At 49.1% G+C, this 115,343-nt stretch carries 90 protein-coding genes, 1 tRNA gene and 1 other annotated feature (2 of these 92 cut by a window edge); of the genes, 24 read left to right on the top strand and 67 right to left on the bottom strand.

The window, feature by feature from the left end:
- Positions 1 to 846, top strand: the 3' portion of a protein-coding gene (locus KI362_RS00675; protein WP_283248945.1) for a carbohydrate ABC transporter permease. It extends 39 nt beyond the left edge of the window; the window shows 846 of its 885 coding nt (coding positions 40-885); its start codon lies beyond the left edge, outside the window; its stop codon occupies positions 844 to 846.
- 1,476 nt (positions 847 to 2,322) lie between these two features.
- On the opposite strand, the gene KI362_RS00670 is transcribed toward KI362_RS00675, so the two are convergent.
- Entirely contained in the window at positions 2,323 to 4,575 is a 2,253-nt protein-coding gene (locus KI362_RS00670; protein ID WP_301624112.1) for an AraC family transcriptional regulator, read from the bottom strand.
- Between the two features lie 169 nt (positions 4,576 to 4,744).
- Between KI362_RS00670 and KI362_RS00665 the strand changes: the two genes are divergently transcribed.
- The 6 genes from KI362_RS00665 (at position 4,745) to KI362_RS00640 (ending at position 11,877) form a co-directional block, all read left to right on the top strand.
- Positions 4,745 to 5,746 (top strand): LacI family DNA-binding transcriptional regulator, encoded by a 1,002-nt coding sequence (locus KI362_RS00665; protein ID WP_212938230.1) that lies wholly within the window; start codon positions 4,745 to 4,747, stop codon positions 5,744 to 5,746.
- Between the two features lie 119 nt (positions 5,747 to 5,865).
- Positions 5,866 to 7,287, top strand: coding sequence for a tagaturonate reductase (locus KI362_RS00660; RefSeq protein WP_301624109.1), 1,422 nt, complete (start codon positions 5,866 to 5,868; stop codon positions 7,285 to 7,287).
- Positions 7,287 to 8,774 carry a UxaA family hydrolase gene (locus KI362_RS00655; RefSeq protein WP_301624108.1) on the top strand — a complete coding sequence of 496 codons (1,488 nt, stop codon included), beginning with the start codon at positions 7,287 to 7,289 and terminating at the stop codon, positions 8,772 to 8,774. The genes KI362_RS00660 and KI362_RS00655 overlap by 1 nt, the downstream gene beginning before the upstream one ends.
- A gap of 112 nt (positions 8,775 to 8,886) precedes the next feature.
- On the top strand, positions 8,887 to 10,275 hold the full coding sequence (gene uxaC, locus KI362_RS00650) for a glucuronate isomerase (protein WP_301624107.1): 1,389 nt from the start codon (positions 8,887 to 8,889) through the stop codon (positions 10,273 to 10,275).
- Between the two features lie 23 nt (positions 10,276 to 10,298).
- Positions 10,299 to 11,012 carry a rhamnogalacturonan acetylesterase gene (locus KI362_RS00645; RefSeq protein WP_301624105.1) on the top strand — a complete coding sequence of 238 codons (714 nt, stop codon included), beginning with the start codon at positions 10,299 to 10,301 and terminating at the stop codon, positions 11,010 to 11,012.
- 1 nt (position 11,013) lies between these two features.
- Positions 11,014 to 11,877, top strand: a complete 864-nt coding sequence (locus KI362_RS00640; RefSeq protein ID WP_301624104.1) for a sugar phosphate isomerase/epimerase family protein — start codon at positions 11,014 to 11,016, stop codon at positions 11,875 to 11,877.
- Between the two features lie 1,333 nt (positions 11,878 to 13,210).
- On the opposite strand, the gene KI362_RS00635 is transcribed toward KI362_RS00640, so the two are convergent.
- From KI362_RS00635 to KI362_RS00600, 8 genes are all read right to left on the bottom strand, one after another.
- The gene (locus KI362_RS00635) at positions 13,211 to 14,275 is read right to left on the bottom strand and encodes a Gfo/Idh/MocA family protein (protein WP_301624102.1); all 1,065 of its coding nucleotides are present in this window, start codon (positions 14,273 to 14,275) and stop codon (positions 13,211 to 13,213) included.
- A gap of 499 nt (positions 14,276 to 14,774) precedes the next feature.
- The gene (locus KI362_RS00630; RefSeq protein WP_301624101.1) at positions 14,775 to 16,463 is read right to left on the bottom strand and encodes an MGH1-like glycoside hydrolase domain-containing protein; all 1,689 of its coding nucleotides are present in this window, start codon (positions 16,461 to 16,463) and stop codon (positions 14,775 to 14,777) included.
- Positions 16,464 to 16,552: 89 nt separating this feature from the next.
- Positions 16,553 to 18,037 (bottom strand): glycoside hydrolase family 43 protein, encoded by a 1,485-nt coding sequence (locus tag KI362_RS00625; protein ID WP_301624100.1) that lies wholly within the window; start codon positions 18,035 to 18,037, stop codon positions 16,553 to 16,555.
- Positions 18,038 to 18,094: 57 nt separating this feature from the next.
- A complete protein-coding gene (locus KI362_RS00620; protein WP_044479500.1) occupies positions 18,095 to 18,976 on the bottom strand; it encodes a carbohydrate ABC transporter permease in 882 nt (293 codons plus the stop codon).
- 12 nt (positions 18,977 to 18,988) lie between these two features.
- Positions 18,989 to 19,888 carry an ABC transporter permease gene (locus KI362_RS00615; protein ID WP_301624631.1) on the bottom strand — a complete coding sequence of 300 codons (900 nt, stop codon included), beginning with the start codon at positions 19,886 to 19,888 and terminating at the stop codon, positions 18,989 to 18,991.
- Positions 19,889 to 19,990: 102 nt separating this feature from the next.
- Complete coding sequence (locus tag KI362_RS00610) at positions 19,991 to 21,649, bottom strand: extracellular solute-binding protein (protein WP_301624099.1); 1,659 nt, start codon at positions 21,647 to 21,649, stop codon at positions 19,991 to 19,993.
- A gap of 107 nt (positions 21,650 to 21,756) precedes the next feature.
- Positions 21,757 to 23,421, bottom strand: coding sequence for a response regulator transcription factor (locus KI362_RS00605; RefSeq protein WP_301624098.1), 1,665 nt, complete (start codon positions 23,419 to 23,421; stop codon positions 21,757 to 21,759).
- A gap of 1 nt (position 23,422) precedes the next feature.
- The gene (locus KI362_RS00600; protein ID WP_301624096.1) at positions 23,423 to 25,156 is read right to left on the bottom strand and encodes a sensor histidine kinase; all 1,734 of its coding nucleotides are present in this window, start codon (positions 25,154 to 25,156) and stop codon (positions 23,423 to 23,425) included.
- Positions 25,157 to 25,487: 331 nt separating this feature from the next.
- On the opposite strand from KI362_RS00600, the gene KI362_RS00595 reads away from it, so the two are divergent.
- The gene (locus KI362_RS00595) at positions 25,488 to 26,441 is read left to right on the top strand and encodes a helix-turn-helix domain-containing protein (RefSeq protein WP_306432803.1); all 954 of its coding nucleotides are present in this window, start codon (positions 25,488 to 25,490) and stop codon (positions 26,439 to 26,441) included.
- 101 nt (positions 26,442 to 26,542) lie between these two features.
- On the opposite strand, the gene KI362_RS00590 is transcribed toward KI362_RS00595, so the two are convergent.
- A complete protein-coding gene (locus KI362_RS00590; RefSeq protein ID WP_301624094.1) occupies positions 26,543 to 26,851 on the bottom strand; it encodes a DUF6171 family protein in 309 nt (102 codons plus the stop codon).
- A 9-nt stretch (positions 26,852 to 26,860) separates the two neighbouring features.
- Complete coding sequence (locus KI362_RS00585; protein WP_301624093.1) at positions 26,861 to 28,357, bottom strand: alpha-N-arabinofuranosidase; 1,497 nt, start codon at positions 28,355 to 28,357, stop codon at positions 26,861 to 26,863.
- Between the two features lie 171 nt (positions 28,358 to 28,528).
- On the opposite strand from KI362_RS00585, the gene KI362_RS00580 reads away from it, so the two are divergent.
- Together KI362_RS00580 and KI362_RS00575 are read left to right on the top strand one after the other, a co-directional pair.
- Positions 28,529 to 29,479, top strand: coding sequence for an ArsR/SmtB family transcription factor (locus KI362_RS00580; RefSeq protein WP_301624091.1), 951 nt, complete (start codon positions 28,529 to 28,531; stop codon positions 29,477 to 29,479).
- Entirely contained in the window at positions 29,454 to 29,843 is a 390-nt protein-coding gene (locus KI362_RS00575) for a hypothetical protein (protein WP_301624090.1), read from the top strand. Before KI362_RS00580 ends, KI362_RS00575 begins: the two co-directional genes overlap by 26 nt.
- Before the next feature lie 539 nt (positions 29,844 to 30,382).
- Here KI362_RS00575 and KI362_RS00570 read toward each other — a convergent pair.
- Positions 30,383 to 36,214, bottom strand: coding sequence for a pullulanase X25 domain-containing protein (locus KI362_RS00570; protein ID WP_301624088.1), 5,832 nt, complete (start codon positions 36,212 to 36,214; stop codon positions 30,383 to 30,385).
- 412 nt (positions 36,215 to 36,626) lie between these two features.
- The gene (locus KI362_RS00565; protein ID WP_301624086.1) at positions 36,627 to 37,523 is read right to left on the bottom strand and encodes an AraC family transcriptional regulator; all 897 of its coding nucleotides are present in this window, start codon (positions 37,521 to 37,523) and stop codon (positions 36,627 to 36,629) included.
- 105 nt (positions 37,524 to 37,628) lie between these two features.
- Here KI362_RS00565 and KI362_RS00560 point away from each other — a divergent pair, with 105 nt between their 5' ends.
- Positions 37,629 to 40,271 (top strand): alpha-L-rhamnosidase, encoded by a 2,643-nt coding sequence (locus KI362_RS00560; RefSeq protein WP_301624085.1) that lies wholly within the window; start codon positions 37,629 to 37,631, stop codon positions 40,269 to 40,271.
- A gap of 70 nt (positions 40,272 to 40,341) precedes the next feature.
- On the opposite strand, the gene KI362_RS00555 is transcribed toward KI362_RS00560, so the two are convergent.
- The 5 genes from KI362_RS00555 to KI362_RS00535 all read right to left on the bottom strand — a co-directional run bounded on the left by KI362_RS00555 (position 40,342) and on the right by KI362_RS00535 (position 44,795).
- Complete coding sequence (locus KI362_RS00555; RefSeq protein WP_212938215.1) at positions 40,342 to 41,022, bottom strand: ABC transporter ATP-binding protein; 681 nt, start codon at positions 41,020 to 41,022, stop codon at positions 40,342 to 40,344.
- On the bottom strand, positions 41,019 to 42,146 hold the full coding sequence (locus KI362_RS00550) for an ABC transporter permease (RefSeq protein ID WP_301624082.1): 1,128 nt from the start codon (positions 42,144 to 42,146) through the stop codon (positions 41,019 to 41,021). The genes KI362_RS00555 and KI362_RS00550 overlap by 4 nt, the downstream gene beginning before the upstream one ends.
- Positions 42,147 to 42,211: 65 nt before the next feature.
- Positions 42,212 to 43,585, bottom strand: a complete 1,374-nt coding sequence (locus KI362_RS00545; RefSeq protein ID WP_301624080.1) for a sensor histidine kinase — start codon at positions 43,583 to 43,585, stop codon at positions 42,212 to 42,214.
- Positions 43,582 to 44,259, bottom strand: coding sequence for a response regulator transcription factor (locus KI362_RS00540; protein WP_212938212.1), 678 nt, complete (start codon positions 44,257 to 44,259; stop codon positions 43,582 to 43,584). Before KI362_RS00540 ends, KI362_RS00545 begins: the two co-directional genes overlap by 4 nt.
- Positions 44,260 to 44,315: 56 nt before the next feature.
- Positions 44,316 to 44,795: a MerR family transcriptional regulator gene (locus KI362_RS00535; protein ID WP_301624077.1), complete on the bottom strand. Its 480-nt coding sequence runs from the start codon at positions 44,793 to 44,795 to the stop codon at positions 44,316 to 44,318.
- Positions 44,796 to 44,969: 174 nt separating this feature from the next.
- Here KI362_RS00535 and KI362_RS00530 point away from each other — a divergent pair, with 174 nt between their 5' ends.
- Positions 44,970 to 45,827 (top strand): SDR family NAD(P)-dependent oxidoreductase, encoded by an 858-nt coding sequence (locus tag KI362_RS00530; protein WP_301624627.1) that lies wholly within the window; start codon positions 44,970 to 44,972, stop codon positions 45,825 to 45,827.
- Here KI362_RS00530 and leuA read toward each other — a convergent pair.
- The 6 genes from leuA to KI362_RS00500 form a co-directional block, all read right to left on the bottom strand.
- Entirely contained in the window at positions 45,794 to 47,470 is a 1,677-nt protein-coding gene (gene leuA, locus KI362_RS00525; protein ID WP_301624075.1) for a 2-isopropylmalate synthase, read from the bottom strand. The genes KI362_RS00530 and leuA overlap by 34 nt on opposite strands.
- Positions 47,471 to 47,549: 79 nt before the next feature.
- Positions 47,550 to 47,825 (bottom strand) — a binding site (T-box leader).
- Between the two features lie 38 nt (positions 47,826 to 47,863).
- A complete protein-coding gene (locus KI362_RS00520) occupies positions 47,864 to 49,120 on the bottom strand; it encodes a Gfo/Idh/MocA family protein (RefSeq protein ID WP_301624073.1) in 1,257 nt (418 codons plus the stop codon).
- A 271-nt stretch (positions 49,121 to 49,391) separates the two neighbouring features.
- Complete coding sequence (locus KI362_RS00515; RefSeq protein WP_301624072.1) at positions 49,392 to 50,213, bottom strand: sugar phosphate isomerase/epimerase family protein; 822 nt, start codon at positions 50,211 to 50,213, stop codon at positions 49,392 to 49,394.
- A gap of 38 nt (positions 50,214 to 50,251) precedes the next feature.
- Positions 50,252 to 51,433, bottom strand: a complete 1,182-nt coding sequence (locus KI362_RS00510) for a dihydrodipicolinate synthase family protein (RefSeq protein ID WP_301624070.1) — start codon at positions 51,431 to 51,433, stop codon at positions 50,252 to 50,254.
- A 15-nt stretch (positions 51,434 to 51,448) separates the two neighbouring features.
- The gene (locus tag KI362_RS00505; RefSeq protein WP_301624069.1) at positions 51,449 to 52,600 is read right to left on the bottom strand and encodes a Gfo/Idh/MocA family protein; all 1,152 of its coding nucleotides are present in this window, start codon (positions 52,598 to 52,600) and stop codon (positions 51,449 to 51,451) included.
- Positions 52,601 to 52,769: 169 nt separating this feature from the next.
- On the bottom strand, positions 52,770 to 53,621 hold the full coding sequence (locus KI362_RS00500; protein WP_301624068.1) for an AraC family transcriptional regulator: 852 nt from the start codon (positions 53,619 to 53,621) through the stop codon (positions 52,770 to 52,772).
- Between the two features lie 1,378 nt (positions 53,622 to 54,999).
- Here KI362_RS00500 and KI362_RS00495 point away from each other — a divergent pair.
- The gene (locus KI362_RS00495) at positions 55,000 to 55,185 is read left to right on the top strand and encodes a hypothetical protein (RefSeq protein ID WP_301624066.1); all 186 of its coding nucleotides are present in this window, start codon (positions 55,000 to 55,002) and stop codon (positions 55,183 to 55,185) included.
- Positions 55,186 to 55,332: 147 nt separating this feature from the next.
- Here the strand turns inward: KI362_RS00495 and KI362_RS00490 are convergent, their stop codons facing one another.
- The 8 genes from KI362_RS00490 to KI362_RS00455 form a co-directional block, all read right to left on the bottom strand.
- Positions 55,333 to 55,944 (bottom strand): HNH endonuclease, encoded by a 612-nt coding sequence (locus tag KI362_RS00490; protein WP_301624065.1) that lies wholly within the window; start codon positions 55,942 to 55,944, stop codon positions 55,333 to 55,335.
- Entirely contained in the window at positions 55,934 to 56,560 is a 627-nt protein-coding gene (locus tag KI362_RS00485) for a hypothetical protein (RefSeq protein ID WP_301624064.1), read from the bottom strand. The genes KI362_RS00490 and KI362_RS00485 overlap by 11 nt, the downstream gene beginning before the upstream one ends.
- Entirely contained in the window at positions 56,550 to 58,940 is a 2,391-nt protein-coding gene (locus tag KI362_RS00480; RefSeq protein WP_301624063.1) for a sensor histidine kinase, read from the bottom strand. Before KI362_RS00480 ends, KI362_RS00485 begins: the two co-directional genes overlap by 11 nt.
- 581 nt (positions 58,941 to 59,521) lie before the next feature.
- Complete coding sequence (locus tag KI362_RS00475; protein ID WP_301624062.1) at positions 59,522 to 61,108, bottom strand: Eco57I restriction-modification methylase domain-containing protein; 1,587 nt, start codon at positions 61,106 to 61,108, stop codon at positions 59,522 to 59,524.
- Between the two features lie 2 nt (positions 61,109 to 61,110).
- Positions 61,111 to 61,251 (bottom strand): hypothetical protein, encoded by a 141-nt coding sequence (locus KI362_RS00470; protein WP_301624060.1) that lies wholly within the window; start codon positions 61,249 to 61,251, stop codon positions 61,111 to 61,113.
- Positions 61,252 to 61,607: 356 nt separating this feature from the next.
- Positions 61,608 to 61,772: a hypothetical protein gene (locus KI362_RS00465; protein ID WP_301624058.1), complete on the bottom strand. Its 165-nt coding sequence runs from the start codon at positions 61,770 to 61,772 to the stop codon at positions 61,608 to 61,610.
- A 189-nt stretch (positions 61,773 to 61,961) separates the two neighbouring features.
- Positions 61,962 to 62,636 (bottom strand): hypothetical protein, encoded by a 675-nt coding sequence (locus KI362_RS00460; protein ID WP_301624057.1) that lies wholly within the window; start codon positions 62,634 to 62,636, stop codon positions 61,962 to 61,964.
- Between the two features lie 294 nt (positions 62,637 to 62,930).
- A complete protein-coding gene (locus tag KI362_RS00455) occupies positions 62,931 to 63,218 on the bottom strand; it encodes a DUF6809 family protein (RefSeq protein ID WP_301624055.1) in 288 nt (95 codons plus the stop codon).
- A 151-nt stretch (positions 63,219 to 63,369) separates the two neighbouring features.
- Between KI362_RS00455 and KI362_RS00450 the strand changes: the two genes are divergently transcribed.
- The gene (locus KI362_RS00450) at positions 63,370 to 63,588 is read left to right on the top strand and encodes a helix-turn-helix domain-containing protein (RefSeq protein WP_301624053.1); all 219 of its coding nucleotides are present in this window, start codon (positions 63,370 to 63,372) and stop codon (positions 63,586 to 63,588) included.
- A gap of 60 nt (positions 63,589 to 63,648) precedes the next feature.
- On the opposite strand, the gene KI362_RS00445 is transcribed toward KI362_RS00450, so the two are convergent.
- Together KI362_RS00445 and KI362_RS00440 are read right to left on the bottom strand one after the other, a co-directional pair.
- Positions 63,649 to 63,999 (bottom strand): hypothetical protein, encoded by a 351-nt coding sequence (locus tag KI362_RS00445; RefSeq protein WP_301624051.1) that lies wholly within the window; start codon positions 63,997 to 63,999, stop codon positions 63,649 to 63,651.
- Positions 64,000 to 64,078: 79 nt separating this feature from the next.
- Positions 64,079 to 64,477 (bottom strand): extracellular solute-binding protein, encoded by a 399-nt coding sequence (locus tag KI362_RS00440; protein ID WP_301624050.1) that lies wholly within the window; start codon positions 64,475 to 64,477, stop codon positions 64,079 to 64,081.
- A gap of 720 nt (positions 64,478 to 65,197) precedes the next feature.
- Here KI362_RS00440 and KI362_RS00435 point away from each other — a divergent pair.
- On the top strand, positions 65,198 to 65,692 hold the full coding sequence (locus KI362_RS00435; RefSeq protein WP_301624048.1) for a hypothetical protein: 495 nt from the start codon (positions 65,198 to 65,200) through the stop codon (positions 65,690 to 65,692).
- Between the two features lie 121 nt (positions 65,693 to 65,813).
- Here the strand turns inward: KI362_RS00435 and KI362_RS00430 are convergent, their stop codons facing one another.
- The 25 genes from KI362_RS00430 to KI362_RS00310 all read right to left on the bottom strand — a co-directional run bounded on the left by KI362_RS00430 (position 65,814) and on the right by KI362_RS00310 (position 95,295).
- Complete coding sequence (locus KI362_RS00430; protein ID WP_301624047.1) at positions 65,814 to 67,046, bottom strand: NAD-dependent epimerase/dehydratase family protein; 1,233 nt, start codon at positions 67,044 to 67,046, stop codon at positions 65,814 to 65,816.
- 36 nt (positions 67,047 to 67,082) lie between these two features.
- Entirely contained in the window at positions 67,083 to 67,946 is an 864-nt protein-coding gene (locus KI362_RS00425; RefSeq protein WP_301624045.1) for a patatin-like phospholipase family protein, read from the bottom strand.
- Positions 67,943 to 68,149 (bottom strand): hypothetical protein, encoded by a 207-nt coding sequence (locus KI362_RS00420; RefSeq protein ID WP_301624044.1) that lies wholly within the window; start codon positions 68,147 to 68,149, stop codon positions 67,943 to 67,945. Before KI362_RS00420 ends, KI362_RS00425 begins: the two co-directional genes overlap by 4 nt.
- Positions 68,146 to 68,400: a GtrA family protein gene (locus KI362_RS00415; protein ID WP_301624042.1), complete on the bottom strand. Its 255-nt coding sequence runs from the start codon at positions 68,398 to 68,400 to the stop codon at positions 68,146 to 68,148. The genes KI362_RS00420 and KI362_RS00415 overlap by 4 nt, the downstream gene beginning before the upstream one ends.
- A complete protein-coding gene (locus KI362_RS00410) occupies positions 68,385 to 69,524 on the bottom strand; it encodes a glycosyltransferase family 4 protein (RefSeq protein WP_301624040.1) in 1,140 nt (379 codons plus the stop codon). Before KI362_RS00410 ends, KI362_RS00415 begins: the two co-directional genes overlap by 16 nt.
- A gap of 11 nt (positions 69,525 to 69,535) precedes the next feature.
- Positions 69,536 to 70,249: a response regulator transcription factor gene (locus KI362_RS00405; RefSeq protein WP_301624038.1), complete on the bottom strand. Its 714-nt coding sequence runs from the start codon at positions 70,247 to 70,249 to the stop codon at positions 69,536 to 69,538.
- On the bottom strand, positions 70,246 to 71,688 hold the full coding sequence (locus KI362_RS00400) for a HAMP domain-containing sensor histidine kinase (protein ID WP_301624036.1): 1,443 nt from the start codon (positions 71,686 to 71,688) through the stop codon (positions 70,246 to 70,248). Before KI362_RS00400 ends, KI362_RS00405 begins: the two co-directional genes overlap by 4 nt.
- Before the next feature lie 337 nt (positions 71,689 to 72,025).
- Positions 72,026 to 73,423, bottom strand: a complete 1,398-nt coding sequence (locus KI362_RS00395) for an ABC transporter substrate-binding protein (RefSeq protein WP_301624034.1) — start codon at positions 73,421 to 73,423, stop codon at positions 72,026 to 72,028.
- Between the two features lie 28 nt (positions 73,424 to 73,451).
- Entirely contained in the window at positions 73,452 to 74,561 is a 1,110-nt protein-coding gene (locus tag KI362_RS00390) for an efflux RND transporter periplasmic adaptor subunit (RefSeq protein WP_301624032.1), read from the bottom strand.
- A 58-nt stretch (positions 74,562 to 74,619) separates the two neighbouring features.
- Positions 74,620 to 75,468, bottom strand: a complete 849-nt coding sequence (locus KI362_RS00385) for a carbohydrate ABC transporter permease (protein ID WP_301624030.1) — start codon at positions 75,466 to 75,468, stop codon at positions 74,620 to 74,622.
- 10 nt (positions 75,469 to 75,478) lie between these two features.
- A complete protein-coding gene (locus KI362_RS00380) occupies positions 75,479 to 76,342 on the bottom strand; it encodes a carbohydrate ABC transporter permease (RefSeq protein WP_301624028.1) in 864 nt (287 codons plus the stop codon).
- Between the two features lie 112 nt (positions 76,343 to 76,454).
- The gene (locus tag KI362_RS00375) at positions 76,455 to 77,948 is read right to left on the bottom strand and encodes a sensor histidine kinase (RefSeq protein WP_301624026.1); all 1,494 of its coding nucleotides are present in this window, start codon (positions 77,946 to 77,948) and stop codon (positions 76,455 to 76,457) included.
- Positions 77,945 to 78,616, bottom strand: a complete 672-nt coding sequence (locus KI362_RS00370; RefSeq protein ID WP_301624024.1) for a response regulator transcription factor — start codon at positions 78,614 to 78,616, stop codon at positions 77,945 to 77,947. Before KI362_RS00370 ends, KI362_RS00375 begins: the two co-directional genes overlap by 4 nt.
- 156 nt (positions 78,617 to 78,772) lie before the next feature.
- Entirely contained in the window at positions 78,773 to 79,567 is a 795-nt protein-coding gene (locus KI362_RS00365) for a DUF4367 domain-containing protein (RefSeq protein WP_301624022.1), read from the bottom strand.
- Between the two features lie 134 nt (positions 79,568 to 79,701).
- Positions 79,702 to 80,706, bottom strand: a complete 1,005-nt coding sequence (locus tag KI362_RS00360; protein WP_301624020.1) for a DUF4367 domain-containing protein — start codon at positions 80,704 to 80,706, stop codon at positions 79,702 to 79,704.
- Positions 80,675 to 81,247 carry an RNA polymerase sigma factor gene (locus KI362_RS00355; protein ID WP_301624019.1) on the bottom strand — a complete coding sequence of 191 codons (573 nt, stop codon included), beginning with the start codon at positions 81,245 to 81,247 and terminating at the stop codon, positions 80,675 to 80,677. The genes KI362_RS00360 and KI362_RS00355 overlap by 32 nt, the downstream gene beginning before the upstream one ends.
- 170 nt (positions 81,248 to 81,417) lie before the next feature.
- Entirely contained in the window at positions 81,418 to 82,929 is a 1,512-nt protein-coding gene (locus KI362_RS00350) for a carbohydrate-binding protein (RefSeq protein WP_301624626.1), read from the bottom strand.
- 372 nt (positions 82,930 to 83,301) lie between these two features.
- Complete coding sequence (locus KI362_RS00345) at positions 83,302 to 84,858, bottom strand: response regulator transcription factor (protein WP_301624018.1); 1,557 nt, start codon at positions 84,856 to 84,858, stop codon at positions 83,302 to 83,304.
- A 74-nt stretch (positions 84,859 to 84,932) separates the two neighbouring features.
- A complete protein-coding gene (locus tag KI362_RS00340) occupies positions 84,933 to 86,690 on the bottom strand; it encodes a cache domain-containing sensor histidine kinase (RefSeq protein ID WP_301624016.1) in 1,758 nt (585 codons plus the stop codon).
- 171 nt (positions 86,691 to 86,861) lie between these two features.
- The gene (locus tag KI362_RS00335; RefSeq protein WP_301624015.1) at positions 86,862 to 88,499 is read right to left on the bottom strand and encodes an extracellular solute-binding protein; all 1,638 of its coding nucleotides are present in this window, start codon (positions 88,497 to 88,499) and stop codon (positions 86,862 to 86,864) included.
- A 49-nt stretch (positions 88,500 to 88,548) separates the two neighbouring features.
- Entirely contained in the window at positions 88,549 to 89,421 is an 873-nt protein-coding gene (locus tag KI362_RS00330; RefSeq protein WP_044479557.1) for a carbohydrate ABC transporter permease, read from the bottom strand.
- 12 nt (positions 89,422 to 89,433) lie between these two features.
- Entirely contained in the window at positions 89,434 to 90,390 is a 957-nt protein-coding gene (locus KI362_RS00325; RefSeq protein WP_301624014.1) for an ABC transporter permease, read from the bottom strand.
- Positions 90,391 to 90,696: 306 nt separating this feature from the next.
- Positions 90,697 to 91,569, bottom strand: a complete 873-nt coding sequence (locus tag KI362_RS00320; RefSeq protein ID WP_301624624.1) for an IS3 family transposase — start codon at positions 91,567 to 91,569, stop codon at positions 90,697 to 90,699.
- An 11-nt stretch (positions 91,570 to 91,580) separates the two neighbouring features.
- Entirely contained in the window at positions 91,581 to 91,877 is a 297-nt protein-coding gene (locus KI362_RS00315) for a transposase (protein WP_301624013.1), read from the bottom strand.
- A gap of 346 nt (positions 91,878 to 92,223) precedes the next feature.
- Positions 92,224 to 95,295, bottom strand: a complete 3,072-nt coding sequence (locus KI362_RS00310; RefSeq protein ID WP_301624011.1) for a family 43 glycosylhydrolase — start codon at positions 95,293 to 95,295, stop codon at positions 92,224 to 92,226.
- Between the two features lie 12 nt (positions 95,296 to 95,307).
- Here KI362_RS00310 and KI362_RS00305 point away from each other — a divergent pair, with 12 nt between their 5' ends.
- The 7 genes from KI362_RS00305 (at position 95,308) to mmsB (ending at position 104,210) form a co-directional block, all read left to right on the top strand.
- Positions 95,308 to 95,604: a hypothetical protein gene (locus tag KI362_RS00305; RefSeq protein WP_301624009.1), complete on the top strand. Its 297-nt coding sequence runs from the start codon at positions 95,308 to 95,310 to the stop codon at positions 95,602 to 95,604.
- 293 nt (positions 95,605 to 95,897) lie between these two features.
- Entirely contained in the window at positions 95,898 to 96,899 is a 1,002-nt protein-coding gene (locus tag KI362_RS00300) for a substrate-binding domain-containing protein (RefSeq protein WP_301624008.1), read from the top strand.
- Entirely contained in the window at positions 96,889 to 98,871 is a 1,983-nt protein-coding gene (locus KI362_RS00295; RefSeq protein ID WP_374705610.1) for a cache domain-containing sensor histidine kinase, read from the top strand. Before KI362_RS00300 ends, KI362_RS00295 begins: the two co-directional genes overlap by 11 nt.
- Positions 98,868 to 100,097: a response regulator gene (locus KI362_RS00290; protein WP_301624005.1), complete on the top strand. Its 1,230-nt coding sequence runs from the start codon at positions 98,868 to 98,870 to the stop codon at positions 100,095 to 100,097. Before KI362_RS00295 ends, KI362_RS00290 begins: the two co-directional genes overlap by 4 nt.
- A 263-nt stretch (positions 100,098 to 100,360) precedes the next feature.
- Positions 100,361 to 101,422 carry a multiple monosaccharide ABC transporter substrate-binding protein gene (chvE, locus tag KI362_RS00285; RefSeq protein ID WP_374705609.1) on the top strand — a complete coding sequence of 354 codons (1,062 nt, stop codon included), beginning with the start codon at positions 100,361 to 100,363 and terminating at the stop codon, positions 101,420 to 101,422.
- A gap of 90 nt (positions 101,423 to 101,512) precedes the next feature.
- Positions 101,513 to 103,072, top strand: a complete 1,560-nt coding sequence (gene mmsA, locus KI362_RS00280) for a multiple monosaccharide ABC transporter ATP-binding protein (protein ID WP_301624001.1) — start codon at positions 101,513 to 101,515, stop codon at positions 103,070 to 103,072.
- Entirely contained in the window at positions 103,047 to 104,210 is a 1,164-nt protein-coding gene (gene mmsB / locus KI362_RS00275) for a multiple monosaccharide ABC transporter permease (protein ID WP_301623999.1), read from the top strand. The genes mmsA and mmsB overlap by 26 nt, the downstream gene beginning before the upstream one ends.
- A gap of 207 nt (positions 104,211 to 104,417) precedes the next feature.
- Here mmsB and KI362_RS00270 read toward each other — a convergent pair whose 3' ends face one another.
- On the bottom strand, positions 104,418 to 105,413 hold the full coding sequence (locus KI362_RS00270; RefSeq protein WP_044479568.1) for a serine hydrolase domain-containing protein: 996 nt from the start codon (positions 105,411 to 105,413) through the stop codon (positions 104,418 to 104,420).
- A gap of 647 nt (positions 105,414 to 106,060) precedes the next feature.
- Between KI362_RS00270 and KI362_RS00265 the strand changes: the two genes are divergently transcribed.
- Together KI362_RS00265 and KI362_RS00260 are read left to right on the top strand one after the other, a co-directional pair.
- Entirely contained in the window at positions 106,061 to 107,521 is a 1,461-nt protein-coding gene (locus tag KI362_RS00265; protein WP_301623997.1) for an RtcB family protein, read from the top strand.
- Complete coding sequence (locus KI362_RS00260; protein WP_301623995.1) at positions 107,518 to 108,819, top strand: AAA family ATPase; 1,302 nt, start codon at positions 107,518 to 107,520, stop codon at positions 108,817 to 108,819. Before KI362_RS00265 ends, KI362_RS00260 begins: the two co-directional genes overlap by 4 nt.
- 88 nt (positions 108,820 to 108,907) lie before the next feature.
- Here the strand turns inward: KI362_RS00260 and KI362_RS00255 are convergent.
- The 7 genes from KI362_RS00255 to KI362_RS00225 all read right to left on the bottom strand — a co-directional run.
- Positions 108,908 to 108,981 (bottom strand) — tRNA-Pro (locus KI362_RS00255).
- A gap of 107 nt (positions 108,982 to 109,088) precedes the next feature.
- A complete protein-coding gene (locus tag KI362_RS00250) occupies positions 109,089 to 110,474 on the bottom strand; it encodes an ADP-ribosylglycohydrolase family protein (RefSeq protein ID WP_301623993.1) in 1,386 nt (461 codons plus the stop codon).
- Between the two features lie 3 nt (positions 110,475 to 110,477).
- Complete coding sequence (locus tag KI362_RS00245; protein ID WP_301623991.1) at positions 110,478 to 111,431, bottom strand: nucleoside hydrolase; 954 nt, start codon at positions 111,429 to 111,431, stop codon at positions 110,478 to 110,480.
- Positions 111,432 to 111,573: 142 nt separating this feature from the next.
- Positions 111,574 to 112,512: an ABC transporter permease gene (locus tag KI362_RS00240; RefSeq protein ID WP_301623990.1), complete on the bottom strand. Its 939-nt coding sequence runs from the start codon at positions 112,510 to 112,512 to the stop codon at positions 111,574 to 111,576.
- The gene (locus KI362_RS00235) at positions 112,509 to 113,555 is read right to left on the bottom strand and encodes an ABC transporter permease (protein ID WP_301623989.1); all 1,047 of its coding nucleotides are present in this window, start codon (positions 113,553 to 113,555) and stop codon (positions 112,509 to 112,511) included. The genes KI362_RS00240 and KI362_RS00235 overlap by 4 nt, the downstream gene beginning before the upstream one ends.
- Positions 113,548 to 115,110: an ABC transporter ATP-binding protein gene (locus tag KI362_RS00230; protein WP_212938170.1), complete on the bottom strand. Its 1,563-nt coding sequence runs from the start codon at positions 115,108 to 115,110 to the stop codon at positions 113,548 to 113,550. Before KI362_RS00230 ends, KI362_RS00235 begins: the two co-directional genes overlap by 8 nt.
- Before the next feature lie 136 nt (positions 115,111 to 115,246).
- A protein-coding gene (locus KI362_RS00225; protein ID WP_301623986.1) for a BMP family ABC transporter substrate-binding protein crosses the window boundary here: on the bottom strand, positions 115,247 to 115,343 show its end. 1,031 nt of this gene lie beyond the right edge of the window; only the last 97 of its 1,128 coding nucleotides appear in the window; the start codon falls outside the window, past its right edge — the gene reads right to left on this strand; its stop codon occupies positions 115,247 to 115,249.

Genomic DNA, 115,343 nt, shown 5'->3' with positions numbered 1-115,343 from the left:
CGTATTTTTTCTGTTGTCAATAACACGCTGCTAGCTCTGTTAGCTATAGCCTGCTTATTGCCCTTCGTTAATGTCATCGCCAGCTCGTTTGCTTCAACCCGGGAAATTATCGAGAAGCGGTTCGTATTGTTTCCAACTACCTTTTCCCTGGATGCTTACAAGTATATTCTGTCCACGCCGACCATCTTTCGGGGCCTCGGAGTCTCCATTGGGGTGACCGTAGTGGGAACCCTGCTCAGTATGGCGCTCACCGCTGCTATGGCCTATGGGCTGTCCCGTAGATATTTATATGGAAGGAACCCGATCAATTTTATCATCGTCTTCTCCATGCTGTTCAGCGGGGGGATGATTCCAACCTTCCTGGTGGTAAAAGGAGTACACCTGATCGACTCCTATTGGTCCATGATTATTCCGAGCGCAATTAATGCCTTCAACCTGATCATCATGCGCAACTTCTTCCAGGCCCTGCCGGACAGTCTAGAGGAGTCCGCTAAAATTGACGGAAGCAACGACTTCGGCGTCTTCTTCAAAATCATGCTGCCGCTGTCGCTCCCCTCGATTGCAACCATCTCGCTCTTCTATGGGGTAGCCTACTGGAATACGTATATGAGCGCGATTCTCTATCTCAATGATTCTCTCAAATGGCCGATTCAGGTGCTCCTCCGGCAGATCGTTATCGTATCCAGCGGGATGCAGGGCGACAACAGTGTCGTAGACATCATCCCGCCAGCCCAGGGAATTAAAATGGCCGTTATTGTCGTAGCCACGCTTCCGATGCTGATTGCCTATCCGTTTGTGCAGCGCCACTTCGTCAAAGGGGCTATGCTCGGCTCGGTGAAAGGCTAGGGTCTGGCTCGAGCTGCCTGCTCTATAGAGTAGTGTAAAAAGAAGCCTCCCAAAAAACCTATCGGGTGGCCTGATTGAATTAAGAGACTCGTACTGCATCAATTTTCTTGACTGCGAAGGCTTAGACGTGTAGGGAAAGTAATGTATTAGCATCAGAGAAGAATTGAGGTGGTGCAACGTGTGAAGGGTTGCTACGATCGCTGTTGTTCGCGGATTTCCATGATTGGACTAGGTTCTAACAAAGGAGAAATCCGCTCACAAAGGCGACCGCTCCAAGCTTATGCTCCCGATGCAGCTTTCTTACAGAAAGCTTTTACTTCACAACCCTTCACACTTATGCCCTGGCTACTTCGCCTTTGCAGTTTAACTTCAAATACAATGCAGTTTGCACATAGCTATACCTAAGTTGCATAGCAATAACTGCACTGCTATTAACTTACCTCCCTGCGGCATGCAAGCAGGAGACTACGCCCAGCCTTGAGCTAAGCGCGAATGGAAGCTTGCGCTATTGCTTATGCACGACGTCAATGACCTACCGAGCCTAAAGTTACGCCTCCGCCTCACGATGTTTTGGTCTTACACCGAAACTTTGCCTGTCCTATCAGTACTGAAGCTTTTCTCCGAAATTAACTTGTCCCACTTGATCAGCCTCAACTGGTCGCGCTCCAGTGAAATTTCTTACCTTAAATTCTTCATTTGACGCTCGAACCCACTTTTAGTGAAAAAACTTACCTTAGATCGCCAGTAACTAGCCAAACCCACGTTTTAGTCAACTTTAAGTACAAAAATTTAACTATATACGCATTTCTATTATTCCCACTGAATTTAAGGTAACTTTTTTCACTGGATGAGTACGATCCATATTTTCATGCGGTCCACTAATCACCGTCATGCTGCGAACACGGCGTGCTGAAAGCTGCGCTCGGTGCGAGGTGTGCGCATGCGTACTTGGTGGGTATATTGCTTAATCTACTGAAGTAACCCTCGCTCTACGAGCTTGTTGAAATTGAGGCATTTCCTGTTGATGCGGTGTTGCCTATTTACTGTTAAGTGTGCAATAGTGGAAAATAGTTAAACTCCATTAGGCGAGTTAGAGGGGCAACGTGTAAAGAGTTGCTACGATCGCTGTTGTTCGCGGATTTCTATGATTGGACTAAGTTCTAACAAGGGAGAAATCGGCTCACAAAGGCGAACGCTAACGCTCTATGCTCCCGATGCAGCTTTCTTACAGAAAGCTTTTACCTTTACACTTATGCCCTAACTACTACGCCTTTAAAGTTCAACTACAATGCAGTTTGCACATAGCTAAGCCTAAGCACTGCAATAAACTTGCCTCTGCGGCATGTCAGCAGCAGGATACTGCGCGCAAGCCTTGGGCAAAAGGCGCGCACAGGGCAGATTGTGCGATCCACTTTATGCACGACGTCAATAGCACAACGCGTTTGATAACTTATGGGACAGCCCTTTGCTCTTCGCTCAAACGGCTTGCCTCGATTTGCGATACTCGCCGGGCGTCACATGCTCCTTCTTCCGAAAGGAGCGGATAAAGTTTTGCGGCTTATGATACTGCAGTCTCTCCGCAATCTCGCGGATCGTCATATCTGTCTCGACCAGCCACTTTTTCGCCATTTCCAAACGGTAATTCATTAAGTAATCGCTGAAGGTCGTGCCGAATTCTTTTTTGAAAATATTGCTCAGATAGTTGGGATTATAGTGAAGCCGTTCTCCGATTTGCTCCAGCGTCAGCTCCTGATCATACTCCGACCTCACAATGACCGCGATCTGTTCGGACAGGCTGCGGAATTGCTTGTTCGTCTTATCCTTCATACTCCGAACCATAGGAAAAATAATTTCCTCCACGAGCATGCGTTCAACCTCCTCCGGATTTCTCGTCTCCAGCAACACATGGTACAGCGTGTAATTATCTTGTTTTAACAGCACCTCAATCCCAAGAAGCTGCTCCAACTCGATCAGATTGCTGACGAACCGAACCAGTGCGACCTCGAAATTCAAGGAATTTTTATTCTTCTTCATCATTTCCGCCAGCAGCAAATATAAGGTTCGGCTGACCTGTTCCTCGTCCCCCAGACGAATCGCATCAAACAGCTGGGACTCCAGCTCCATCGGATAATGCAGCATGACAGGCCCTGAGACAACCATCGAAATATCCTCATAAAAAATAATCGATTCTTTTCCCAAATTGAGACGGTGGTGCAGCGCCAGCTTGCTCATTTCACAGGCTTCCTTACTCTCCAGCAAGCTGCTATAGGTTTTACTAAGTCCGATACTGATCGATACCTTCAGATAGTCTCTCGCATTCTTCATGAGAATCGTCGCTTGCTCCAGCAGCTGATGGCGAATTTCCTGCTCGCTTCTGCCTATGAACCGTAATATCGTAGCTTGTGTCTTATCATTCAGAACGATCGGCAGCATCCGCTGGGACGCGGGAATCTGTTCTTCCACCAGCTTGTTGACGGCCAAGAGCAGGATATCCTTCTTTGAAGCCTCGCGCTCGCCAAGATGATCCAGTTGTATCAGCATCGTGACGAAGACACTGTCGTTCATTTGCCGGTATCCGAGCTGGGGCAATCTGGCTGCCAGTTCATCGGCCGAGACGCGGTTACGGAACAGGTTGGTGATGAGCTGGGTTTCCAGCTGCGGCATTTCCGCCTTCAAAAAGCTTTCCATGCTCTCCTTCTCGGTGACGATGGTATCGATGGATTGGATGATCGTCTCGATTTCATTCTTCGATGCCGCTTGCTCATCTATCGAGAGACTTTTCTTAATCTGTCTGATCGGCCTTGTGAAGAAAATGGCTAGGATATAAGCCACGACCGAGATCAGGAGCATCAACACAGCACTCATCGTAATGATCCCGAATTTGGTCAGCTTCAAAGCCCCCGAGATCTCCTGCTGGTCGAGCAGGGTCACATAAATCCAGTTATTATAATCAGATACAGCATAGATCAGCTTGGCCGGCGCCGCATGAGGATCAAGCTCCTTCAGCGATAATATACCGGTCTGCTCTCTTCCCTCTGTAATGGAAGTTAAAATACTTGTAACTTGACCCGGGGTAAGCAGAGCTTCCTCCGGATAGTTCGAATAGATTAATTCGCCCCGCCGATTTAAAATGAATACACTGCTGTCTTCCCCCGTTTGAATCGCTTGATTCAAGGTTTCCAGCGATATATCGGAGAAGGCAATCGCCTGCTTGTTCTTGGAATAGATCGGCAGGGTATTCACGAATCGGATGCCCGTTTCTGTCTTGATCCAGAACAAGCTCTGGTCTTTATTTTCAACGTATGCTTTAAGAAGCTCATTCTTCTCCTGCCTGCTTAAGGCCGACAGTCTGCCATCTGAAATTTGCCAGTCATGCTTCAAGCTGATCAAGGCATAATTGGCTCGCTCCATGCCGATCGTTGCAATGTAGTTGAGTTGCGAGTTTACATTCCGGTAGGCTATAAAGTCCTGCCCGGTAATCGGGTTGTTGACAGCCTCGCTGAAGGAAGTCGTTGTGCTGTACGTGTCGAATGCATACTCAATTGTCCGGATTTGCTGCTCCAGATTGTTTCGGGTCTGGGAGATAAAATTTTGCTTGCTTCCGGCGATCCGCTCATTCACCGAGCTTACAGTGCTGATATAAATATAACTGGCAAAACTTGCGACCAAACCGGTGCCAAGCACAAGAATCGGGATGAAAATCTTATAGAACAACCTTCCTTTACGCATCCATGCCGCTCCTTTAATTTTAATCACTTCTATTATAGCGCTTTCATAAGTCGAGAGACAATGATAATTTTCACGTGTGCAATTCAGTTTTCCCTTGACTAAAAAGGGAATTTAGAACTACAATGAAATCGTTAAAGTCATATCATTTCTCCGTAAAAGAAGAGGTCCTATGGTAACGATTAAAGATATCGCAAAGGTTGCCGGTGTCTCTCATACCACCGTATCCCGGGCATTGAACGGCAATCCGCTGATCAAGAAGGAGACGCGGGACCGGATTGAGAAGATTGCGGCTGATTTGAACTATGTGCCCAATTTCAACGCCAAAAGTCTGGTGATGAAAAAATCGTATACGATCGGGCTGTTTTTCTCAAGCATTGACCAGGGAACCTCCGCCAGCTTCCTCGTGGATGTCATTAAAGGCATCAATCACGTACTGGATGAAAACTACAGCTTAACCGTGCATGGAATTGACAGCATCAAGCACCTTGACGGCATTTCTTCCCAACGGTTCGACGGTATTATCGTCATGAGCCAGAGCGATAAGGATAACGACTTCATTTATCATGTCAAAAGAGTGGGGATTCCGCTTGTTGTGCTGAACCGCCATCTGGAGGACCCGGGCATCATGAACGTGGTATCCGATGACAAGGGAGGCGTCCGTGAGGCTGTGGAATATGCGATTGCCCAAGGACACCGGAGACTGGCCATGATCGAAGGACGAACCGGATTTAAATCCACTACGGAGCGAAAGCAAGGCTTTCTTGACGCCCTGCTTGCTCACAGCCTGGCTTCCACATCCGATTACTTCGTGAGCGGAGACTACAGCATCGAGAGCGGCTATCAAATGATGAACGCCCTGCTTGCCCTGCCGGTACCGCCGACCTTCGTATTTTGCGCTAACGATGATATGGCCATTGGCGCTATGAATGCCTGTTATGCCGCCGAGGTGCTGATCCCGGGTCAACTTTCACTGATCGGATTTGACGACATCGTATTCGCCAAATATACCAATCCGGCACTGACCACGGTCCGCAGGCCCATCGTAGACATCAGCGAGCTGGGTACCCATAAGCTGATCCAGCTCATGCAGAATCCGCAAGCACAGCCTGAGCAATCGCTGGTCAAGACAGAATTAATGATCCGCAGCACGGTATCAACAGTAGAGGCTTGATTCTCTGTCAGAATCAGCGAATGCAATCCTGTTAAAAAAAGAGCGTCCCTCTTTTTTTATATAAAAATGTTCACGTGTGCATTAATCCATTTCATTAAGCGAAGGAGCGAAAACCAAGTATGACTCAACAGCTTTCAAGAACCGCGTATCCCGATTTGCCCGCCTATCCTGAACGCATGATTCAGTTCGGAGAAGGAAATTTTATGCGTGCTTTTGTCGACTGGCAGCTTCAGCAAATGAACAATAAGGGACTGTTCCAGGGCAGTGCTGTCCTGGTACAGCCTCTCGATCAAGGACTCGGAGACATGCTGACAGAGCAGGATTGTCTGTATACGGTTCTGTTAAACGGCATTCTGGATCAAGAAACCGTCAACAGCCGGGAAATCATTACAAGCGTCAGCCGAATTATTAATCCTTACCGGAACTATGAAGCTTTCCTGGCACTCGCAGAAGCCGACGACCTGGAGTTTATTACCTCCAATACGACAGAGGCCGGCATTGCGTATCACCCCGATGACAAACGGGACAGCGCTCCGCACAAGAGCTTCCCGGCCAAGCTGACCGCCCTGCTCCTTCGCCGTTTTGAGCTGGGCAAGAAGGGCTTCATCATCATCCCGTGCGAGCTGATTGACCGGAATGGCGAGAAGCTTCGCGAGATCGTCCTCCGCTATGCCGAGGAATGGCAGGCCGGGGAGGCCTTTATTACATGGGTCAAGGAAGAAAATACATTCTGCTGCAGTCTGGTAGACCGCATTGTCCCGGGCTATCCGAGAGACAAAGCCAAGGAATTGGAGCAAGAGCTGGGATATCTCGACAAGCTGATGGTTACTGCGGAGCCGTTCCTGTTCTGGGTGATTGAAGGTCCGGCTGAAGTGAAAGAGCGCCTGCCGCTGGCGCAAGCCGGGCTTAATGTGGTTGTCACTCCGGATATGACGCCTTATCGCGAACGGAAGGTGCACCTGCTGAACGGCCCGCATACCGCCATGGTATCTCTAGGCTTGCTGGCGGGACTCGTCACCGTCGAAGACGTCATGAATGATCCTGCCTTCTCTAAATTTGTAGATGTTCAGATGAAGCAGGAATTGCTGCCGATGCTCGATCTGCCCGAGCAGGAGCTGCTTCAATATGCGGAAGCGGTACAGGAACGCTTTAAGAATCCGTTCATCCGTCATGAGTTGACTTCTATTTATCTGAACAGCATTTCCAAATTTAAGACCCGCCTTCTGCCTGTATTGATCCGCTATCAACGGGAGCGCAGCCAGCTGCCGAGGCTGACTGTACTGGCCTTTGCCGCATTGCTGTTCGGCTATCAAGGCGGATGCCTTCCGCGTCAAGACGGTCCGGAGGTGCTCGCTGCATTCGATCAAGCTGCTGCCAAGCCGGAGAGCTTCCTAAACGATATCTTAAGCGATGCCAGTCTTTGGGGAGAGGATCTGACGGGAATTCCAGGACTGGTAGAACAACTGCGGGCTGATCTCAAGCAGTTGGAAACGGCAGGAAGCCGGAGTGCACTGCAGCAAGTGATAGGAGGAGAAAGCTAATGCGCAGCCTGATGAAAATGAACGCCCGGGACAATGTAGCAGTCGCCCTGCGTGCAATTACGGCAGGAGAACAGCTTGCTCTCGACGGAAGCACCGTCGAAGCCAGCATGGATATTCCCCGCGGCCATAAAATTGCCTTATCCTACTTCAACGAAGGAGATATCATCGTCAAGTATGGATATCCGATCGGCCATGCCACGGCATCTATTCAAAAAGGCGAGCATATCCATACTCATAATTTGAAGACAAATTTATCCGGTGAGGAATCGTATGAATACGTTCCTGACCTCCACCCGGTCATTTATCCGAAGCGGGATTTGACCTTTGACGGATATCGCCGCAAGAACGGCAAGGTCGGCATTCGCAATGACCTGTTCATCGTCCCTACTGTAGGCTGTGTGAACGGGATTGCCGAAATGATGATCAGCGAATTCAAGAACGCGCACCCGGACCAGACTTCATTCGATAATATTACCGTGCTCAAGCATCCTTATGGCTGCTCCCAACTTGGGGATGACCACCGCATGACCCGCAGCATTCTGCTTGACGCGGTTAATCATCCGAATGCCGGCGGTGTGCTTGTGTTCGGGCTCGGCTGTGAGAATAATATCGTCTCCGAGTTTAAAAGCCTGCTCGGCGAATACGATGAAGCCCGGATTAAATTCCTGGTCGCACAAGAAGTTGGCAACGAGCTGGAGGCCGGACTTGCCTTGCTCGACGAAATTTATGAAGCAGCCCGGAATGATATCCGCGAGCCCGTGCCCCTGAGCGAGTTGAACGTAGGGCTGAAATGCGGCGGATCGGACGGCTTCTCCGGAATTACAGCTAATCCGCTGCTGGGCGCCTTCTCCGATTTCCTGATCTCGCAGGGCGGCACTACCGTGCTCACCGAGGTGCCTGAAATGTTCGGCGCCGAGAAGATGCTGATGGCACGTGCAGAGAATAAAGAAGTATTCGAGGACATTGTCTCGCTCATCAATAACTTCAAGCAGTACTTCTTGTCCTATGGCGAGCCGGTCTACGAGAACCCTTCTCCGGGGAATAAAGCGGGAGGCATCAGCTCCCTTGAGGATAAATCGCTGGGTTGTACGCAAAAGGCAGGAACCGCTCCGGTCGTTGACGTACTGCAATATGGCGAGAAGCTTCGCAAAAAGGGCTTGAGTCTACTGCAAGCTCCAGGCAATGACCTGGTTGCTTCCTCGGCGCTTGGTGCAGCCGATTGCCAATTGGTGCTGTTCACGACCGGCAGAGGAACACCGTTCGGCAGCTTCGTTCCAACCGTCAAGGTTGCCACGAATAATGAGCTGTATGCGAACAAGAAGCACTGGATGGATTTCAACGCCGGACCGCTGCTGGAGACACCTATGGAAGAAGTGCTTGAGCAATTTATTGAATACATTATCGCCGTTGCGAGCGGGCAGCCAACCCGAAATGAACAGAACGATGTGCGGGAATTAGCTATTTTCAAAACAGGAGTTACTTTATAAAAGTTGAACTTATAAATAGAAGCACTTCACACGTTGCCCCTAACGTACAAAGTATTAGTTCAACTTTATAGTCATCCAAAACCATATCCCATTTAAAGGAGTCTGACACGACATGTTCTTGAATGATAACTTTCTACTATCTACTGACATTGCCCAAGCCTTATTCCATAAGCATGCTTCGCTAATGCCGATTATCGACTATCACTGCCATCTGGATCCGCAAGAGATTTATGAAAACAAACCGTTTCGCAATTTGACCGAGGCCTGGCTTGCGGGAGACCACTACAAGTGGCGGTTGATGCGGGCTAACGGGATTCCGGAGTCCCATATTACCGGAGACGCTTCGGATTACGACAAGTTCCTTGCCTGGGCTGATACCGTACCCAGAACGATCGGCAATCCGCTGTATACCTGGACTCACCTGGAGCTCCGCCGCTTCTTCGGCATTGATAAGCCGCTGAACCGGGAAACGGCGCCGGAGATTTGGAATGAAGTTAATCAGCAACTGGCTTCCGAACCGTTCAAGCGCCGCAATATTATCAAGAATTCAAACGTCAAGCTGGTCTGCACCACAGATGACCCTGTAGATTCACTGCAGTATCATCAGCGGCTGGCTGCAGAAGAGAAGGATTTTCGTGTCCTCCCAACGTTCCGCCCAGACAAGGCGCTGAATATTGATGCTCCCGGCTATGGAGACTGGCTAAAGCGGTTGGAGTCGGCGGCCGGTCAGCCGATTCATTCCTTTGCCGATTTGACGGCGGCACTGAAGAATCGGGTCGGCTATTTCCATGATCACGGCTGCCGGCTTTCTGATCATGCGCTCGATGTGCTGCGCTATGAAGCAGGAGATGCGGATACCGTGGAGGCTATTTTCCGAAAAAGACAAAATGGCGAGACGCTGACCACTGCTGAAGTGACCATATACCGCACTGAACTGCTCTCCGCGCTCATCAGCTTCTATCGTGAGTTTGACTGGACGATGCAGCTTCATATTCATGCTTACCGCAACAACAATACCTTGATGTTCAAACAGCTTGGTCCGGACACCGGATACGATGCGCTCAATGATCTGCCGATTACGGAAGCGCTCTCGAAGCTGCTTGACCGCGCGGAGAGCGGAAGCGGCCTGCCTAAGACGATTCTGTACTCGCTGAATTCGAAGGATTACCCTGCCCTGCTCACACTAATGGGCTGCTATCAGAAGGAAACGCCTGGCAAGCTGCAGCTAGGCTCAGGCTGGTGGTATAACGATACTCGCAGCGGCATGCGCAAGCAGCTTGAGCTGTTCGCGGAGCATAGCCTACTCGCAGGCTTCGTCGGAATGCTGACGGATTCCCGCAGCTTCCTCTCTTATACCCGCCATGAGTATTTCCGCCGCGTGCTATGCGAGCTGATCGGCGAATGGGTAGAGCGCGGCGAAGCTCCAGACGATGAAGCCCTGCTTGGACAAATGGTCGAAGATATTTCCTACCGGAATGCCGCTGGCTATTTCGGGTTCTAACAAAGCGAAAAGGAAGCATGATGATGAAGCGAACCTTGTTCATTGCCGGCGATTCCACAGCGGCGCTCAAAGGCGCCTCCGAGAAACCGATGACCGGCTGGGGAGAATATTTGCAGGGTCATTTCAATTCTTCTATAAAAGTTAAGAACTGCGCAATTAACGGCCGCAGCACAAAGTCCTTCCTGAACGAAGGACGGCTTGAGGCCATTGAACGTGAACTGCAGGCTGGGGACTACCTGTTTATCCAGTTCGGACACAATGATGGCAAGCAGGAGGATCCCGCACGATATGCCGATCCGGTCCGCGAATATCCGGGCAATTTATCTCGTTTTATAGAGTTAACACGAAGCCGCGGGGCGACTCCGGTCCTGCTGACCTCGGTCAGCCGCCGAAAGTTTCTACCGGACGGGACGCTGGATCCGCTGGCAGTCGCCGAATATCCGGAGGTCATGCGCCAGGTCGCCCGGACTACAGGGACGATATTATTGGATATTTTTGCAGCATCTCAGCATTTGTACCGCCGGCTTGGTGAAGAGGCCTCCCGCAGGCTGCTTATGCATTTGCCGCCTGGCGTCCATCCTAATTACCCGGATGGCATTCAGGATGACACGCATTTTTCGGAGGAAGGAGCTTGCCAAATCGCCGAGCTGGTCGTAGCAGAGATTCGCTATGCCGATGCGCTCTCTGTTCTGGCTGCCGAGCTTCGACAAGTCGATGATAAAGGGGGAAATGACTAAGATGAATCAGAGTCCATCAGCCTCTTATCCTCCGCTTCATTTAGGCGTTCGTGCCCATGATTTCGGGGTTCTTCCCCTAGAGGAGCTGCTGGCCAGGGTGAAGCATTATGGCTTTACCCATGTCCAGCTCGCCGTTCGCAAGTCCTTTCCGGACAGCGTCCCCAAGGCAGCGGGATTAAGCCCGGGCACCGCCCAGTATTTCGGAAATGCCTTCCGGCGGGCTGGCATCCATATTACCGTATTGGGCTGTTACGTTAATATTATCGCCCCCGATCCGGTTCAGAGGGCGGAAGCGCTGGATAGCTTCGCTGCCCATCTAAGGCTGGCTCGTGATTTTGGGGCAAGTCTGGTGGGCACTGAAACCGGCAGTGTCGGGGCGGGATACACAAAGGACAATTTTACCGTGGAAGCTTATCAGGCGGTTGTCCGTGCTGTGCGGACAATGGTGGATGAAGCCGAACGCTTCGGGGCTACAGTAGGAATTGAGGCAGGACAGAATCATCCGCTTCATTCCGCTCCATTGGCACGCAAGCTGCTGGAGGCCATTCCCTCCAACAATCTTCAGATTATTCTTGATTGCGCGAATCTGATGTCTCCGGATAACAGCGCGCGTCAGGCCGAAGTGGTTGCCGAGGCCCTGAACTTGCTTGGCAACCGGATCGCAGTCGTTCATCTCAAGGATTATAAGCTCGACAACGGCAAAATCGTTATTGTTCCCCCCGGTCAAGGCGAGTTGGATTTTAGGCCGATCCTGCGTTACATGAAGTATGAGCGGCCGCACATTCATGGCATTCTGGAAAGCACGCCGGAGAGCCATATGGCGGACAGCATCGCTTATCTTAAGCAGCTGTATGAAGAAGTATAGACTATCGCGTGGATACCATTCGACGCAAGTTCCTGCGACTGTGCAGCAACAGCCTATATAAAACTAACCAGTGATTGCCGCGTGCCGGGGGCAACGTGTGAAGTATGCTTACGATCGCTGTTGCTCGCGGATTCCTTTGATTGAGTAAAATCTGAAATGGTAGGAATCCACTCGCAAAGGCGAACACTTACGCTTAATGCTTCCGAAGTAGCTTTCTTACAGAAAGCTTTTAACACTTCACACTTATGCCCTTATTACGCGGGTTCTTTGGTTCGGCTTTATAGTGCTGATTGCATCGCACTCTCTCTATGACACAGATACTCAAAGCAGGTAAATAGGCAACGCCGCATCATCATTGGAGATGCCCCAATATCAACAATCCCGCAGAGCAAGGGGTATTCCAGTGGATTCTTGCAAAATACCGACCATGTACGCATGAGTACACCTCGCACCGAGCGCAGCTTCCAGCGCGAGGTGTTTCGCGGCATGACGGGATCGGTCGATGGCATGAAAATACGATCATACGCATCCAGTGAAAAAAGTTACTTTAAATTCAGGTGAAATGGCGGAAATGCGGATATAGTGAAATTCTTTCGCTTAAAAATGACTAAAACGTGGGTTTGGCTAGTTACTGGCGATCTAAGGTAAGTTTTTTCACTAAAAGTGGGTTCGAGCGTCAAATGAAGAATTTAAGGTAAGAAATTTCACTGGAGTGTGATCGAAATGTGGCTAGTCAAGTGGGGAAAGTTAAGTTCGGTGCAAAGAAGGTCTGTGGGATAAGCGAAGTTTTCGCGCAAGAACAGAGCATTGTGAGGCAGAGGCTCATCTTTAGACGCGCGGTATGCCCTTGGCATCGTGCGTAAAGCTAAGCGCGCAAGCTGCCATACGCGCGCTTAGCCGAGGCTTGCGCACGTAATACCTGCTTGCATGCCGAGGCGGCAAGCTTATTGCAGTGCAGCTATGGCGCAGACATGTGTAAACTGCATTTTGTAGTTAAACTGCAAAGGCGAAGTAGTTAGGGCATAAGTGTGAAGTGTGCTGAAGTAAAAGCTTTCTGAAAGAAAGCTACTTCGGGAGCATATGCTCGGAGCGTTCGCCTTTGTAAGCGGATTTCTACCTTGTTAGAACTTAGTCCAATCATAGAAATCCGCGAACAACAGCGATCATAGGCATATTTCACACGTTGCCCCTCTAACTCGCCCTCCAATGTTTAACTGTCTTCCTGCTATTGCACACTTCCCTGCTATTGCACACTTCCCTGCTATTGCGCTCAAGCAGTAAAAGAGGGTGCCCCGATCATCTGCGATGACTTACGGGACACCCTCCACATAAATTAGTATTGATCAAAGTCTCTGATGGTCTCGCCGGTACGGCCGCCTTCAAAGATCGCCTCGATCAGGTTCAGCACGCGAAGCACCTGATCGTTCTTGACGATCGGCTCAGCTTTGCCGTCGAGGACATCCGCAAAGTTGTCATAGAAGCTGGAAGGCTGACGGAAAGGCTCCGGCAATACGCCCGTAATCGTCGCTTCCTCCGATGGCGGAGCCATCGTCTTGGTCAGGCCCACACCTGCCTGAATAGGCTTCGGTTCCACATGCTCCACCTCGCGGTTGCGGGTAACCGTCCGGCCGGTCATCGACCAATCCTCGATAATTCCGGTGCCTTCGGTTCCCTTCACATACCAGCGTGGAAGTGTAATAAAGTTCGTTGTGCCGACTTCAATCAGATAGGAGATCCCATTCTCGAATTGAATCGTCGCTTCGAAGCCATCGTCTACTTCATCACCCAGAATAAAGCTTAATCTGCTGCTTACGCTCGTTATTTTGCTGTCGATCATGAACAGCGCCTGATCCAGCAAGTGCACGCCCCAGTCGAGCAGCATGCCGCCGCCATGCACTTCCATGTGCCGCCAGTCACCCGGGATGCCGTTCGCTCCATGCACTCTCGACTCGATCCGGAACAAATCCCCGATTGACTTCTGATCGTACATTTGCTTGATAATCAGAAAATCCTCGTCCCAACGGCGGTTTTGATGCACCATCAGCACCTTGCCCGCTTGCTCGGCTGCCGCTGTCATTTCCTCGAACTCGCTCACATTCATCGTCACCGGCTTTTCACAGATGACATTCTTACCGGATGCGAAGGCACGCACCGCAATTTCCTTATGAGAGTCGTTCGGTGTGGCAATCACGATGGATTCCACCGTTTTGTCCTCCAATACCGCTTCCAGACTTGGGTATGCCCGGTACCCGTCCTGCGTAGATGCCTCAGCGCGAACAGAATCTATATCATAGGTTCCTACAACCTTGACGCGCTCGTTATCCTTAATCAATTTTGCATGGTAGCTTCCCATGCCGCCGTAGCCGATAATGACCACAGAATGACTGTTTTGATGCATCTGTTCAATACCCCTTCCAAATGTCCAAAATCCAATTCTGACAATTCGTCCATCGATGATACAGCTTCATTGTACATCAATTTGATTCTAGCACAAGTACCGACAAGATTCTCTATGTGAATGCGACAATATTCCATAAATCATGTCGTGCAGAATGCTGTACGAACGGCTTATCCGCCATGGTTTCATATCAAAAAAGCCGCCATCGGTCCGTAAGGATACCCGCTTGGCGACTTGAATGAATCAGTAGTGCAGTTTACCGCTTTTTAGAAAGGAACCTTCTTTTCGCCATGCTGTTCAACGCTGATTCGTCGGAGCAAGCCCTCTTCCTATAACCTCTAAGAACTCGTGCGGTTGCACGGGTCCTTAGATCAATAAATTACAGACTCGTGCGGTTGCAGGGGTCCTTGGATCAATAAGCTACAGACAGACGCTCCGCTTAGAGTTCAATCCTCATGATTGGCGAGTTTTTGCTATAACCCCGTGAACAAGCAAGCCGCTATCGATAGGTAGGCATAACAATGCCTATATCGCTCAACGTCTCGAAGCCGTCGCCTGTAAAAGCAAGCTGCTCGTTTCCTTTGACTGAAAACGGATAGCCCTTTCCTTCGACCTGCACCGTCCCCTCCACAGGACTCGCGATCATTCCGATGATCTTAATGAGCTGCCCATTACGATCCGTCACCACTCTTGTACCGTACGGGAACTGAATGCGGGCTTCCTCGTCCCGGTAAATCACTGAGCCTTGGCGCGTATTAACCAGTTCGAAGCTCATCCCGTCAACGATTCGCGTATAAGCCGTTTCGTTCGAAACCTCCTCCCCATGATCCATCGGATACGGAACAAGTCCGGTGAACCATAGTTCACCGTCCGGTGTCGGCAGGATCCCGCACATGCGCTCCACAAAATCAAGCAAGCAAAGAATCGATGGAGAGTAAGTATCCGTGAAGCCCTCCTCTCCTGTCCAAGGACTTAGAGTCTGCGAAAAGCGCGTCATTCTCGCCATTGCTGACATGATCGGCTGCATCAGCCATGTCAATTCTACATATCTGCCGTGATACTCGAAAGCATGAGGCGTTCGGATTAGCGTCAGAAAATTCGTCGGCCCTGCCCAACTATTGTAAGCGGAGGACGGATCGAAACGCGGATCATCCATTGCCACCGAGGTTAAAGGGTATTTGGCGAAGAATTTGCTCGTATTAAGCAAATAGCGCCTAAGTGCCGTGTCAAATAGCGCGCGATCCCCGGTCTCACAAGCCAGGACCCTGAGCAGGACATCAGACTGGACACGAACGAACTCCCCGTTCCGATCCACGTCATAGAAAAATTCGTCGTTCTGATCGAAGCAGTGCCTGAACAGGCTTTCCTCGCTCAGTAAAGCCTTGGTCTCCCATGCCGCACCCTCCGCCCCCGCTCCCAACTCCCGAGCCATCCTGGCCAAATATTTTCGCTGGCAAAATACATTTGCCGTCAAATCAGGCGCCAAAAACGGCAGGACGGGCGAGCCCGGATCATACTGCCGGGCATCGTCCAAATGAGCGGAATCGGGAATATGCCAGAAGCGCGGCGACAGATCATGCCCCGTGTCGAACGTACAGAAGGCCTCGACGCTGCCAGTGCCTCTCGTATTCCGGTACCTGGCAAGCCAGTCATCAAACCGGGCCATGGCGGTGTACATTTCCTTCAGGAAGACCTTATCTTTTGCGTTGCTATCACTGCTGCTCCCCCGTACATTCAGCTTAAAATGATTCCACACGCTTCTGGCCAGCGGGGTCACCATCTGGATTTGTCTATAGGCCGGCCCTTGCTCCGTCACTTTGTACGGCATCTGGCCATCAGCCCGTTGATGCTCGGCGAACAATCGGAACGTGGCCTCCGCCACGCTGGGCACGAACCGCGAGAGCAGTTCAGCGTTGATCGTTCCCGTGCTCTCCAGCCAGGTGCCCGGATAGTCCCCGCCTTCCCGCAGAACGGGAACGCCGCCACGGGCCGGGGCGATGCAGTCCAGCAGCTTGCGGACCGCGGAGAAATAGACTTCCTCGAATCGCTGCGAGGAGGACGCAAACTTCACACCAGAATGCAGCCACTCCGCAATTACCGAACTATGATAAGCTTGCTTGGATTCCCCGATCAGCGCCGCTGGATCCATCTTCCGCAGCCTTGTCAATAAGCTATCGTTCAATCTCATCAGCCTCTTTACAATATAGTCAACCTAATACACACGCAATTCCCGTCCCTGCTAACAAAGCCTTATGTGTACGTTTATACGTACTTTGTTCATATGTCCGCTTGCTCGCCCGGGCCATCGTGCTCGTACCGGAATCCGTGAAAGTCGGCCCGGCCGCCCTTCTCTACGGTCGTATAGCTAAATACCCCGACTCTCGCTCCCTTCCAGAAACCTGCGCTCATACGGCACTCGCCGCCTAGCGGGATGAACGTTATCCCATCCAGGCTGAAGAAGAAGCTGGTCTCGCCCGATAAATCGATATGACTCTTCAGCCAGACCGTTTCACCCGCAAGCCGCGGACCGTGGAACACCATTCCACCTGTAACCGCTTGAAGATAATTGCCGCCTTCCTCTGTTACAACGCCGATCCAGTTCTCTTCCCGGGCGCAGAGAAAGGCCAAGCCGGCTCGCTGCCCCGGATTCATATGCAGGACGCTGAGCTCGGTACATACGATGCCTTTGCTTCCGATCAGCTTCTGGGTCAAAGTGTTCCTCGCCTGCAGAAGCTCCGGCGCCGGCATCGCCTTCAGCCGCAAATACCCCGGCCTTTCGTGCAATGACCAGCCGTCATTGACCGGATTATGGTTCCACTGCCACTGCAGTCCAAGCTCCGGCCCCTCAAATGTATCCGAGGTCTGCGGCAGCCGCACCGGATGATGCCCGGCGACGGACGGCTTCGCATACACGGCCACGGGCTCTCCAGCCGCGCCAATGACGGGCCAATCATCCACCCACTCCACGGGCTGCAGATGGCATACCCTTCCGATCGCTCCCGCGCTCTGGAAGTGCATGAACCACGTCTCCCCGCTGTCCAGCTCTACCAATGCTCCCTGGTGCGGCCCGTTGATATCGGTCGCTCCCTTCTGCAGGACGACCCGGCGTTCATACGGGCCATAAATATCCCTGGCGCGAAGCACCGTTTGCCAGCCGATCTCTACGCCGCCCTCGGGAATCGCCAAATAGTAATACCCGTTTCTCTTGTATATTTTCGTTCCTTCGGCAATTTTGCCTACATAGACGATAACGCCGTCATCCAGCAGCGTCCTGCCGTCCGCGCTCATGCGATGAATAATAATCGGGCCGGCGCCAACGGTGCTGTGACCCAGATAGGCATGGCCGTCGTCATCCCAGAAGGGACAAGGATCCTCCCAGCCAGCGACGCGCTTCACTTCATGAAGCGGACTCCAGGGGCCGGCCGGATCACGAGCCGTGCTCATGTACAGCCCCTCATCCGGCGTGCAGAAATACACATAGAACAGCCCGTTGTGATAACGGAGCGCAGGGGCCCAGCTTCCTTTGGCATAAGCTCGCATGTCGTCATACGCCGGATCGATATCCAGCCGTTCGTATACTTTGCCGATGATCGACCAGTTGACTAAATCCTGTGAATGCAGCACCGGCATGCCCATAAAATGAAAATCCGAGCACACCATATAAAAATCATCGCCCACGCGGATAACGTCCGGATCGGAAAAATCCGCATTCAGCACGGGATTGCGATAATAGCCGTTGCCAAGATCTCCCCATGAAGGCATAATCATTCGGTTCATATCCACTCTTTTTCCACCCCTTTTCCGTAACAAGCCTCAGTCTTATCCCTTCACGCTCCCAAGCACTAGCCCCTTCATAAAATATTTCTGCAGAAACGGGTAGATGATCAATACCGGGAAGGCCGCCAGGAACACCTGCGCCGATTTAAACGTCCGGTTCGAAATCTCCGACATATCGAGCAGTTCATTGGAGCTGACAATGCTCGGATCCACCTCGATGATGATCGTCTGCAAATAGCTCTGCAGCGGATAGTTGGAAGGCGAGTTCATGTAGATCAGCCCGTCAAACCAGGAGTTCCAGTGCCCTACGAGAACAAACAGCGAGATCGTCGCCAAGGCTGGCTTTGAAAGCGGACAATAGATGCTCCACAGCACGCGCCAGTGGCCGGCCCCGTCGATATAAGCCGCTTCCTCGATTTCTTTGGGCAGGTTGCGGAAGAAATTCATCAGCAGAATGACATTGAATACGGGTACGGCGCCAGGCAGTACAAGCGCCCAGATCGTATCCAGCAGCCCCAGGGACTTGATCGTCATATAGGTCGGAATCAGCCCGCCGTGGAACAGCATCGTAATGATGAAGAACCAGGCATACACGTTCCGCATCCCGAGCGCTTTTTTCTCCTTAGATAGCGGATAGGCGATCGAAATGGTAATAAGCATGTTAACGATGTAGCCGAGCAGCACTCGCTTGCCCGAAACGAAAAATCCGGTTAGAAATTCATTTTTGGTCAGCGCGTATTTATACGAGGCGACCGTAAAATCAACAGGCCACAGCTTGACATACCCGGCAGCGGCGGCGCTGCTGGAGCTGAAGGAAATGGCGAGCACGTTGATTAACGGCAGAATACATACAATGGCCGTAACGGTTAGCAGAATATAGTTGAACGTCAGAAATAATTTTCGGCTGATTGATGTTTTGTGCATGCCTTCTCCCTCCTAAAAAACCCTGTATCCGGCGTATTTATTAGCCAGCTTGTTGGACAGGACGATCAAGACGAAGGAGATCAGCGATTTGAACAAGCCAACCGCCGTCGCCACGCCGTATTGCGCGTCCACGAGACCGATCCGGTACACTAGCGTATCAATGATATCCCCTGTGCTGTACACCATAGGGCTGTACAGGTTGAACACCTGCTCAAAGCCCGCATTAAGCACATTCCCCAAGCTGAGCACGGTCATCAGGGTAATGATCGGCAGCATGCCGGGCAGCGTAATGTGAAACATCTGCTTCCAGCGGTTCGCGCCATCCATGGTCGCCGCTTCATACAGGCTCTGATCGATCCCCGTCAAGGCGGCCAAATATACGATTGTTCCGTAGCCGAAGGTTTTCCAGGTATCTGTCAGGACGAGCGTATAAGGGAACCATTTATCATCCCCCAGGAAAAAGATCGGCTTAATGCCGAACACACCCAGGAATTCATTCACGATTCCGCTCGAAGGAGACAATATATCAATCAGAATCCCGCCCAGGATAACCCAGGACAAGAAGTAAGGAAAATAAATAACCGTCTGGATCGTGCGTTTAAAAAAAGCCCCCGCCAGCTCATTGAGCAGCAACGCAAATATAATCGGGACGATCAGTCCCGCGATAATTTTCAATACGGCGATAAATATGGTGTTCCATAGTACGCTCGTGAAGTTCGGCATGTCCAGCATATAGCGGAAATTGTCGAACCCGATCCATTTAGAGTTGAAAATCCCCTTGGAAGGAACAAATTTTTGAAAAGCGATCACCGTTCCCATAATCGGGACATAGCTAAAAATAACCGTTAAAATAATGCCGGGTAAAATCATCAGATGCAGAGGGATTTCCTGCAGTTTCTTCTTCATTCCCATTGCGGCTCCTCCATTCATAGCCATGCTGACAATAAAAAGGGAAAATAGAGTTGCCCCTTTCTTCCCTTTTCATCGTTCTCTTATCCAATCTGAGCCAAACTTTTATTTGTTCTTCTCAGCCCATTCGTTGACTTCCTTTGTAATCTGTTCTCCGCCAAGCTTCTTCCAGTCTTCTGTGAACTTATCGAAATTATCCAGAGATTGTCCCATGATAATTTTGGTGAATACCTCTTCCTCCATCTTCTGCAGGGTGGCGATCTTCTCCACCATCGTCGGGGTCGGCGCCCCGTAGAAGGCATCGAAAATGTAGTTGTCCTCCTGAACATAATGATCGATCACGTCGAAGCTGCTTGGCGAGCCGAATACGCGTTCCGTTCCCCAGTTCGCTCTGTTGCCGCCCCGATAATCGACGATTCGGTCATAGTAGCCCTTCTCCTCCACGGACAGCTGAGACGGGTCGTTCGTCTCCAGAGCCGTCATCGTATTCAAGTGCGCGTTCAGGTTTTTCTTGGCCGGATCGGCGCTAATCAAGCTGTACAGATAGACCGGAATGTTCGTATCGGTAATCCCGAATTTGCTGTTCTCCTGTGCGGCTTCCGGATCATAGCCCTGCATGCTGAAGTTCAGCAGCTTGATGATCGCCTCCGGATGCTTGCTGTCCTTGCTCACCCCGTAGTATCTCGTAATCGGCATTTTGCCGATCGGAGTAGCCTTCTTGTCATCCACGGATACGAGCGGCAAAGCCTTCCACTCAGCCTTCGGATCATTGTCGACATTCTGCTGAATGATGGACAGCGGAGCGGACATGGAACCGTAGAACATGCCTACCTTGCCGCTCGCCACCGATTCGGTGACCTTGGCGCGGTCCTTCACGCCAAACTCCCGATCCAGCACGCCTTTGGCGTACAAATCCTGAAGCTGCACGAGCGCATCCTTCACTTCGGGCTGAATGCTTCCGTATACGAGCTGGCCCGATTCGTCCTTCACCCATTTCCCCGGATTCACATGATAACCGGAGAAGAATCCCGACGTACCGAAATGGGCATCCGTTAAAAATGTTTTGGTTAATGCCAGGCCGAACGTATCGTCCTTGCCATTGCCGTCCGGGTCATTCTTTGTAAACGCTTCCGCAATAGCGAGCACATCCTGCATCGTTTGCGGCTCAGGGAGCCCGAGCTTTTCCAGCCAATCGGTACGAACGTATAATATCGGCAGTCCGTCTACCGCGGAGGAAGTGTGAGGAATCGCCATCAATCTGCCGCCGATCTTCGCCGTGTTGAAGCTGGCTTCATCCTGCAGCATGATTTCCTTCGTAATGGGCGATGCGTATTTCTCGAACAAATCCGTCAAGTCGTACAGCATGTCGTTCTCCGCCAGGTCAGTCAGCTGCTTGTTCTTCAGCCACATAATATCGGGCAGATCACCGGAGGCGATCGACACGTTCATTTTCTGGTCAAACTGCTCGACGGGAACCGTCCAGACATACTTTAAATTAATGCCGAGATCGCTCAAATAAGTGCGGGTATAAATATTATCCTCGATCGTATCGTTGTTCTCATACTTGTACGTTGATTCGGTATAGCGCCATGCCGTAATGTCCACGGGCGGATCATACTTCGCCATCAAATCCGCATCGGTCTTGGCCGGATCCGGGGCGGCTGCCGGCGAGCTGGCTTCCTTCGCGCCTCCGCAGGCTGTGAGCAGCATGAGACCTGCCAAGCATAAAATTGCCGATTTTTTCACTGTTCTTCTCTTTTTCATATGAACCTCCCTGATAGATGTAAGTGGTATAGGGCCCTTATAGATTTAATGTTAGATTTGAAATCGCTCTCATTCAATATTCATCTCTTGACATTTGAATCAGCTGTTTACCTGTTGATGATAGAGGCTCGATATTCTTGAGGCGTCATATGGGTCGCCTTGCGGAAGGAGCGCGTAAAATTCGTGGCCGTGCCGTAGCCGACCAGCTCCGCGACATCCTGGATCTTGATGTCCGGGTTCTCCAGCAGCCGTTTGGCCTTTGCCATGCGGGCCGCTGAGATATATTCGGACAGATTCTGGCCAGTCACCTGCTTGAACAGCCGGGAAAGGTAAGATGGGTTAAAATAGACCAGCTCCGCCAGCCGGACCAGCGATATCTCGTCGGGATCATGCAGATGATCCTGGACATGCTTCTGAATAATGGTGATGACGTCCTTTGCCCGTCTCTCCTCCTCCTGGCTTTGAAGCTTGAACAGCATATCCCCGACATGGAGCAAATAGTCGAATGCTTGCTGCCAGGACTCATGCTCCCCCGGCTGCATCAGCTTGTGCAGGCCGATCCGGGTCGCCGCCGTCTCCACAAGCCTCCAGCGATTCATATACGATAAATATACAAGCCCGATGGAATAGTACAGCTCCTGGGCCGGAACATAGTGCATGCTGTCGATGTCGGCCAGCGCTGCCGCGCATTCGAGCAGGATAGCTCTGAATTCGTTCCGCTGCCCGTGCTCCAACTGATCGGCAAGCACACTCAGCTTGGCATTGCGCAGCAAGGGCCTCGAGCGCAGTCCGTCCCCCGGCGGCTGAAGCTCCTGCTCGATCATCTGCTTATCGAGAAGCAGCATGCCGCAGCCCTGCCCGATCCGGTAATTCATCAGCATATTCAGCGTTGAGAATCGCTCCGCCACATCCGCCCACCTCGCCGCGCTATCGTCCAGAACGAACGAGAGCACCTCGCCAAGGGACTCGCGGCAGGCTGACTGGATCAGCTCCAGATTCCCCTTGATGAATGTCAGCACCCGCTCCCAGCCGTCAGCTCCGCCGCTTTCCGGAAGAGGCTGGATCAGCCAGACGGGATCCATGTTCTCCGTGACGGTGTCAACGAACAAGACGCGGGCGGATAAATACTGACTGGCAATAAGCCTGATCCGATAGAGCTGTCTGGATTTCGTCGCATAGCTTAGCCCGCCGGCGAAGCTGTTGACCCTGCCCAGCATAATGAGCACAGGACGGTCTGCGCGCAGTGGAATCGCCAGTTCATCGAACTGCTTCTGATGGATTTCCTGCACGCCGAGCTGCTCGTTCAAAATTCCTTTGACGTAGTCTTTTTGCAGCAATTCCCTTGTCGCGTCAAGCTGCTCCTGCGCCTTCTGGAGCAACGCCTCCGCCTTCAGCTCCGTCTCGATATCCATGGCTGCCTGCTCGACCATTTGAATCACTTTTTCATACCCTTCGGTCTTTAATAGATAGCTCACGCCCTCATACCGGAAGGCCGAGTAAATATAGGAGAATTCATTATGTCCCGTTAGAAAAATGACCCTGCAGCTAGGCCATCTCTCCCTGATTTTGTCCAGCAGCTCAAGTCCGCTGAGGCCCGGCATCCGGATATCCGTAAGCACGATATCGAAGCGCGTCCGGTCGAACAACCGCACCGCCTCATCACCGGAATAGGCCTTGTAAACATCCAGCTCCAGCTGGGGCAAATTCGACAGCACCTCATACAACCCGTCCGCTATAATCATTTCGTCATCGACGACTAAAAGTCTGTACATCTTACATCCCTCCATCCGAAATCACGATCCGAATCGTCGCCTTTAATCCGCCCAACTCGCTTCGCTCCATATATAATCCACTGTTCTGTCCAAACTTCAGGCGGATTCTCTGGTGTATATTGAGCAGCCCTGTCGTCTCCGTCTCATCCGGACGCGACAGGCTCTCGTTCAGAGCACGGATCTGCTCGTCCATCAGCTCCTCGCCATTATCCTCCACAATCAGCAACAGCTCACTGCCATCCCTTGCAAAGTGCACTCTTAATATGCCGTTCGCACTTTTCTTCTCCAGTCCGTACTTGAAGGCGTTCTCAATAATCGGCTGGAGAATCAGTCTTGGCACCATGATATGGCCCACAGACTCCGGCAAATCGCCGAACTCAATCCGGTTTCGCTTCGCAAACCGCATCGCCTGGATTTCGGAATACACCTTTGCATGGTTTACCTCTCTCCCCAGCAGCACCTCATCGGAATCGCCCCGCGTAATGAATTGGAAATACTCCCCGAGCTGATTCGTGAATCGCTCAAGATTATCGTAGTCCCCCAAACGCGTCATCGTATTGAGAATGAAGAAGCTGTTGTAGAGAAAATGCGGGTTGATCTGGGACTGCAGCTGCTTCAGCTCGGCCTTATGCGTTAATAGCTGCTGCTTGTACACCTGATCGATCAAGGACTTCAGATTTTCCAGCATGGCGTTAAACCGTGTATAGATATACTGGAACTCATCATTGAAATCATGGTCGATCTGCTCATTGAAATCGCCGTGCTCGACCTTGCGGAAGGCCTTGACCAGCTTATACAGCGGCTTGTGAATATACTTATAGACATAAAGGGAATACACGACGATGATGGCAAAGGATACGAGCAGCAGCAGCACGAACCAGCTTCGGTATTTCTCGAGCGGCTGGAACACGGCCTGAACCGGAACGTATTTGCTGAGCACCGCCCCGAAGAATTGCGAGTAGCTGTACATGGCCAAATACTGCTTGTCCGTAATGGTCACGGTCTGGGCCGTATTGGGGTCGACGTCGCTTAACATTTGCGAAGCGGCTGCTAGGTCGAAGTGGGTGTCATGGCTCGTCGTGATCTCAAACTGCGAGCTTTTAAATACCAATCCCTCCCCCGGGGAGTTGACCATCTTCTTCAAATTTTCCTTGAGCTTGTCTTTGGATATTTCGATAACCACGATAAAGAGCGGCCACTTCTTGCTCTCCGGCGTTACAAAAGGATAGGAGGCGCTTAAATAGGTTTTGCCGTTCATATTGATCAGCTTCGAATCCAAGGATAGCGGAATATTCTTGAATTCGGAAAATTCCTGCGGATCGAACGAGGAGATCGATAAAGCGGATACATTTTTTTGGATCGCCGGAATATGGGCGTATACATCGACGATATAGGAGCTGCTGTTGCGTATCGCATTCAGCCGTTGCTGCAGACGTAGGATGCTCTGCATTTTCTCAATATCATTCATCGATTCGGGGATAGAGCCCAGCGCGTTCAGATTATCATCGCTCAAGACATCATACTGCAGCGTTTGAATTCGTTTGAATTCCTCCTCCAGGCCGCTGTAGTACTGAGATACCTGTGAGATCATCGATTTGGAGATTTCATCCTTCAACGTGCGGACTCCCCAGTTATAAATGATCATGCTAAGGAGATAAAGCGGAAGCAAAATGCAAATAAACGAGAGGATCAGCCTTTTGAGTACATTTTTTTTCCATGGATGATTCAGATTCATATTCTCCCTCCCCACTAAAATAGAAAAGAGCCTTCGCTGCAGGGAAGTGCTCCCTGCCGAAGGCCAATGAACTTGTAACGGCAAGCTTTATGCCTGCTTCTCCTCCGCTTCCTCCTCCAGCCGCGAGAAGACGGCTTGCTGAACCATGCGCCGCCGTGCAAAGTATCCGGTTTACATAGGGTTAAAATCTATGGTAAGGCTTTCATTCGAGGTGGAACAGGGTCAAACCGTACGACAAAATGGGCAAAACGGACGCCTACCGTCCAGATTGCCCTAGTGCTGTATGATATAATAAAGCTACCATTTTAAAGTAGATGAGGTTCCGATCGTGATGGATTATACCGGCACACCTAACACCATGGATTGCATCATGTCTCCGGATATTCAGGCCGCCTTCCGCATTAATGCCACCCACTGGCGCAAGGTCAACGCCGCCTGGCGTTATCCTGTGCATCAGCACCGCACGTTTGAGCTCAACATCGTGCTGGAATTCGAGCAGCATATGACGGTTGCCGGCCGCTCCTTCCTGCAGCAAACCGGGGACATCCTGTTTATCCGTCCCGGCGTGGAGCATTCCAGCCAAGGCTCCGGCGGGCCGGAGGGAATGACGTATTACGCCCTTAATTTTGATATCGATGATTCATCCCTAAGACGCTCCCTCATGATGGCCGATTCGACCATTCTTACGGGAGATACCGCAGAAATAGCGGATGTTCGGCATGCGCTGAACGATTTCATCCATTCTACGATCTCCGGCGAACCGAATACGCATCGCCAGCGCCTAAATGCGCTTCGTGCCTCGCTTCGGCTGCTCACTGCTCTTAGTAGCTGGGCATTATCGGAGCTGCCCGATAACCCGCCGGCATACGAGCCAAGCCCGCCCGAGAACGCGATTCTGCTCGCCAATGCCATTGAAAAGCACCTTGAGGAGCTTGTCTGCGCTTCAGCAGCGGGCGGTGAAGGGAGGCCCGGCATTGAGGACATTGCCGCGAAGCTGGGGTACAGCCCTGCCCACTGTAACCGCGTGTTCCGGCAGGTCTACGGCAAATCGCCGCGCCAGTATCTGTCGGGGCTGATTATCCGCCAGGCCAAGCTGCTGCTGCTGAATTACAGCCTGTCCGTGGAGGTAATCGCCCTTCGCCTCGGCTACCGGGACAGCTCTCATTTCAGCAAGCAGTTTAAACGCTGGACCGGCCTCTCCCCGCAGGGCTATCGCAAGCTCAACCATCCCGACCGCCGGGAGATTGATGCCGAGCAGCATTATCGCGACAATCCGTTTATATAAGTTTACCATCTTATGAGTTCGGATTTGTGCACATTCTTGCTCAGGCAATTGGAGAAAAAGCAGCTGCGGGGCGCCTCCTTGGTTAAATCGGACTCAGCCGCTCATTCTGCAACCGTTGCCACAGAGCCGCCGGGTGCTTGACCTATCAGCTTGCCCCAGCGTCCTCCTCCAGGCAATGGGCAAGCCCGCTCCTTCAACCAGGCGACCACCGGGATGATGCAGCCGCAAGCCGTACAGGTTACGCCGTCCGACAGCTTGGGACAAGTGCTGCACAGCTGCAGCCTTTCCTGATACTGCTGCGCGTCGACTCTTCGCTCCGGAGCAAAGGCCGAGGTCTGCAAGATGCGCTGCATCTGTGCCTCTGTTACTTTGTAATCATCCCGGCAGGCTTTGCATGTATTGTCCGCCATGACAACGTTCTACGCCTTCGGCGCCAGCTTGAGCGTTGTAACCGACATCGCAGGCAGTGCAGCATGAAGCTTGCCGCCTTCCAGATTACAAGCCTCAAATGCCTTCGGGACCACATTGTTCGGTTGATCAAAGGTATTATGGTCATCCACTCTGTCCCCGGCCAGTGTAACTCCTTCTACTTGCCACTGCTCCGCCGCCAATCCGCGCAGATCGATCGTCACATCCGCTTCGGCATGATGCTGCAAGTTGCACAGGCTAATATGAATGAAGCCCTCTGCATCTCGCGAAGCAGTTCCCGTTACAGCCGGAATTTCGCTGTCGTCCAGCTTATAGCTGCCCGCATCTAGAGCAAGCTCCAGCAGCTCGGCATCCTGGTGGACCTTATACATATCAAATACATGATACGTCGGGGTAAGAATCATTTTTTCCCCTTCCGTCAGGATAACGGCTTGCAGAACATTGATGGTCTGGGCAATATTCGCCATGCGCACACGCCGATTGTGCTTATGGAAGATATTGAAGTTCAGCCCGGCGACCAGAGCATCGCGAATACTATTTTGCTGATACAGAAATCCGGGATTGGTTCCAGGCTCTACATTGTACCAGGTTCCCCATTCGTCCACGATCAGGCCTACACGTCCCTCAGGGTCATATTGATCCATAATCGCCGAATGACGGGTAATCAGCTCATCCATCCGCAGCGTTTTCTTCAGCGTCGTATGCCATGCTTTTTCATCAAAGCCCGTTGCTTCGCCCTTATCTGCCCAGCTGTCATTCGGAAGGGTGTAATAATGAAGCGTGATGGAATCCATGAATCTTCCTGCTTCACGCATGACGACCTCCATCCAATGGTAATCATCCACATTCGGGCCGCAGGCGATGCGGTGAATCTTGTTGTCTCCGTAATTGCGCACATAGGTCTGGTAGCGGCGATAGAGGTCGGCATAATATTCCGGGCGCATGTTTCCCCCGCAGCCCCAATTCTCATTTCCCACGCCAAAATAGGTTACCTTCCAAGGAGCCTCCTGACCATTGGCTGCTCGAAGCTCTGCCATGGGGGATACGCCATCAAAGGTCAAGTATTCAACCCACTCGGACATTTCCTGAACGGTTCCACTGCCCACATTTCCGTTAATATAAGGCTCGCAGCCTAATTGCTTGCACAGCTCCATGAACTCATGCGTACCAAAATGATTATTCTCAACCACCCCGCCCCAGTGCGTGTTCACCATGCGTTTCCGCTCTGCTTTCGGACCGATGCCATCCTTCCAGTGATACTCGTCCGCAAAGCAGCCTCCCGGCCAGCGCAGCACAGGAATCCGGATCTGCTTGAGCGCTTTCACAACATCGTTGCGGATCCCCTTTGTATTAGGAATAGGCGAATCCTCGCCAACCCAGATGCCCTCATAAATGCATCTCCCCAAATGCTCGGAAAAGTGCCCATAAATATGACGATGAATGGTTCCTTTTCCAAGATCGGTGTTCAGTATCCCTTGCAAACTCATCCCGAATCACTCCTTAATTAATAATAATATTAATTATAATGATGCTTCAATAACATTATAGTTACTCTGTCTCCTTTAAGTCAATTCAATCTTTTATATAATGATTATTCTTGTCAAAATCGCAAACTATAGATAATATATTTATTAATCATGCGAAAAGGACGAAAAAAGATGAATCTTGATTTAAGCGAACAATCCCTACCTGTATATGAGGCGCTGGCAAGCTCTGTCCGGCTTCAAGTGCTGCGCCTTCTGGCCGAAGGTTCCATGAACGTGAAGGAGCTGGCTGCTTCCATCGGCTTATCGAGCGCGATTATGACCATGCATGTCCGTAAGCTGGACGAAGCCGGGCTAATTACAACCCAGATGCTCCCCGGGAAAAGCGGTCTGCAAAAAGTGTGCTCTCTTGCCGTTACCGAAGCTCATATCCAGTTTCCCGGGACAGAAGACGCGCCCGAGCGCCATTGTCACCGGGTAGAGATTCCCGTAGGCCATTATTCCGATTTTTACATCGAGCCTACTTGCGGACTGGCTACGACCGAGAAGTATATCGGCGGATTTGATGATCCCCGCTATTTCTGGGAGCCTGAGCGGATTAATGCGGCGATTCTTTGGTTTGGACACGGCTTTATCGAATATAAAGCTCCCAATTATCTGCTATCCAGTCAGGCTCCCAACGAGCTTGTATTCACATTCGAGATTGGATCTGAAGCTCCTGGCATTAGCGAAAATTATCCGTCGGATATTTCCTTCGCCTTCAACGGGGTTCCCCTCGGCATATGGACCAGTCCCGGCGATTACGGCGAGCAGCGCGGGAAGTATACGCCGGAATGGTGGCCTAGCGCCATTAACCAGTACGGGTTATTGAAGCAGCTACGAATCAATCACGAAGGAACCTTTATGGACGGGATCAAGCTGTCGGACATCACTCTTGATCAGGTCGACATCCGAAGGAAGCAATGGACATTCCGCTTTGCCGTCGACAAGGATGCGGTGCACAGGGGCGGACTCACCTTATTTGGTAAAGGATTCGGCAATTACAACGAACATTTGATTCTGGAGCTGTTCTATCAGGAAGCAAAAGGAGTGGTTTTAGATGAAGGCGCTACTATTGGAAGGTAAAGGGCTAGCCGATGAAATGAAGGTCGGAGAGCTTGAGAAGCCTAAGCCAGGCCAGGGCGAAATTTTGGTAAAAATAAAAGCCGCAGCTCTAAACCCGGTCGATATAAAACGGCGAATGGCGGTAATTATCTCCTTCGCCCATCCTCTGTCCTTTCACCAGGTTGCGCTTGGAAGCGTGCATCAGTCGAACAATCCGACTCAGCTGCGTATGCTTGCCCAAATGGGCGATCATATGCTGTCCCTGCTGCAACAAGGTCAACTGCATTCCCTTTTGTCCGAAATATCAGCCAGCCCCGCTCGGTGGACGGTTCCATTGCGGAGTTTTGTACGAAAAGTCGCACAACATCCCTCCCGCACCGCCTGAATCCAGGATTTTGAACGAAATATCGTATAAAAGCGCCCGTGAAGCGAGGGAACGAGGGCAATTTGTATGAAATATCGTTCAAACTCTTCCAGTCGATGGCATTAAAGAGCAGTTATATACGAAAATTCATACAAAAAGCATTCGCGCCGAGCCGCGGCCACTTCCTACAAACACAAAAAGCCGGATGGGAAATATCACCTTTTCCTTCCGGCTTTTTTGTGTTCAGGGACTTTTGGGACACCCTTGTTCCATGCTTTCTCAAGGGGCGTATTATATATTCCTATATTAGTTGAAATGTATAAACTACGTAGAAAGGGTATAAGTGTGAACTGTTAAAAGCTTTCTGTAAGAAAGCTACTTCGAAAGATAAAGCGTAAGCGTTCGCCTTTATGAGTGGATTTCAACCTTATAATATCTTCGTTCAATTAGAGAAATCCGCGAACAACAGCGATCGTAAGCACACTTCACACGTTGCCCTCAAAACGTAAAATTCAATAGTTCAACGTATATCGGAATTTGCTCCATAGCGAGCAGGAAGCTTAAGGTTTCTTTACTTGAATCAGCACAGCCAGAAGCTTGGCACTTTCTGCTCGGGTTGCTTGGTCCTGAGGCGCAAACAACAGATTGCCCCGGCCCTGCATTAGCCCAAGCTCCACCGCTTGATTCACATATGTCTTCGCCCAGTCTGAAATCTTTGCACTGTCACCAAATTCTGCATTTGGGGCTTGCTCTGCCGATTTGCCATTCACGTATTGGTAGGCGCGGACAATAATTGCTGCTATTTCCTCACGGCTGATTGCCGCATTCGGATCGAACGCAGAGGCATTGCGCCCCGATACAATTCCCGCCTGCGCTACGGCAGCTACAGAGCCTGCATACCATTTGGAGCTGTCTACATCGGCAAAGCTCGAAGAAGCAGCCTCCGTATTCAGTTCCAACGCCCGGGCGATCATCGCCGCGAATTCCGCACGGCTTACGTCTTTCTGCGGCGCGAATGAAACTGCGCTCACGCCTTCGATAATGTGCTTTGCCGCCATTTGCTTAATCACATCCGTAGCCCAGAAGGAAGCAGGCACATCATGATAGGTTTTGTCATATTCAAGCACGGCGTATTTACCGAAGTGATAAACCTCAGCCGTCATACTGCCGTCTTGCTTGCTTCCCCCTGCATATTGCAGTTGGCCACTGTCTTCCACATGGTATACCCCCAGCAATTCAGGCTTGGAAGTACTGTTTACGGCTAAGCTTAAAGTTACCGGTTTATTAAAGGAGGACAAGGCTACCGCGGATCCATTCTTAGGCACAATCTGCAGGTTGAATTCTAGAACATCGCCTGCTGCTGTCAGGCGAACCGCTTGGAGCCTGGCTTCCGCTGCCTTGAGCAACGAGGCTGCATTCTCGGCAGAGTGTCTGTCGATACTGAAAATGATTTCAGCCGTACTCCATTGGTCCGCTGGAAGCTGCTGCTTTAACTGTTCCAATACGTCCGCCGGAATCTGTACCTTGACTTCTCCATTTACAAATTCAAGACTTTGCCCTTGCAGCAAATCAGCTGCATTAGCAGGAAGAGCGACCTCGCGGACTCCATTTTCCATACTAATCACAACTTTCCCCGTACCGTCATTCGCCTTTTGAGTGCGCTCGCTAATTGGGATGCGGCCATTCGAATGATTGGTATTGCCGGAGCTTCCCGCATTTCCCGTGCTGCCGCTGCCGGTGTTGCCATTGTTGCCTTGATTTCCTCCCCCTCCATCAACCGTTCCGCCCGTAGTCGTTACCGTTAAGGTAAGTGTGGAGGTTGCTTTGCCGATTGCTTCACTGTTCCCGGTAAAGATGGTATCCTGGATTGCTCTGTCCGGAGCAACCGAGACAGTAATCGTATTGACACCCTTCTTAAAGCTGATTTCCTTCGAGAAGCTCATGTCATCGGCAATGCTCACCGCTTGCCCGTTGATCTTCAGATCGCCGCCTTTGATAGCATTTCCTCTAATGATCACTGTATCTGTGGTCAGGGTTGCGCCATCCATTGGCGAAGTAACCACAACCGGCTGATCGATCCAGCGGAGAATGGAGTCCTCAATCACCATTTTGTTTCCGCCCTGGTTAGTGATCAAGACATTAAGATCGGTGCCTTCAGCTCCGTAGCCGTAGTAACTGACATCATTATCGATCGTAGAATCATTCGGCGTGTGATCTGCCAGACCTTCCTCGTTCCAGGTTTTGTTCTTCGCATACTTGTAGGTAATCGAAGTTCCGTCCTGAATGAAGGTGGTGTATTCCCAATCCGTCGAAGTGGCCCCGTTACGGCTCATTTCCCATGCATTCACATCCCAGTTGTTCTGCGAGCCCGGAATCGTGATCGGTGTGCTCAATGGCGTATAATCCGGCGCATGGACTTTAAAGGTCACTTCTACCATCACAAGATCAGGAGTTACCGCCACAACATTCGAATCTATAGAATTGCCTTTTCTATCGTACGCTCGAACGAAATAAGTGTAGGTGGTTCCGTTCTCCACATCATAATCCCGATAAGTGTGAAGATCAGCGCCCTTCACCACTGCGATGGGCTGGCTGTCACGGAAAATCCGGTATAAGAACACCGAGTCATATGCGGCTTCATCTGCTCCCTGTTCGCCGCCAAAAGCTGTCGGCTCTGCTGCTGCAGTTGGCGCAGCCTCGTGAATTGCATTCATCAGATCGGTGCCCTCTGCATTCTCGGTGATTGCATCAAATGCAGGAGACAGCTGGCGCATTGATTTCGGCTGAGGATACACAACCTCGGTAACAGACCAAGAAAGATTGACCTGTCCTGATTCCTGCAAAGGCTGATCCAGCGTAATGTCTTCAACTGGCGGTATCTTGTCGGACGGATCTTGGGCGATCGTCACTGTTCCGATATCTGTATCCATCCAAGTGTGTCCAGCATCCGTTGAAAAAGCCATCCGATACTGGTATTCACCTGCTTCATAAGCGGTGAAGGTCCCTTTGAATACATTATTTGTGCCATATCCTCCACCCTGGCCTGCATAACTGGCCGGAAGCGACTCCCAATCCATTCCGCCGGGCACCATGATTTGCAGTTTTGCCTGAAGGCCTTCTGCCAAGAATTGATCTGTGGCATCCTTAATCCACACCTCGGCAGTGACGCTTTGGTCATATTCCAGGTCCACATATACGGAGCTGGTTACTGTCGCAGGACTAATGTAATAGTCTCCGGAATTCCAGGAATAGTGCGGAACCAGTGCGCTGCTCTCCGTCACCGGAGATTCATTCCCGTTTCCATCCACAGCTGTAACCATGAAGTAATACTTCTTCCCATTGGTGAGACCGCTTACAGAAGTGCTGGTACCTGTAATGGTCTCTTCCGAAAGGATCCGTTCATACAAGCTGCCGCGAATGGTGGAAGCATACACATGATATTCCTGGGCATCTCCGCTTGGACTCCACTGAAGAGTTACCGAGCTAACGCCCTCTGCTCCAGTCAGATTGCTTACAGGTGCCGGCAAAGCAAGCGATTGTCCGGCATCCGCAGTCAGCATGCGACCATCCATCGCAGGAACGGTCAAGGTAAGAGCGCCATTGGCCGTTGTCACCTTGTAGTTGGTATTCAGCTGGTCGGTCAGATGAATTCCGTTTTTCAACTGTCCCTGCAGATTAAGCTCTACTGTCTTATCAGCATTACCGCGGTTAATCGCTACGATCGCGTATTGATTATCCAGCTTGCGTCCGTATACATAGACATCTCCGCTTGCATACAGGGTTTCCAGCTCCCCGTAAGCGAATAATTGCTTATGGTCTGTACGGATTTTGCCGATCTTCTGGTAATGCTCGATCAGATCCGTATCCTCATGTCCCCAAGGATATACGCGGCGGCTGTCCGGATCGCTCGAGCCCGTTACACCGGCCTCGTCCCCATAATAAGTTGTCGGCGCACCCGGGTACCCCATCTGGAAGATGGAAGCCAGTTTCAAGCGGCTCTTGCCGAGCTCGTAATTATAATTTTTATCAAATTCCGCCCGTTCAAAGCTGTCGGTACCGCCGCCGAGAACGAATACAGCTCTTGCGGTATCGTGTGAGCCCATCAGGTTCATCAAGGCATAAAATGCTTCCTTCGGATAATCCTCTTTTACAGCCATCAGCGTACTATCCGCCGATTCGGCATTTCCGTTCTTCAGGAAATTAATAAGGGCTCCGCGGAAGCGGTAGTTCATAACCGAATCGTATTGATCACCGAGAAAATATTTGGAGGCATCGTCCCAGATTTCTCCGAGGATCAATGGGTCCTTGCCATCGTTCAGCTTCTTATCCTTGATTTCTGTTCGGAATTCCTGCCAGAATGCAGGATCCACCTCGTTAGCTACATCAAGCCTCCAGCCGGAAGCGCCGAGTGTAAGCCAGATTTTTGCCGCAGAGTCATCATCCCGGAAAATGTAATCCGCAAATTGCTCATTATTCAATTCACTATCATAGTCAACCGCAGTCCCCGGCACCGATTTGATCTCAGGCAAGCTGTCAAATCCCCACCAGGATTGGTATTCGTACCGTTCATTAGCCGTTCCTGCGTCCACCTTGTTGTTCTTGATATTAAACCAATTCTCAAAGCCATACGGACTAAAGGTCTGGCCTTCCTCCGTAAGGGTCTTGGCCGCTTGTTCCTTCGCTTCAGTCTCGGTCATCCCCTGATCATTCATCAGGTCATAAATAAGCGACCAATATTCGTATGCCCCAATGGTCGGATATTTGCCGTAACGGTCAAAATAGATGGAATCATCACCGGTATGGTTAAATACACCGTCCATAATCAAGTACATGCCGCGCTTTTGCAGCTCGGTAGTAAACGCCTCGAATTCCTCAGCGGTCCCGAACATCGGATCCAGTGACTTCCAATCTGCTGCATCATACTTATGATTGGAGGAAGCCTCGGCTATAGGGTTAAGGTACAATGTATTGACGCCGAGAGATTCGAGATAATCCAGCTTGGCGTGGATGCCCGCAATATCTCCTCCGAAAAAGTCGTTATTGTATTCTCCGTCTCCCTGATAGCCCGGTTCGTTCTTCATATCCGGATTATCCGGCAGCTCGCTCCAGTCCATATGCTCAATCGGCATAGGCCCCCTTGAGCCATGTTCATCCTTGACATGATCATTAGCCGGATTTCCGTTAAAGAAGCGGTCAGGGAAAATTTGATACACAACAGCTTCCTTCATCCAGTCCGGCGTTTTGAAGGCCGGATCATATACTGTCAACTGGAAATATCCCGCATTGCTTGCAGCCGCGCTCCCGGCTCCGCCCTCAGCGGCATCTTCGCCGTATTCGATTTGAGCGTCCCCATCACCGGCAAGGAATTTATAGCCATAAACCCCTGCAACCGCGGGAGTAATGGATGCCTCCCAAATTTCAACTTCCTCATTATTGATTATTGCCGTGCCTGCGCTGCTCATATTGTATAGCTTGCTTGAACCGCTCGTGTAATTCTTCAAAAGCACTCTCGCCCGAGTCAAATCGCCGGACTTCGACTGCAAACGAAGTGTGACCTCTTCCCCGGCTGAGATAGCCCCGAATGGAGCGCGATATAGCTTATTCCAAGTGTAGTGATAAAGCTTGGCTGCGTTAACCGCGCCATCTGAACCGCCCGGACTGTAGTCCGTGTAGATCGCGTGCGTTGCGTCATTTACATAAGTAAATGTGATCTTGGTATCCTCAAGCACATTCAAGCTGATATTGCTGCCATCCTTGACGCCGTCTGCACCGTAATTGACATCCCAGGAAGGCCCAAGCGCTATCTTGTATTCATAGCTGCCCTTCGGCACATTCAAGGTAACGGTATAGACCTTGTTATCGAATTCAGCATCTCGCAAGAGGGCCTTGGCTCCGGCGGGATCCCAATCAGCGGGGTCTCCGATTTTAGACTGAATGGAGCCTACCAGACGCGGAAGCTGGTCCTTACTCAACGGCGTATAGTGCGTCGTATCCGCAATGGCATGTGTATTATGGTTGTAGTAGAAGGTCACTTCCTGCTCAGCAGCCAAGGACAGCTTGATATTATCTCCGCCCTTGTTCGCCCCGTAGCTTACATCCCAGGAATTATTCAAAGCTACCTTGTACTCGTAATTACCTGCCGGCAGAGTCCCGGTAAAATGATAAAACCCGTTGCCATCGTAAATCATCCTGGTCGTGTGATCTCCAGGCGACCAATCGGTGCCGTTCAATTCACTTTGCAAATCACCAACCAAGACAGCAATCACCGGTTCCGGATCGCCGCTGGCTGCACTTGCCGGAGAAAATGTAAACGCTTGCGAAAATAAACTGATCAACATTGCACACACCAGAGTCATGATGAATGTGCGCTTAGATAGAGAACGTCTGCTCACCGTTGTTTCTCCCTTCGTTTCAAAGTCTCAAAGTTCTGACCCTCACCAACAATTCATGCACCCTTCCGCTTCTGGCGATCTCCCCTCCTTCCGGCATACAGAGCTGCAAGAAACCGTACTAAACATCCAATAATGCCTTCACTTTTATGCAAACGATTGCGCAAACTCGACAAAAATGACGTCTGCCGTAAAAAATCCATGAAGGGAATTTTGTCACGTAACAGCCGCATGTCATAATATGCCGAAAATTCAGCTTTCTCCAACCTTAGGTCATATTTATCTCGTATGTAGAATACCAGTTGTAATTTATAACAACCCTTCTTGTTGAGAAAACGTTTGCGCAAATAGCAAAAAGGAAGGACTTACTTTGTATTTTACTCGAAAGCGCTTTTATTGCAAGAAAAATATAGATTCAAATCATTTTTCTATAGCTGCTCGGCGTCATGCCTGTCAGCTTTTTGAACACCTCGTTAAAATGCTTGATGTCCTTATAGCCCACTTTTTGTGCGATCGCAATGATTTTCTCATCTGTATGCTGAAGCAGCTGGCAGGCCTCTTCGATTCGAAGGCCCTGAACGTATTCCGAAATGGTCGTACCGGTATAATCCTTAAAAAGCTTGCAGAAGTAGGTCGGACTCAGGAACGATTGGGAAGCCAGCTCGTTCAGCTTGGCCCCGAGGGCATAGTTCGCCCTGAGATATTGCTTGGATTGTTCGATTAGCTTGGCATGATGCGTCATTGCAGCGCCTCCGGCCTTGCCCGATTTTTTAAGCGCGCGAAAGATGTGAATAAGAAGCTCGATAAGATAAGCTCTTAGAAGCTCAACATATCCCTCTTCTTGCCTGGTAAACTCCTCCAGCATTTTCCGGTAGACCGCTTCAATCGCCGAATTTCCGCCGCCCAGTATTTTCACATCGTCGACATGGTCTGCTTCTATAGTGAAGATGGATCGAAAGGATAAATAGTGAATTACGTCGCTGAAGTCCATGTAATCAACCAGATTCACATCTATAAAATCAGGCTTGAATACACAATTGTATACCTCCAGAGGGGCTGCGGAGGGCGAATCGAACGACCTGAATTCGTGAGGCACATCGTAGTTGATCAGGAACAAATCGCCTTTGCCAACCTCATAGGTTTTATCCCCCAGAATATGAACCCCCGTTCCGGAAGCGACATAAGAAATCTCGATAAAGTCATGCACATGCAGGTGCGGCTTAGGGCTCTCGGAAATATAATTCAGAAAGATGGAATGCCCGTGCCGGAAAAATTGTTCTCCGGTATCCCGGTAAAACGAAGCATAATTCATAAAATTCACCCCCTACAATTATAATACAACCCCATGAATTCATGTAAACCGAAGCATACAATTGGAGTGTACAAATTCCTGTTAGCTTGAAGAGGAGGGAATGAATTGATTATTCAGGATTTGAAATGCAACAGAATCGAGAATCCGCTGGGTTACGCATTAAGCAAGCCCCGGCTGAGCTGGATTGTTGAGCCTGGAGCCGAAGGTGCGACGTTGCAGCAAGCTTGCCGGGTTGAGGTGGCCCTGGATGAGGCGTTCTTGAATATTTTGCATGACAGTGGAAAAAGAGAGGATATCGACAGCATCAGCTATGTGCCGGAGCTGGGTCTTGCGCCCCGCACCCGCTATTACTGGAGGGTTCATGTCTGGACGGACCGCGGCGAAGCGGCCAGCCCTGTGGCCTGGTTTGAAACCGCCAAACTGGATGAGCCTTGGACGGGGAGATGGATTACGCCCGATTGGGAGGAGCAATCCGTTCACCCGCTCCTGAGAAGGGGCTTCAGCATTCATAAGGACATCGCTCGGGCAAGGCTGTATATTTGCGGGTTGGGGCTGTATGAGGCGGAGCTTAACGGACAGCGGGTCGGGGACGAATATTTCACGCCTTACTGCAACAGCTATAACAACTGGATTCAATACCAGACCTTTGATGTTACCGGCCACATCCGCCAAGGGGAAAATGTCATCGGCGCCATGCTGGGCAACGGCTGGTACAAAGGCAGGTTTGGACTTAGCGGCATAACGCACGGCTATTACGGGAAACATTTTGCCCTGTTGTGCGAGCTCGTCATCACCTATACGGATGGCAGCGAGGACACGATCTGTTCGGATAAGGGCTGGAGATGCGCGCCGTCGCATATATTGGACAGCAGCATTTATGACGGGGAGGTTCAAGACGCGAGGAAGTATACCGAGGAATGGTCCTCTCCCTCCTTCCATGACGCCGGTTGGGATGGAGTCCGCTGCCTGGACATCGATTTCAATCTGCTGGAGGCCCGCAGAAGCCTGCCGGTAAGGATCAAGGAAGAACTGCAGCCCGTAAAGGTAATTCATACGCCAAAGGGCGAAACGGTTCTTGATCTGGGTCAAAATATGGTAGGCTGGGTCCGCTTTAAGAATAAGGCTCCCAAAGGAAGTATCATACAGCTTCAATATGGCGAGGAAATGCAGGAGGGCTGTTTTTACAGGGACAATCTCCGGTCCGCCAAAGCGGAGTTCACCTATATCTCGAATGGACAGCCCGATGAGGTCCAGCCTCTCTTCACCTTCTACGGCTTCCGGTATGTGAAGGTAGAGGGATGGCCTGGGGAAGTGAGGGCGGAGGATTTTACCGGATGTGTCGTCTATTCCGATCTGGAAGCAACGGGAACTCTTGAAACCTCTAATCCCATGGTGAACCGGCTCATTCTGAACGCCCTTTGGGGGCAAAAGGGGAATTTCCTGGATGTGCCCACCGATTGTCCGCAGCGGGATGAGCGGATGGGCTGGACGGGAGATGCCCAAATGTTCTCCGGCACCGCCTGCTTCAATATGGATTGCGATGCCTTCTTTCATAAGTATCTGTATGACCTGGCCCAGGAGCAGGCGACATTGGGCGGGATTGTTCCGCTGACCGTTCCCAGCTTCGGCTTGAACGAACAGGACTCGCACACCGGTTCCAGCGCATGGTCCGAAGCCGCGACCGTTATTCCCTGGAACCTGTATCTTCACTATGGAGACAAGGCCATATTGGAGCAACAGCTAAGCAGCATGAAGGACTACGTTGACTGGATAAGACAGCAGGATGACGGAAGCAGGCTGTGGAATACCGGCGTTCACTACGGGGATTGGCTTGCCTTGGACGGGGACGGCGAATTCAACCCGCTTGGAGGAACCCCAACCGATCTGATCGCCACCGCTTATTATGCCTACTCCTCGGAGCTTGTCGCCAAAGCCGCCAAGGCATTAGGCAAGGACAGCATGGCAGCGGATTATTTCAAGCTGTCGGCTGAGGTCAAGGCAGCCTTCTGTCAAGAATTCGTCACCCCGAGCGGACGACTGGCAGCGGATACTCAAACCTCTTACATTCTCGCACTTTTCATGGATCTGGTTCCGGAATCGTTCCGGCCGCGAATCATCGAAGACTTGCGCCGAAATCTGGAGAAGAACAAGTTCTATTTACAGACGGGCTTTGTAGGGACGCCTTATTTCTGCAGGGTTTTATCCGAAAACGGGCACAACGATCTGGCATACAGATTATTGCTTAACGAGGAATACCCGAGCTGGCTCTATGAGGTCAAGATGGGAGCGACGACGATTTGGGAGCGGTGGAATTCGCTGCTTCCCGACGGGAAATTCGGCGAGCTCGGCATGAACTCGTTGAACCATTATACGTATGGTTCCATCGTGGAATGGATGTACCGCAACATGTGCGGAATCCAGCCGCTGGAGGAAGCCCCCGGCTTCAGGAAAATCCGGCTGGCCCCTCAGCCCAATCCCCTGTTGAAGCATGTTAAGGCGTCCCTGAAGACAGCTTCGGGACTTTACGAGAGCGCTTGGAGCTATGAAGAGGACGGCCTCCATTACCGGTTCCGCATCCCTTTCCATGCCGAGGCCGAGCTCGTACTCCCGGATGCGGATATCAAGGACATCACGGTAAACGGAATATCGCTTGAGGCAGGCAGTCTATCTTACAAGGAAGAAGACCGAACAGTGAACATGGTACTCAAGACCGGTCAGTACGAAATTATTCATTCTGTTAAGCAGTGAGCTTCATGAAGAAATCAATCAACAGAACGGCCAAAGAGTTTTCCTTGGCCGTTCTTGTTGTTATGTGCAATTATTTCCCCGCAACCAGCTTGCCCTCTTCCAAAAACAATACCCGATCACACAGCGGCAGCACTCGCTCATCATGCGTTACAATCACTGCGCTTTTCGCTTGTCCCCTTACTTGCTGCGCAATCAGGTTGACAACATCCAGGCCGCGGGCCGCATCCAGACTGGCGGTTGGCTCATCCGCAAACAGAACAGCCGGATCATTCATCAGCGCCCTCGCGATAGCGACCCGTTGCCGTTCCCCGCCCGAAAGCTTATCCGGATACGCCTGCAGCCGATGGGACAGGTCCATCCTGCGGAGCAATTCAGCTGAACGCTTTGCGGATTGAGCCTTCACCTGACCTGCCAGGTTGGCAACAAGCTGCAACTGCTCTTGCACTTTCAAATACGGGATCAGATTTGCACTTTGAAAAATAAATCCGATTTTCCGCAAACGCAGCTCTGACAACTCCTGTTTGCTTTTATTAAGAATAGATGTGCCCTCAAGCCGAACATCGCCGCCCGTCGGTACCAACAATGCGCCTGCGATGGACAGAAAGGTACTCTTTCCTGATCCGGACGGGCCCATCACAGCGATTATTTCTCCTTCGGATACCTCCAGATTCAGGTTGTCCAATATCTTTCGTTCGGTCCCTCCATCTTCAAAGGTTTGCGTAATTTGTTGCAATTCAAGCAGATGTCTCATGCTGCAGTCCTCCCAATCGCATCCAGCGCATCTATTTTAGTTACCTTCCATACGGAAAATAAGGAGCCGCCAAGTGACATGACGATAAAGGAGACACCGGTAATCACCGTGGTTAGCCAGCCCAATTGAAATGGCATGGATTCAGGCAAGACTGCCTTGAATAGTTGAACGATCAGAATACTTAGAGCCAGACTGCCGACCGACAGAACCAGAACCTGAAGCGCTACGCTTTTTGCCAGATAGGAGGTTCGAGTGCCAATAGCCTTCAAAATACCAAACTGGCTTGTCTTCTGGATGGTAATAACGTAGAAAAAGACGGCCAGGACAAATGCAGAAATGGCAAACAGGAATCCAATCATCATCAGCAGTGAACCCTGTTCTTCCTTGTAACCCGGAATGGCTGAGATAGCCTCCGACTTGGTGATTATCTCCGTTCCCGGCAAGGCCTCCTGCAAATGGGTCAACTGATCCGCCGAGTCCTTTACGGCAATCGCATTGTACCGGGTGTTACTTGCAGCCTCGTCAGCACCTGGATGGCCTGGGGACTGCATTTGAAGATCAATCCAGTCTTGCTCACTGAGAAATACCGCAGGGGTATGGCTAAAGGATTCATTGGCTACAAATCCATTGACCGTCCACTCCGCTCCTGAAGCCTGATCTACAAGCACCGTACCGATATCTATCCCATCCTCAGTCATCGATTGATCGACAAGAACATAACGATTCGATGAATCAGAGAGCTTGGTACCGGATGTCAGCTCAGGCATCAGCCAGCCTTCCGGCCGAACAGCAAGCAGCGTAATATCCAGCTTCACCGTCTCTCCCTCAGGAATGACAGTCGTCATGCTTACTCCGAGCGGCTCCACATTCTGATCGCCTACAACAGCCGCTGCCGCATCAAGCTGCTCCTCGTCGATCTGTGACCGGGTAAACCGGTGATTCGAGTTATCTTCCATTACAAAATGAGTAGCCGCCATATTTTTTACAGAAGCAGCATTATCATAAGCAAGCCCTTGAGCAAGGCCTGTGACGAATAATACGAGAAACGCAACAAGCACCATTATTGTAGCAATCAGGATATATCTTGCCTTGGCAAATCTCATCTCTCTAAGCGCTAAAAACATAGGCTTCCCTCCTTTGTTATGAGCAAATTATAGGAAGCGAAAATAAACAGCAAATAAACAACAGGTTACAGCCGCGGTAAAGACACCGTAAAGAGGGTCCCCTCCGATGAACTGGTCACCTCGATTTGACCGTCATGGATCTGGATGATTTTTTTCACGATGGAAAGACCTAGCCCAGTCCGGCCAGTATGCTTCCGTGCACGATCCGCCCGATAGAAACGATCGAATATAAAAGGCAGGTGCTCGTCTTCAATCCCATCTCCGGTATCACGGATGTAGATCAAATGATGAGCAGCAGTCTGCTCGGCCCGGATCTCAATCGATCTTCCGTTCGGAATATGATTTACCGCGTTGCCAAGTAAATTCATCCATACCTGCATGAGCAGCACTTCATCGCCGTGAAGCTGGATCGTGTCGGGCACAGATAATTTGAGCGACAGTTCCTTTTCCTCCAACTGCCATTGCAGCAATTTAGCTGCCTGCCGAATTTGGCCAAGCAGAGAGAAGGTTGTCCGGGTAATAGCCTCCTGACCGGATTCCAGGGAGGAGAGCAGGAGCAGCTGTCTACTAAGCAAAGAGAGTTGCTGGCTTTCTTCTTCAATAATCGTCGAATAATGCTGCCGGTCTGACGGGGAAAGACTGTCGTCGGCGAGCACCTTGGCAAAGCCTTGAATCGAAGTGAGCGGGGATTGAATTTCATGGGATACATTAGATACAAACTGCTGGCGCGACAAATCCACCCGCTCCAGCTCCCGGCTCATCGTCATGAAATGTCCGGCTAATTGCCCGACTTCATCACGTCTTGTGCCCGGCAAGCGAAGATTGTAGTTGCCTGCGGCTATTTGCTTGGTCGCTTCCGTCAATTGAGTGATCGGTTTAACCAGGTATCTGGTACTGAAAATGAATAGAGCGATACTGATAACCACCGTAAGCAAGCCGATTAGAGCGAAGAAAATGCGCAATTCACCGAACTGCAGGATCACGTCCGGGCGCATGAACAGAGCATATATTTGCTGATCCAGATGAACGGTAACTCCAACCGTGTTGCTTAAACGGTTATCGAAAAAGCCCGTAATAAATAGCTTGTTGGGAAATTGGGCTACACCATGGTAGACCTCTCCGTTCAGCACTTGATCAATAGCCTGTCTACTCAAATCCTGCTTTCGAAATTCCCTGCCGAAAAAGTGGTCCTCACCTTGGGCATTCGTCAGATAGATTTCATACCCAAGCGCGGCAGCATTATGAAGATAGTCCTCCATCCGCTCAGGATCATCCTCTGCATATTCTTTAATTTGCTCCGCAATAGTGACCAGCTTCTGATCATTGAAGGACTTAAGCTGGATATGATAGTACACATTCGAAATGATAAATCCGAGCAAGCTGCTGGCTAGAATAACGGCAACCGTAATGAGAAAGACCCGGGAGTACAACGATCTCATGGCGTCTTCACCTCGATCTTATAACCGATTCCCCGGACCGTCTGAATCGTAAAGTCGCTTGTATAATCCGCAAAACGCTCCCGCAGCCGCTTGATATGAACGACCACGGTATGGTCATCGCCCTCATAATCCTCTCCCCATACTAGACGAATCAGTTCGTCCCTCGAGAACAGACGCCCTGGATATTGGGCAAGCTGGGATAGCAATTCGAATTCCTTCATGGGCATGATGAATACAGATTGCCCGTCGGAAACCTCGAAATTATTCCGGTCAATCGTAATGCGATTCAATTTAATGATATTATCCGAGGTTCGGTTGTAACGGCGGAATAACGCCTTGACCCTGAACACCAGCTCCTCCGGCTCGAACGGCTTGGTCACGTAGTCATCCGTCCCGCGCAAATAACCCCTTTTCTTATCTGCCAGTTGATCCAGCGCAGTAAGCATAATAATCGGAATATTGTAATCGTTCCTGATATATTCGCATAAATCAAAACCGTCCATCCCAGGCATCAAAATATCTATAATCGCAAGATCTATCGGAGCCTGCCCCATCAACTTAACCGCTTCTTGCCCATCCTGTGCTTCATGCACCTGATAGCCCTCCTTAGTCAGCGCATAACGAAGGAGCTCCCTGATATTCACATTGTCGTCAGCGATCAGCACTTGCTTCATAAGCTTGTCCACATTCCCTTCATGGCCGAAATAACCGTCAATAGTCTTAAGCTGCGTTACTTCCCTGCTTTGCCCGACATAGGAAAATAACTCATCTCCGCAGGCGAGGAGGTCTTGGGCTTTGCTTCTCTCTCGCTATGACCGTCAAGACCTTCAACCGAGCAGTCCCGCCGGTATTTCCCCTCCTTCAGCTTCATATCGATAAAGTCTACGACCTGCTGCAGAGAGCTGATTTGTGCGGCAATATTTTCCCTATGGCTTCTTAAAAGCTCGACTAACTCAGGATAATCGGCGGGATCGCTATCTTTAGATACCGACAAAAAGGGGCGCATTTCTTCTAACGGCATTCCCGTCTTTTTGAGGCAGCCTAACAGTTGGATGGTCTCGATGTCCTCCTGACGATAGATACGGTGCCCGTTGTCCTTCCGCTCCGCACGAGGGAGCAATGCGATCTTTTCATAATAACGGATCGTATCCTCGGTCATCCCCGTTTGCTCGGCGGTCTGTTTTATCGTAAAGGTCTGTTCATCTTTCATTCCATTCTCTCCCGGTAATTGTTTTCTGTGCATTATACATCTTGGAGCTTACTCCAAGTCAAGTCTCTTCTTCTCGGAGAAAACGTGATTTTGGCCCCTTGACTTGGAGCCGACTTCAAGTTGTAGAGTGTGCATGACTAGAGCAAATATGCTGCTATAAGGAGAAGATGCATGATGAAGAAGAGCCCAAGTGAACACGTTGCATTGATTACCGGCGCAAGTGCCGGGATCGGTCTGGAATTAACTCGAAGACTATTGTCCGAGAACTGGCAGGTGGTTGCTCTGAACCGTTCCAACTTTCCAGAGGACGATCAGAACCTCCAAAATGCGGTCCATAGCGGATCACTTCGCGTTTATAAAACGGAGGATCTTTCGGATTATGTCAGCTTGAGACGTACCTTGGAAGAGATAAAAAGCAAGGAGCAGCGAATCGATATTTTATTTAATAATGCCGGCGGCTCCTTTTCTCAACTGAGCTATTCGAAGCAGGGGCGGGAGATGCACTATGAGTTGCTGACGGTTGTTCCGTACATTATTCTGATGGAACTGAAGGGGCTGCTGGAACAAGGGGATTTAAAAACAGTGATTAACACCTCGTCTGCAGCATTTCATTTCACCAAGATGTTTTCAATGGAAATTCTGGAGCGTCCCAAAACGTTCCGTAAACTGATCGGCCCTTACGCCACCTCAAAGTTAGCTCTTTCACTGTGGACTCAGGCCATCGCACCTCAGCTTGCCAAGAAGGAGTTGATGATCCGCAGTGTTGACCCAGGGGGCAACAACACGCTAAGAAAGGGGAAACCGTCCGGAATCCCCCTTGTTGTTAAAGCGCTGATGCGGTTATTTTTCCCTCCGCCTGCTCACGGTGCCGACAAGCTGTATGAAGGGGCTCTAGGAGCTCACCGGAACAAGACCGGCGTATATTTGGTGAAAGGTCAGGTTTCAAAATTAAAATTTAGCGACCAGGCGCAGAAGGTGCTGCAAAGAATCCAACAGATTTATGAAGCTGAATTTTTAAGACGGATAAACTGATTCACTGCGCTAAACAAGGCTTTTACAGATGAGGTCATAATATCAACGTCAATGCCGCAACCCCAATATAAGCGCCCGTCCGAAGCCGTAATCCCGATATAAGACACCGCTTGTGATTTAGAGCCCGTTTCCAGGGCATGCTCTTTATAGATCAAATCGGTGTAGCTTATGCCAAGACTGGTTTGCAGCGCATTGCTGATCGCATCGAGTCTTCCGTTCCCGGCGCCTTCGATTTCCTTGACTTCATTGCCGGTCCGTATCGTGACGGTGGTTTGAAAATTCTCCTGATCTGCAGAGCGGTATTTGACGAACTCAACAGGCGTCTTTATATTCACATATTCCTTCTGAAAAATATCATAGATTTCGTCCGGCATTAATTCCTTTTGCCGATGATCGGATACGTTTTTGACGAAGTAGCCGAAGTTTTCGCGCATTTTCGCCGGCAGATCGAGTCCGTATTTCAGCTGCAGCACGTATCCGATCCCGCCTTTGCCGGACTGGCTGTTAATGCGGATAATATCGCCTTCATATTCTCTGCCAATGTCCTTTGGATCAATCAACAGATATGGCACCGACCAAGTCCCGGGCTCCTTTTCCTCACGCCATTTCATGCCTTTGGCAATCGCGTCCTGATGCGAACCGGAGAAAGCGGTGAATACCAGCTCGCCTCCGTAAGGATGCCGTTCGCTTACTCTCATCTTGGTCAATCGCTCATAAACAGAGATGATCGCCGGAATGTTCTCGAAATTCAGCTTCGGATCTACCCCATGCGAGTACAGGTTTAGAGCCAGAGTCACAATGTCCACGTTCCCTGTTCTTTCTCCGTTACCGAACAAAGTGCCTTCGACGCGCTGGGCTCCGGCCAGCACCCCCAGCTCCGCATCCGCCACGCCTGTTCCCCTGTCATTATGAGGATGAAGCGACAAAATAACATGCTCCCGGAAATTCAGATGCTCGCTCATATACTCGATCTGGCTGGCATAGATGTGAGGCATCGACATGGATACCGTTGCAGGAAGATTGATGATGACCGGATTGTCCGCCGTCGGCCGCCATACGCTCAGCACGCTGTTGCAGATTTCCAGCGCAAACTCAATTTCCGTCCCGGTGAAGCTTTCCGGCGAATACTGGAATTGAAAATTCCCCTCCGTTTCCTCCGCGCACTGCTGGAGCAGCCTGGCTCCCGCCACAGCGATATCGATAATTTCCTGCTTGGATTTACGGAATACCTGTTCCCGCTGCGCTACGGATGTTGAGTTGTACAAATGCACTACAGCCTTTTTCGCGCCCTTCAGCGATTCGAAGGTTTTGCGGATAATATGCTCTCTCGATTGAGTCAGCACCTGGATCGTTACATCGTCCGGGATCAATTCCTGCTCGATCAAAGTGCGCAAAAAGACAAACTCCGTCTCCGATGCTGCGGGAAAACCGACCTCGATCTCCTTGAAGCCGATATCCACAAGCATTCGGAAGTATTCCAGCTTCTCCTCCAGATTCATCGGGACGATCAGGGCCTGGTTTCCGTCACGAAGGTCCACGCTGCACCATGTCGGCGCCTCTGTCATATACTCCTTCTGGGTCCATTTCAAGCTTGTCTCCGGCGGCATAAAATATCCTCTGGCGTACTTCTCAACATTTTTCATAGGTAATCCTTCCCTTCATCGATTTACTGTGCTGACCTGCCAAAGACCGAAAGCGCAAAAAAAGCCTTTCATCTCCACTGACAGAGACGAAAGACTTTGACATCTTACGCGGTACCACTCCGAATTCATGCCATCAACGGCATGCCCTCTACGGATGCAGGATTGCAAAACGAACAAACCAGGCATCCTCCTGCTGATAACGGTCAGGCTCCGGCTCCGCTTACTTCACACTTGCACTTTAGGGTTCAGCGGGCAACTCCAAGGCGAGTTCCGATTCTCTACACGGCTGTTTCACACCATCCAACAGCTCTCTGTTCGTTTGGAAAACCGTACTATTCCTTCTCAACGTATTTGAATGATTTGAATTTATGCTATCTCACCGACATGACGGTGTCAAGTGAAATCTGATTTTTCATCGCTCGGCCATGATTTGCGCATGTCAGCAGGCAGCTCGAATCGGCTGTAGCCCGCCATCGGGAACGGACGGGACGACATCGCCCATGGAAACGGGTATTCGCTGTACAGCTTCCGCCTTGCCGCCACCTCCCTCATCTTCTCGGACAAGCCCGGAAGCAAGCGTACTGTAGACTCGCCGGCCTGCCGCTCGGTCACGAACTGGCGGGGAATGGCATGAACGGCACGGGCCGACTCATAAGTGCCATTGGAGACCAGTACGAAGCTTCGGCACGCCTCCAGCGGTGAAAAGAGCGGCTTCTCCGGGCTCTCAATCGCTTCCATCAGGTTCACATACATATTGCGGATCAAGTCAACCGGGCCGAACGCCAGCTCCTCTTCACCATCCCGTGTGTGAATAGTCAGCTTGTTCTCGTAATCCCAATATGCCTTTCCTTGCGTTCCATTTACGGTAATGAAAGGCTCTCCACTTCCCTCAGAGCAAAGCATTGCATAAAAATGGACGTCTGCGCCATTAGCCATAACGGCGCGGATACAGGACACATCGTCCCCTTCGATATCGTTGACATGGTAAAGCTCGGCCTGCACCGATTGCGGGTGCAACCCCGGTGCCCCTTCAACTCCGGCCGCTAGTAAGCAATTATGCAGCAGGTGGGCGAAGGGATTGTTGAATGTCCCATCGAGCACATATTGGCCGTCGCTGACCAGCTTGCCCGCCCAGCGGGTCCGGTCGTAGTATGCGCGGGACCGCTTCCACATGCCGACACCAACTACATGCTCAACCTGACCGAGTGCGCCGGAGCCGAGTCTCTCCAATAGTGTCCGGAATGCCTGACCCGACGTATTTTGAAAGTTCACTTGGCACAAGCGGCCCGTCTCCCGCTGCACGGCGATCATCTCGTCCAGGTCTTGAATCGTGATCGCCGGGGGCTTCTCCACCAGGACATGAAAGCCCATGCGCATCGCCTGGATGCACATCGGCTTATGGGTGGCAATCGGCGTGGCGATCGCCACGAAATCGATGTCCGGATGAAGTGTAAGCATCTGTACATAATCCGTATAATGAATGGCCCCGAGTGCAGCCAGCTTGCCATAAGATTCCTGATGCGCATCAGCATTCGGTTCTGTAAAAGCAACCACCTGCAGCCTGCCCTCTCCGGCCAGCTTCTGCATCATTTTCACATGCTCAACGCCAAATCCTCCGATTCCAATCAGCGCAGCGCGACAAATCTTCACTTTCCATCCCTCCATAGCTGATGCCTTGACAAGCTGTATAAGTTGAACTAATGATTATACACACGAGGCAACGTGTAAAGTGTTCTTACGATCGCTGTTGTTCGCGGATTTCTCTGATTGAACTAAGCCATCACAAGGTAGAAATCCACTCACAAAGGCGAACGCTTACGCTTCTTCAGCACACTTTACACTTATGCCTTTTCTGTGCAGTTATTTAGTTCAACTTATACAGGTATCGATCTCCCTACTCGCCAAGGCTATACATGAACTATCAGACGTGCTGCAAATAACGTTCCTTAATGAGTGCAAGCGCCTCGTCCCCCGGCATATCCCATACTTGCCGGTTGAAGATTTCCACTTCAATCGCCCCTGTGTAACCGGCTACCTCAACGGCATGGCGCATCCGGCGCAACTCGATGACCCCGTCACCCATCATTCCCCTGCCCATCAGCAGGTCGGGAACCGGCACGACCCAATCGGAGACGTGGAACCCGAGTATCCTCCCTCTGGCTCGTTCAATCTGCCCGTACAACTCGGGGTCCCACCAGACGTGGAACGCGTCTACAACAACGCCGACGTCCTGGGGGTCGTGCTGCTCTGCAAGCGTGTTGGCTTGCGCCAATGTATTAATAACGGACCGTTCAGCGGCGTACATCGGATGCAACGGCTCGATGCCGAGCTTGACTCCGTGCGAGCGGGCGAACGGGGCAAGCTCCGCGATAGCCTCTTCGACGGTCTTGCGGGCGAAATCGATGTCCCGGTCCGGCGCCGGCCCGCATACGAGCACGAGCACGTCGGTGCCGAGCTCGGCGGCTTCCTCGACGGCGCGGCGGTTGTCGTCCATCCGCTTTTTGCGCTCAGTTGCGGTGGCCGCCGGAAAATAACCGCCGCGGCAAAGGCTGGAAACGCGCAGGCCTGCGTCGCGCACAAGCCGCTTGCTCTCGGCCAAGCCGGCCTCGGCGACCTTATGCCTCCAGAGAGCGATCCAGGGCACTTCGGCACGAACGCAGGCTTCCACGGCCTCACTCATATTCAACCGATCGGTCGTAATCTGATTCAAGCTGAGTCTATCTATGGAACGAAGCGGTTCCATGCTAATCCCTCCCGGATTTTAAATATCGCTAACGATGATTACGGCTGAATACCCGCCAGTGCCAGGACAGGCTTCATCCGCTGAACAGCGAGCTCCGGATCGGCCAATAGCCCGGCCCGGTCAGCAAGCACGAACAACTCAGCCAAATGGAGGATGGAACGCCAGCCCTCCGCTCCTCCGATCATACGGAAATGCGGCTGATGACCGTTCAAGTAGGCCATAAATACAATTCCTGTCTTGTAGGCGTACGTCGGCTTCTGGAAAATATGACGTGACAAGGCGACTGTAGGCTCCATGATTGAATCGTAACCCGTCAGGTCACCTCTATCCAGCGCGTGGAGCGCCTGGGCGGCAGCTGGCGCAATCGCGTCGAAGATACCAAGCAGCGCATGGCTGTGACCCTGCTCATCGCCCTTGATGAGCTCCGGATAGTTGAAGTCGTCGCCGGTGTACATCTTGACGCCCTCCGGCAACAGCCGGCGCATCTTGATTTCTTTATCTGCATCGAGCAGCGATATTTTGATCCCGTCCACCTTATCCGCGTGTGCCCGAATGACGCGCAAGCAAACCTCCATCGCCTCGTCCAGATCATGCTTGCAGCCCCAATAACCGGCCAGCGCAGGATCGAACATGTCACCGAGCCAATGCAGGATAACAGGCTGCTTCACTTGTCCCAAGATGCGCCCGTATACGCGCTCATAATCCTCCGGCCCTTTCCCGCAAGCGGCAAGCGCACGGCTCGCCATCAGAATGACTTGACCGCCTTCGCCCTCGATGAAGCCGACTTGCTCCTCATAGGCGGCTTCCACGTCAGCAATCGTGACCGAAGGTCCCGGAAGCAGATGGTCGGTTCCAGCGCCACAGGCAATTTTGCCGCCAACCGAGCGCGCTTCCGAGATCGAGGCACGGATCAGCTCTTTCGAGCTGTTCCAGTCGAGACCCATGCCGCGCTGCGCAGTATCCATCGCCTCCGCCACACCCAGACCGAGCGACCACAGATGATGCCGATAGGCGAGCGTCGAGTTCCAATCAATCGGCGCGTGATGCAGCGGATCGGCGTCCGCAAACGGATCGCAGACCACATGGGCGGCGGAAAAGGCGATGCGGCCCGTAAACGGCAATTGGGTCAGCTTGGCCAGCTTCTCGAACAAGATTGTCTGTACCGGAGTGTATTCATATAACTGTCCCCCTGCACGGGGAAGAAGCAGCGATTTAGCCATCTGTATCCCTCCCTTTTACAAGCTCAGCTTCGGCACGTCAACCCAGCGGCGCTCCTGCCATGACTGCAAGCTGAGATCGGCAAGCTGGGTGCCCTTTGCCCCTTCAAGCAGATCCCATGGGAACGGCGTATCGATAGCGACATGCTTCAGGAACATTTCCCATTGTACTTTGAAGGCATTGTCGAAGGTCCCATTGTCAGGCACCTCCACCCATTGATCGCGGAACCGGAACGGATTCGGAATGTCCGGATTCCATACCGGCTTCGGTGTGTTGACCCGATGCTGCGTCTTGCAGTCCCGCAAGCCCGCCACGGCGCTGCCTTCGGTGCCGTCCACCGTAATCGTAAGCAGATCGTCGCGGTCGACACGCACCGCCCAGGACGAATTGGCCTGCACGATAATCCCGCCTTTGATCTCAAACGTGGCGTAGGCCGCATCGTCTGCCGTGCAATCATACGGAGCGCCTTGCTCGTCCAGACGTTTCGGAATATGCGTAGCGGCAAGGCAAGACACAGACTCCACTTCCCCGAACAGGTTTTCGAGCACATAACGCCAATGGGCAAACATGTCGACGATAATCCCGCCGCCGTCTTCCTTGCGGTAGTTCCACGAAGGACGTTGGCCCGGCTGCCAGTCGCCCTCGAACACCCAATAGCCAAACTCCATCCGCACCGACAGGATGCGCCCGAAGAAGCCGGAGTCGATCAGACGCTTCAGCTTGAGTAACCCGGGCAAAAACAGCTTATCCTGGACGACGCCGTTTTTCACACCAGCCTTGGTGGCGATGCTCGCCAGCTCAAGCGCCCCGTTCAAATCCACGGCCGTCGGCTTCTCGCAATAAATATGCTTGCCCGCGGCGATCGCCTGCTTGATGCTTTCTGCGCGGCGAACCGTCGTCTGGCTATCAAAATAGATTTCATTGTATGGATCGGCAAGGCAGGCTTCAAGATCCGTGCTCCAGCGTTCAAGGCCGTGGGCTTCTGCCAGCGCCTGCAGCTTATTCTCCTGCCGGCCGACCAAAATCGGATCAGGCATGACGACGTCTCCCCCTGGAAGCGCAACGCCCCCCTGCTTACGAATTGCAAGAATTGAACGGATCAAATGCTGGTTGGTCCCCATTCGTCCGGTCACCCCGTTCATAATAATTCCGATATTGCGAACTGCCATTATTCATTGCTCCCTTCGCTTCGTATACCCGTATTGTAGCCGAGTCATAGCCGCATTTCTTACAACTCCAGGAACACGATTCTCAATTTCGGAAGCGATTTCTTCAAGGCAAGCAATATCCCCCACCAGCACTCAGCCGATGGGGGATTAAGGGAATATCGTATCTTAATCAATTGGACGCAAGCTCCCTGCCTATTTGACTTGCACGGGCATTCAGCTCCCGGTACATTTTCGGCGACACTTTGGCAATGGCTTTGAATGACCGGTAGAACGTAGACACGGAGTCGTAGCCGACCTCGAAGCAGATGGAAATGACGTCCTTGTTCGTCTCCTCCAGCAGCTTCTGGGCGACACGGATACGCACCTCGGTTAAGTATTGAATTGGCGTCATATCGTACCGTTCTTTAAAAATATTGTTCAGGTGCCGCGTACTGATGCCCAGTTTGGAGGCGATATCCCCTGCGGTCAGCGGATCGAAATACTTTGAATCAATGTAGCCGCGGATTTTCTCGGCGCGAAGCCTGTTGGAGCTGGAGCCTGCTCCTGCGGCCTCTGTCTCGACAGAACTAACCAGCAAGAGCAGCAGTTGAGATAATTGGACCTTGAGTGAAAGCCGGACAAGCGGTGACGACTCTCTGGACTGCTCGAACAGCATTTTTCTCAGCAACTGGCGGAGCTCGCTCGCAGCAAACCTTCCCGGCTTTAACAAGCGAGAATCAGAGAAATAGACGTGGAGCAACTGCTCCCTCATATCTTTATCGAGGACCTCCTCGTCAAACGCCAACACTAGCAACGTCAGCCTGGAGTCGGACATGACTGAGTGAACAGAATACGGCACAATTAGCGCCGTATCGTCCACGGCCAGCCTCCGTGCCTCCCCGTTCAGCCGGATCGCGCCTTCGCCCTCCAGCACAAACAGCAGCTGGTGTGTCGAATGATAATGCTCTGACACAAGATGACCATTCATATGCTTCTGCTCGTATATGTCAATCGCGTTCCTAGACAAGTCGATCCGTTTCATCGTCACGGCGAAGCCCCCGTTTTTTGAAGCGTTTTATTTATAGCTATTTTAACGCGATCAGAGACTTTGTTACAACATTCGGCCGCCAAGTCAACTCAAAAAGGCTAGACGACCTCCACTTTTCGCTTGATTATCGATAATACTTCGGGATAAGTTCGTCTGGGGGCAGCACGATTGCTTTGCAGTTGGTAGGTAATGTTTTGGGGCAAATGATACAGCTATAGATTATGATCTGCATCATGGGATTGATAGGTTTCATCTTCGCTTCGGCAGTAGATAGTTTTTGCCAAAGAAAAACTTGGCAGATGATCGATTAAGCCTATGAAAAATGTAACGCCGCTTCATGCCGGGTGAAACGTAGATCATTTCCACAACTCGGTCAATGGGCTCCTTGCTCATAATTTGGTGATTAGTAGTTACGGCTCTTTGCGCGTCATGATCATCAAATGCGCCTGAAAGGGGTGATGATTGATTAGAAAGGACAGAGTATCATACAGGGACTAAGATTCAATGATGGTGATAGTCATCAAGAACGAGAATAAATGGATCTAATCGAGGATATTTCATTGACTAAACCCATAAGAATGTATTAACCGTTGCGGAGATTAAGACGCTTCCCGACACCTTGGTGTAGCTTTGTGTTTGATATAGGTGTGTCCATAAGAATTCTTCATCACACTTTTTACTTTTATGCACAATTAAGGCAACTTCTCAGCAGCAGCACCTTGTGATGCATTCGATCTCATCTCCGCTTCCCTCAATATCCTGGCAATATCCAATCAACCCTTGGCTTCTTCTACGAATACAAAAGCTCATTCAATCAGGCTTTAGTCATCCTAGCAGAATATTCTTCATTTTTCTTAATTTCTCTTGTCTATCTTAGTTCTAGTATGATTCCAGATGGCGGAATATCTAGTGATATCGTTATACTTTTTACCTTACTAATCCTTAAACAAAAAGCCTACACATCAACCACTTCTAATCCTTCAAAATATAAGTTCCTCAGGTAAATAGGCAGACTTCGCACTAGCTCTATCTTGCTTGCCTGGACAGCACTTTCAAAACCTATAGCATTTTAGCTACTCCTAGTACACCATAAATGGAGAATCCTTAGATAATGTATTCAAACATGTTCTTCGGAGGATTTGCACTTTTAACCATTAAAAATTCCCTGCTCGGGTACAGGGAATTCCTAAGTATTAATTATGAAACATGGATTTTTGAAACTTTTTAGAGCTTAGTACTAAAGGATATTTTGTGGTTTTTCTGGGCATAATTAAAAGTATATTTCAAATATCATAATGTGAAGTGTACAGCAATAAAGCTGTAAAAGATAATAACGACTTAATTTAAACATTACATAAAAAGGAGTAAACTGATGGATTATCAAAATAAAATCCTTGACATTTTAAAAAATGCCTATGATTTGAATACACAAGTTCTTCAGTCTCAAAATAAAGAATTGTTAAAGGATCAGAATTTTGCAGACCTTTTTGAAGCCTTTTGGATTTCAAATATTAAGCTAAAAAACATCATCGATTTAATTGAAATTACTAACAAATAAAAACATAAACATTTTTCACGACAAAACTCTCCGCAACTAGGTTCTAATTATACTTATTTACTATTGAATGGAACTATTATCCCTAGACAAATATTCTGTAATAAAATGCACTAATTCCTGAGGCAGGGTTAATCTCCACTTATTTTTTCATCCATTTTTAATTTTTTCTCCTAGCAGATAGTCCAAGTAATCATGAAACTCCAAACTTAAAGTAACGTACATATCCTGAATTCGCTTGTATTTTTCATTATCATGTCCATGTTCTTTTAAAAGTGGTCTAATGTTATCCAATTGGAGTTTTATTCTTGTAAGATTCCATACAATACGATGCCGAGACAAGAATAATTGAAGCTTTTTGTACATATACTGAGCTAATTCATTTGTTGGCTTTATATTACCATAATTGTCTCTAAAAAAGAGATTTTCATAGCTAGAGTGACAAGGATCAATAAATCCTACATTATTGACTACACTTATTTTTTGACTATCGGAAGGCCAGTCGTCACTTTTAAATCTATTACAGAAAGAACAGGCATAAACTAAGTTACTGTAATCATTTTCTAATGACGAAAATTTTGATTTTGGAGCAAAATGATCGATATGATAGGTCACTTCCCCACCTGTCCACCCATCGTAGTCATCACAATATCCACATCTATTATTAAAATCACTTCTTAAATAATGTTTATAACTTCTATAATTGCTATAAACTTTAGTACAAGTTCGAACCGGAGCCTTATCCCTTAATTTAATCATCATTATCATCCCTCAATTCGTTTACCAGTGCCTCAGATAGTTGAATTAGCCTATCAAGTCGAGCGTCATTTGAAATTTTTTTAACTTCACTTGGCAAAGTTTTGTAACCATTAGAATTTTTTTCAAGTATGTCATCTAATTCAATTAATCTTTCTTCTTGCTTTGAGTTTAAATTAGGATACAATTCTAATAACCCTAGAATCTCTTGCTTATATAGTTCTATTCGCTTATCATAACTCTCAATCTTTGTTTTGAATTTATGAACAAAAAACTCTCTCTCTTTAGATACGAAATTTTTATCCCGAATCAAATCTGGATCAAGTAGTGTATTCTCCGCTTCAGATTCAAAAGATGTTAATACATAACATGGGAAATCTTTAATAGTATTCAGCAGCTCTCTAACAACTTCTACCCCGTTGTAATGTATATTTGATTGTGAGCTATTTAAATTATAGTCGACAACAAGACCTGCTACTTTGGAATCAATTATATCCTCAACCATATCGTCTATACTTTCTTTTAGCTTTAAAGCTATGACTTCAAAGTCATCCATCATATTTATTTGAAACTGTCTTACAACATCATCCTCATCATCAATATAGCCAATTCTATAAATCATTTTCTTGAACTCCTTCATCTTTCCTCGTTGGTAATATCAATTGCAAAGCAAAACCAGGTCTAGGTTTTGTAATTTTTATGTTTCCTCTATATTCTTCGATTGTAGACTTAATAATCCACATACCTAGTCCAGTTCCTATTTCCTTTCCAAGTTCATCTCTTTTTGTGGTATAAAAGGCTTCAAATATCTTATTAGGATCATCAATATCCCCTGATAATCCTGGTCCAGAGTCGGAAAAATTTATAATAATCTCATTATTTTCTTGCACCATACTAATATGTATATCCCGGTTGTCACTTGCATCAGCTCTTCTAAATGCTGTAAATGAATTCGAAAGTAAATTGTTAAATATACTATCCAAATCAATTTCAAATATTCTTAAAAAACACTTATTTGTATCAGATTTAGGTACAGTTAAATTAACCTTTTGAAATCTCAGTACTGAATCCCAAGTTCTTTCAAACTCCTCAAAATACTTATATAGGTCTATTTTATTTCTAGTTCGTTTATCCAACTTTATTGTAATTAACGAGAATTCTAGCCATTTTTTTAATCTTTCATCTTGTGTAGCCATATCATCAATTACGACTAATGGATTTAAAAAAGGCTGTAACCCTACTAGATCTTCTTCTTTGATTAGCCTTGTTATAATTTTTTTAAGATTGTTGTTTCTTTGTACTATGACTGCGCTCAAATTATTTAAATCATGTGCAAATGAAGTGAGAGTCAAACCTGTGCTCGCCAATGCTCTTAATAATTGTAACTCACTTATCAAGTCTTTATTAGTTTTTAATTGTGCTAGGTAAGATTTAGCAAGAATACTTACGTCTTCTGCACTTTTTGAATCGTTATTAATTAAATCACTTAGTTTTTCTTCAGTTATATTGCTATCAGCTTTTTTTACGATTTGTTTAGCTATTTGATTAGCACGTCTCTTTTCTTGCTCATCAATATTCTTTAATGTATATAATTTATCCAATGCCCTCATCACATGTTGCCGATCTGATTCAAATTCTTGAATAATCTTCTTGACCAAATCTTTTAATGCCAAAAAAGCAACATTCTCTTGGAAGCCCTCTCGACTTGATTTATCTTCGAAATTAATATTGTCTAATCTTGAGATCGATATAATACCAGATATTTGATTCGGCCTTACTCTCCAAGAACCTGTTTTATGACTTGGTGCAGCCGGGCTCTTAGCAGCACGCTGACCTAACATTAACCAGTCGAAAGAGCTACCATCAATTTCTCCATATGGCCTTACTCTAAATTGATCCCTATAGACTTTAATCCCAGCGAAAGTATCCATCCATTTATTTCGTTTAGTCGAATCAAAATATCTGTAGTAAAATTTTTTTCTATCACTTTGTGTGAAAGTTCTTTTAACAAAATACATAGTGAACTCAAAATTCCCTAAACTATCCAAAACATCCTTGTTATATTTTTTTTCATAATTTGGTAATAAATTATTTATTGTCGTTACCTTTTCAAATACCTCTTTCTTAAAACTTTCAAAATTATATGGTGCATATTTCATTTCTTCAAGGTTGAATAAATCCATATCGATTATTTTTAAATCAAACTCATTTCTATGAAATTTAATCTTTACTGTTTTATCTGAATAAACTTTTGCTTGGATTTTATAATCATAATCATGATTTAATAGTGAATTTATAGGTCCATACTTTTCAGGAAATTCTGCGCTTAAAAGAAATAGTTCAAATTTCGAATACTCGATTGCAGGCACCAAGAATTCAAAGTTAGTATGTATTTTATCTACAAAATAATCATCCCAAGGGTCTCTAACTTCATTTATTTTTATTATAGTTCCACAATCGAATTTATGTTTTTGCAATGTTTCTATATGTTTTGTATCTTTTAAGATCTCATTAACTGCCTCTTTAAAATTAAAATTTTCAATTTCATCAATATTTGCATATACATGTTCAATTGTTACACCAACATTATCAAAATCGTCCCAATTTACGCTCCATAAAAAAGTCTTATTACCACCCTTAGGAGTTGTTATCATTTCAGCTTGACTACCTAATCTATCAAGTGCAAAACGACCAATACCTTTTGCACCAGATTTAATTCGACCATCTTCACCAATAAAATCAATTTCTTTATTATTAGTGCCTATAGTCATCCAATAATCTTCAATAATTGAATCATCCATACCATTTCCATTATCAATAATATAAATAGAGGTCTCCTGGTTACTGGAAGGATGATTGTCAAAATACACAATACATGCTGTAGCACCCGCATCGTATGAATTTTTTATCAATTCTATAATTGCACCATCTGCATTGCTAACATTCTCTCGTCCAATTAGTCTTGCAGTTCTAGCTGAAACTTTAAAGGGAATTTGTGCCATAGAATAACTCACTCCGTTCAAAACTAGTTCATTAGTTCTTATAACTATTACACTTCTTTATTTTCACATCTATTATTCACCGATTGTTAGTTAAGACACGACTTCAGAAATTGAGTTGTTCTGCTTCTCTGTAATATCAGTGGATGTGGATACAACATTGAATTCACGAGAAAAAAAGTTTTTTTTAAATTATTTAATAAATGATAATGAAATCCATCTCTATTTAATAAAGTGGAAATTTTTCATTTTACGTAATTCCCCCTTTCTTTTACAAAATATATCAAGATCAGACTAAAGTATTCAATTCGACGTTTTCCGGTACTTTCCTTCTGTAAAGAAGTTAAGTCGTGATTAAAAACGATCATTTAAGGAGTATAGATCAATTAAAAGACTCTACAATATAGGACTCATTTAAATAGATTTGACCATATCTACAGGCATTGAAGCATTACTTCAAGCTCTTTAAGTAAAAGATTAATTAGAGGCGACGGTGAACTTAAGTCCAAGGGCAAGTACTTTCCAGAAACAAAAACAACAATCGGCAGACATAAACACTGCAAATAGTAAAGAAAAAAACGGCATCACTGCCGTTCGTTACCTTCATGATGTGATATATTATCGGCGACTTTTAATCGCCTAATTAAATACTTCTCGCGGATTCTTTTTATTTGCTTAAGAACGTCTGGCGATAGATCATTTAATACTACACTATCAACATATCTAAGCACTTCCTCAATTTCTAGATTAGATCTTAACATTCTATCTAGTTTTTTTACACTATTTTTATGAATACGTTTATATGGTATGGCAAGTGATTTGAATTCACTTGGAACAAGTTCGCCTACACCTCCACCGTAAAAGCGACCATTATATTCACATAGTGTCATAGTCAAAGAATTATAGAAGCAAAAAGCAACTGAAAGAGGGTCATATTCACTTGAAAGTCGTATGTTGTAAGATATATCTGTTGTAAAAACCCCAGCACTATTTACTACTAATCTTGGCAATTTATTAAAACGTTTAAAAAATAGAAGGTCTCCTGTAGGTATGATTGGTACATCATGCCATCGTTTCCGTTTTTCACATTTATATCGCATATGTAACTCATCTCTTACACCCGTTGATAAATAATTGTGTAATTCAGTGGGAAAGCTAGCTAAATCAACGTTTGATAGATTGAGCATCCATACATTTTTGTTTGATTCCACTAATTCCTTAAAATCACTTTCCGAGAAGAACAATAAATTAGAGACGTTTGATCCTTTTTGAATTACTGGTATTACTAGTTCTTTACAATCTAAACTCTCTACTCTCGATTTATTAATAATAAAAAAACCATTAGCACCTGTAACTATTCCTGGCGATATATAACCGAGATCTCCAACCTTTTTATAACCCTCAGATAATTTTTTTAATAGTTCGATTTCATCGTCACTTAATATCGAATTAGACCATTTCTTCAATGGTTTATTCCTTCTAATTTCACTATATTCTATAACATTGAAATCCTCAATATTATTTACTGTCGTGTATTTTACAATAGGTTCAATTCCTTTTTTATTTGTCAAATAAACCAAACATACATCCTGTTCAATATCGGGAAACACGCTTTCCTTAAATGTAGTAATTTCAATTAAATTGAATTTTTCTTCGAGAAAACATCTTAATTTTTCTGCATAATGAACCTGTAGGAATTCAAAAGGAAGCACAAAAAAGATTGCACCGTTATCAACATCTAATAGTTTAAGCGCACCGAGTACAAATGAAACCCATAGATTCTGAAAAACAGAATCAGGTAGGGACCAAAATTTCATCAGCTGTACAGAAAGATCTCGTTCAGTCTCAGACAGAACTTTTTTTGTTATATAAGGAGGATTTCCAATTATTAAATTATATTTCTTCTCACTTTCGAGTGAATATTTAATAAAATTATTACAAATAAGTTCCACGTTAGGTAGTTTTCTTTTTGATAAATCCATTATCTTACTAGAATCTATTTCAACAGCATCAATTTTTCCATCATATTTCGATAAAATATCAACAAATCTTCCATCACCAACAGATGGCTCTAGTATCGATGGCGCATTCATTCTTCCGATAGCATGCATGGACATATACTTGACCAAAGACACAGGAGTATAAAATGAGCCTGTTTGCTTCTCGTCCACACCTATTCTCCTTTGCCAAGCAAATATTTATGAAAACTATTTAACTCTTCTTGTATTTCTATAAACCGTTCCATTTCTTTTTTTAATAACTTTGAAGTTTTTTTGATAGAATATGACACTTCCTTGTGTTTGATAAGTTCCATAGATTTCCGACTCCTCTTTCGGTTACAACTATTCACAACTATTTTATAGCTTCCTGTTAAGAAGAGGGTTACGTAGGCCCTGGACTATTTAGTTGATACAATGACTTTCAATAATGAACAGGGTGGTTTATATTGTTAATTATTTACAACCTCGACTTAAGCGGATTAAAGCATTCATCAATCCATTAATCGATTGACTATTACTTTATTCTACTATCAAAGTCCCATTTTGGCGATGTGTGGGAAGAGCCCCAAGATTCAATTTCAAGAGTAGAACATGAACGAATCGAGCAACCCTTCACAGTGATTCCACATTCAATAGCATTCGTAATTCGTTTCTTGTGAGGACACTTATACTAATTTAAACGTTTTGGAAGCCCGGGATATATCTTCAACATTAATTCTACTGAATTATCAATACTTATCATTGCAATAGGCAAATCGAATTCTGATCCATCATGAAGATGTTCAAGGCCATGTTGTAATAACTCCCTTAGTCCATCTACCCATGGTTTTGTCATCTCCGCCCACCCCTATATAAAATTCCCTCGGACTTTCTTAATTACGCTCCTCTTCACGAAACGCCCTATCTTTAGATAATGGGGCATTTTGTTGACTGAGGTTTCTTCCATGATTATAGATCTGGACAACTAAGGGGACCTGCAGTGTGATTGCAGTGTATATTGGAGTTGATTGGCTAACTGAAACTACTAAGAAGCTCCCATTGTGCCTAAAAAAGAACGATACTTTTCTATAAATTCATCAATAGTGCTTATAAGTGGTTTAATATCTTTATTAACAGTTACTAACAAGTATTGACCAGAATTAACTTCCCCATTTTGATGAACTATTCTATTTCTGGTACGTTGAAATCCTTTAATTTTCCTATACCACTCATTCGAATTTATATTATTTGACTCGAAAAGCTCCTTGGCACTTTTTAATAAATCATTAAACCTTCCGTCTCTTCCTAGAATTTTTTTTAGATAATCTTCAAAGATAGCAATAATATAAGTAAATAAAGAGTAGATATGAATTCTTACTTCTGCATAATTTTTTTCATTAGTGAACCTAATTAAGTCAGTGGTTTTACTTAAAACATCTTCCAGTTCCGTTACTAAAAATTTATTATTCATTTCTATAGTTATTTCAATTTCTTCATTATCTAACATATCCTCACTGAATTGTTCATTAGATCGAACCTTATCTAATGTTTGGGAGATAATATCCTTGAGTGGAAAAACATCATTGATGCTTTCAATTGTAGTATCAAATATCTTTTCAAAATCCCCCGTAATGCTATCTTTAAATCTTTCCATATATCTTTGAACCGACTCTAAATTCTTATTTAAGTTTTCCGTATGAACCTCAAACGCGTTATTCATATACTCTCCTTTATTATTTATCGATCATTTCCTATTAACATCTTATCCATAACAGATTAAATTCATATATGCAAAAAGTTGACTTAGTTTAGTCCAAATCACCTATAGTAATATTCTACTACTAAATGGAATAATAGCCTAAGAAATAACTATTTGCTCAAAAACAAAAAAACTCCCGCTAAAATAAATAGCGAAAGTAATGTCATATCTTATTTTACATAACACCAATTATATACAGTCTCATTATTTATATTTAAACTACCAATTATTCTCCTTATTCTGCCCCCATCAATCTCAGCCTATAACCCACTTCCCATCTCCACAAAACACCTCCACCATCACCAAAGCCCCCATCCTAAATCCCTGAACAAAAGCCTCACTTGCTACAATAGAACTAGATTCCCCATTCAAATCCAAAATCTCCTCAAGGGTTTTGAAGTCGTCCTCCGAAAATTTTCGCTTGGCCTCCACCATCAAATCAGATAGTTTTCTATTGAGCTCGCGATATTCAGGATCGGTAGGGATCATTTGCTCTTCTGGGTTTAGATTGCCTCTGTAAAGCTCCTCCAAAATACTCTTCATTCGACTCACCCTTTAGGAATTATGTAATCGGTATAGTTTAGTATCTTTATAACGATCAACACTCTTTTGTATAAATAGATTTTATGCGAAAACTGCATAAAACTCAATATGCATTTTTCGCATAATTTAAACTTAGCTTGGGTGATGAACAATGTACAAGAGAATACGCGATTTGCGTGAGGACAGGGATTTGTCGCAGCAACAATTGGCAGAATTTCTAAACATCTCTCAAGCAACCTATTCCCGATACGAAAGCGGGAATTTGGATGTGCCAAGTTCTGTGTTGATTAAGTTATCCGAATTTTACAACGTAAGTATCGACTACATTCTGGGTCAGACGAAAATCTCTAAGCGACCTACCAAAGAATAGTTTGGTTAAATATAAAAAGACAAGCCCAATGCAGTTGGGCTTGTCTTTTTAATATTCCCCCTACTTCTCCACCAACGCCCCATGCAAACTCGCCGCGATAGAGCTCGGATCCGCTCTAACCGTGGTGTCCATCGCGGCTTTCGCCTTCTCAAGCGCGGCATTGTATCGCGCGTGTAGATCGCTCAATACCTTGTCCAGCTCCTGGCCGTCGAAGAATTTATTGAAGACGTCGACCTTTTTGATACCTTCGGTGGTGACTAGCGGGGTGGCGGAGTAGATGCCGTCCATCGCGGTCGGCAGGAAGTTTTCGATGCCGGCGATGTCCCGGGCTTTGGCTTTGGCCGCCACTGACGGGATGACGGTGACGTTTGAGCCAAGCAGCATGCTGCCGTTCGCACGGATTTGATGCAACGCCTGAGCACTTCTTTGTACACGGTAAAATCGAACTGCCCGGTTTGGAAGTTAAAGCCCTCGTTCCCGGTATTCGTGCTCAGCGAGACGATCGGATAGGCGATCCGCTCAAAGCCGCTGGCGCTCTTGAAGTTGCCGGCAGAGCCGTAGGCTCCGCTGTCCTTGCCCGCAGTCGTAATCTTCTTGGCGTCCTCGACCATTTCCGCAATCGTCGTCGGCGGCCCGTCGATCCCCGCTTTTCAAACAGATCGACGTTGTAGATCAGTCGCCAGAACTGACCGATATTCGGTAGCGTGTAGATTTTTCCGCCAACCATGTTCTTCTCTTCGATCAGCACGTTTTTGAAGTTCTCTTTCATCTCGGACGAGATGTAGTCGTCGAACAGCTCAAAGTAGCCGCGCTTCACCCAGGTAGGCACATTCCCCGTATCCACCCGAAAAATATCTGGCGCCTGGTTACTGGCGAACGCGATTTCCATGGACTGTGCATCAGTTATCGTCCATGACCTTCATCTCGATGTCGATGTCCGTGGAAGCAAGGGGGGTTCAAGCGAGGAAAGCTAGGCGTATTGGAACCATCATCCTTCACCCAACTTCGGGACAACTTAGCCCAATGTTACGCAATGTATCCAGAGGCGTGCCCTCCTCCCCTACGCGCCGTATGGAAGAGCTCCCCATATGAAAGGACATGGGGGACCTCTTCGTTTCAATGTGAGCTTCGGATTATATCAAGAGAGCTTTACCGTACATACTCCACTTTGCTCTGTTCCACTATTCTACTGCGCACCTCTTCGCAACTAAATTTATAAAGAAGCCCCCTACAATTTAGCTTGCACGGGTCATTTATAAACATCGCCTAGTGAACCTATTGTTACGACATATACAACTAAAGGATCTTCTTTGATAGTTCCGCTTGTTCAATTGCCTTTAAGTCATCTTCTGTTAATTCTTCATCATTGAAGGGGATATGAGTAGCAAGATCTTTCTTGGATACAGCCATTTTAACAACCTCTTTCAAGAACTAATCATAACCATTAATAGGTTTCACGCTCCGGGTCCGGGCAACCCTCGGTCCCTGCGCCGTTTCCCTCTGACGCTGTCATATCGCATCGCGGATCATCAAGAAGATTTTGGAGGAATTTCAGGGCTAATGCAACAAACACCTCCACCCTATCGTCCATAGGATGGAGGTGTTTATTTTGAAAAAACTGGTATTTGTTCTCTTGTTCACCTTGCTTGGCTGTCAAGCTTCCGAACCGGAATCGGCTCCGGCAGCCAACCAAGCCAAGACGGAACCCGCTCCGCTCACTCAAACGGCTGCACCCCATGGCGACTTGTTCTCCGTACGGCTTTCGGCCCCGGAACAAGTGAAGGTAAACGCGATTTTTACGATGGAAGCGGAATTGAAAAATACGGCGGATCGAACACTCGAAATCATGACCGGGAAGCCTGTATTTTATTATGTGATTCAGGACAGTGACGGTAACGCGGATCCCATCACAAGAATCGAAATTGGTGTAATGCGCCCTATGGATCAGGACGACGTCATTCTGGAGAAGCATCCGTATCGCTTTAAAACCCCGGGAGTGTATGAAGTCACCGCCGTTGCGGAATTCACGCTGCAAGGGGAAGAAGGCAATGATCAAGTCTATAAATTGGAGACTGACCGTAGGAAGATTGAAGCACTCGAATAGCTTTAAGAGGCGGCACCTTAAGTCTCTTCGCTTCCCAACGGGAAGCCGTCAAACGGACTCGATACCGGTTACACTTGAATCGAAATTTGACCGATGCAGGTTAAACCTGATTTTATGGCTCCTAGATGCAATAGTCCGCGTATTCAAATTGAACATCTCCCGGACGTTGCTCCTTGGTCCAGGTGCTCATCGCAGGAATCTTGGAAAGATCGGCGCGATAGGCGTATTTTTTGGCGATTTCGCTGACTTCCAGCATCAACCCGTCGTTCAGCGTAACGGGAACAAGTCCCTTGGATAGGAAATGGCTGTTATCCACATGAAGTTCATTTTCGGCAGCCTCCTTCCGTGGATTGGGCACATACGCAATTTCGCTTCCCGTCAGCCTGCTAACAACCTGTGCCAGTTCGATCACCCGCAGGGTCTCCGTCATCTGATTCATGATCAGCACGCGCTCGCCAAGTTTCGGAGGATGTTCGACGGCAAGCTGTAAACAACGCACCGTGTCCTGAATATGGATGAACGCTCTGGTTTGTCCTCCCGTACCGTGCACGGTAATCGGATGGCCGACGGCCCCCTGCATCAGAAATCGGTTCAGTACCGTCCCGTAGTCTCCATCATAATCAAACCGGTTGATCAGCCGTTCATCGGCTTGCGTTTCGGGCGTATTCGTTCCCCAGACGATCCCCTGATGGAGATCGGTGATTCGGAGCCGGTCATTCTTATTGTAATAATGGAACAATAGCTGATCCAGCGATTTGGTCATATGATAGATCGAACCGGGATTGGTCGGATAAAGAATTTGTTGATGAACCCTGTCACCGTTCTCCGTCTTCACCTCGATATCCAGATATCCTTCGGGGATCCGAATTCCCGCCGTACCGTATCCGTATACCCCCATCGTCCCCAAATGGATCAGATGGATATCCAGCCCGCTTTCGACGATCGCGCACAGAACATGATGCGTAGCTTTGATGTTATTGTTGACGGTATAGCGTTTGAGCAGAGGAGATTTCATGGAGTATGGCGCAGACCGCTGCTCGGCAAAATGAATAATGACATCCGGTTTCTCCTCGCGAATGGCGGACAACAACTGATCATACTCCTCAGCGATATCGATCCGATAAAACCGTATCCGGTTCCCCGATACTTCTTCCCACGCCCTCAAGCGAATATCTATGGACTGAATGGGGGTTAAAGAATTCGTTCCGCATTCTTCGTCAATTCTCCTCCTGGAGAGATTGTCGATGATGATAATTTCGTGTCCCGATCCGGACAAGTGAAGACTGGTCGGCCACCCGCAAAAACCATCTCCGCCCAACACGAATATCTTTTTGCGGATCTTTGCATTTGTCATGTTCTATCATCCTTTGCTTATGTTTTTTCTGAACTCTTATCCAAGCAGAAAGCTGTGCAACGCTTCTTTCTTCTGTTGCATTTCTGTATAACCTTGCATATATAATTCCTGAAGAACCAGCTTATTGCGTTCCATTCTCCCGGCGATCAGCGGCTTCTCGGGACAAATGAGAAAAACATCCCGATCCCGATCCATTTTTTGAATATCCTGCGTTGTCTGATTGTATCGTTCATGCCTGTTTTTCAACAATTTGATTAACTCTGGATACTGCCTGAATAATCGGCGGTATGCCCATCCGAGGCTGCTGGGTTTCTTGATATATCCCCGGTTTCTTGTCAGAATGACCACATTTCTCCGATATCCCCGCTCGATGGACGGTTTGATAGGAATCGGATCGGCTACGCCTCCATCAACCAGAAGCTTGTCTTCAAAGGCAACGCTTGGAGCAAAAACAGGCAAACTGCTTGAAGCGCGGGCGAGCGTGAACAGAATTTCCTGCGATGGAAAGGTGTCATGATAGACGGCCGATCCCGTTAAGATGTCCGTAGTGCTGATCAGAAACCTGACGCCGGATTCGGTGAAGGTCCGATAATCAAAGGGCGCTACCTTCTCCGGGACGAGTTGAAACAGCAAGTCCATTCGAAACAACTCTTTGTGAGTCATCATGTGCTTGAACGAAATAATCCGGTGGTTGTCCGTCAGATAGTTGTAAGCCTCGAAAATCTGACCTCTCTGTTCAGAAATATAATAACTGCCGATCAATGCGCTGGAAGAAGACGAAGCGACCAACGGAAATTTCAAGCCCCAATCGCTTAAGCAATCCAGGACTCCCGCCGTGTAAATGCCCCTCATCCCTCCGCCTTCCAGAACAAGGCCTACGTCATTCACTAATCTTGTCAATGATACCTCTCCCCCAGGGCGTTCATTTCTCTAAATACCAAATATTTGATAAACAGAAAGCTTGAAATCGAGGAGGTCGCCCCCGAGATTCCCAATGCCGCATTGTAGCGAATCCAGTTCGGCCAACCGAGAGGGGCGAGCAGCGCATTTACGGCCAGAAAAGCAATATAGTTAATGCCCAGACTAGCCACCGATTGGATCACAAATCCAAATCGCTGCCTCTTCGTTCCTCTAGCAAGTCTTTGAACGTGACTCTTGAATTCCAGAAGTAGCTATTCAACACGGCCATGACATAGGAGACCACATTAAACATTCCCAACAGGACTTCACCTGGGTCCGGTTGAATCAAGAGCAGGCTGTTCATCGTTATTACTGCTACGGCCGTATTCAGCAAGGCGATAGATGCAAACTGAACGAATTGCTTGATATTCCGCTGCTTTATGGCATTCTCCATTCGTCCCGATCGTTTCCCTTCTTTGCCGTTTGCCGATAATAGTCCAGCGCCTGCTCTGCGACTTCCTTCCAACCTTTCCCCATACTCTCTTGATAAGCCGCAGCCGACATGGCGTCTCTCGTCCGCTTGTCTTCAAACCGCCGAACAGCGGCAATGAATCCAACGGGATCAGCCGGGTCGAACAAATAACCGGTGCTTTCGTGTTGGATCTGCTCGCAGGTCGGTCCGCTTCTCGCTGCGACGACCGGCAGACCGGACGCCATCGCTTCAAGCAGAACCAGCCCCAACGTCTCGGTCGTGGACGGAAAAACGAAAACATCGGAGGAAGCAAACGCTGCGGCAAGCTCCTGTCCATACAAGAAACCTGTAAAAAGGGTAGCGGTACCGGCAAAATGTTGTTCCAGCGCATCGCGGTGCGGCCCGTCGCCAACAATCACCAACACGAACTGATCGGAGGCATCGAAGATATCCCGTATTTTTTCGATTTCCTTTTCTGCCGCAAGTCTCCCCACGTAGAGCAAAATTCTCTTGTCCGGAAACCCTTGGGACAACCGTTTCCGCACGCTTGCATCATATCTGTCGGGGTGAAATAATTGGCTGTCCACACCGCGGCCCCATAACTTCACATTGCGAAATTTGCGATGAACCAATTCTTCACGAACCGTTCGGGATGTGCACAAATTGATTGATGCCCGGTTGTGCAGCAACCGCAAGTACAGCCATAAAAGTCCTTTCATGAATGGAAGTCCGTAAAAGTCCAGATACCGGGAAAGATTCGTATGGTAAGAAGCCAGCAAGGGAATGCGCAATTTCTTCGCGTAATAGATGCCGGCCGCGCCAAGCAACGCCGGATTGACGACGTGTACGATATCAGGGGCGTATTCCTTCAGTAACATTCCGACTTTACGGCTAGGCAAAGCGAATCTTTTGGTGCGATAAAAAGGAAGCGTGCTTGTCGGCAGTCCCTGAATGCGGGCATCGCCAAATTGGGAGATGCCTAAATCGGGCGCAAGAATCGTTACCTCATGTCCTGCTTTCAAGTAGTGCTGTATGGACGCCGTTAAGCGCGTAACAATTCCATCCGTTGAAGGAAGAAACGTTTCTGTTACGATAGCAATTCTCATCCCGTCCCTCCTCAGATTTTGTTGAAGCGATAGCCGGCGCCCCACACCGTATCGATATATTGCGGATTGCTGCTATCCTTCTCGATTTTCGATCTGATACGGTTGATGTGTACGGTGACCGTCGCATTGTCGCCAATATAATCGCCTCCCCAGATTCGTTCGAAGAGCTTCTCCTTGGAAAACACGATATTAGGATGACTGGAAAGAAATAGAAGCAGCTCGAATTCCCGGGTTGTCAGCTTCACTTCTTCCCCTCGGACAAATACTTTGTAACCCTGGGGTACGATGTACAGATCCTCTACCGCAATGACTTCCTCAGCTCCTTTTGGGAAAGCCCCCCTTTCTTTGCTTCCGCTGGTCAGCCGTTCGTAGCGAGCAAGATGCGATTTGACTCGCGCCACAAGTTCTGCCGGGTCGAAGGGCTTTGATATATAATCATCCGCGCCGAGCCCCAATCCCCGAATGCGATCTACAGATTCGGTTTTGGCCGTCACCAATAAGATGGGCACATCGTACACATCGCGAATTTCCTTGCATAACTCAAATCCATCCCTAAACGGCATCATGACGTCCAGCAGCAGCAAATCGTATCGTTTTGCTTTCAGCATTTCAAGGGCCATAACGCCGTCGGTGGCAATTTCCGCCTTAATGTGATGGATTTCTAGATAATCCCTCTCGATCGCGGCTATCTCTTTATCGTCTTCAGCAATTAACACACACTTCATTGCTTCTCCTCCTCGACCGGAAGTTCAATAATAATCGCTAAACCATGGTTGCTCTCTGCTGAGATGCTTCCGCCATGGGCAATCACAATTCTTTTCGCAATCGCCAGCCCAAGTCCGCTTCCCTGCGTGGCAGTATTGCGTGATTCATCTCCCCGGTAGAAGCTGTCAAACAGCCGATTCAGCTGTTCCGTGGATACCCCTGCCCCGTCGTCCTCTATGCGAATGACCACATGACCATTCTGTTCGAACAACGTAACCGTAATGTGGAGCTGTTGGTTCGAATTGTGCTTGATGCTGTTATCGAGTATATTCGTCATGGCGCGCGTCATCTGCTCGCCGTCCATCCACACTTTCTGATCGGTACAGCGGCTGTTCAGGGTCAGAACGGCATTGCCCTTCTTCAAGTCGTATTCCAGCGAATCCAGCAGCGTCACGATGAAATTCTGAATGGAAACCGATTTGAACGTATAAGGGAACGTGTCGGTTTCAAGCCTTGAGAATAAAAACAAGGAGTTGATCAGGCTTTCGATTACGCAGGCCTTGCGATAAACCACGTCCAAATATTCCTTTTGCTTATCGGGCGTTTTGGCAATATCATCTTGTAATCCCTTCACATAGCTTTTGATGGAGGTAAGGGGCGTCCGAAGATCGTGGGAAATCCCGGCAAGCATTTCATTTCGGTCCCGTTCGTATTTCTCATTTTTCTTCATATTCGCTTTTAGCTGATGCTGCATTTGATTAAAGGAGTCGCAGACCTTCTCCAGTTCCTCGGCACCATGACAAGAAATATCCTGACTAAGATCCCCCTCCTGAATACGCTGCGCTCCGGCACAAAGGTGGTTAAGCGGAACCATAATTTTCTCGATGATCCTATTGGCAAAATACAAGCTTACCAGGATGACCGTAATGACAGCGGCCGAGATGATGAGAATTGAAATCATCGTAAATGCAACCGTACGGCCAGCACCGTCTTCCCGATCGAGGAACCGCGCTACGACCAATGTAACCGGCGTCGTATCGGTCTCTATCCTATTCCACCACAGATATAAATCGTCATCCGGAACCCAAAGCGATTGATTGGCCGTATATAGATGGTCCTGGGAAAGGTATTTGGAAATATGCGAATATTCCTTATCGCTCATGTTCGTAACCAGCGTTTGTCCGTCCTGTTTGGCATAAACAAAATAGTTCTTGTCGCTGAATCGATTCATCAACTCGTTCTGAACCTCCGCCTGTTCCGAAATCGCGTTCATGTCGACTTCATCCATAATGCTCATCATTTCGAGAAAGGTTTCATTCATCGGACTAATCTCTTTAGAATCCGTAGAGAAGAGTGCCTTCACAATGAAGACGAATATGGAACCGATAATCAGTATAGCGACAAGCGGAATCACAACCATCAACAGATTGTAATTGAATAATCTCTTCTTTATCGTCACTTCAGGATCTCCCTTATCATTTACTCTATTTTCTTAACCATAGTGACTATATGGATGATTGTCGAGCTTAACAATAACAGGCCGAAGAATCCGCCTCGCCGCCGAACTCTTGAAGGATCCGCTTGTCCTAGTAGGAATACATGGAACACCCCCAAACCGCTAGACTACCCAACAACATTGATGCTGAATACATTAAGGATAAAATACAGATGTAAATTCCAAAGGTAAAAGATATAAACATTTTATAAACTGCAATCGTTCCTTCCATCTTCGAGCAATGCAAAGACCCACCTTCGGCGCGCAAGCTTAGGGTGGGTCTTTACTTTGACATTTAAAACTATTCGTTCAAGTAGAGCTGGATACGGTTTTGAATCGTTGCAGCCACTTCCTCGGCTGATTTCTGGCCAGCAAAAAAAGCGCTGGATTCTTCCTCTATAATGCTCATGAGGCGGGGGTCGCTGTCCAAGAACCGTCCCGGTTTTTCAGCAAATTGCATAATTTTCCGGAGTGTTTCCTTATCTACCACAGCAGATTGATCTGTATTGGGATCGCTTTTTTGATCCCCGCCCATCGATTGGGTTTGGGCTGAAGAATTTTTCAACTGATTCGTCAATGCTGCTTCCAAAGCTGCTTTATGGATAGGAAACGACATAAACTGGGCGGGGTGAGATTGCATTTCTTCAGAGATCAGATATTTCATGAAATCCCACGCTTCTTGTTTAACCGCCGACTTCTCATTGATCGCCAGCATCAGGTTTGAGGAATATACCATACCGTTCTTATCGCCGCTGGAAGGCAGATTCAAGATTTGGCGATTATATTGCAAGGCCTGATACAACATGACAGGCGCATAAAACGTTTCATCTCGGAATAGATCCCGGTCTTCAATCAGCAAATTGTAATCCTCCGATAAAAGCCCGTTTTGATACATGTCACGCACATTGTTTAATAGCTGGATAAAGGCTGGAGAATCAAACTTCGCTTGTTTGCTCTTTGAATCGATATATTGATTAAATTCACCCAGTACCATCTTGGAAAGAAGGCTGGATGGCGACGCGGCTCCCATTACTCCCAATGTGCTGTCCTTATCTACCATCTCCTTGCCTTTGTTTAGCAGGTCGTTCCACGTCCAATTGGCTTCATCCACTTGTAAATCTGAAGGGCCGAGTCCGCTGGTTAGCGCGTGAATCCAGAATACGATCGGCATGGCAACCAGCTTGCCTTCATGCTTCGCCGCATCAAACACATTGGTGAAATAATCCTGACTGACGAAATCTTGATCGTTCTTCATGAACTCGCCGATGTCTGCGAGCAAATTTCTATCCGCGTACTGGCCGTAATTCAGATGGTTTACTGAAATCAGGTCAGGCCCTTTACCCGACATTAGCTCCGTATTCATCGCATTTCGGTAGGTTTCCAATTCCGCAGGATTGATATCTCCTCCAATATGAAGCGCCTGTCCGGGGGCTCTGTCCGGAGTAGTCAAATATTCCTTAATCACGATATCAATATCCGAATGGGCCTGTTCGTAAGTCTGAGCCGCTTGATCCAGCCAGCCATTAGGATCTTTTTGGATCACGGAAAGGGTCACAACGGTTTTCCCCTCTTTCGTCGCGGACGCATTCCCCTTTTCACTGACATTGATACCATTTTCACCACCGGAACCGGAACGATTGCATGCGGTCAGAGAGACGCATACCATAAGAGCCACGATTCCTAAAAGCCATTTTTTCATTGCTGATAACTCCTTTCGTTTTCAACGTTTACCATCTTACTTGATCTCCTTCATTCAACGGCTCACTGCTTTCCGCAACGATCCGTTCCTCACCCATTAAGCCGTTTAGTACAACCTGCTTTGTTGCATCCGCTTTTCCCAACGTTACATATCGTTTTTGAATCGTAAATTGATTGCCAAGCGGTCCTTTCTTTTCATCCACGACATAGAGATATTTTCCCTGGTTGTCGGTATGCACCACATCCTTTGGAATCGTCAGCTCGGCTCGGCCGGACTTTTTCTCCCATTGAATCCCTACACGTTCACCTCCCTTTAAGTCGGATTTAGTTACTATAAAAGTCAGTTTTTTGCCTGAAACAGGGTCATTTGCCGCCGTTCCGCCTGCCTCTGCATTCCGTTCGCCGGCATCTTCTATCTTGTCCAGGGTGGCCTGAACGGTCTGTCCTGTATTTCCATTGACGTACAACCGCACCTCCTCACCGATCTCCAGATGGCTTGCAAGTTCCGCATCGACGGTCAACTCCCACATCAAGCCTTGGCTCAAGTCGGCGATTTGTACGGCCGGCTGACCCGGATTGGACGCCGTACCCAATGTGGCGTTCACCTCAGTGACCACACCCTCAACCGGTGAAACAAGGGTGGCTTGCGAATCATTTTTTTCTTGCAGCGTGCGGATTTTTCGTTCCTGTATCTCGATATCCAGCTTCAGGTTTTCCATGTCGATTCGGGCATTCCGCAAGGTCGGCTCGTCCCCGGATTGAATCGTCAATTTGTAGTTTTCTTGCATTTGTTCAAGACGAAGTTGCTGTTGCTTTAATCGGCTTTTCTCATCAAGCAAAGTGTTACGGGCCGTTGAGTCATCAAGTTTAACCAATACCTGGCCTTTCGCGACCGAATCCCCAACCTCCACATCGATTTGTTTCACATTCCAGCCGGACGGATCATATACCGGTACAACGTTCCGATGGAGCAGCGTGCCCTCGCCTTCAATAGTGAAGGTTAATTCCTGAAAACTTGCCGTATCCGTTTTGACTTTAGGCAGCGTGATTTGCCGAATCGTGTTTGAGAAGAAGGTGACGATCAACAGCAGTCCGAAAAAGAGTGCCGCGGTCCATCTTACTTTCTTTTTTCGATTCATTTGGGAATGTTCCACGCCTTCCATACCCGCTCCCCTCTCTTTCCTGGTTCCTGGTGTCTTAGCCCTTGACCCCTGATAATTGAATCCCCTCGATCAGGTCATTTTCTGCGTACAAAAAAATAAACAACATCGGCAGCATATACAGCACAGCAGCCGCAAAAGCAAGGCCGAACTCTCCCTCATTGATTTGAGCCAAATAGATAGACAACGGGCGCAAGTAAGCATCCTGTAAAAAGATCAGCGGTTGTTCTACCATATTCCAGTAATCAATGAAAACAAGAATCGTAAGTGCGGCTATGCCTGGTTTGGACATCGGTAGAATAATATGAGTAAAGATGGTCCAGTACCCCGCTCCGTCCATTTGGGCGGCCTCCGGATAAGCGCGGGGAATGCCGATCATGAATTGTCGAACCAGGAATACGCCAAAGGCCGAGAAGATGCCGGGAAGAATAATGGATAATCGGCTGTCCAGTAAACCGAGCCAGTCCATCGCCAGATAATTCGGAACTAATGTGACTTGAAATGGCATCAGCATGGTGATGATATAAAGAAAAAACAAGCTGTCCCTGCCCAAAAAGGAGAATTGGGAGAAAGCAAAGGCGGCCATGGTTGCAACTGCGACTTGTCCTAGCACAATCGGAACGACAAGCAGGACGGAATTCCAAAACAGGATCAGAAATTGCAGGCGATCAAAGAGCAGGGTCTTGTATTGCTCCAGGCTCACCCAATCCGGAATCCACTTCAACTGGAGGTATTCGTTTGCAGCACCTCCAAGACTGTAATTAAATTGGATTTCCGATTCGGTCATTAATGAATTGCTTAGGGTAAAGTAAAGCGGAATGAGCATAAGGATCGCCAGGACGACCAGAATCACAGTCATAACGATGGTTGATAATGAGACTCTCATCAGTCCCTCCTTAGTTCGTGTTGAATTTTCGTTCAAAATGAAACAAGATCGTCACCATGAAGACAATCACCGCAGCCATTAAAAAGGAGGCCGCCGTCAGCTTCTGATAATCCAACGCCTGAAACATATTGTTCATATAGTGCTGCAGCATATAGATGCTTTCATGGGGATAATCGCCTGCGATCAGGTACGTTTCCCGGAACACCTTAAACGAACTGACAATCGACATGATCAAGACAAAGAAATTGGTTGGCATAAGACAAACCAGCGTAATCGAAGTGAATTTCCGAATCGGTCCCGCCCCATCCAGACTCGCTGCTTCGTAGTACTCCTCAGGGATGTTTTGCAGCCCGGCCAGAAAGAGGATCATATTGTAGCCCAGCGTCTTCCACAGATAGATTAGAAGGACAACCGCTCTTGCCCAGGAGGTATTCATCCAGTCAATCGGCGCGTGCCCCCACGAGGTCCAAATCGAATTTATGGCGCCCTGCATATCAAACAATAACTGCCAAACAACGATGATCGATGCGACCGGTACAACAAGCGGCATGACATAGGCGGCACGAAGCCAATTGCGCAGGGGCAATTTTCGGTTAAGCATAAGCGCAAGCCCCAGCGAGATGACCATCACCAAAGGCACGCCCGTTAGCGTGAAAATCGCGGTATTATGAGCTGCTTTACGAAAAGATGCGCTTTGCAGTAGTTGCACGTAATTATCCAATCCGACAAATGACCCGTTCGCAGGACTGTCAACCAGCGAATAATAGAATCCCACAAGGAAAGGCACGAGATAAAAGATCGCGAAGCCGATCAGACTTGGTGCCAAAAACATTAGGATAGCGAGTCGTTCTGAACGCAGCCATTTCCGTTTCATGTTCTTCCTACCCCTTTCTTCTGCAAGGATACCTACCCGATATGAAGTTGATGTGAGTAACCAATGAAGGGCATTTGAAGAATCCTAGGAAAATAAAAAAAAGCCCTGGCATTTATGCCAAAGGCTCGTTCTGCGGCAGCTGAACAACAAATTCAACCCCATTGCTCTGGTTGGATAAGGTATAAGTTGCTTGATGGACATCCAGCACTTTTTTGACGATATACAACCCCAAGCCGCTCCCTCCCGTTTGACGGCTTCTTGATTTGTCTATCCGATAGAAAGCTTCAAATAACCTGGGGATTTCCGCTTCGTCCAGATGGACGCCTGTATTCAGCACGCTAAGTGTAGCATACCGGCCATCCGCAGACAGATGTACAACGATACGTTCTCCCTTCGGGGTATAGTGTGCGGCATTGCCGATAATATTAGAGATCGCCTTCGCAAGCAATTGCGTATCCCCAACCACCTTGACCGATTGGGGAACACGAACCTCAAAGGCAATTTCGTTCAGTTCGCAATAGTATTGAATCGGTTCCATGATTTCATCAAGCAACTTGGACAGGTTTACGATCGTCCGCTGGGGCTGAAAGCTATCACTCTCCAGCCTGGAAATCTCAAGAATTTCATAAACCAGCTTTTCCATCTGCTTGACGATCCGATGCGACTGCGCCAGATACTTATCGCGATCCCGGTAAGGCCCGACTTGGTGAATCATCGCCTCCAATTGCCCGGAAATGGCCGTAAGCGGCGTCTTCAGCTCGTGAGAAATCGTGGCGACAAACTCCCTCCGCATGGCTTCCAATTCTTCTTTCCGCTGAATGTCGCTTTTCAACTGGGCATTGGCTTCCGTTAGTTCCTGCATCGAATGCTGCAAGTTAATGGAGAGTTTATTTAAGGAATGTGATATCTCACCAATTTCATCCTCCGAAGTGTAACTGGAACGTTCAGAAAAATCCAATAAGGCCATCCTCTTGGCCACCTTGCTCATTTGAACCAATGGCCGTGCGAAATAATGCGAATAGATGGACGCACCTCCAACGGCAATCACAAAAATGATGACCATCATATACGGAGCCAATTTCAGAACCATATTAGCCGCCTCATCAACAGGCTGCAAAGAAGCGAAGACCGACATCGAATAGCCGCCCTCCCGTTCATACCCCGGCAAGCTCAAGTCATTATGAATAATCATTTCTGCATCATTATTTGGATTTGAAGTTGACGACCTCTCATCGTCTGGAAATTCCATGGATAGCTGCAAGTGTTCCGGATTTATCTGGCCTTCCACCTCATCTCGCTCCAGAGGGAGCGGCTCCGCTACGGTAATCGCAGGAAATATAATCCGCCCTGTCGCATCCTTTACGATGACGCCGGCATTGTACGTCTGAGAAAAATCTCTGATGCGCTCTTTCCCCGCTTCCCAATTCCCTTGCGGAAAGTTTTGAAGGAGTTCCGTCAGACCATGATTCAAGTCGCTTTTCTTGTGCTGCAAATAAAACGACGGCAAGATAAAATAAAGCGTAAAATACATGATGCATGAAAGCAGGATCAGCACGGAACTTGTCACCATAAAAATTTTGAAGGAAACACTTTTATGTCTTTTCATCCTGATTTCCCCTCAATGAGATAACCTACTCCTTTAATCGTTTGGATATATGGTACGCCTATTTTCTTGCGAATGTTTTTGATATGAGCATCGACCAAACGATGATCGCCAAAGAAATCATAGCCCCATACGCGGTCCAGAATCATCTCGCGCGTAATGGTTCTCCCTGCATTTTCGATCAAATAGGCAAGAATCGCAAATTCCTTCAACGTCATTTCAATGAGCATCTCATCCAGGTAAACATTATAACTTTCGCAATCCAGACGCAGACGATCATACACTAAATCCTTGGACCGCTGAACGGGATTAGCTCGACGAAGAACCGCCTCGACTCGTTTGACAAGCACATTAAAGGAAAACGGCTTCGCCAGATAATCGTCCGCTTCTAAATCAAAGGCATGAAGCTGATCCTTCTCTTCACTTAAAGCAGTCAGGATAATAATAGGCGTCGTACTTTGCTGGCGTATCATCTTGCATACGGAATAGCCATCCATATTGGGGAGCATCACGTCCAAGAGAACGAGGTTGAAACTCCCTGTTTTGAACTTCTTATACCCCTCCGCTCCATCATTGGCCGTCTCTACCTCGTACCCCTGCGCTTTGAGATATTCACGAATTAATTCCTGAATAAATGGGTCATCTTCGATGACAAGAATCGATTCGGGCAACTGAACTCACCTTCCTTCATTCCCCCTTGATTTTCCCCATCATACTATGTGTTTATGAATTTCATATGAATTACAAGGTTCCACCATGTCAACTGGGGAATGCTGGTTGTCGCGATCCCGCTCAGGATAGAGTGATTTGCTCACTTTTTATATTGACTATTCTTCCTGCGATTTACCCTGCATGATGCTTTCCGCAACCGCTGTGAGATCTTCTTTCGTCAGCGGACTTTTCTTGTAGGAGGCAATCTCGTATTCCAACTGGTGTTCCGCATCTTCCCATTTCAGCTTGTTGGCGTAAAGGCCGTCCGAATTCGTGGAATATACGGCCTCGATCTCGCCAATGCTCAGCTTTTCCAACTTCTCGCCTTTCCCCGGCACCCGCGTGACCTCGGTAATTAGAGGATGCATTTTTTTGACACTGACCCGGATGATGTCCGAATCTTTGGCGAAGGTAAACACCGCTTCCCCGGCTTCGTTCCATTTCAGTTTTTTGGCGTAATATGTTTTACCCTTCGCCTCCGCTTTGAGCTCTTTTAGCATATCTTGATACGGTTCGCTAAGAAAATGGTAATAGGGAGGCACGATTTCTCCAGACTGAAAAGTATACCCTTCCGGGAGCCATTCCGGCTGCTTTAACTCCGGCGCTTTGTATTTGGACAACAGCTTCGTATACTCTTCGTAATCCGAACTGGTTATGGCGAGAAAGTTGAAAGACAACGAGCTGTTGGTCCCATCATACAGCACGGTTAAATCGCCGGGCTTTTTCTCTTTGGAATGGAAGATGTCCATCGCCGCTTTTTTCTGCTGTTCGAGAGTTTTCTTGGTAGAGGCTGCTTGTGTCTTTGTCGATTTCTGCGCTGCTGCGTCAGCATCCCCAAGGAAGCCGCTTGTTGAACTGAACACCAGCAGAATGCTTGCAGCGGCGATGATCGTCTTTTTCGTAAAATTCATGGATAAATCTCCTTTCGGCCAGTCAGGCACATGGTTTTGTTTACTTGTATAACACCGGAACCACCCGAAAAGGGACACTCCCAAAAAAAAGAGCCTGCCATAAGCAGACTCTCGGATCCGGCTATTATATGAAGTCATTTCACCAGGCTTCCGGCGATGCGGATCAAATCGGACTTGGACAAGGAGCTGTCCGGATTATCATAGACGGAATAAAAGACCTCCGCCTGCTCATCAAGCCACTCCAACTTGTGTTTATAGAAAACTGCCTCCGCTGCCTCCGCCGAAGCCTCCATATAAACCATCTCCTGCCCGCTGGCCGTCAGCTTCTCGACCGTCACGCCCTGGGGATGCATTGTTTTTACCGAGGAGGGATGTTTTTTTCGTTCAAAGGCGTTGATATTAATCGTATCCGACCCGTTGGTATAGCTCACGTTCGCGCTGTCCGCTTTATTCCAGGACAACGGTTTGATGAACAGTTTGGCCCCGCTGGAAGAGGATTCCGCCATCCGGATAAATTCCGGCTCCAGCTTCTTCAAATGCTCCAGGCTAGCCTCCCCTTTCGTCACACTGGGAAATACTTTCCCTGCTGCAAACGAGAACCCTTTAGGCAGATATTGGGGTTCGGGAAGCCGCGGACCGGTGGTGATCTCAAGCTGCTTCTCCAATTCTGCATAACTGCTGTACACCGTCGGTTTGTATTCGGTTTTGACCTTATTAAACTGATCATAAGCATTCAGCGTCTCGTCATGGACGTAGTAAGCCACCAGCTCTCCCGGCTTCAGCCGGGTTTGGATATGCTCTTTGTATGCGGACAGCAGCTTCTCAAATGTCTCGGCATGCGGGGTATACGCATCTTCTTTCATTTCCTTCGTTTCAACAAGGACTTCCCCTTTGGAGTTCAAAATTTGCACATACCGGGATGCCGCGTAGCCTGTTAAGGAGGTCAACACTAGAATGAGGCAGGTGATCATGGCAATGGCTCCAGTCCGGTGCCGAAACGACTTTTTGCCGCCGCGCTGTTCATGAATTTTCCGAACCCGGTCCATCACGCTCTGGCGCACATCGACGGTATCCTGCTTCCCATGGGTGAGAAGCTCCTTTATCGTTTCATCTTGAAGTGTGGCTTTGACTTTTCGCATACCCCATGTCCCCTTTCTGCTCCATCAGCTTCTGCAGCTTCAGCTTCAAGCGGCCGAACTTTTTCTTAACCGCTTCCGCGCTTTTCCCAGAAATTTCTCCAATTTCGGCAAAAGACTTCTCTTCAAGCACCCGCAAGATCAGCAAACTGCGCTCCTCTGCGCTCAAAGCGGTGATGGCGGACGAAAGCGGCTCCCCGAATAATCGGCCGGTGATCGTTTGCTCCGCGCTTTCGGTTATCGCATCCTGCCGGAACCAGCTCTGAAATTTACGTTGAACGCCGCGTTTGCGAAGCAGGTTCAGACAATGGTGGTGCGCGATTCTGTAGAGCCAGGGTGAGAAGCCAACGCTCGGTTTGTACATGTATAATTTTTCGAAGGCTTTGACCAAAATGTCCTGCACCGCATCTTCCGCCTCCTGCCGGTTTCCAAGCATTCGAATGCAATACCGGTACATCGGAGCCTGGAAAGCTTCAACGATATGCACATATTTATTAATTTCGCCCGCTTTAACTTCCAGCACGCATTTTTCCACAAACTCCATGAAGCTGCCCCCCTCTATCTAATGTATAACACTTAAGCAGCCGGAAAAGGGACAATGGGATAAAATGGGATAAACTAACTTGAACAATTGAATTTACCGCAAGAAACCCGCGTCTCATACCAGACGCGGGCTCCTCTTTTTATATAATCAATTACTACGCTCCCCCGTCCCTACTGCAACTGCCACAAAGCAGGCACATTGGCCGGCTCCCATCCCGGAAGGGAAGTATGGGCCTGGATGCAGGTATAGACGCTGCCGTTGTAGGTCACCTGGTCGTTGACACTATAGGAAACCCATGCCTGCCAGGGTTGAGCCTCGCCCGGGTTGTCCTGCGCCGCCGTTTTGCCTTGGACGGAGACGGCAGCGGAAGCATTGCCGGCGGCGTCTTTGGCGGTGACGGTAAACGTGTACGTCGTATCCGGAGACAAGCCGCTGATGGTCGCGGTGGTGGTGTTGACGTTCACGCTGCTTGTGCCGTAGACGACAGTGTAACCGGCGACGCCCACGTTGTCCGTGGAAGCGTTCCACGCCAAGGTGACGCTATTCGGCGTAGTTGCAGTCACGCGAAGCTCGCTCGGAGCGCTTGGCGGCGTTGTGTCAGGATCGGGGTTAGGCCCTGGTCCTGGGCCGGTCCCGAGACCGTCCAGATAAGCCCGGTGGGAGCGGGAAAATTCATAGTTGGCTACTTTGTCCCAGTTGATCGACCAGGTCATGAGACCCTTGAAGCCGGGATAGCCTTGCGGATTGCGCAAGGTGTAGCTGCCGCCGAACGATTGGCCTTTGATGAGATAATCGAGCGCCTTGTGCACATTGTCCGGGGTCGTATAACCGCCGCCCGCCGCCGCTTGCGTGGCCGGAAGGCCGATGAGCAGCTGCTCCGGGCGAAGCGCCGGGAATTTATAATTTGCATTGCCGCCCACGTCAAATCCCTGCAGCAGCATTTCGGCCATGGCCACTTGAAAATCTGCTGTTCCTTGAGCATAGGATTTGCCGTCAAGTCCGGTCATCGGGCCGGAGTTGTAATGCTGAACATGCAGATAATCCAATTGCTCGCGCAATGCGTAGATCACCGGCAAATAAGCGCCCCAAGGACCGCCGTACGCCACATAGCCGCCTTGCACATATGCCGTTTCCGGAGCCATTGTCAGCATGAAGTCCGAACTGTAGCTGTTCAGAATGTCCTCCACCGCGGAGATCAGATTCACAATTTTGGGCGTCGTCGGGCTTCTGAAATCCGTGTCGCCGCCGTTCAAGGACAACGAGCTTCCTTCCAGATCAATATCCAGACCGTTAAAGCCGTAAGTGTCGATAATATCCTTCATCGTTCTGACAAAATTTTGCCGAGCCTGCTCGGAAGACAGTTCTATAGTTCCGTTGGCTCCTCCGATAGAAATCAACACTTTTTTACCTTGCCCTTGGAGTTGACGAATATCGGCCTGAAAATCGCTTACGGAAGCGTTGTAAGGCTGAAAGGCCATGTTCCCGCTCGTCGATCCCCCTGCTGGCTCGGCAAACGCTACCTGAATGACGTCAAAATCCGGGGAAACCTCTCTCAGCCGAATATTGCTGGAACCATTATCAAAATTATGCCAATAGCCAACCAGCTTGCGGTCTCCCGCAGCGCCGGCAGGCTTGCCGTCAACAAATGCGGAAAACGAAAATAACGGAACAATTAGAGTCATAGCGAGCAGCCAAATACTTGCTTTACGGAATGCCTTTGCCTGAGTCAATGCTTATTCCTCCCCGCAATTTAATTTTTCGCTCCCAACCAGGAGCAGAAACTATCAGTCTATCCGTTGACCTCCTTTCCATAGATCATCAATCTCTCAAGACAATCTAAAAAATGATTACATTTGATATATTTTACATATTCCTCCATGATTCCTGCTATATTTTTCTAAAAAATCATAGTTATGAGATAAAAAGTGAAATTAGGGCTTCTTATCTGTCGAGAATCTCACTCTACGAAAGGCTTGCGGGGAATTATGACAAAAAAAAGAAACTATGGATTTGTCATAGTTTCTTGAATTTTCATATTATAATGTGTATTTTTATCAGTCATGGGAGGTTGCCGAGGTTCGCTTGCGGTATTCCTTTGGCGAAAGCCCGGCTATTTTGTTGAACATATGCGTGAAATAATTGGAATCATTGAAGCCGACGGCTTGGGCAATTTCGAAAACCTTCATGTCCGTGCTTTTGAGCAGGAGCTTGGCTTTCTGCACGCGCAGGTTCTGGATATAGGCGGTGACGCTTTCTCCGGTTTCTTTTTTGAACAGGTTGCTGAAGTAGCTGGGGTTGAGATGAACATGGGCCGCCACCTCGGCCAGACCGCACTCTTCCATATACTTTTCTTCGATAAACCGGATGGCCTGCTTGACCGGATGGTCTTTTTTGCCGGCAATCCAGTTGTTGTGGGAATGCAGAAACTCACGGATGTACACCTGCAGCCATTCCGTAATCTCTTCGGGCGACTCGCATTTGTAGACGGAGCCCCACTCGATAGAACGTGAAGCCATCCGCCATTCGGGAAACTGTACCTGCACCAGCCGGAGAAGGGCTGCGGCCAAGAGCAGGGCTTCGATTTTGGCGGTTTGCGGAGGCATATTGCCGATTCGCCCCACTTGATCCAGAAGCTCCTTGTTCAACCGGCCGTTATCTTCCGACATCAGCCAGGACACAATTTCCTTCTCCTTTTCGTAAAGCGCCGTCTGGTTAAGTAAAGCTTCATAGGCCGTGCTGCGCTCAGAGGCCGCCTCCCGGCCCGTTCCGCTGCAATACCGCTCGTAAGCCTGGCGCAAGTCCTCCGCCGTGCGGCATTGTCCTTGTCCGCTGCTGGCAAGCGCCAGCTTCAAATAATGCTGAATCGAATCGGCAAGGGTCTGCAGCCAGGATGAGGGCATTTCCGGCCGGGACTCCGCCCTGTCCGCCAATAAAGCCCATTCCGATGAACTCAAGGAGAAAAGCCGAAAGCCGCCGCCATACCATTTATGCAAATGCTCTCTAATAATGTTGCCAAGAGCAAATTGCAATAGGGGCATATCCTGAGCAGTATAATGTTTTTCTGCGGAAATATAGGCAGGGATGCTAAGAAAGTAAAGCTCGCATTCCTTCATCCGTCCGAGCAAAGCCTGCACTTCTCCATTATTGCAGGACATGCCCATAATCGCCGAGCGAAGCTGGCCGTCCTCATGCTGACGCCTCCAGTCCTCCACCAACCGCCCGGACTGATTCTCCTCGATCAGCCGTACATAGGTCTTGTCGAGCATGTTTAATATATCCGCTTCGACGCAAGGCTTCGTGATAAAGTCCAGCACTCCGAACTTGAGGGCGGACTGGGCATAAGCAAAATCCTTAAAGCCCGTGATGATCACAATCTTGGTTCCCCAGCCGCGAGCTTTGATTTCCTCGGCCAGTTCGAGTCCATCCATATGGGGCATGCGGATATCGGTTAACAGCAAGTCCGGGACGCATTGCTCCATCGAAGACAAAGCGGCCCGCCCATTGGCCGCTTCTCCCGCCACCACCCACTCGGTGGAGCGTTTCCCGGCCAGCTTGAGCAAGCCTTTGCGAAAATTCGGCTGATCCTCGGCGATAAACAGCTTGGCTTTCACTCGGTTTCCCCCTCAATGTGTTGTAGTGTTACTTCCCGAGAAGCTTCGAGCAAAACTCGCTTCAGAAGCATAGCTTAGTATTCTTGCGGCAACGTCTGAACGGGAAGCCTAATGTGAACGGTCGTGCCTTTTCCCTTGACGCTGGAAATCTCTACTCCGTAAGGAGTCCCGTACACCAGCTCAATGCGCCGCAGCACGCTTTTAAAGCCAATTCCCGTCTTGTTGTTCTCCGGCAGCGCATCCTCAACCTCCTTTAAGGCCCTTAAAGTGCTGTCATCCATGCCGCAACCGTTGTCAGCCACCTCGATATGGAGCGCTTCATCGTGTATAGCCGCCTTCACTCTAAGCACCCGGTCTTCATCCATATTGCGGAAGGCATGCACAAAAACATTTTCCACCACCGGCAGCAGCAGGCATCTCATCATCCGCAGATTCAGCAACGCCTCTTCGGCCTGAATGATCGTTTCAACCTCGCCGGTAAACAATTCGGTCTGAATCTTAATGTAATTCCGTATCTGCTGCAGTTCCTCTCCCAGCGTCGTATCGGTCTTGACGGATTGAAGCGAATACTTCAGCATCTCCGAGATGGCGTTGATCAGCAGCGCCGCCTCCGCTTGATCGTCGTTATACAGCTTCCAATACAGTTCATTGAACAGGTTGTGCAGATAATGCGGGTTCAGCTGCGCCTGAATCGCTTTTAATTCCGATTCCCGCTGGCTGATCTGGGCCAGGTACACTTTGTTGATCAGAGTGCTTACTTGCTCTGCCATGCTGTTGAAGCTCTCGCCGATAAACCCGAGCTCATCGCCGGAACGGACGCTGATCCGTGCCGAGAAATCCCCCGAGCGCAATTTTCGCAGCCCCCGCATCAGATCGGCCAGAGGCATCAGCAGGGTTCGGGTAGATAGCGTAATTAGCAGGGCGCTGAGAAGCACGACGCCAATGCCGGCAATCACGAAAATATGAATGATGTCCTTGTTTTTACGTTGAATCTCCTCCAGGGAGACTCCTCCGTATAGCGTGAAGCCTGCCGGTTCCAGGCGATGGCGGACAAATAAATAGGTGACCCCGTTCATCTTGGCATATCGGGGATCGCTGGCTTCGATCAAATGCATGAGTTGCTCCGTCTCCTCCTGATTCGTATTGGAGTAGAGCAGTCCTCCCATAGGCTCCAGCAGCAGCACCTTGCCGTTGCCGTTCTCCGTAAGATCCCTCAGCACCTTGGATACCAGGCTTTCCTCCATGACCACCACCATGGTTCCGTATGGAATAAGCTTATCGTTGAGCATCCGTCTGGCGGCGATCAATACCGTCCGGCGTCCGCCGGGGTCTACGGCACTGGGCAGACTGGCCCGTCCCCAGACAAGGTTGCCCCGATGCGACTCCAGCTTGCCGGTCACCATGGCCATCTCTTCAGGCCCGGGTTTTCCTGAAGCCCCATTTTGGGAGAGAACCGCCAGGTCTCCGTTTTCATTGAACAGAAAGATGGACCGAATCGACGGCGTATCCACTTGCAGCGTGATCAACTGCTCCTCCACGTACTTCCGGTTCTTGAATTGAGTATAGAGATCCCCTCCGGGATCAAGGCTTTCTGTGACGAACATTTCTATAGAAGGATTCAGGATAATAGATTGGGATACCCGGCTTACCTCCTGAAAGGTGAGCTCCAATCTGGCCAAAGCCTGTTCATTGGCGATCGAGAACTGCTTGCTGATCTCGTCCTCCATCAATTGGACATTTAAGCGGGAGACCAGCCACCCCGCTAATGCAAAGGCTATTGTGACCATACACGAGAGCAGTACAATCAGCTTCAGCTTGAAGCTGCCCTTCATTTTTCCGGCAATTCTCCCCGGCCAGCTTATCGGATTCAGTCTGTCTCCCTCCTCGAAAAAGATGATGCAATCCGATTGTAAACCCTTTCATCTTAATTTTAAAACAAAACTTGGCCCGGCTGCTACCGGACCAAGTTCTTATTTACTTTTTTTGCGGTGTCCCTTCCAAGCTTACTTAAGCTGAGAGCGAACCATCTCTAGTACATCATCGCCAAGGAAGGCAGTATCTTTATTTTCTTGATACCACGTGTTCATGTATTCCTCGATCTGCTTGCCGCCGCCCTTCTCCCAGGCTGCTTTGGCATCTTCGATCGCTTGCTCGGCCGTATATTTGGACCCGCCGATGATTCCTTTGACAATAATGTCTTTTACTTCTTTGTCCACGTTGGTATTGATAACGACCAGGTCGCTTGGCAGAACCGGCATATGCTCGTAGTGACTCAAAGCAGGGTATTTGGCGTCCGGATTGAGCAAGAATTGATCCGCTTGCTGCATCATTTCCAGCCCTGCCTTCTGATCCGGATCCTCCACATTAAATGCCGATACGGAGGTCAAAAATGGATTCTGCGGGAGGGAATAGAACATGGTGTAGTCCGCGGCCCAATCCACTTCTTTCGTGTTCTTTTCCAGATCAATCACGACGGGCGCGCCGTCCGCTCCCTTATTCCAATGCTCTCCCTCCAGTCCTTTTCTCAGCGTCAGCGCCGTATCCGGCTGGATCATAAAGTTGATATATTCCATCACAGCCTTGGGATCTTTGGCGGCGGCATTAACCACGGTCGTCATCTGAATCGGGTTGGTCACGTGATGGGTGAATTGTCCCATAGGTGACTTGGGCTGCATCATCGGGGCAATTTCCGCTTCCGGAACCACTCTTCTGATCGTCTTGAGATCGGTTACCGTGCTCTCAAACCAGTTATTGATTTGCGGAGGCAGGAAAACGCCCACCTTGCCGTTCAAATAGTCCTGTTTGGCTTTGGAGCCGTTCGTGTCGGCCAGGTAATCCGGATCGATCAATCCTTCCTCGAACAGTCTCTTCTTGAATTTCGTCGCCTCCAGCGTATTTTCCCAGCTGCGGATGATTGTGTCATCAGCCGAGATGGCCCAGCCGCCCGCGCCGAACATGGAATCTATCATGCCGCCGGAGGTATAGCTGATATTCGTTCCGTACGTATCCTTCTTGCCGTTGCCGTCCGGATCTTGCTCTACAAAAGCCTTCAGAACAGTAAGCAACTCATCGGTCGTCTTCGGCATCTCCAGGTTGAGCTTTTTCAACCAATCCACCCGGATGAGCGCCACGCTTTGCAGATGGGGTTCGTTAATTTTGCCGATTTCATAAAGCTTGCCATCCGGCTTGGTGCCCACCTCGCGCAGTTGAGGATACTTCTCCAGCAATTTTTCATACTCGGGGGCATATTGAAGGTAATCATCCAGAGGCAGCAGCTGCTTCTGCTGATAGAGGGAATCCCGAAAGCCCGTATCATAATCATTGACCATATCCGGCGCGCTGCCTGAAGCGAACATCACATTCAGCTTCTGGACCGCCTCCGACCGAAGCACGGGCACAAACTTGGCCTCGACCGGAGAATGTTCATTAATCCATTTAGTCCAGCGGTTCTCCTCCACGCTTCCCTCCGCGGCCGGGATATTGCCTCTGTCATAGTTGGAGACAGTAATAACGGGCTTTTTTTCTGCGCTCCCTGTCTCTGCTTTAGGTTGGCTGCAGCCAACAACCCCCGCTGTCAACACGATTGCCAGTACTGCGGATGACCAGACCTTTTTGTTCCACTTGGATGTTTGTTCAAACATTTGCAAGCTCCTCTCGATCTATGATCTATAATAAATGGATGTGTTGCCGTTAGCCTTTAATGGAACCAAGCATAATCCCTTGAACGAAATACTTTTGCAAAAACGGATATACGACCAGCATCGGCACCACCATGACCATGACGCCTACCGCCTTCAGCTTCTCGGAGATCAGCTCCTGCTGCTGCATGATATCCATCGCCATCATGTTGTCCATGCTCTGAATCTGCAGCATGCTCTGCACGACGACCGTGAGATTCTGCAGTTCCGTACGGTTGATGTACAGAATGACGTTCATGAACATGTTCCAGTAACCGACACCGTAGAATAGCGTCAATGTGGCCAGCATCGGCAGAGATAAAGGCAATATGACACGTAAAAGCAGTTGCATCTCTCCGCAGCCGTCAATCTGAGCCGCCTCCGTCACTTCACCCGGAATGTTCTCAAAGAAGCTTTTCATAATCAACATATTATAAGTGCTGATCAGCCCCACAAACCATAAGGACCAGTACGTGTTCGTCAAGTTCAGATTGTTCATCACCAGATAAGTGGGAATCATGCCGCCGCTGAATAACATCGTAAACAGCGCGGCTGTTGTTAGCGGCTTGCGGGCATACAGATAGCGGCGGGACAAAGGATATGCTGTCAGCACCGTCGTCAGCATGCTAAGCGCCGTTCCGCCCACGGTGATGATGACGCTGTTGGTAAATGCCCGCAAGGCCGGGGTATTCTGAAAAAAGTACTCATAGGCTGTAAAATCAAGGCCCACCGGCCAGAAGAAGACTTGTCCCAGATCCACCGCATGCCCTTCGCTTAAGGACAAGGCGATCAAATGAAGGAAAGGCAGAATGCAAGTGAGTGCGATGATAATTAAAACCGTATGAACGAAGACCGAAAAAATCTTTCCGCTAGTCGACTCTCTCAATGTAGTTCCCCCCTAGAATAATCCCTGGTCGAATTTCCGGGCCAGCGCGTTAGCCGACAGCAGCAGCACCAGACCGACAAAGGACTCGAAGAGACCCATGGCCGTGGTCAGACTGAATTGGGCCTTCTGCAGCCCCACTTTATACACATAGGTGCTGATAACCTCGGCTTTTTCCAGGACGGTGGGATTCTGCAGGTTGTAAACCTGATCGAAGCCTACCTCCATTAAGCGGCCCATACCCAGAATCAGGAGAAGAATAATTGTAGGACGCAGGCCCGGCAGCGTAATATGCCAGATCTGTCTCAGCTTGCCCGCGCCGTCCAAGGCAGCCGATTCGTATAAGCTGGGATCAATGGACGAAAGGGCGGCGAGATAGATAATAGCACCGAACCCCATTTCCTTCCACATCCCGGAGCCGATAAAGATTGCAACCCAGGATTGGATGCGGTACAGAAAAGGTACAGGCTCCATTCCCCATTGCTCCAGCAGCTTGTTGACCGTGCCGCCATCGATTGAAAACAAGGTGAGCACCAGCCCTGCTATGATAACCCAAGACAGGAAATGGGGCAGATAGATGATGGTTTGAATCCAGCGCTTCAGCCATCTTTTTCGAACCTCATTCAGTGCGATGGCGATAATAATCGGTGCAGGGAAACCGAAGATCAGATTCAGAATACTCAGTTCGAGGGTATTCCAGATGATCTGCAGCGTAGCGCTTGACTGAAATAATATCTTGAAATACTTAAGCCCCACCCACGGACTCGACAATATGCCATCGTGGAAGTTGTAATCCTTGAAAGCGATCACAAGTCCGCCCATAGGAAGATACCGGAATATCACGTAATACAGGATCCCCGGTACGAGCATAAGGAGCAGCGGGATATTCTGCCGAAATCTCTTGGTTGCGTAAAAGGCTTGTTTGGCCTTCGGTACACTGTCCGTTCCGGCGGTCACGGGTGTAATTGGCATGTTCTAACCTTCTTTCTTGGTTGATTGCTTTACGATGATGCTTATACTGTACCGCAGTCCCTTCGGCGCATACCTTAAGAATCTCTAGGTTTTTCTATAGATTTTTTGTTTTTCGCCACAGAAAAAAAGGGGAGGGCCGAAGTCATGGTAGATGATTGGGGACACCTTTTTCAATGTGAGGTTACGCTGTGCGTTGCCGAAATAAGTGCCGAAAGGCATTAAAATTGTTGGTGTGGAGCTCATGCGGGCGAAATAAGTGCCAAAATGGATCTCTGTCAAGATAGTGGACACATATTAAGTGAAAGGTTATGCTTCCCTTTTCTTTGTTTTCTTCTCAAAGCGTGCAGCAAATTGAACCGGTGACAAATAGCCGATTGCGCTGTGGATTCGTTTGCGATTATAGAAAAATTCGATGTAACGGTAGATCTCGTTGTACGCTTGCTGTTTGGTCTTGAATCTTGGATTGCAATAGATGAGCTCTTTCTTCAAAATGCTGTGAAAGGATTCAATACACGCGTTATCGTAACAGTTTCCTTTGCGACTCATGCTAGGCTTCATCTTGTAAGCTTGTAACCTTTTCCTGTACTCATCAGAGGCATATTGTGAGCCACGATCAGAGTGATGGATGAGCCCCTTGCCTGGTTGTTTTGCGTTGTACGCCGCGTCTAAGGCATCCAGGACTAGATCTGTGGTCATCCGGTCGTAAAGACGCCAGCCTACAATCTCACGGGTGCATAGATCTAGCATGCTGGCCAAGTACAATCGACCTTCGCGGCACGGAATGTAGGTAATGTCAGCAACCCACACCTTATTCGGTTTAGCTGTAGCAAATTTCTGGTCTAGCACATTTGGAGCAATCGGCAAGTCATGATCGGAATCCGTTGTCTGTACTTTATACTTCCTGGAGACACATGAACGAAGCCCGAGCTCCTGCATGTAGATACTAACTGTGCGCTCCGAAATCTGAATGCCTTCTTCCCAAAGCATTCTGGTAATCTTTGGGCTGCCATAACGCTTTTCCGTATCATGAAAATGGTAGGTAATACGTTCAAGCACTTTGGCCTTACGGCGTTCTTGCTCACTAGGCTCACTCTGTAGCCACTTGTAGAATCCGCTCCTAGATACTTGCAGAACCTTGCACATCTTCTCCAATCGAAACTCAGAGCGATGATCTTCGATAAATTGGAACCTTAGTTCTTTTCTTTGCTGAAGATGTGCAGAGCCTTTTTTAGGATGGCCAGTTCCTCTGCGAGGTCTTGCTTCTCTCGCTCAGCAGCCTTAAGAAGTTCCTCCAATTGACGGACTTTCTCTGGGTTAGTAATAGGCTCATTTTCAAACGAACGGTATTTCGTCATCCAATTTTTCAGTGTTCCTGTAGGTATGTTCATTTCATCGGCGATCTCCGGTAATGTCTTCGTCTGCTCTTGAACATACTTCACAGCCTGCATTTTAAATTCTTCATTGTAGCGCTGACGCTGCTCTCCCATAGCGGACACCTCTTTCATCGTTAAGTATATTATTGGGGTCACTTAACGCCGTGTCCACTTTTTATTCTAGGCGCAAAAGGCATTAAAATTTCTGGCGTGGTGCTCATGCGGGCGAAATAAGTGCCAAAAGGCATTAAAATTGCTGGCTTGGGTGCTCGTGAGGCCATTTTAATGCATAATGTCACTAAAGCTTCGAGGCTTGCCAAAACCAGCTAATACTTGTCAAGGTTTTTGTAAGTTTGGAGGTCGGATGGGTTTCCCTCGCTCCTCATTTAAGCATTGGACGCAAGAAACCAAGGAATCAAGCGAGAGAAGCCCGCTTAGCTCCTTGGTTTCTATATGAATGTTAGTTATCAGTAACCAGGACTTTGAAATCGTCGAAGTCAATGGAGGCATTGGCGTAGCCGTCGATGCCGAACAGCTGGCCAGTCAGCTTGTCGCCGCCGGTGTGACGGAAGCTATAGTCTGCGGCTGCCAGGACATCATTGATATAGACGGTATAAGTCTTGGCATTCCAGTTGGATACCATTTTAATGCTGTACCATGTATTCAAAGAGAAGTTCTGGACGGCTTTCTTAGTCCCGCCGTCCTGCACAATGATCTTATCCCTATCGAAAGCCGTGACCATAGAATAGTTGCCTGTGCCGCTATCATTTCTCACCATGGCGCCATTGGCATACTGGAAGCTGCTGTTTAATCTGGCGCGGTATTCAATGACGATGCGCTGATCCGCATCAGCCCTGACCTCGCCTACAAACGGCAGGAATAAGTTTGCCTTGCCCGATGTTGCGGTTGTGGTCAGCCGCAGGAACTTATTCCCGCCCTCTTCTTGCACAGCAGCGGCAGCGCCATTGGTCAGAGCCTCGATGGTAATGCCGTATGGGTACTTACCCGTCTCATCGCTGGAGAAATCCCGGTAGGCATTATAGGTCACGCCATTCTCGGTCAGGTTGAGCGAGCCTAACAGGGCTGCTTCCGCATCGGCAAGGCGATCCAGCGCCTCTTCAAACTGCTCTTTGCTTAGATCAGCGTCAGCGGACAACTCTTCCGCATGATCCAGCTCAGCCAGGAGAGCATTATACGCATCTTGACTATAGGTCCCCAAGCCTTCTCCCAAAGGATATGAGAAACTGACTATCCTGTTGCGCATGATATCTACAATCTCATCAAGCCCCCATCCCGGGATGACTTCTACGGAAACGGCAGCAGGAATCTCCTCGCCATTTATGGTTAACAGGACAGGCACCTGAACTATGCCAAGTGAGTTAAAGTTGATTCCTTCCAGGTTCCAGGTAACCTCGGCTGTGCTTATCTCCCCCTCGTAGTTGACCTCAACAACATCGGGCAGCTTGGGTGTCACTCCGGAGGGAGTCTTTACTTGAGAAAGAATCTGAGGAACCAGAGACGGATCCGAAATTACCGTCAAGTTGAACAACGCTTCCTTGCCGCCGTATGCGGCTTTGATCACCGTATCCCCCGTCCCGGCGGCGTAAACCTGACCGGTGACCGTAACTGTGGCCGCGTCGGTGTTGCTGCTGAAGTACGTGCCGTCAGCCGTCACATCCTGAACCTCATAGGTGTTGTAGCGTGCTGCTGCCTGCAGTTGCCCTGTGTGTCCGACGGTCAGGATGTTGTTCATTCCGCTGAGGGCAATAGACTGCACAGCCTTAGGTTCAGCGGCGACGGTAACCGAGGCTGTGGCCGTTTTCCCGTTATATGTCGCGGTGATCGTAGCGCTGCCTGCCTTGAGCCCCTTGACCCCAATCCCGTCAATATCAGCGACCTCTTTGTTGGAGGAACTGAAAGAAACCCCGCTGCCGATAGGCGAATAGGTAGTGCCTGTTACCGTATATACGGGCAAGCTGCGACTTTCACCCAATCCCAGTGTGTATCCCGGAGAATCGAAAAGAATTTCCGACACAACATCAAGCTTGAATAGATCCATGCTGTCAATTTCGGCAAGGTTGGCACCCGTCGAGAAACGGATGGTATTATTCCCTTGCTTAAGATAGACCTTCGCCGTGGAGGCTCCCCAACGATTCCAGCCGGAATGGACGATGTTCAATCTGGCGCCGGAACCGCCGTTGACCGACAAGATATGGGAAGCATCCGCCCCATTCGATGAACCGTTGGCATTGCGCACGGACAGTACATAAAATCCCTCCTCCGGCACATTGACCGTAAACTGGGCATAATCATTGGCGTTCTTGATATTGCCGATCTTCTTACCGTCGGAAGCTGTACTTTCCCGCCAGACTCCGGGACCCGTTCCGCCGTTGGGATCTTTCATCAACAGGGCCGCTTCCGCCTCATAGCGCTGACGCGCCGGCTCCCCTGAAGGCACGGCAATCGGTTGGTTCGGATCGACAGGCTCTCCCAGGTTTGGCGTTCCGTCCGCGTTCCAGATGAACTTTTGTGCGCGGACATTGCGGGTCCACCCTGATCCCGGCCAGCGGGCGGAATGGTAGATAATCCAGTCCTCGCTTCCGTCAGGCGAGGTGGTGAGGCTGTGGTGGCCCGGGCCGTAAACGCCGTTGGCGCTTGAGAAAATTGGTTCATCCTGTTTTACCCAGGAGCCGGGGTTCATCAAATCGTCGCCAATCGTGGCCGTGATCAGTCCCAGGCAGTAACTGTCCGTCCAGCTTCCGTTTGCGGAATAGACCAGGTTGATGGTGTTGCCGCGTATATTGACTTGGGGACCTTCATTGATCCTGCCCGGGGACGTCTCCCAATCATGCTCAGGCGTCGAAAGCAATACGCGTTGCGAGCTGATGGTCCGTGGATCGCTCATCTCCGCAATATATAGATTTTGGAAGCTTCCATCCGTGTCCTCCCAGCCGGACCAGATGAAATAGTGTTTCTCGTTTACCGTCAGCACCGTGCCGTCGATCGCCCAGCGGTCAGTAGAATCGGTGATTTTCCCTTTGAACTCCCAGGTTCCGGTCATCGGATTCTCACTGGCGTTCTCCAGCACGTACATGCGGTGGTTGGCGTTGGTTCCGTTGTCAGCCGCAAAGTAAATATACCATTTGAAGCTGCCATCGGTATCCTTGAGATAGTGCATTTCCGGCGCCCAAACGTTGGAGCTGTACATGGTGCCCTTAACCGGTGTCCAGGCCAGGCTCCTCTCGCCCGGATCAATGCCGGTGATGGTCTTCGCTCTGCGGATCATGATGCCGCTGGCGTTGACAAAGACATTGTAGTAATAGCCGTCCGTGTGCTTGTAAACATAAGGATCGGCTCCTACCTGCATGATAATATTATAGAAATCTGACACCTCCGACACCCCCGTTGTCGACGCCATCGAATCTGTCGCATCCGGCGTCCATTCTTCCGCCGCAGCCGCTCCGCTCCATTGCGGCAACATCAGCAGCACCGCGAGACAAAGCAGCAGATACCTGAATCTTTTCCTGAGCATTTGCAGTCCTCCTTGGAATCAGTTAGTTCTCTGCCTTCGCCAGGCAGATGGGACAAGGATTTCTCCGCACTCCATACTATCCAGACTACTTTTCTCCTGCTTATTTGCTTTATTGCCGACGCTCCGTTCGACCTTACTTCTTCGGCACCTCCAGATTCAGATTTTCAACCTACCCATCCGGATGAACAGATTGTAAGCGATTACAATACTGCCCGCAGGAAAATGCCGGTATATCACGCAGTGCAAGGATCCCCGCCCCCCGGCACGCTGTCCGTTCCGGCGGTCGCTGATGTTGTCGGCATGTTCTAACCTTCCGTCCTGGTTGAATGTGTATACTGTACCGCAGTCCTTCCGGTTCAAACCTTAAGATTCTCTAGGTTTTTCTATAGAATTTTTGTTTTTCGCTTTGTAAAAGGGCTGAGTTTTTTCAGCCCCTCCTCATAAAAGCATACGTAAGAAATAGGAAATCTGGGGAATAAGCAAATTTCCCGATAAATCCAGTCCTTCCTGTCAATTGAAAGAAAAAGGATGATATCCCCTGTGAATCATAGTATGATGATGGCGTTATCCTATCATTTGCGCATTGATGAAAGGGGTTTCATATGCGAAAAATCTGGATCGTCTATTTGCTGCTGATCGCCTGCTTTGCCTTCTATGTGCTGAATTACCGCGCGCAAAGCCAACTCAGTGATCAACGGAATGCAGGTGGCTTGCGGGGCAGCATGGACGAAAAATACGTCATGGTCACCTTTCAAATGGGCATCGACTATTGGAAGAGCGGCTTGAAGGGCTTTGAGGATGCGGCTCAAGCGTTGAACGTATCCGTTGAATATCGCGGCGCAACCCAGCGCGATGTCCATGAGCAGCGGACCGTTCTTGAGCAGGTCATTGCCAAGAAGCCGGCCGGCATTGCTGTCTCCGCTATGCATGCAGCCGAACTGACAGCCACGATTAATAAGGCTGTAGAGGTTGGGATTCCGGTCGTTCTCTTCGACTCCGATGCCCCCGGAAGCCGGGCTTACTCCTTCCTCGGCACCAATAACTACGCGGCCGGAGCCCGGGCCGCTGACAAGATGGCCGAGCTTACCGGCGGAAGAGGCAAGCTCGCCATCATCACCGTCCCGGATCAACAGAACCATTTAGATCGCACACAGGGCTTCGCCGACACCATAGCAGCCGAATTCCCTGAGCTAAGCGTGGTCGTTATCAAGAATGGCAAGGGAGACCCGCTCTTCTCGCGCCAGGCGGCGGAGGAAATCTTGCTGTCCTTTCCTGATGTAGCAGGAATCTTCACCACAGAAGCCAACGGGGGCATCGGCGTGGCGGAAGCCGTACGTGAACACAGCCCCTCTGCAGCAGGACCGAGAATTGTCAGCTTTGATACAGATAAGGGGACACTGGACCTCGTCAAGAGCGGCGACATTGACGCCACCATGGCTCAAGGCACCTGGAATATGGGATACTGGGCCATGCAATTTCTGTTCTCGCTTAATCATGGCATGAACGACACCCGGAATCCGGGTTCTTTGCAGGTCCCGCAGCAGGTAGATACCGGCATTACCGTCGTCACCCGGCAGAATGTGAATGATTATTATGCGAAATAGGCGCAGTGAACGGCCCTGGGAGCTCCGCCGCTTTCTGCTAAATAACTTGCCGATTCGCTATAAGCTGATCGTGCACTTTCTGCTGATCAGCATCCTTCCTTCCATCGGGCTGGGCCTGTTGACGAACTGGACGGTGGACCGCATCATCGAGCGGCAAATTACGGATACCACCCTGCAACTGATCAGTAAGGTGAACCATTCCCTGGAGGCGTATGTGGAAAATTTGCAGAACATAACCTATTTTATCTCGTTTAATCCCGAGGTACAGCGGTTTCTCGAAGTCCGGCCGGGGACCGTTGACGACAACGTGCCGACAACGGCCGCAGAGGATCGGGCCAGCGTGGCTGCAAGCCTGCCCTCCCCTCTGGCAGTCAGCGACACAAATACTCCTGAACAGTTGCTGGAAGCGGGCAACGAATATTATGAAATCCGCAAATTTCTGCAAGGCTTCACGACCCTGCATTCCGAGGTGGCCGGCATTCTGGTCGTGAACAGTCAGGGCCAGTATATCAGCAATGAAATGTATGCCCGCACGGAAGAAAGCTTGACCCGGGAAAGCTGGTATGCGGAGGCGATCCGGAACAAAGGGATTTTTAAAATTATTGGTCATCCCCATCACCGCAATGTCACCACACACGTTAATTATCAGGATAACGAGGTCGTATCCGCTGTACGGGCCATTCTTGATCCCGACACCCAGCAAGTCAAAGGCGTCATTCTCATCGACCTTAAGCTGCGTGTCATTGCGGAGACCGCTCAGGATGTGCGATTGGGCAAAACGGGCTATTTAACCGTGGTCGACGGCGAAGGCGAATTAATCTATGCTCCGCCCGACCCTTATATTGAGCAAATCCCGCTGGAGCATCTTGATCCTTCGGGATCGGGGACTTATTCAGAGCGAATCGGCGGCCGGGACTTCCAATTCGTCTATCGGCACGCCACATTCCCTGACTGGACTACGGTCGGCATCTTTCCCATGTCGGAATCGGCAGCCGAGATGCGGGAAATCCGCTTCTACGTCGTCAGCTTCGTTTTTATCGTATGCTTGCTGGGAATGACGGCTTCCTTCTACCTGGCCCACTCGATCTCAAGGCCTATTGGACAGTTGGCCTCCTTCATGCAGAAGGCTCAGTCCGGTGATCTGACGATTCGCCATTGGAGTGATCGAACCGATGAAATCGGCTTGCTGGGCCGCCAGTTCAATGCTATGCTGCTGCAAATTCATCGCCTGCTCTCGTTGACGGAATTGCAGGAGCGGCAGAAGCGGGAAGCAGAGCTGCGCAGCCTGCAAGCTCATATTAAACCGCATTTTCTCTATAATACGCTCGATACCATTCATTGGATGGCTCGCCGCCGGGGGGCTGAGGATATCGCCGAAATGGCGGAATCGCTCTCCAAGCTGTTCCGTATCGGACTAAGCAAAGGGAACGATATGATCCCGCTAAACGATGAGACCGAGCATGTCCGCAGCTATTTGCAAATCCAACATGTTCGCTATCAGAATAAGCTGGATTATACGCTGCGTATCGATCCGAAAATTCAGGATGTTCACGTCCTCAAGCTGATCCTTCAGCCGATCGTGGAGAACGCCATTTATCATGGAATTAAGGAACGCCGCGGACCCGGACATATCACCGTGGAGGCCGCTGAGGAGGGCGGCATACTGGTGATGACCGTTCGGGATGATGGCAAAGGGATTCCCCCGGATAAGCTTGCCGTCCTGCAAAGAAAGCTGCAGGCAGCCGCTACCGTCAGCTCGGAGGGACCGGAGAAGATAGCCGCCGCTCTGGATAGTGCAGGGGAGGAGCAGCAAGGCTACGGCATGATGAATGTCCAGGCACGCATTGCCTTGACCTTTGGCAGCAGATACGGATTAACGATCCAGAGCGAAGCGGGTCAAGGAACGACCGTTACAGTGCTGCACCCGATTATCCGGGAGAACCCGGCATGGATGGGAGGGAATGGAGTATGAGTGATTTTCGCTGGACGGTGCTGATTGCTGATGATGAGCTGATTATCCGTGAAGGTATTCGGGAAAGCGTCAATTGGGAGCAGCTGAGAATGAAGGTGGTGGCGGAGGCCGAGGATGGCGAGGAGGCGCTCGATTTAGCTCTGCGCCACAGCGTACACATTCTGTTGGTCGATCTGAACATGCCGATCATGAACGGCATTGAACTGATGAAGCAGGTGCGCGAGAAGCTGCCGGAAGCCAAGCTCATTATTATTACCGGTCATGATGAGTTCACCTATGCCCAGAAGGCCATCCGCTTGCAGGTGAAGGACTACATCCTGAAGCCGGCCAATCCGGCTCAATTAGAGAAGGTGCTGCGGCAGGTTCGCGGCGAACTGGAGGAAGAAGCCGCCAAGCAGCAGCACTGGAAGACCGCATCCCGCCAAATCTCGCGAAGCTATCCCTTGCTGCGGGAACGGTTCTGCCAGGAATGGATGGAAGGCGGCCTGACGGAAGCGGAAATTTTAGAGCAGTTGCAGTTCCTGAAGCTGCCGGAGACCAGCCCCGATTGGCTGGGGGTCATTCGCCTGCCCGAAGCGGGCGGCTCTCCCGCCGCTCTGAAGGAGGATGAGCGCCAGCTTTACTGGTTTGCGGTAGAGAATATCGCTAACGAGTGGCTCGCTCCCTATCCCAAGGTCATGTTCCGCGATCCCTTCGGGTTGCTGGTCATCCTGCTCTGGAACTTGGAGGCGGAGAAGGACTTCCACCGCATCGAAGCCTCGGTACGGACGCATCTGAAGATTGCCGCAGAGGTTCACCTTGCGGAAGGCACCCGCAGCGTATTGGAGCTCCCATCTGTCTATCGGGCCAGCAAGGCTGTTGTAATGAAGGAGGTTGTAATCTCCCCTCTAGTTCGAAGAGCCAAGCAATATATGCTGGAGCATTATGCCGATAGTCAGCTTACCTTGGAGGGCATGGCCCTGGATTTGCAGGCCTCTCCCGCTTATTTGAGCCGGATGATCAAGCAAGAGCTCGGCACAACCTTCGGCAGCTATCTCACGCAAATCCGGCTTCGCCGGGCCAGTCGACTGCTCACATCCACCCCGCTGAGCATTGCCCAGATCTCCGAGCAGGCCGGATACGAAACCCAGCATTATTTCAGCACCGCATTCAAGCGCGCCACCGGCATCTCCCCGATGCAATATCGCAAGGGCGCCTTCGAGAATGAGTCTGAGGAAGAAGAATGAGGCGCGGGGAACGGGAGCTTTTTTCCGTTCCCCCGTTCCTCTCTCCCCCTTATCCCCCTACTCCACTATCGCCATTTCTCCTCCACTCCCCGGGTCCTCTTTTTAAACAATCCCCGTCCATTCCATTTCCAGAGAAAGTAATAAAATTATAAAAAGAGTAGTTTCTATGTAAATACGACCTCCCCCTTCCCTTGCTATACTCTCTCACGAAAGCGTATTCATAAAATGTGTAGGGGGAATGAGTTTTGAAGAGATCATTAGCAATGATGCTGGCACTGGTGCTTATGCTGGGCCTCACGGCTTGCGCAGGCGGAAGCAGCAAGGGCGCAAGCGGTAAGGGTACGGTAGGTATCGCGATGCCGACCAAATCTTCAGAGCGCTGGGTTGGCGACGGTAACAACATGGTCAAGGAGTTTGAGGCGCTGGGTTATGACACCGATCTCCAGTATGGAGAAGACGTCATTGAGAATCAGGTATCGCAAATCGAGAACATGATTACCAAAGGCGTTAAAATTCTCGTCATTGCCTCCATCGACGGCGGCGCATTGACCGAGGTCCTGCAAAAGGCGCATGACCAGGGCATTCAAGTCATTGCCTATGACCGCCTGATCATGAATAGCGAGTATGTCGACTACTACGCTACCTTCGATAACTTCCAGGTCGGCGTGCAGCAGGCTTCCTACATTGAAGAGAAGCTTGGACTTAAGGATGGCAAGGGACCATTCAACATCGAGCTGTTCGGCGGATCACCGGATGACAACAATGCTTATTTCTTCTTCGAAGGCGCCATGTCTGTTCTACAGCCGTATATAGACTCCGGCAAGCTGGTCGTTCGCAGCGGCCAAACCAAGATGGAGCAAATTGCTACACTTCGCTGGGATGGAGCCACGGCTCAGGCACGGATGGACAATTTGCTGAGTGCACACTACTCCTCGGAGAATGTGGATGCTGTCCTCTCCCCTTATGACGGCATCAGCATCGGCATCCTCTCCTCGCTTAAAGGCGTAGGCTATGGCTCCGGCAGCAAAGCGCTTCCGATCGTGACCGGACAGGATGCGGAGCTCGCTTCCGTAAAGTCCATTCTTGCCGGAGAACAGACGCAAACGGTGTTTAAGGATACGCGGGAGCTGGCTAAGAAGGCAGTGTCCATGGCTCTGAGCATCCTGGAAGGCTCGGAGGCCGAAGTCAATGATACCGAAACCTATGACAACGGCGTAAAGGTTGTTCCATCCTATCTGCTGGAGCCTCAATCGGTAGATAAGGACAATGTGGAAAGCCTGCTGGTAGAAAGCAAATATTACTCGAAGGAAGAACTGGGCCTCTAAGTGAGTCCCCGAGCATGCCCTAGCGGCGGACGGTTTATTATCACTGCCGCCGCTATTCATAACTATCAAGGAAAGGCCGGGTGACGGCACTTGAGCGGGACGATTTTGGAAATGAGGGACATTACCAAGACGTTTCCGGGCGTTAAAGCGCTCAGCAACGTCAACCTTAAGGTAACAGAAGGAGAGATTCACGCCCTGTGCGGAGAGAATGGGGCCGGTAAATCCACGCTGATGAAGGTGCTCAGCGGAGTATATCCGCACGGCTCTTACGAGGGCGAGATTTTCTTTGACGGGCAGCCCTGCGAATTCAAGGATATCAAGCAAAGCGAACAGGTCGGCATCGTCATTATCCATCAGGAATTGGCCTTGATTCCCTATCTGTCGATTGCAGAGAATATTTTCCTGGGTAACGAGCAAAGCAAACGGGGACTGATCGACTGGAACGAGACTACGATGAAGACAAAAGGGCTGCTGCATACGGTGGGGCTGGACGAATCGCCAGCCACCCGTGTGCTGGAGCTTGGGGTCGGCAAGCAGCAGCTGGTGGAGATTGCCAAGGCTCTGTCGAAGCAGGTCAGGCTGTTAATTCTGGACGAGCCGACGGCTGCGTTAAACGAAGACGATAGCGAGAACCTGCTGGCCCTCATTCTGGAGTTGAAGAAACAAGGCATCACATCGATTATCATCTCTCACAAACTGGGCGAGATCAGTCGAGTGGCTGACACGATTACCATTTTGCGTGATGGTCAGACGATTCAAACCTTGGACATGAAGGCAGACCAGGTCACGGAAGACATGATTATTAAGGGGATGGTTGGTCGGGACTTGACGCATCGCTATCCCGTTCGGACTCCCCAAATCGGCGATATCATCTTCGAGGTTCAGGACTGGGAGGCCTATCATCCTCAGCAGGAGGAGCGCAAGGTGCTGGACGGCATTAATCTGAACATTCGCCAGGGTGAGATTGTCGGCATCGCCGGACTGATGGGAGCAGGCCGGACCGAGCTGGCGATGAGCATCTTTGGCCGCTCTTACGGTCGGCATATTCAAGGCAAGCTGTTCCTGCACGGCCGGGAGGTTCGCTTTGATCATATCAGCCAAGCAATTGAACATGGAGTAGCTTATGTTACAGAGGACCGCAAGCAATATGGCCTGATCTTAATCGACGATATCAAGCGTAATATTTCGCTAGCCTCATTAGGCAAGCTCTCTCGCCGGGGCGTCATTCAGGAACAGGAGGAAGTGCTTGTCGCCGAGGAGTACCGCCGCAAGCTTAACATCAAAACCCCGAGCATTTTGCAAAAAGCGGTTAACCTGAGCGGCGGCAACCAGCAGAAGGTCGTATTGAGCAAATGGATCTATTCGCAGCCGGAGATATTGATTCTCGATGAGCCTACTCGCGGGATCGATGTCGGAGCCAAGTACGAAATTTATTCCATCGTGAATCAATTGGCTGACGAGGGTAAGGGTATCTTGTTCATCTCCTCCGAACTGCCGGAAATTCTCGGGATGTGCGACCGGATCTACGTCATGAGCGAAGGCCGGATCACCGGGGAGGTCCGCCGCGAAGACGCCACGCAGGAAGTGTTAATGAAATCCATGACTCGAGGCAGGGGGGAGACAGATGCAAGCAGTCAGCGAGCTCTTTAAGAAGAATATTCGCCAGTACGGCATGATTATCGCTTTAGTCTTCATCACAATTTTATTTCAAATTTTGACCGAGGGTATTCTGCTCAAGCCGCTTAACATTACGAATCTGATCTTGCAAAACAGCTATATTCTGGTGCTTGCCATTGGGATGGTGCTAGTCATTATTACCGGGCATATCGACTTGTCCGTCGGTTCCATCGCCGCGTTCATCGGTGCGCTATCCGCCATCATGATGGTGGATTTGCAGCTGCCGGTGTATCTCGCGGTCATTTTATCCCTGGCAGCCGGAGCGCTGATCGGGGCCTGGCAGGGCTTCTGGATCGCGTATATCAAAATCCCGGCTTTTATCGTCACCTTGGCCGGCATGCTCCTGTTCAGGGGACTCACCATGATTGTACTGGGCGGCCAGTCGATCGCACCGTTTCCGAAAGCCTTTCAACGCATCAGCTCTGGCTTTATCCCGGACTGGCTTGGCGGCGGCGAAATTCACCTGCTTACGGTGACGCTCGGTATATTGCTGTCCGTGCTCTACATCTGGCAAGAATTCAAGGACCGCCGCACACAGATCAAATACAACTTCGACACGGCACCCATCTGGATGTTCACAACGAAAATTGTGCTGCTTGTGGCCGTCATTAACATTTTCACATTTGTACTCGCTACCTATAACGGACTTCCGAATATTCTCATCATCCTGTTCTTCTTGATCGTCATCTATTCCTTTGTTATGAATCGGATGGTAGCTGGCCGGCATATTTATGCCATCGGCGGCAATGAGAAGGCAGCCAGCCTGTCGGGGGTCAAGACGAAACGGGTGACCTTCTGGGTATTCGTCAACATGGGCGCCTTGGCCGCCTTATCCGGCCTGATCTTTGCAGCCCGCCTGAATTCGGCTACACCCAAGGCTGGCATCAACTTCGAGCTCGATGCCATCGCAGCCTGCTTTATCGGCGGCGCCTCCGCTTCCGGCGGGATCGGTACCGTCATCGGTGCGATCATCGGCGGCCTGGTTATGGGCGTGATGAACAACGGCATGTCCCTCATCGGACTCGGTGTCGACTGGCAGCAAGGCATCAAAGGCCTCGTCCTCCTGCTAGCCGTAGCCTTCGACATCTACAATAAGTCGAAGACGAATTGACGGATCGGGGGATATACTCAAAAGGAGCTGGGCGAGAAATGGTCGCCTGGCTCCTTTTAAATTCAAAGCACTGTTTCCACCGTTCAAATCTACATGGTCAGCAACAATCTGAGTACTGTCGTTTTCCTGATCCAATTGTAAAACGCAATATCACAACGTATTGATGATGCAATCTCGATAACGCACTCGCGAGTGTCTACAAATTCATCAATTAGAATAGAGGTTGTTATTTATATCCCTCAGTAATTCCCAAACATTATCCCCATAGTTACTGACTAACACAACCATCAACTGTTGTGAAATATCATAAGATGTAATAAAGCTCACGCCTGGATCACTGCCTTGAAAGTATGGTACAAAGTGACTATTTGTTTTTCTCAGCCAGATCCCATAACCATAGCATCCATCTTTTCCGCTATGATTTGAAAGCATATTTTTTGTCATTGATTCTGAAAGTAGTTGGTATGACAACAAGCAATTCCAGAACGATTCGATATCGGCCACAGTTGTAAATGCACCTCCAGCACCAGTCCCCTTGGCATCTACGCTGAATATATTAGTCCGATACGTATTACGTCGTTCATCGTAAATATAGTTTGCAGCACATTTTGCAGGCAGCATGTCGAGCTCATAATACCCCGTACTATACATTTCACACGGTTTGAAGACTTGATCAGTCAAATATTTATCAAATTCCATTCCTGTTAGCTTCTCGATAACAAGAGCCAATACAACAAACCCTGTGTTGTTATACTGAAATCTACTACCACGAGGATACATCATTGGTTTATCAACAAAGAGTGGCAGCAAATCTTGATTAGAGCGTATTTTATAATTTGGAAAGTCGATCCAAAGCTCTTCATATTCACTCATCACAGATTCATCAAAATAGTCTGGAATACCTGAAGTATGCGTTAACAATTGTTTGATTGTTATATTAATGTCTATTTGCTTAAGATCAATATCAAGTATCTCTCCAATGGTCGTTTCAAAAGCGAGTAAACCTTTTTCAATTAGTTGCAATATTCCAACAGCGACAAACACTTTACCTGCTGAAGCTGTTGCAAACTTTGTATCAAAATCGTTACTTACTTTATTCTGTAAATCGGCATAGCCCGCTGCTTTTTTCAATATCACTTCGTTGTTTTTAGTGATCACAGCACAACCTCTAAAATTGCTGTCAAATAGACTGTCTAAATTCATCTAATAACTCACTCCATTTCCCTCACTCGACCTGTCCAGCATCAGGCCTAATCGTTGCCTCCAGTATACAATCTTTAGTTTAACTTATATAGAAGGAGAAATTAGTAGCTATTAAAGATTATTCTAACGTAAAATCCAGCTGTTTTGGAATGTTTAATCCCCTTTTAAAATAAAGAGTATATTCGCCAGGTTCCCAGTCCAAATTTTTCAATCTCATCTCGTCCCATCCTCCAATAAAAGGGTTGACATGGAAAAAGATGCTGGCGTAAGATAGATTACATTATGAATGAAGGGAGGTTGAAGGCAATGATGGCAGTTTATGGCGCTCGGTCGTTTAGTTTTTTTGGTGTAAATGCAATTTCATATTCTGCTCATCGTTTCTTCAGCCTCATACGGGAGACATAGGAGATATGTGACTTATCAAGGGTACGGTTTTGATGTTCTCTGGTATGTCACTTTACAGCTATGGTTAAAGAAGGAGCGGCTGTCAGTTACCTGACAGCGAATTCTTTTGTAAAGATTCACACAAAGAAGTCATGGGCAACAGGCCTATGGCTTCTTTTCTTGTGGCCTATGAGCGAAGCGCGACTTCGAGCAAGATATGTACACTTTATGAAATGAATTTAGAAAGGATTAATAAACAATTTATGAATACTCAAATTTATGGTACAGCAATAGATGAACAAGGCGCCTTTCGTCACGAAGTGAAGCTGCCTTCTGGCGATCTGACGGTTTACGCGACACAGCAGCTTTTCTCATCACTCGATTACAAGGTATTTGACATGGCAAACAACAATTTGCAAATCCCGGACATTCGTTATATGAGCTATACTCCGGACGTACATGTCGGTGTTGGTACTTGTATCGGTACAACGGCGGTATGGGATGCGCGGAGCGGATATGTATCTCCCAGTATTGTAGGCAGTGATATCGGCTGCGGCATGCGGGTGCATATGACTAACCTGCACAAGGATGATCTTAAAGACGTGAAGCTGCGGCGTAAATTGGTCAAGGCCATTGAAAAAGTGTTGCCGATGGAAGCCAATCAGCGAGGACATTATTCCGATATTCGGCTGGAGCATATTGTACGCAAAGGACTGCATGGACTGCCTAAGAAATATATTCCGGACAGCTATACTCCCAAAAAGCCCACTTCATTAACGCATGTGGAGAGCAGCAAATTCGCCTTCGATGAAAGTGTGCTGGAGCTTGTGCCGGACATGACCTGGCATCGGGCGCATAGACAGCTTGGTACGCTGGGGGGCGGCAACCACTTTGCCGAGATCCAGGCGATCGAAATTACCGAGGAGAACCGGAGCATCGCGGAAGCTTGGGGCTTGTCCGACGGACAAATCGTCGTCATGATCCACTCCGGGTCGCGGGCCTGGGGGGGATATGTTAGCCAAATGAGCTCATCAGCTATCCTTAAGGTGATGCAGCGCCACGGATGGGGAACCTCTGATCCCAAGCTGATCTTCGCTCCCTTGGAGCATGCAGAGGGCAGACATTATGTGAATATGATGTACTCTGCACTTAACTATGCGGTAACGAACCGCCACCTCATTGCTTATGCCATGCGCGAAGCGTTCCGCGAGGTGTTTGGGTCAAAATGCGAATTCAGCACATTGTACGACTTGATGCATAATTACGCCTGGGAAGAGCATCATCCAGAGCAGGGCAGGGTATTCGTGCATCGCAAGGGGGCAACCCGGGCGTTGCCGGCTGGTCATACTGATAATCCGAAGCCATATTTGACAACCGGACACCCTGCGCTTATTCCCGGTTCGATGGGGACAGCTTCCTATATCATGGTGGGACAACCGGGAGGTGCTGACAATTATTATTCCATTTGCCATGGAGCAGGCCGCATCCGCTCGCGTACAGCGACAAAACGCTTGGTGAAGGTCGAGGACTTCGAAGCAGCGCTCCGTGTAGGAACCGAAGATGAAATTGTTGTTAACCAGCGTTCACTGGAATCCATCCTGGATGAGTCGCCGCAAGCGTACAAAAATGTGGATGAAATTATTGAAAGTGTCACGGGAGCAGGATTGGCTCAAGTTGTCGCCAAATGCAAGCCACTTGCTGCCGTGAAGGGGGCTAAGTCATGACATTACAGAATTCAAACAGACCACAAAGCATCTCCTCTATTTACGCGCTGAAGCCTCATTCCGTGGAAGCGATTGAAGGCTATGCCACCTATGCTCATTTGATTAGCGGTATTATTGATGCGCTCTATTCTCGCTACGGAATACGCTATGAGCTGTTTGCCAGCGATGATCCGAACAATGAATACTGGAGTCTTCTGGAGGAGGATCTTCGCTCTGAGAGCGAAGATGTGGAACTGGTGGCCCGGGTGTTTGAGGACCTGGAGCTTCGCACCTTCCACTACGATGATGAGGGCGATGTACCTGCGTACGGAATGCAGTATTCATTGCGAAACAACGTATTTGCATACCCCAAATTGGGGGTAGCTCTGGCGAGAATTCCATTCTTCCGCTTAAATGGCGTCTATACAGAGGATTTTGTGTTTGCCGCCAGCGAAGAGCAGATGAAGCGATTCCTAAGCACGGTGCGCGAGCGTGAACGGCAGCAAAATATGAAGCGGGTGACGGTCTTTACGGATACCCGCAACGGCATCGAGCGCCAAGGCGAAGCCATCACCCGGACGGTTACCCGGGACCAGGTAGTGCTCTCAGAAGAAATCAAGCAGGATATCTTCCATGCGTTGGATCAATTCTTTGAGGAGGATCGCACGTTTTACCGCCAGTTTGATATTCCCTACAAACGGGGAATTCTGCTGTATGGACACCCTGGTAACGGTAAGACTACCTTGGTGAAATCCATCGCTGGGAGTATACCAGGTCCGGCAGCCTACTGGCAAATTACCGAGTATACGACGAGCGAATCGGTGCGGGAGGTATTCGATGCTGCGAAACGGCTGGCTCCAATGGTTCTTATTATTGAAGATATCGACTCCATGCCGGAGGGCGTTCGCTCCTTCTTCCTGAACACACTGGATGGGGCTACCTCCAAGGAAGGCATCTTCTTGATCGGTACGACAAATTATCCTGAGAAAATTGATCCTGGACTCATGAACCGGGCAGGGCGGTTTGATCGCGCTTATGAAATCAGCATGCCCAATGAAGCTCTGCGTGAGCAATATCTCAAGCAACGGGGATTTGACCTGTTTGCAGGGGTAGAAGGAACACTGGAAGCGGCGCGGCATACAGAGTCCTTCTCACTGGCCCAGATGGGCGAAGTGTATGTGAGTGCTGCGCTGGAGTGGCATCGGCAAGGATATGTGGATATAGCTAAACTGATTCAGTCACTGCGCGAGGAACTGGACAAGGGCCATAAGCGCCAGTGGCTGCAGCAACCGGGGCAGGGCCGGGTTGGTTTCTTTTGAGTCGTTGGAACAGACAAATTTGGAATTAACGAAAAATGACCACTTCTACATTACACAAGAAGTGGTCATTATTTGAGAATCGGAAAAATCGGAGTAGCGGGATTCGAACCCACGGCCTCACCCACCCCAAGGGTGCGCGCTACCTGACTGCGCCATACCCCGATACTGTAACTCATTCCGAATCTCTATCCTATTCATTATAACGTATAGGCCAGCAACCCTACAATATGTGGAAGCATTCCAGATGCCTCTTCGTCTTCAGGCTAAAGCTAAACCTTCTGCCGCAGCTTCAAAAACACCTGATAGCTGCGCTCTGCCAAGGAAGAGATTGAAACAGGATCAAAACCAATTAAGTCCGCATAGAGCGTATCATTTAATGGCTCGGTCCAGCTTGAAGGCAATTGGTCCGCACCTAGCTTGGCTCCCATAATAGAGCCTACGGTTGCTCCATTACAATCGGTGTCCATCCCGCCATATACCGAGGTTACGACTGCCTTTTCAAAATCGTTCCCTCCATAGATAAGCGAGGCCGCCACCAAAGCCGCATTATTGTTACTGTGAACCGGATCATAATGACTAAATTCATCCCAAATTCGGCTCACCAGCTCACGCTCGCTTTTGGCCTGATGCGCGATCTCAATTCCCTTGATGACATCCGCCGCCAGACGGCTGGTCTTTGGAATTTCACTAAGTCCAATCTCAAGCAGCTTCTCATTATCCTGCTCTGCAAATGCCGCAGCAATCATGGCTGCGTTAAACATGGCTGCATAGATGCCATTCTTTACATGTGAGAAGGAAGCATCCCGGTAGGCCAGCTCCGCCGCCAATTCCGGATTTCCCGCTACCCCGTAGGCCAGACCGTCTACGCGAATCGCCGCCCCGATCCACTCCCGATATGGATTCAGGTACATTCGCACGCGCTCTTGCCGAAGCTCCCAGTCCTCCGGCTTGTCCCCTTTCAAATGAGACGTCTCCTGTGCAAAGTTCATGTAAGCTTGTGTCTCGGCAGTGCATACCTGGCTATAGGTCAATCTGCTGTGCCACAGCTTGCCCACATCCCATGAATCAAAGTCCAGGCCCTTTTCCTCCAGCAGCAGCAGGCCGAGAATCGTGTAGCGCAGATCATCATCACTTTCCATATATTTAATTTTGTCCGATGTGCTTACATGGGACCATTCGCTTAATCCAAGCCCATATTGCTCTGCTGCCCGGGAATATCCCGGTGTATAGCCTTTAATCGGCCAGGCGTCCGCGCCGCGGAACCACAGCTCCACATTTTCCCAGCCCGGACGGCCGTCCTTCCCATACAAGTAGTCCCAATATTCGAGCGGCTTGCCCAGCGCACAGCCTACAGATCTCCCGAGCCAGGCGCCGTAGAACTTGTTGCGCCACTCCGCTTCACTCCAGACGGCCTTCAGCTTGCGCGGCCCTTCCGGGCGCAGACTTCTGATCTCATCCCATGCGGTCGGTTCATGATAAGGAAAATCTTCTGCAACAGGAAGCTGCATAATCTCATGATAGAATTGCATCAGCTTCGTCTCATCCTTGCCGGCCAAAGCAAGCTTTTCCTGAAATCCTGCTACATTACAGCCCTCCTCCCTACGCTGCATCAGCTCGAAGGCCATCATTTCCTGCAATCTTTCCCAGCCTGCCACAGCCTACACTCCTCTCGCAGCAAGAAGCTGCTGATCCAAACGTGCCAGGGAATCAAATAGCAAATTTATAAATGCTGTCCGGTCTACATCAACCAGCACCTCAACATTAGGCGCATGTTCTGTTTTTTTGCGTTGGTCGGCTACGGTCATTCCTCTCGTCTGCTTGCCCTCCGTCTCCACCGTAACATGCAGGTGTCTGGACTGAAATAACTCAGGGTGCAAAAGCCAGGCGACGGCACACGGATCATGCAGCGCATTGCCGACGTACCCCATCTTCTTCCCATAGATCGAGTAAAAATCAAGCAGTTCTCCCACGAGGACAGATACCGGGCCACGTCTTTTCAACTCCTCAATTTCATCCTCAAAAATAGCTGCCTTGTCCGTCACATCCAGACCGCTCATGGTAATCGGAATCCCTGATTCATAGACAATCCTCGCCGCCTCCGGATCAACATAAATGTTGAATTCCGCCGTCGAGGTTACGTTGCCATAGCTAATCCCGCCGCCCATTAATGAGATCCGTTCGATCTTATCCTTCACCTCTGGATAGGCAGTAAGCAGCAAGGCAATATTGGTCAACGGAGCAAGCGGAACAAGCGTAATCTTATCATCACTAGACCTGATAAGCTCAAGCATAAACTCTACTGCGCCCTGGTCCGTCGGCCGGGCGAGACTAGGCGGAAGCACCGGGCCATCCATGCCTGATTCACCATGCGCTTCTTCCCCCGTAACCAGCTTGCCCAGCAAGGGACCTGCCGCCCCCTTGGCTACAGGAATATCGGCCTCAATAAAGCTGAGAATTCGCAGCGCATTGTCTGTTATCTTCTCTAAAACCTGATTACCGCCTACCGTCGTGATCCCTCTTATGTCCAATACATCCCGGTGTGCATAGGCGAGTAAAATCGCAATAGCATCGTCATGGCCTGGGTCGCAGTCAATAATAATCGGTGTTGCCATATATCATCACGCTCCTCGCTAATTCTTTACTGACGACTTCGCTAACACTTTAGGAGTTGAACGGATGAAAGTACACTAGTGGCAACTCAGAACTCTTTATACTCCTGCCTTTTTGTGTAGCTTCTTAAGTTCAACTTACAAGTTATTTAGCAGATATCTTTCGGTTCTTCTTACGCGTCTCGGAAACCGCATAGATGACTAATCCCACTACCGTCGCTACATAAGGCAGTGTGGCGATTAGCTCCGCAGGAATCTTCAATACCTGGAAGGCGTTGGATAGCGCATCTGCTGCGCCAAACAACAATGACGTTAATGCGGTCCCTGCCGTTGTGCTTCGTCCCATCGATTCAGCCGCAATCGCAATCCAGCCGCGTCCGGCAATCATATCTCTTGTGAACAGGGATAAGTAGCCCATGGACATATAAGCTCCGCCAAGTCCGGCAAAGAAGCCGCTGAGCAGTAGGGCTGTATATTGAATCTTAATCACACTGACCCCTACAGATTGTGCCGCATGCGAGTTCTCACCGACAGACCGGATACGCAAGCCCAGGGAGGTGCGGTTGAGCAGATAGTAAACAACGAATACCGAGATAATGGATATATAGGTCAGCACATGATGTCCTGATAGAATTTGACCCACTACAGGGATATCCTTGATCAGGGGAAGCTCAAGGCTGGGCAATACCTTGCTCGGCAAGGAGGTGGACGATCCCTTGTCCCCGCTAAGCAGGTACAGGATGAACACGGTGCCGCCGGAAGCAAACATATTAATGGCAATACCGCCTAAAATAATGTGCGTTTTGAATTTCAATGTGAAATAGGCTAGCAAGCCCGCAATAAGTGTGCCAGCGAGCACGGCGCCCAGCAGGCCTACCCAGGCGTTCTGAGCGTAGGAACTGACGATCACGCCTGTCAAGGCGGATACAAGCATGATCCCCTCCATCCCGATATTGATAATACCGGCACGGTTGGAGATTAATGCGCCTAATGCTGCAAATAAAATGGGTGTGGTTACCCGCAAGACGGAGAAAGCAAAATCTGTTGTCAAGATCACATTGAACAAGCTGTCCAGACCATTCATGCTTCACGCGCCTCCTTCAGCAGCATCCGATTCTTCCAGAATTTCAGGAATTGCTCGGCCGAGATCAGTAAGATAATGACGGCTTGGATAATGGAGATCATTTCAGCAGGAACATCAGACAGGCGGGCCATCAGATCAGCGCCAATCCGAATATAGGCCAGGAACAATGCCGAACCGATCACCGACAAGGGGTTGTTCTTGGCCAGCATAGCGACCAGAGCACCATCCAGACCATAGCCAGGCAAGGCTGTCCATTGGAAGCGGGTATACATCCCGAGCACTTCCACAGACCCGCCCATACCTGCAATAAAGCCTGCAAGCAAGTGAACGAGAATAATCACCTTGGCCGTCTTCATTCCAGAGTAGCGGGCAAAGCTGCGATTAGCTCCCGTCATGCGAAGCTCATAGCCCCATTTCGTTTTATACAGAAAGAAATGAGCAAGCACGATAAGCACCAATACGATGATTAAGCCCGTATGAATCCGTGTGCCCGGAATAATTTTATCGAGCAAGGCCGTTTTCTCAAATTTAAATGAGACGTTGGCAAACGCCTTTGCATCCCGTAGTTGATAATTTAACAGATACAGGCCAATTCCAAATAAAATATTGTTGAACATTAAGGAGGTCACTAGCTCATTCGCATTCCATTTTGCCTTCAAGATACCCGGGATGGCAGATAAAATGGCACCTACGATCGAACCGGCAAGGATAGCAACAACAGGATGCAGGAAGCCGCCCAGCGACCAGTGAATGGCAATCGCTGACGCCACGACGCCAGAGAAATAGAAAACCCCCTCTGCACCCAGATTGAACATATTCGCACGAAATAGCAATGAGACTGCAAGTCCAGTAAACATCAACGGAATTGCCATCTCAATCACATTTCCGATATGTCCCTTCGAGTTGAGCGGCTCAAACAGAAAAATGCCGATCGTTTTTACGGGATTGTCGCTAACAAGCGCAATAATAAGAAAAGCAATCACAAGCGCAATCAAAATGACTGCTGTTGTTCGAAACGTCTCGAAATATTTGGATTTAAACATGACTCAGAGCCCTCCTGATCTGCTGTGCATCCTGTCGCTTGATTCCCAGCATGTAGAGCCCAAGCTCCTCTTCACTCATGCCGGAAGGGTTCTCGATATAGGCAACGATTTGTCCTTCATACATGACTAGCAGGCAATCACTAATTTCCAGCACTTCATTCAAATCGGCAGATACGAGCACAATGGCACTCTGCTTCTCTCGCAGCTCCAGCAGCTTCTGGTGAATTAACTGTGCCGCCCCGACATCAACCCCGCGTGTAGGCTGTTCCGCGATTAACAGCTGCGGATTGGCTGAGCATTCGCGAGCCACCACAACCTTTTGCATATTTCCCCCCGAGAGCATTCCGATCGGCTGCTTGGGGCCTGAACAACGTATTTTGAAATCCTCAATCAAGCGCGTGGCCATTTCCATGACACTTGAACCCCTCAGAAAGAAACCTTTATTCATGGCCTTGGAACGATAGCGTGTAGAGATCAGATTGTCGGAGATACTGGCCTCTGCAGCTGACCCTTGGGACATCCGGTCCTCAGGAATATAAGCTACGCCAAGATTTCGAATGGTCAGAATGTCCGCTTCCCGTATCTCCGTTCCTTTGACCTGCACAGCGCCGTTGCTGGATACCCCCTGAAGTCCGCCCGTCAGCGCCTCAATCAGCTCACGCTGCCCGTTGCCCTCAACCCCGGCAATCCCGACAATTTGTCCGCCGTGTACTGTAAAGTTCACATCGCGCAAAAGGGAGTTGCCCTGCCGATCGCTCACATTCAGCTCCTGCACGGTCAGCACAGGCTCTTGAAGCGCTACGTTGGGCTTGTCGTATTTCAACACAACATCCCGCCCAACCATCAGACGGGAAATCTCCTGTTCGCTCACATCCGCAGTCTGGAATACACCTTCACTGCTTCCGCCCCGCAAAATCGTAATTCGATCACAAATCGCCTTTACTTCCTTGAGCTTGTGCGAGATAAACACGATGGTATGACCATGCTCCTTAAGCTGCTGCAGCTCACGAAACAATTCCTCCGTCTCCTGGGGTGTTAATACGGCAGTTGGCTCATCCAGGATCAGAATCTTGGCGCCGCGAAGCAAAGCCTTCAAAATCTCGACCTTTTGCTTCATCCCTACCGTCAAATCCTCAACCTTGGCTTTCGGATTTACCGCCAGATTATACTTGCGGGCCGTCTCCTCCGTCATCCGGATCGCCTCCGCATAATGAATGCCCAAGCCCTTGCGGGGCTCCATGCCGAGCACCATATTTTCAGCAACCGTAAAGGAAGGCACCAGCATAAAGTGCTGATGGACCATCCCGATTCCCCGATCAATGGCATCCTGAGGGGATTGCAGTCTTACTTTTTCTCCCCGGATATAAATTTCGCCTTCGCTCGGCTCCTCCATTCCGAAGATCATTTTCATCAAGGTCGATTTTCCTGCGCCATTTTCACCTGCCAGAGCATGAATCTCCCCTTCGCGCAGAGAGAAATTCACATCCCGGTTAGCCACGACCCCATTGGGGTACACCTTTGTAATCCCGCGCATTTCCAGCAAAGGAGTTTCCATGGTAGAGCCTTCACATCCTTCTAACTTGAAGATTAGTAAACTGAAATACCTCTTAAATCGTTGAAAAAATAAGCAGCTTGAAGCCCCTCATGTTGAAGGACTTCTTGCTGCGCTGAATGACAGATTGTGCGTATAGTTATGGTTTAACGGCATTCCGGATCGCTTCAACCTCGGAGGTTTCCATCCCCATGGCGTTATCCACTTTAATTTCTTTGTTAATCAGCTTTTGCTTC

Source organism: Paenibacillus apis, assembly GCF_018333295.1.
GTDB classification, from domain to species: domain Bacteria; phylum Bacillota; class Bacilli; order Paenibacillales; family Paenibacillaceae; genus Fontibacillus; species Fontibacillus antibioticophila.
This window is presented reverse-complemented; position numbering and strand designations above follow the sequence as displayed.

What these genes read in the sequence shown, in the direction of transcription:
- KI362_RS00300 (WP_301624008.1), top strand. Translation starts at nt 95,898, where the DNA reads ATGCGAAAAATCTGGATCGTCTATTTGCTGCTGATCGCCTGCTTTGCC.
- KI362_RS00550 (WP_301624082.1), bottom strand. Translation starts at nt 42,146, where the DNA reads ATGTTTTTAGCGCTTAGAGAGATGAGATTTGCCAAGGCAAGATATATC.
- KI362_RS00500 (WP_301624068.1), bottom strand. Translation starts at nt 53,621, where the DNA reads ATGAAACGGATCGACTTGTCTAGGAACGCGATTGACATATACGAGCAG.
- KI362_RS00670 (WP_301624112.1), bottom strand. Translation starts at nt 4,575, where the DNA reads ATGCGTAAAGGAAGGTTGTTCTATAAGATTTTCATCCCGATTCTTGTG.
- KI362_RS00635 (WP_301624102.1), bottom strand. Translation starts at nt 14,275, where the DNA reads ATGCATCAAAACAGTCATTCTGTGGTCATTATCGGCTACGGCGGCATG.
- KI362_RS00535 (WP_301624077.1), bottom strand. Translation starts at nt 44,795, where the DNA reads ATGAAAGATGAACAGACCTTTACGATAAAACAGACCGCCGAGCAAACG.
- KI362_RS00465 (WP_301624058.1), bottom strand. Translation starts at nt 61,772, where the DNA reads ATGACAAAACCATGGGTAGATGGACTAAGGGAGTTATTACAACATGGC.
- KI362_RS00245 (WP_301623991.1), bottom strand. Translation starts at nt 111,431, where the DNA reads ATGGCAACACCGATTATTATTGACTGCGACCCAGGCCATGACGATGCT.
- KI362_RS00590 (WP_301624094.1), bottom strand. Translation starts at nt 26,851, where the DNA reads ATGGCGGACAATACATGCAAAGCCTGCCGGGATGATTACAAAGTAACA.
- KI362_RS00540 (WP_212938212.1), bottom strand. Translation starts at nt 44,259, where the DNA reads ATGAAGCAAGTGCTGATCGCTGACGACAATGTGAATATCAGGGAGCTC.
- KI362_RS00260 (WP_301623995.1), top strand. Translation starts at nt 107,518, where the DNA reads ATGACATTACAGAATTCAAACAGACCACAAAGCATCTCCTCTATTTAC.
- KI362_RS00310 (WP_301624011.1), bottom strand. Translation starts at nt 95,295, where the DNA reads ATGCTCAGGAAAAGATTCAGGTATCTGCTGCTTTGTCTCGCGGTGCTG.
- KI362_RS00450 (WP_301624053.1), top strand. Translation starts at nt 63,370, where the DNA reads ATGTACAAGAGAATACGCGATTTGCGTGAGGACAGGGATTTGTCGCAG.
- KI362_RS00360 (WP_301624020.1), bottom strand. Translation starts at nt 80,706, where the DNA reads ATGCGAAAAGTCAAAGCCACACTTCAAGATGAAACGATAAAGGAGCTT.
- KI362_RS00595 (WP_306432803.1), top strand. Translation starts at nt 25,488, where the DNA reads ATGGATTATACCGGCACACCTAACACCATGGATTGCATCATGTCTCCG.
- KI362_RS00615 (WP_301624631.1), bottom strand. Translation starts at nt 19,888, where the DNA reads ATGGGAATGAAGAAGAAACTGCAGGAAATCCCTCTGCATCTGATGATT.
- KI362_RS00645 (WP_301624105.1), top strand. Translation starts at nt 10,299, where the DNA reads ATGAAGCGAACCTTGTTCATTGCCGGCGATTCCACAGCGGCGCTCAAA.
- KI362_RS00395 (WP_301624034.1), bottom strand. Translation starts at nt 73,423, where the DNA reads ATGAAAAAATGGCTTTTAGGAATCGTGGCTCTTATGGTATGCGTCTCT.
- KI362_RS00230 (WP_212938170.1), bottom strand. Translation starts at nt 115,110, where the DNA reads ATGGAAACTCCTTTGCTGGAAATGCGCGGGATTACAAAGGTGTACCCC.
- KI362_RS00385 (WP_301624030.1), bottom strand. Translation starts at nt 75,468, where the DNA reads ATGAGAGTCTCATTATCAACCATCGTTATGACTGTGATTCTGGTCGTC.
- KI362_RS00625 (WP_301624100.1), bottom strand. Translation starts at nt 18,037, where the DNA reads ATGCCTTCATGGGGAGATCTTGGCAACGGCTATTATCGCAATCCCGTG.
- KI362_RS00480 (WP_301624063.1), bottom strand. Translation starts at nt 58,940, where the DNA reads ATGGCACAAATTCCCTTTAAAGTTTCAGCTAGAACTGCAAGACTAATT.
- KI362_RS00240 (WP_301623990.1), bottom strand. Translation starts at nt 112,512, where the DNA reads ATGAATGGTCTGGACAGCTTGTTCAATGTGATCTTGACAACAGATTTT.
- KI362_RS00315 (WP_301624013.1), bottom strand. Translation starts at nt 91,877, where the DNA reads ATGGGAGAGCAGCGTCAGCGCTACAATGAAGAATTTAAAATGCAGGCT.
- KI362_RS00665 (WP_212938230.1), top strand. Translation starts at nt 4,745, where the DNA reads ATGGTAACGATTAAAGATATCGCAAAGGTTGCCGGTGTCTCTCATACC.
- KI362_RS00460 (WP_301624057.1), bottom strand. Translation starts at nt 62,636, where the DNA reads ATGAATAACGCGTTTGAGGTTCATACGGAAAACTTAAATAAGAATTTA.
- KI362_RS00380 (WP_301624028.1), bottom strand. Translation starts at nt 76,342, where the DNA reads ATGAAACGGAAATGGCTGCGTTCAGAACGACTCGCTATCCTAATGTTT.
- KI362_RS00335 (WP_301624015.1), bottom strand. Translation starts at nt 88,499, where the DNA reads ATGTTTGAACAAACATCCAAGTGGAACAAAAAGGTCTGGTCATCCGCA.
- KI362_RS00235 (WP_301623989.1), bottom strand. Translation starts at nt 113,555, where the DNA reads ATGTTTAAATCCAAATATTTCGAGACGTTTCGAACAACAGCAGTCATT.
- KI362_RS00340 (WP_301624016.1), bottom strand. Translation starts at nt 86,690, where the DNA reads ATGAAGGGCAGCTTCAAGCTGAAGCTGATTGTACTGCTCTCGTGTATG.
- KI362_RS00530 (WP_301624627.1), top strand. Translation starts at nt 44,970, where the DNA reads ATGAAGAAGAGCCCAAGTGAACACGTTGCATTGATTACCGGCGCAAGT.
- KI362_RS00510 (WP_301624070.1), bottom strand. Translation starts at nt 51,433, where the DNA reads ATGGCTAAATCGCTGCTTCTTCCCCGTGCAGGGGGACAGTTATATGAA.
- KI362_RS00545 (WP_301624080.1), bottom strand. Translation starts at nt 43,585, where the DNA reads ATGAGATCGTTGTACTCCCGGGTCTTTCTCATTACGGTTGCCGTTATT.
- KI362_RS00580 (WP_301624091.1), top strand. Translation starts at nt 28,529, where the DNA reads ATGAATCTTGATTTAAGCGAACAATCCCTACCTGTATATGAGGCGCTG.
- KI362_RS00565 (WP_301624086.1), bottom strand. Translation starts at nt 37,523, where the DNA reads ATGAATTATGCTTCGTTTTACCGGGATACCGGAGAACAATTTTTCCGG.
- KI362_RS00430 (WP_301624047.1), bottom strand. Translation starts at nt 67,046, where the DNA reads ATGACAAATGCAAAGATCCGCAAAAAGATATTCGTGTTGGGCGGAGAT.
- KI362_RS00485 (WP_301624064.1), bottom strand. Translation starts at nt 56,560, where the DNA reads ATGATTTATAGAATTGGCTATATTGATGATGAGGATGATGTTGTAAGA.
- KI362_RS00365 (WP_301624022.1), bottom strand. Translation starts at nt 79,567, where the DNA reads ATGAATTTTACGAAAAAGACGATCATCGCCGCTGCAAGCATTCTGCTG.
- KI362_RS00455 (WP_301624055.1), bottom strand. Translation starts at nt 63,218, where the DNA reads ATGAAGAGTATTTTGGAGGAGCTTTACAGAGGCAATCTAAACCCAGAA.
- KI362_RS00325 (WP_301624014.1), bottom strand. Translation starts at nt 90,390, where the DNA reads ATGCCAATTACACCCGTGACCGCCGGAACGGACAGTGTACCGAAGGCC.
- KI362_RS00630 (WP_301624101.1), bottom strand. Translation starts at nt 16,463, where the DNA reads ATGAGATTGAACGATAGCTTATTGACAAGGCTGCGGAAGATGGATCCA.
- leuA (WP_301624075.1), bottom strand. Translation starts at nt 47,470, where the DNA reads ATGAAAAATGTTGAGAAGTACGCCAGAGGATATTTTATGCCGCCGGAG.
- KI362_RS00265 (WP_301623997.1), top strand. Translation starts at nt 106,061, where the DNA reads ATGAATACTCAAATTTATGGTACAGCAATAGATGAACAAGGCGCCTTT.
- KI362_RS00605 (WP_301624098.1), bottom strand. Translation starts at nt 23,421, where the DNA reads ATGTACAGACTTTTAGTCGTCGATGACGAAATGATTATAGCGGACGGG.
- KI362_RS00600 (WP_301624096.1), bottom strand. Translation starts at nt 25,156, where the DNA reads ATGAATCTGAATCATCCATGGAAAAAAAATGTACTCAAAAGGCTGATC.
- KI362_RS00290 (WP_301624005.1), top strand. Translation starts at nt 98,868, where the DNA reads ATGAGTGATTTTCGCTGGACGGTGCTGATTGCTGATGATGAGCTGATT.
- KI362_RS00655 (WP_301624108.1), top strand. Translation starts at nt 7,287, where the DNA reads ATGCGCAGCCTGATGAAAATGAACGCCCGGGACAATGTAGCAGTCGCC.
- uxaC (WP_301624107.1), top strand. Translation starts at nt 8,887, where the DNA reads ATGTTCTTGAATGATAACTTTCTACTATCTACTGACATTGCCCAAGCC.
- KI362_RS00350 (WP_301624626.1), bottom strand. Translation starts at nt 82,929, where the DNA reads ATGACTCTAATTGTTCCGTTATTTTCGTTTTCCGCATTTGTTGACGGC.
- KI362_RS00270 (WP_044479568.1), bottom strand. Translation starts at nt 105,413, where the DNA reads ATGAATTTAGACAGTCTATTTGACAGCAATTTTAGAGGTTGTGCTGTG.
- KI362_RS00515 (WP_301624072.1), bottom strand. Translation starts at nt 50,213, where the DNA reads ATGGAACCGCTTCGTTCCATAGATAGACTCAGCTTGAATCAGATTACG.
- KI362_RS00555 (WP_212938215.1), bottom strand. Translation starts at nt 41,022, where the DNA reads ATGAGACATCTGCTTGAATTGCAACAAATTACGCAAACCTTTGAAGAT.
- KI362_RS00390 (WP_301624032.1), bottom strand. Translation starts at nt 74,561, where the DNA reads ATGAATCGAAAAAAGAAAGTAAGATGGACCGCGGCACTCTTTTTCGGA.
- KI362_RS00585 (WP_301624093.1), bottom strand. Translation starts at nt 28,357, where the DNA reads ATGAGTTTGCAAGGGATACTGAACACCGATCTTGGAAAAGGAACCATT.
- KI362_RS00415 (WP_301624042.1), bottom strand. Translation starts at nt 68,400, where the DNA reads ATGGAGAATGCCATAAAGCAGCGGAATATCAAGCAATTCGTTCAGTTT.
- KI362_RS00295 (WP_374705610.1), top strand. Translation starts at nt 96,889, where the DNA reads ATGCGAAATAGGCGCAGTGAACGGCCCTGGGAGCTCCGCCGCTTTCTG.
- KI362_RS00410 (WP_301624040.1), bottom strand. Translation starts at nt 69,524, where the DNA reads ATGAGAATTGCTATCGTAACAGAAACGTTTCTTCCTTCAACGGATGGA.
- mmsB (WP_301623999.1), top strand. Translation starts at nt 103,047, where the DNA reads ATGCAAGCAGTCAGCGAGCTCTTTAAGAAGAATATTCGCCAGTACGGC.
- KI362_RS00405 (WP_301624038.1), bottom strand. Translation starts at nt 70,249, where the DNA reads ATGAAGTGTGTGTTAATTGCTGAAGACGATAAAGAGATAGCCGCGATC.
- KI362_RS00660 (WP_301624109.1), top strand. Translation starts at nt 5,866, where the DNA reads ATGACTCAACAGCTTTCAAGAACCGCGTATCCCGATTTGCCCGCCTAT.
- KI362_RS00610 (WP_301624099.1), bottom strand. Translation starts at nt 21,649, where the DNA reads ATGAAAAAGAGAAGAACAGTGAAAAAATCGGCAATTTTATGCTTGGCA.
- KI362_RS00620 (WP_044479500.1), bottom strand. Translation starts at nt 18,976, where the DNA reads ATGCACAAAACATCAATCAGCCGAAAATTATTTCTGACGTTCAACTAT.
- KI362_RS00375 (WP_301624026.1), bottom strand. Translation starts at nt 77,948, where the DNA reads ATGAAAAGACATAAAAGTGTTTCCTTCAAAATTTTTATGGTGACAAGT.
- KI362_RS00495 (WP_301624066.1), top strand. Translation starts at nt 55,000, where the DNA reads ATGGATTATCAAAATAAAATCCTTGACATTTTAAAAAATGCCTATGAT.
- KI362_RS00575 (WP_301624090.1), top strand. Translation starts at nt 29,454, where the DNA reads ATGAAGGCGCTACTATTGGAAGGTAAAGGGCTAGCCGATGAAATGAAG.
- KI362_RS00440 (WP_301624050.1), bottom strand. Translation starts at nt 64,477, where the DNA reads ATGGAAATCGCGTTCGCCAGTAACCAGGCGCCAGATATTTTTCGGGTG.
- chvE (WP_374705609.1), top strand. Translation starts at nt 100,361, where the DNA reads ATGATGCTGGCACTGGTGCTTATGCTGGGCCTCACGGCTTGCGCAGGC.
- KI362_RS00355 (WP_301624019.1), bottom strand. Translation starts at nt 81,247, where the DNA reads ATGGAGTTTGTGGAAAAATGCGTGCTGGAAGTTAAAGCGGGCGAAATT.
- KI362_RS00640 (WP_301624104.1), top strand. Translation starts at nt 11,014, where the DNA reads ATGAATCAGAGTCCATCAGCCTCTTATCCTCCGCTTCATTTAGGCGTT.
- KI362_RS00490 (WP_301624065.1), bottom strand. Translation starts at nt 55,944, where the DNA reads ATGATGATTAAATTAAGGGATAAGGCTCCGGTTCGAACTTGTACTAAA.
- KI362_RS00470 (WP_301624060.1), bottom strand. Translation starts at nt 61,251, where the DNA reads ATGGAACTTATCAAACACAAGGAAGTGTCATATTCTATCAAAAAAACT.
- KI362_RS00505 (WP_301624069.1), bottom strand. Translation starts at nt 52,600, where the DNA reads ATGGCAGTTCGCAATATCGGAATTATTATGAACGGGGTGACCGGACGA.